Raw genomic sequence first — 115,343 nt, forward strand, 5'->3', positions numbered from 1 at the left:
CCGACAGCGGCACCGGCACTCCTGACGGCATAGCAACTCCCCAGATCAATGGATGTTGCACTCACCGTATGAATCCGCCGGCGGTTTGACGCGCGTGGAATGCAATTTCGGCGAGAGGGTCAGGAGCCGATCTGGACGTCACCGTCGGCGGTGATCCGGGTCGCATAGACGGGGAGCGAGTGGTCGGTGTCGTCGAGGCAGCAGCCGTCGTCGAGCGCGAACGCCTGTTTCTTGATCGGCGACTGCACCGTCACGCGTCCGCCGCGGTCGCCGACGATGCCGCGCGACATCACCGCCGCTCCCGAGAACGGGTCGATGTTGCCGACCGCGCGCACACTGCCGTCGTCGAGGCGGAACAACGCGGCCTGGGCACCGTCGGGCAACAGCACCGCGACGCCGCGGTTGGGGATCAGGAAGTCGTAGCGACACGCGGTGGTCCACACCGTGACGTCGTTGAGCAGGGTCATCTCTGCACCACCTTGGGCATGCCGATGGAAACGGGGGCGGGCACCTTGCGCCCGTGCTGTTCGACGAACTCGATGGTCGGGTCGGCGACGTCGGGGGCATTGACGAAGGACACGAACCGGGCGAGCTTGTCGGGGTCCTCGAGCACCCCCTTCCATTCGCAGGCGTACCCCTCGACGTGGCGCGCCACTGCCGCCTCGAACTCCGAGGCCAACCCAAGCGAGTCCTCGCACACCACCTCGCGCAGGTGCTCGAGACCTTTCTCCTCCACCCACGGCGCGGTGCGCTGCAAGCGATCCGCGGTGCGGATGTAGAACATCAGGAACCGGTCGATGTACCGGATCAGCGTCTCGTCGTCGAGGTCGCCGGCCAGCAGTTCGGCGTGCCGCGGGGTCATGCCGCCGTTGCCGCCCACATACAGGTTCCAGCCGGTCTCGGTGGCGATGACACCGACGTCCTTGCCGCGGGCCTCGGCGCATTCCCGCGCACAGCCGGACACCCCCATCTTGATCTTGTGCGGTGCGCGCAGGCCCCGGTAGCGCAGTTCCAGGTTGATCGCCATCTGCACCGAATCCTGTTGTCCGTAGCGGCACCAGTCGCTGCCCACGCAGCTCTTCACCGTCCGCAGCGACTTGCCGTAGGCGTGACCGGATTCCATCCCGCCCTCGACCAGGCGCCGCCAGATCTCGGGCAGCTGCTCGACGCGGGCGCCGAACATGTCGATGCGCTGCCCGCCGGTGATCTTGGTGTACAGCCCGAAATCGCGGGCGATCTCGCCGATCAGGATCAGGTGCTCGGGTGTGATGTCCCCGCCGGGGACCCGCGGCACCACCGAGTAGCTGCCGTTGCGTTGGATGTTGGCCAGGAAGTGGTCGTTGGAGTCCTGCAGCGAGGCCTGTTCGCCGTCGAGGATGTGCTGCGAGCTGGTCGAGGCCAGGATCGACGCGACGACGGGTTTGCAGATGTCACAACCCTTTCCGGTGCCGAAGCGTTCGATCAGGCCCGAGAAGGTGCGGATGTCGGTCGCGGTGACGATCTCGAACAGTTCGGCGCGGGACTGACTGAAGTGCTCGCACAGCGCCTTGGATTGCTCGACGCCCTCGGCTTCGAGGATCTGCTTGAGCAGCGGGACACACGATCCGCACGACGTGCCGGCCAGCGTGCACTTCTTCAGGTCGGCGACGTCGCAGCAGCCCGCACCGATGGCCTCGGTGAGATCACCTTTGGTGACGTTGTTGCAGGAGCAGATCTGCGCGGCGGCCGGCAGAGCCCCGACGCCGAGTCCCGGTGTGCCGTCGCCGGTTCCGCTCGGGGAGATCAGCCCCAGTGGGTCACCCGGCAGCGGTTCCCCGACCATCGGACGCAGGATGCCGTAGGCCGACGCATCGCCTACCAGGATGCCGCCGAGCAGGGTCTTGGCGTCGTCGGACAGCACGAGTTTGGCGTAGGTCTGCTTGACCGCGTCGTTGATCACCACCGACAGGCAATCCGGGGTGGTGCCCATCGCGTCGCCGAAGCTCGCGACGTCGACGCCGAGCAGTTTGAGTTTGGTCGACAGATCGGCCTCGGGGAACTCGGCGGACCCGCCGAGGAGACGGTCGGCGACCACCTCGGCGCTGGTGTATCCCGGCCCCACCAGCCCGTAGCAGCGGCCCTCGATCGCGGCCACCTCGCCGATCGCGTAGACGGCGGGATCGCTGGTGACACAGGACAGATCGGTCAGCACCCCGCCGCGTTCGGCGATGGCCAGGCCGGCGTCGCGCGCCAGCTCGTCGCGCGGGCGCACACCCGCGGCGAACACCACCACACCGGCGTCGATGAACGTGCCGTCGCTGAGCGCCACGCGTACCGAGTCGTCGTCGGCCGAGCGTCGCAGCGGCCGGTTGCGCTGCGCCGGGGCGATCGACTCGGTGCCCACCTCGGTGTGCACGGTGATGCCCAGATCGCTGATCATCCGGCACAGCAGCGCGCCGCCGGCCTCGTCGAGCTGCTGGGACATCAGCCGCGGCGACCGCTCCACCACGTGCGCCTGTAACCCGAAGCCGCGCAGCGCGTTCGCGGCCTCCAGACCCAGCAGTCCGCCGCCGATCACCACCCCGACGGGTGCGCGCTTGCCCCGCAGGGCGCGCTGCGCGTCGGCGTGGATGGCGTCGAGGTCGTCGAGGGTGCGGTAGACGTGACACGAGGGCAGGTCGCGTCCCGGCACCGGCGGGACGAACGCGTAGGACCCGGTGGCCAGCACGAGCGCGTCGTATCCCAGGCGGGTTCCGTCGGCGGTGGCGACGGTCTTGGCGGCACGGTCCACGGCGACGACCCGGCTGCCGAGCCGGACCTCGACCCGGTCGTCGTCGCCGAAATCGTTGCCCGGCAGGGCGAGTCGGGAGCGTTCCCAGTGTTCGGTGTAGCCGGTCAGCCCGACGCGGTCGTAGGCGGCGTCGGACTCCTCGCCCAGCACGGTGACCCGCCACCGGCCGTCGGTGTCGCGGGAGCGCAGAGCTTCGACGAATCGGTGGCCGACCATGCCGTGGCCGACGACCACCACGTGTGCTGTTGCCATGGCGGTCACGGTAGGAAACCGATATTGCCGTCGTGTCGCCTCATGTGAAGCGCCCATCACGGTCTGCTCACGGCTTCGGGCACGCACCTGTGAGCGTTCGCCCGCCGAACGTGCGCGCAGGGCGGCGAATCTGCCCGATCACCGCCACCACCGCACAGTCGGCGCGACCCGGCGCCACCTCCTGCGGCGTTCGCCCACGGCGAACACACCGCGGGAACATGAGCGTGGTCGACTCAAGTTTTATGGACTGAATGCACCGGTAGCCGAACACCGGTCCCGATCTGTCGAGGAGAGAACATGAGCACCATCGCTTTGTGGAACCGGCCGGCGTGGCCGGCCGACCGCTGGGTCCGCGACTTCTTCGGACCCGCCACCGCGCAGGACTGGAACACCGCGGTAACCCCCGCGGTGGAGGTCACCGCCGACGGTGACGACGCGGTGATCCGGGCCGACCTACCCGGCGTCGACGTCGAGAAGGACGTCACCGTCGAGGTGGACAACGGCCGCCTGGTGATCCGCGGCGAACGGCGCGACGAACGGTCCGAGGAGAAGGACGGCCGGCGCGTCAGCGAGGTCCGGTACGGCTCGTTCCGACGCTCCTTCGCCCTGCCGTCCCATGTCACCGGCGACGCGGTCTCGGCGTCCTACGACGCCGGGGTCCTCACCGTCCGAGTGGCCGGAGCCCACCGCAACGCGCAGACGCAGCGGATCGCCATCGAGGCCAAGTAAGAAGCCGAGTAACCCGACTACGAGCCGACCGGCGGGAACGGTGGTTCCCGCCGGTCGGTTACTGTCTGGAACATGGCCGTACCACTGCCGATCGACACCGCCCTGACCCTCGTCGCGGCGGGTGCGATCTTCCTGTGGGCGCTGATCCTGGGCATCTGGAAGTACCAGCAGATGGCCACCAGCCCCACCCACCTCGCCCACCCGTACGTCGACATCGCCCACCGCGCGGCGCTGCTGTACTCGTTCGCGACGCTGCTGCTCGCGGTGTTCGTCGAGCTGAGCGTGTGGCCCACCTGGGTGAATCTGGCCGCCGCCGGGGTCGTGGTGGCGTTCTTCGTGATGGCGATCGCGGCCTACGTGCTCCACGGCGCGCGCCGCGACACCACCAACCAGTTCGAGCACGTCGACACCACGCTGCGGGTCGCCATGGCCGCGCTGATCATCGGTGAGATCGGCGGCTTCGCAGTGTTGTTCAGCGGCTTCCTGGCCGGCCAGTTCTTCTGATCCCTAGCGCCAGCGCGCCAGGATCTCCTTCGCGCGCTCGGCCAGCGCGGCTTGCCAGAACGGCCCGAAGCTGACCCGCGCCACCCCCAGCGGGCCGAACGACGCCGGGTCGTCGGAGTCCGGCACCCCGATCGCGTTGACCGGCAGCGGCAGCTCGGACGTCAACCGACGCATCGTGTCGGGATCATGGCGCCCCACCGGATAGAGCACGTCGGCGCCGGCCTCCGCGGCCTGCCGTAGCCGCGCGATCGCACGCTCGACCCGGTCGCTGTCGTCGCCGTCCTTGCGCAGGAACAGGTCGGTACGCGCGTTGACCACGACATGCACACCCGCGGCGTCGGCGGCGGCGCGCAGCGCACCCACGAGGTCGGCGTGCTCGCCGACCGATCGCAGCCGCCCGCCCTCGCTGTGCACGGTGTCCTCGATGTTGAGGCCGACGGCCCCGACCTCCAGCAGACCGTCGATCAGGCGGGTGGGCGACTCGCCGTACCCGGACTCGATGTCGACCGAGACCGGCACGTCGACCGCGGCGGTGATCTGCGCGACGCGCGTGGTGAGTTCGTCGAACGTCATGCCCTCGTTGTCCGCCCGCCCGATCGAGTCGGCCACCGGGTGACTGCCCACCGTCAGCGCGGAAAAGCCCGCACCCACGGCCAACGTCGCCGACCAGGCGTCCCAGACGGTCGGCAGAATCACCGGCTTTCCGGGCTGGTGCAGTCTCAGCAATTCCTCGGCGCGGCCCTTGAGCACGTCGTCGGCCATTTGTCCTCCACTCGTCAAAGTGATTTGTCTCACCCACAGCTCCAGTGATGTGGATAGCATCGGTTGCGTAGTGTGATTCCCGACACCCTTCAGCCCAAGGAGGTCACTTGTCCAGCACCACCGAACTCGCCGAGCTTCACGATCTCATCGGAAGCCTTCGGCGATGCGTGACGTCGCTTGCCTCGCGATACGGGAACAGTCCAGCCACCCGTCGCATCGTCAACGACGCCGAGCGGATTCTCAACGACATCGATCGGCTCGACATCGACGCCGAGGAGCTCGAGCTGACGCGCGGCGTCAGCCGGCACCAGCATGTCGGCGAGCGCATCCCGATTCCGGATACGCAGTACGACACCGAGTTCTGGCGCGGTGTCGACGACGAAGGTCTCGGCGGGACACGCTGAGCCGGTGGTGCCCGCGTCAGCGGGCACTACGAGTTCGTGGTTACAAGTTCATCGAGAGGGAAATGTGAGCGCACCCGCCGCCGACCGCAACGCGACCGGCGTATTCTCCCCTGGCCGTGCCCAGATTTCGCAGCGCACCCTGCGCACCGATCGCTGGTGGCAGGCACCCTTACTGACCAACCTCGGACTCGCGGCGTTCGTCATCTACGCCACGGTGCGGGCGTTCTGGCAGGACGCGTACTGGGTGGCCGACTATCACTATCTGACACCGTTCTACTCGCCGTGCGTCAGCGTCGGCTGCATCCCGGAAGCCAGCCACTTCGGCCAGTACCTGCCCGACGTGTGGTGGCTGCCCTACGCGGCGTTCTCGCTGCCGTTCCTCCTGCTGTTCCGGCTGACCTGCTACTACTACCGCAAGGCCTACTACCGGTCGGTGTGGCAGTCGCCCCCGGCGTGCGCGGTCGCCGAACCCCACGCGAAATACACCGGCGAGACCCGTTTCCCGCTGATCATGCAGAACTTCCACCGCTACTTCTTCTACATCGCGGTGCTCATCTCGCTCATCAACACCTGGGACGCGATCCTGGCGTTCCGGTCGCCCACCGGCTTCGGCCTCGGATTGGGCAACATCATCCTGACCGTCAACATCGTGCTGCTGTGGACCTACACGCTGTCGTGCCACTCGTGCCGCCACGTCACCGGCGGCCGTCTCAAGCACTTCTCGAAACACCCGATCCGGTACTGGATCTGGACGCAGGTCTCCAAGATCAACACCCGGCACATGGAATTCGCGTGGATCACGCTGGGCACGCTCATGCTGACCGACTTCTACATCATGTTGGTCGCCAGCGGCACCATCTCCGACCTGCGGATCATCGGCTGATCCAGCCTTTTCCGACAACCCCTTTCACTCAAGAGCGATGAACGAACAAGCGAGGACATATGGCTGACGAGGTCGAACGGCACAACTACGACGTGGTCGTGATCGGTGCCGGCGGCGCAGGCTTGCGGGCGGTGATCGAGGCGCGCGAACGTGGCCTGAAAGTCGCGGTGGTGACCAAGTCCCTGTTCGGCAAGGCCCACACCGTGATGGCCGAGGGCGGCTGCGCGGCCGCCATGCGCAACGTCAACACCAAGGACTCCTGGCAGGTGCACTTCGGCGACACGATGCGCGGCGGCAAGTTCCTGAACAACTGGCGCATGGCCGAACTGCACGCGCAGGAGGCCCCGGACCGGGTCTGGGAGCTGGAGACCTACGGAGCGCTGTTCGACCGCACCAAGGACGGCCGCATCAGCCAGCGCAACTTCGGCGGCCACACCTACCCGCGCCTGGCCCACGTCGGTGACCGCACCGGCCTGGAGATCATCCGCACCCTGCAGCAGAAGATCGTCTCCCTGCAGCAGGAGGACAAAGCCGAGCTCGGTGACTACGAAGCGCGGATCAAGGTCTTCCACGAATGCTCCATCACCGAGCTGATCCTCGACAACGGCCGCGTCGCCGGCGCTTTCGGCTACTACCGCGAAACCGGCGACTTCGTGTTGTTCGAGGCGCCCGCGGTGGTGCTGGCCACCGGCGGGATCGGCAAGTCCTACAAGGTGTCGTCGAACTCGTGGGAGTACACCGGCGACGGGCACGCGCTGGCGCTGCGCGCCGGCTCGACGCTGATCAACATGGAGTTCATCCAGTTCCACCCGACCGGCATGGTGTGGCCGCTGTCGGTGAAGGGGATCCTGGTCACCGAGGGCGTGCGCGGCGACGGCGGGGTGTTGAAGAACTCCGAGGGCAAGCGCTTCATGTTCGACTACATCCCCGACGTGTTCAAGGGGCAGTACGCCGAGACCGAGGAAGAAGCCGACCAGTGGCTCAAGGACAACGACTCGGCCCGGCGCACCCCTGACCTGCTGCCCCGCGACGAGGTGGCCCGGGCGATCAACACCGAGGTCAAAGAGGGCCGCGGCACCCCGCACGGCGGCGTGTACCTCGATATCGCCTCACGCATGTCGCCCGACGAGATCAAGCGCCGGTTGCCGTCGATGTACCACCAGTTCATCGAGCTGGCCGAGGTCGACATCACCACCGACGAGATGGAGGTCGGCCCGACCTGCCACTACGTGATGGGCGGGATCGAGGTCGAGCCCGACACCGGGGCCGCGAGGACGCCGGGACTGTTCGCCGCGGGCGAGTGCGCGGGCGGCATGCACGGCAGCAACCGGCTCGGCGGCAACTCGCTGAGCGACCTGCTGGTGTTCGGCCGCCGCGCCGGCCTGGGCGCCGCGGACTACGTGCGGGCGCTCGCGGATCGGCCGAAGGTCACCGAGGACGCCGTGACCGCGGCGACGGACATGGCGCTGGCCGTGTTCGACGGACCCAGCGACGGATCGGCACCGGAGAACCCCTACACCCTGCAGCTGGACATGCAGGACACCATGAACAACCTGGTGGGCATCATCCGTAAGGCCGACGAGATGCAGGAAGCGCTCGACAAGCTCAACGAACTGCGGGACCGCTACAAGCGCGTGAAGGTCGAGGGGGACCGCAAGTTCAATCCCGGTTGGCACCTGGCGTTGGACCTGCGCAACATGCTGCTGGTCAGTGAGTCGGTGGCCAAGTCGGCGATCACCCGCACGGAGAGCCGCGGCGGACACACCCGCGACGACTACCCCAACATGGACGCGCAGTGGCGCAACACGCTGCTGGTGGTCAGCACCTCCGGCGACGACCCGGTGGTGCCCGACGTCAACGTCGAGAAGCAGCCGCAGCCGCCGATGCGACCGGACCTGCTGGGCTGTTTCGAGCTGTCCGAACTGGAGAAGTACTACACCGACGAGGAACTCCTCGAACACCCGCAACGGAAGGGCTGAACCATGGGTGCCTATGAAGCGAAGCTGCGGGTGTGGCGGGGCAACGCCGACGGCGGCGAACTGAAGGACTACTCGGTCGAGGTCAACGAGGGTGAGGTCGTGCTCGACATCATCCACCGGTTGCAGCAGACCCAGACCGGCGATCTCGCCGTGCGCTGGAACTGTAAGGCCGGCAAGTGCGGGTCGTGTTCGGTGGAGATCAACGGCCGGCCGCGGCTGGCGTGCATGACGCGGATGTCGACCTTCGGCGAGGACGAGGTCGTCACGGTGACACCGCTGCGGACGTTCCCGGTGATGCGGGACCTGGTCTGCGACGTCAGCTTCAACTACGAAAAGGCCCGCGAGATCCCGTCGTTCACGCCGCCGAAGGATCTGCAGCCCGGCGAGTACCGAATGGCGCAGGAGGACGTCAACCGGTCACAGGAGTTCCGCAAGTGCATCGAGTGCTTCCTGTGCCAGAACGTCTGCCACGTCGTCCGCGACCACGAGGAGAACAAGAAGGCTTTCGCCGGCCCGCGGTACCTGATGCGACAGGCCGAACTGGACATGCATCCGCTCGACGTGCATTCGCGTCGCGCCGATGACGCGCAGGAGGTCCACGGCCTGGGCTACTGCAACATCACCAAGTGCTGCACCGAGGTCTGCCCCGAGCACATCAAGATCACCGACAACGCGTTGATCCCGATGAAGGAGCGCGTCGCCGACCGCAAGTACGACCCGGTCGTGTGGTTGGGCAACAAGCTGTTTCGCAGGCGGTAGACCGACCGGCGTCGCGTGACGGTCACCATCTGGTGACCGTCACGCGAACCGTCAGCAGATACTCAGGTCAGGGCTTGCCATCGGGGGTAGGCTGCTGGGACAGCTGGAAATCCCGCGGGTGCACACGCCCCGCAGCCACCCTTTTGAAGAAAGTCTTGCGCTATGTCTGTTCGTGCGGTTAAGAGCATCAACGATATTCGCACCGCGATCCGCGAACTGAGCATCCGTGCCGAGCTCGCCCGCAAACAGGGCCGCCTCGCCGACGCCACCGAGCTGGACCGTCGGGTGATGGATTACCGCGAGGAGCTCGCCGCGCGGCCCTGACCGGCGCTCAGGCGCCGAGTCGACGAAATGTGCTGCGGTGAAAGACGATCGGTGACACGTCCGGATGGACGGTGAGTTCGTTGACCCGCAGGACCACGATGGTGTGATCCCCGGCCGGCACCTGCTGGTCGATGCTGCTCTCCAGCCAGACGCTGGTGCCGTGGATGAACACCGCACCGCGTTCGCTCGACGCGGTCTCCAGGCCGGCGAAGCGGTCGCCGGTCTTGGCGGCCAGCGTGCGTGCCGCCGCGTCGTGGGCCTCACCGAGCACGCTGATGCCCAGATAGGGCAGGTCTTTGAGCTTGGGCCACGTGGTCGACGTGTTCTGCACGCAGAACGCGACCAGCGGCGGGTCCAGGGACACCGGCACGAAGGTGCTGGCCGCCAGGCCGACGCGCGCGCCGTCCACCTCGGCGGCGACGGCGATCACGCCGGACGGGAAGTGCCCGAACGCCTCGCGCAGTGACGTCGGATCCAGGTGGGACGGTGAGGGGTTCTGTGCGCCACTCATCGTCGCATCATCGCATGCACCCACGGGCGCGGTAACGTCGCCCATCGTGTGGATTCCGCTCCTGGCGATGGCCGTGGCCGTCAGCCTGGAACCGTTCCGCATCGGCATGACCGTGGTGATGGTCAACCGTCCCCGACCCGTGTTGCAGCTGCTGGCTTTCCTGGCCGGCGGATTTCTGATGGGCACCGCCGTGGGCATCGTCGTGCTGTTCGTGCTGCGGCCGGCGTTGACCTCTTCGCACTTCACCCTGCCCCGGGTGCAGGTGGTGGTGGGGCTGATCATTTTGGCCAACGCGGCGCTGGTGGCCCTCGGTGTTCTGGGCGGCGGCGACGGACCGCCGGGACGGTTGCTGACGCGCGGTCGCCGGTTGCTCGAGGGCCGCTCGCTGTGGACGGCGGGACTCGTCGGCCTGGGCATCGCGCTGCCGAGTGTGGACTACCTGGCCGCGTTGGCGCTGATCGCGGCGTCCGGCGCCGCGCCCGCCGTGCAGCTCGGGGCGCTGGTGGCCTTCAACCTCGTGGCGTTCGCGCTCATCGAGATACCGCTGCTGTGCTATCTGGTGGCGCCGGAGCGCACCCGCGCCGCGCTGGTCGCGCTGTACGCGTGGTTGCGGGCGCAGGGACGCCGCGGGGTGGCGGTGCTGTTGGCCGCCGTGGGAGCGATGCTGGTCGGCGTCGGCGTCGCCGGTCTGTGACGCCTACGCGGGCGGGTTGTTGAGCACGTACTGCAGACCGGACAGCAACTGCGACAACGGGTCCGCGTCGCCGCCGAATGCGGCCTGGGTGGCCGGCGCGGTGACCTCGGCGGGGTCGTAGCCGTTGACCGGGTCGACGGTGATCGGCGCGGTCAGCGGATTGTCGTTGCGCGAGTAGCCGGCGTCGACGTAGGGCTTGAGCACCCGGTCGAGCTCGATCAGCGTCTCCTTGGGCACGCCGAGATACTTGAACGGCAGCACCAGCGGGAGGTGTTCCTCGGGGATCATGTAGGTCGTCGTCTTCGCGCCGCGCGAGTTGACGGTGGTGCGGATGTTCTGCGGCGGCACGTTCTCCGGCTTGGTGAAGGCGACCGCGGTGTGCCCGGTGGCCAGGCCGACGATCGCGTTGGCGACCGAGATCCAGTTGTCCGGCCGGTCCGGCCAGTCGGCGATGCTGTCGTAGGCCGAGACGAATTGGTGGGTGTCGTACTGGCTTTCCACCGGCGGCGGGATCCGGTAGTCCAGCGACGGCACGACGCTGCCGACCGGGAAGTTCTGCGTCAGGAAGCTCTCACCGAACGCGTGGCGTGCGACCGGGTCGCCGTACATCGCGAAGCTCAGCTCGCTCGGCGGTGGGGCGGCGGGGTCGTAGGCCAGCCGGGCCTGCACGTCGTTGAGCACCATCGCGCCCTCGGACAGACCGATGGCGGTGCCGCGTCCGCCCTCGCGGATGGCCTTGATGGTGTCGGGGGCGCCGACGTCGACCGATTCGCCGACGCTGGGTCCGTCGAGACCCAGGCCCGGCATGATCCGGTCGCCGAACGCGCCGATGCCGGGGAACAACCGCTCCAGGGTGTGGCCCTGGACCTGGCCCGCGGGGTAGTCGACGATCTGGCGGTCCAGGCCGGGGAACCAGTCCGCGCCGGTGCGCATGATGTATTCGTCGTACGGGATGCCGAGCACGTGCGCCCCGCCGAGGGCGTAGCCGCGGCCCGGGGTGCCGATCGGTGGACCGTCGGAGTCCGCGGGCGGTGGCGCCGGCGGCGGGTCCTGCGCGGCGGCGGAACCGAAACCGAGGAAACCGGCGGCGCTGATGGTCGACAGGGCGGCGCCGAAGGCCAGTAGTCGTCTCATGTTTCTTTCCGACTCCCCCACCCGCTCGGTTGCACCACTTTCGGACTCTACCCCGGCCGGGCAGCGCGCCCCCCGACAAGCGCCGAGTGCACAGAAGTTGACCGAAAAGCCGCGAAGATCCGTCAACAACCGAACACTCGCCGCCACCCCGGCGACCGTCAGACGCCCACGCGTGCGAACTCTCCGTTGCGGTACTGCTCCACGCACGCCACGCGACGGATCTTCCCGCTCGTGGTGGTCGGCAGCGAGCCGGCCTCGACCAGCACCACCTCTTCGACGCCGAGGCCGTGCTCGGTGGCGACCGCGGCGGTCACGTCGCCCACCAGCCGCGCCGCGACATCGGTGTCCGACGGATTCTTCGTCTCCGCGACGACGACCAGGGTCTCGGTGCCGCGCACCGGCACGGAGATCGCGGCGACGCGACCGCGCGTGATCGCACCGACCGTGGTCTCGATGTCGTCGGGATAGTAGTTGCGGCCGCGGATGATCAGCAGGTCCTTGATGCGGCCGACGATGAACAACTCGCGGCCGGACACGAAGCCCAGGTCGCCGGTGCGCAGCCACGGCCCGGGCGGAGTTCCCGGCGACGGGTCGAGAATCGTTGCGCCGAAACAACTTTGCTCGGTGGCGGGCTTTCCCCAGTATCCGTCGGCGACGTTGTCGCCGTGCACCCAGATCTCACCGATGACGTCCGGAGCGCACTCCCGGTGGGTCTCGGAGTCGACGATCCGCACCGCCGGGGACTGCGGGATCCGGTATCTGACCAGACCGGTGCCGGTGTCCTCGGCGCAGGGCCGGACCCTGCCCGCACCGAGTTCGGCGGTGTCGAAGAACGCCGCCGGCGCCGCCTCGTCCCAGGTTCCGGTCGCCACGAAGACGGTGGCCTCGGCCAGACCATACGCCGGACGCATCATGTGGTCGCGAAAGTTGAAGTGCGCGAAGCGGTCCACGAACCGGTGCAGCGTGGTCGGCTCGACTCGTTCGGCGCCGCTGATGATGCCGACCACCCCGCCGAGGTCCAACCCGGCCAGGTCCGCGTCGCGGGTCTTGCGGGCCGCCAGGTCGAACGCGAAGTTCGGCGCCGACGACCACGCGTGCGGATGCTCGGCCAGTGCCCGCACCCACCGGGATGGCTTCTCCAGGAACGCGATCGGGCTCATCAGCTCGGCGCGGCGGCCGCACAGGATCGGCGCGCACACACCCAGCACAAGCCCCATGTCGTGGTAGAACGGCAGCCACGACACCAGCGTGGCGTCGGGGGGCAGCGGCGCGTCGGTGAAGAAGCTGGTCATCAGCTGGTCGAAGTTCACCGTCAGGTTGCGGTGCGAGAGCATCACCCCCGTCGGGGTGCGCGTGGAACCCGAACTGTACTGCAGATAGGCCACTTTCGGCAGCTCGGATGGCAGCGACGTCGCCGGCTGCTCGGCGTCGAGGTCGAGCGCGTCGACCTCGACGATCGTCGGCGCCTCCGGCAGCGGGGCCTGCCCGACGTAGTCACCGACGTCGCCGGCCACCGCCGACGTCGTGAGCACCACCGTGGGCGAGGTGTCGACGAGCACCGCGCTGACCCGGTCGTGGCTGGAACCGCGGTGCGGCAGCGGCAACGGCACCGCGACCAGCCCCGCCTGCATGGCGGCCAAGAACGCCACGACGTATTCCAGCCCCTGCGGAGCCAGGATCACCGCGCGGTCGCCCACCGCGCCGTGGCGGCTGATCTCGCCGGCCAGGTTCAGGGTCCGGCGCGCCAGCTGCGACCAGGTCAGGGTCTCCCGGACGCCGTCGGGGTCACGGTCGTAGTGGGTGAACGTGAAGGCGACGTCGTCGGGCCGCAGACTGGCGCGGCCATGCAGCATCGACAGGACCGACGACTGCCCCATCTCTGTTCCTGCTCCCGTCATGTCACCGGGCCGCTTCCACCGGCGCCCGCACCGGTTGACGAGGCGCCGGGGGTTTCGACGGCCACCAGTTGGCCTTGCCGACCAGCGTCGCGATGGCCGGCACGGTGATGGTGCGAACGACGAAGGTGTCCAACAGGATTCCGACGCCGATGACGAATCCGCCCTGCACCACGATGCCGATACTGGCGAACATCAACCCCGCCATCGACGCCGCGAAGATCAACCCCGCCGCGGTGATCACACCGCCGGTCGAACCGAGGGTGCGGATCACGCCGAAACGCACGCTGTGCGGCGACTCGTCGCGCATCCGGGAGACGAACAGCATGTTGTAGTCCGCTCCGACGGCGACCAGCACGACGAACGCCAACGGCGGCACACTCCAGTGCAATTGCTGATCGAGCAGCAGTTGGAACACCGCCACACCGATGCCGATCGCCGCGAAGTACGACAGCACCACTGTGCCCACCAGGTAGAACGGCGCGATGATCGAGCGCAGCAGCACCATCAGCGTCAGCAGCACGACGATCAAGGTGACGATGATGATGAACCGGATGTCGCGCTCGTAGTAGTCACGGGTGTCGCGCAGGGCCGCCGGGAAACCGCCCATCGAGATCTCGGCGTCGGCCAGGGTGGTGTTGGGCTGGGCGCCGCGCGCGATGTCGCTGATCTCGTTGACCTGGTCCATGGCCTCGGGGCTGAACGGGTTGAGCTTCGTCTGCACCAGGTAGCGCACGGAGTGACCGTCCGGGGAGATGAACGCCTCGGCGGCCTTCTGGAACTCCACCGCATTGAGCACCTCGGCCGGGATGTTGAACCCCGCCATCGTCGATCCGGCCGCGTCCTTGCGCATCGTCAGCAGGAACGCGGAGGCCTGGTTGAGCCCGTCGGCCATCACCTTGATCTGCTCGACCAACTCGTCGACGCCACCGGCCACCTGCCGGCTGCCGGTGGCCAGCCGGTCGGCGTTCTGGCGGATGTCGCGCAGACCGGCCTGCGCCCCGGCCGGAGAGTCCAGACCCAGGTCGTCGACGGCCTTGACGATGTCGGTCAGCGCCGCGTTGAGCGTCTTGACGGTCTGGTTCAGCGACTGTCGATCGTCGAGGCCCTCGAGGTCGCCGGCCAGGGTGTTGATGCGCTCCAGCCGGCCGTCGTCACGGGCTTGCATCACCTTCTGGAACTGCATGCGGGTGTTCACGCACGACGGGTTCGCGTCGCAGACGGCGTTGCCGTTGAGCGCCAGCAGCACCGGCCCGATCCAGCCGAACATGTCGCGCACGGCGGCGAAGTTGATGCCCATCGACAGGCCGAGTTCGTTGACGCTCTGCACCAGCTGCGCGGCGGTCTCCACATCGCGCACCAGCCGGTCGCCGCCGTATTCGGTGCGCACCGAGGTCACCGCGGTCAGCAGCGTCTGCAGGTTCGGAGCGACCTCCTCGACCTGCGCGCGGACCCGGGCGAGCGCGTCGGCCAGGGTGCCGGCGCCGTCGGCGAGGGTGTTCAGATCCTCGCTGCGCGCGCCGATCTGAGCGGACCCGTCCGCCAGCCGGTCCCCGACGATGCCGGCCTGGAACGTCGCCCGGAATTCCGCCGGCACCTCCCCGAGCGGTCGGGTGACGCCGCTGACCAGGGAGACGTCCGGCAGCTGCGCGACGCGCGACGCCATCTGTTCCAGGTCCGCGAGCGCCTGCGGGCTACGGAGATCGCGTTCGGACTGCACGAGGATGTACTGCGGAATCGACTGGCTGATCGGGAAGTGCCGTTCCAGCGCCGCGTAGCCCACCGAGCTGGGGGCCGACGCCGAGACGGCCTTGCGGTCGTCGTAGTTGAATTCGGCGACGACGGCGAACCCGGCCAGCAGGACCAGCACCAGCACGCTGGCCACCAGGTGGGGCACCGGCCGGCGCACGATCCGGATGCCCGACCGCCGCCAGAACGTGGCGGTCAGTTCGCGACGCGGCTGGATCCATCCGCGCGGCCCGGCCAGGACCAGGATCGCGGGCAACAGCGTCATGCCCGCCAGGTACGCCACCCCGATGCCGATCGCGGCTGAGACGCCGATGGTCCGGAACACGCCCATCTCGGCGAAGTTCATCACCAGGAACGTGATGCCGACGGTGGCGGCCGACGCGGTGATGACCTTGCCGATCGACATCATCGCCGAGCGGACCGCCTGGTCGAACTCCGCACCCGACCGCAGGTAGTCGTGATAACGGCTGATCATGAACACCGCGTAGTCGGTGCCGGCGCCGGCCATGATCGCGCTCAGGAACACGATGGACTGGTTGGACACCCCCGCACCGGTCAGGTGTGAGTACGCGGCCACCACCCCCTGGGCGATCATCAGCGACGAACCGATGGTCACCAACGGCAACAGCATCGTCACCAGGTTGCGGTACACCAGCAGCAGCACCCCGAGCACCAGCACCGCGATCGCGATCTCGATGGGCAGCCGGTCGCGTTCACCGGCGACCGTGAGGTCCGCGACGGTGGCGGCCGGGCCGGTGACGTAGACCTCCAGCGGCCCGTCCCGGGGCACGTGATGGTTGATGACCTCGGAGGTGCGGTTGAACGATTCGAAGGCCCGCGGTGTCCCCAGCTCCCCTTCGAGGCTGACGGGCAGCACCCAGGTCGTCTTGTCCTCGCTGGTGAGGAACTGCCGTAGCTGCGGGGTGGCCACGAAGTCCTGCACCGACACCACGTCGGTGACGTGGTCGTGCAGCGCGTCGACCACCCGGCGGTAGACCCGCTCGTCGTCGGGCCGTAGCCCGCCTTCGTTGATGAACGCGACGACCAGCAGATTGTCGGACCCGGATTCGTCGAACGCCTCGGCCATGTCGCGGGCGGTCACGCTCGACGGGGCGTCGGCGGGCAGGATCACCAACGGGTTCTTCTCGGCGAGCTGGCCCAGCGACGGGAACGACAGCGGCAGCGCCACGGCCAGGGTGATCCACACGCCGATCACCGCCCACGGCCACCGCACCACGACATCGGCTAGCCGGCGCACGGGGGCCTGACCTCGTGCTTCGGAATGGAGCCGGAACCTGCGAACTGCTTCACGCTAGGCGACGCGTCCCCAGTGCCCGCTGTCGGCGACCCGCGAGCACACGTCTCCCATCGCCGCCATGTACCGCGCCACCGACTTCTCGGCGACCGGATTGTCGGGATGCATGATCGCCATGACCGTGCCTTCGCCGTACCGGAAGATGTAGATGGTCAATTGATACGAGTAGCGGCCGTCGGGGAAGATCCCGATGTTGTCGGCCAGGCCCATGTCCGCGGCAGCCAGAATGGCGTTGAGCGGAGCCGCGCCGCCGTGGAAGAAATTCGACACCGGGAAATTCGGTTGCGGCCACTTCAACGTCGGCGCCAGCTCCAGCACCCGGTAGTACGGCACCTTCGCCATCGACAGGTTCGAATCGAACGACGCTTGCGCGGCGCCTGCGGCTTCAGCGAACGACACCGCACCGATCGGCACCGTGATCGGGACCAGCCCGGTGAACCATCCCTGCGTCATGAAGTTGTCCGATGCGCTGCGCGAATCCCGCGGTGTCAGGCCGTAATACGTCAGGGCGCCGGTCAGTTCGTGCTCCAGCTGCGCCAAACAGGCGAACAACCCGCCGACGAACCGCGCGCCCGCCGCCGCGCACGCGGCCTCGAAGCGCTCGGTCTGCGCCGGGTCGAGCAGCACCGCCGAGGACATGGTGCTGCGGGTGGCCTCGCGGGAATTGCCCAGCGGCAGCGGGAATTCGGGGAAACCGCCATTGTTGTTGTCGGCGAAATCGATCCACGCCTGTACCTCGGGCGAATTCTCCGTCAATTCGGCGGTGTGCGCGCGTTCGCGGATGCAGAAATCGTCGAAGCTGCCGGCGTCGGGCAGCGTGAATGCCTCACCGCCACCGCTGTAGGCCGAATACATGCCATTGGCCTCCAGCATCGTCGTGCCGATCAACGTCGCGTCACCGTGCACGTGATCCATCGCGGCGAAGAACGTGAAACGGCCGTCGTTCTGAATGATCCCGAAGGTGAAACACCCCCATTCCAGCGGGCTGGGGATCCCGACCACGTGCGCCCGGATCTCGTCGGCGCTCAGCGTCCCGTGGTTCACCGGCACGAACTCGATGTCGGCGGGGTCCTGCAGGGACCGGCGGACGAAGTCCCCTTCCGCACCCCGCTCGAACCAGCTGCGAAACGTATCGTGACGACGCAGGTAGGTGTTCACGGCATGGTCCATCGCGGTGATGTCGCAGTGTCCGGCGACCTCGCAGCTGGCGATGATCTGGCGCGAGAAGTTCAGGCCGGCATCGGTGCGCTCGCAGTAGTTGCGCAGGTGCTGGCCCTGCATGTAGCTGACGGGCACCGGACTGACCGGGGCGCGGCGCGCCCGCTCGGCCGATGCGGGGGTCGGATGCCAGGACGTCACCTCCCCGGATTCCAGAGTCCATTCCTCAAGCGCGCCAATGGTGATCTTTCCGATGCGCAATACTTCGTCCTCCCCGCATGACGGCCGACAGAGCCGGCGTCAGGCCTGTGCCGGCATCAACATACTCCGACTTACACCGCCGTTGCCCAGGCTCCTGCCGAAACCCCCCGTACCCGACCCGACGTCCGACGGTGCGTGCCATAGTGTCCCCCGGGGAAGTTGATCGTCAGGGCCATCGAAGTCGCGCAGGGTCACACTCTCACCACCGATCGACAGTGGAGGGACAACGGCATGGAATCTGCCGACGATCTGGTCCGACCGAGCCCGCGTTTCGCGGTCATCGGGTACGCCGCCCGCTTCCCGGGCGCCCCGGATGCCGACGCGTTCTGGGATTTGCTGTGCGACGGGCGCGAGGCGATCTCCGAGGTGCCGCGGGACCGGTGGGACGCCGACGAGTTCTTCGACCCCGAGCCCGGCGCCCCGGGCAAGGTGGTGACCCGCCGCGCCGGATTCGTCGACGACGCGACCGGGTTCGACGCGCCGTTCTTCGGGATGTCGACCCGCGAGGTCCGGCTGATGGACCCGCAGCACCGGCTGCTGCTGGAGACGGCCTGGCACGCGGTCGAGCACGCCGGGGTCGCCCCGACCTCGCTGGCCGAGAGCAACACCGGGGTGTTCGTCGGTCTTGCCACCCACGACTACCTGGGCATGGCCTCCGACGAGCTCACCTATCCCGAGATCGAGGCCTACATGGCCATCGGCACGTCCAACGCCGCGGCGGCGGGACGGATCAGCTACCGGCTGGGCCTGCAGGGCCCTGCGGTGGCCGTGGACACCGCGTGCAGTTCGTCGCTGGTCGCGCTGCACCAGGCGTGCCAGGCCCTGCAACTCGGCGAGTGCGACATGGCGCTGGCCGGCGGCGCCAACGTCCTGCTCACCCCGGCCACCATGATCACGTTCTCCAACGCGCACATGCTGGCCCCCGACGGCCGCTGCAAGACCTTCGACGCGGCCGCCGACGGCTACGTCCGCGGCGAGGGTTGCGGCGTCATCGTCATCAAACGACTCGAGGACGCCGTTCGCGACGGCGACCGGATCCGAGCGGTCATCCGCGGCAGCGCGATCAACCAGGACGGCGCGTCCGGCGGGTTGACGGTGCCCAATGGTGTTGCGCAGCAACAGGTCATCGCGGCCGCGTTGAAGCGCGCCGGGCTGGCCCCCGCCGATGTCGGTTACCTGGAGGCACACGGCACGGGAACCTCGCTGGGCGATCCGATCGAGGCGCAGGCCGCCGGCGCGGCCTTCGGCGCGGGCCGGCCCGCCGACCGCCCACTGCTGGTCGGCTCGGCCAAGACCAACATCGGCCACCTGGAGGCCGCCGCCGGGATCGCCGGGGTGATCAAGGTGATCCTGGCGCTCGAGCACCGCACCCTGCCCAAGCACCTGAACTTCGAGAACCCGTCGCCGCACATCCCCTGGCAGCGGCTGCCCATCGAGGTGCTCCGCGAGACCGTGCCGTGGGAGTCCGGCGACCGGCCGCGCATCGCCGGGGTCAGTTCGTTCGGGTTCGCCGGCACCAACGCCCACGTGATCCTCGAGGAGGCCCCGGAGCCTGCCGATGTCCCGGTCGAGGTACCGCCGGTCACCGCCGAGGACACCCGCGCGTTCAGCATCCTTCCGTTGTCGGCGCGCACACCCGCGGCACTGACCGAGCTCGCCGACCGGTACCGCACCTGGTGGCAGGCGCATCCCGAGGCCACGCTCGCCGACGTCAGCTTCACCGCCGCCACCGGGCGGGCCCACCTCCAGCACCGGGCCGCGCTGGTGGTGAACTCCACCGAATCGGCGCTCGAACTGCTCGGCGCGCTCGCCGACGACCGGCCGGCACCGGGTCTGGTGCGCGGCGAGTCGGTCGAAGCGCCGAAGACCGCGTGGCTGTTCACCGGACAGGGCAGCCAGTACCCCGGTATGGCACGCGAACTGTTCGACACCGAGCCCGTGTTCGCCGACACCGTCCGCGCCTGTGCGGACGCGGCGGCCGAGGTGTTGGACAAACCGTTGCTCGACGTGATGTTCGAGCTCGACGATCCCGACCAGACGCTGCGCCTGACGTCCTACGCGCAGCCGGCGCTGTTCGCCATCGAGATGGGTCTGGCCCGGCTGTGGCAGTCCTGGGGTTTCGAGCCCGACGTGGTGCTCGGCCACAGCGTCGGCCAGTACTCGGCGGCCTGTGTCGCCGGCGTGATGGACCTCGCCGACGGCGCCCGGCTGATCGCCGAGCGTGGCCGCCTGTTCGCGAGCCTGCCCGCCGGTGGCCGCATGGTCGCAGCGTTCGCCCCCGCCGAGCAGGTGGAGCCCCTGACCGACCGGTTCCCGACGCTGTCGGTCGCGGCATTCAACGGCGCCAACACCGTGTTGTCCGGTCCGGCAACCGATCTCGAGCAGGCCGTGGCGCAGTTGGTCGGCGACGGTGTGCGATGCGACTGGCTGGAGACCAGCCATGCATTCCATTCAGCGCTGCTCGACCCGATCCTCGACGACTTCGAGGCCTACGCCGACCGGATCGCTTTCCGTGCCCCGCAACGGATCCTGGTCGACAACCGCACCGGTGTCGCGCTGGGCCGCAGCGTCCAGATCGACGGCGCATACTGGCGGCGGCACGCACGCCAGCCCGTCGAGTTCGCCAAGAGCGTGCAGACCCTCGCGGAGCTGAACTGCAGGCTGCTGCTGGAGATCGGCCCGCGCCCGGTGCTGACCGCTGCGGCGCTGAGCGCCTGGCCGGATCCCGCCGGCACCCCGCGGGTCCTGGCCTCGCTGCGCAACACCACCGCCGACCACCGCCAGATCACCGAGGCCCTCGCCGAGGCCTACGTCCAAGGGCACCACCCACGATTCGCCGCGCTGCGCCGGCCGCAAGCGAACAAGGTGGACCTGCCGGTCTACCCGTTCGAGCACCGTGAGTACTGGTACCGGGACGACCGCGAAGAGCCCGGGCTGCACCAGAACGTCCCTGCGTCCAGCCAGGCGGTCGGGCTGCTCGAAGAGGGCCGCATCGACGAACTCGCGGCGCTGCTCGACGGCGCCGAGGCCGATCCGCGCACCCGGGAGGTGCTGGCCAAGCTGGCCACCCAGCACAACCGCCAGCGCGGCAGCCGGTCGATCGCCGACGCCCGCTACGAAATCGTCTGGCAGAAGCACACTGTCACCCCGGCCGAGGGCGACGTCTCATGGGTCGTCGTCGGGGACGACACCAGCGCGGTCGACGCGCTCACCGAGCAGCTGACCCGACGCGGGGACACCCACCGCGTCGTCGGGCTCCCGGCGACCGACACCGACGAAGCCGCTCTGACCGAGCTGCTGCGCGCTGCCGCCCAACAGGATTCGTCACTGCGGATCGTGCATGTGGGGGCGCTGGAAGCGGAGATGTCATCGTCGGCGCGGGCATTGCTGCGGATGCAGCACCGGGTGCTCGGCGGCACCCGCCGGCTGTTCCGCGCGGCGGCCGCCGCCGAGTTGCGCGCCCCGATCTGGCTGATCACGTGCAGCGCGCAGCGGGTCCTCGACACCGACATCGTGGCCCCGCAGCACAGCGCGTTGTGGGGATTCGGCCGCGCGGTCGCGTTGGAGCTGCCGCACCTGTGGGGCGGCCTGGTCGATCTGGACGCAGACAGCCCCGCGCAGTGGTCGTCGGTCGTCGATGCCATTGCCGCACAATCCGACTCGGCTGTCCGCGAGGATCAGGTCGCGGTGCGCGGGGCGACGCTGCACGTGCCGCGGCTGGTGCGCCGCAGCACCCCGCCCGCCGCGACGCCGCTGCCTGTGCGTGGCGACGCCACCTACCTGGTCACCGGTGGGCTGGGAGCAATCGGGCTGGCCACCGCCGCGCATCTGGCCGATCTCGGCGCACGCCACATCGTGCTGACCAGCCGGCGCACCGCCGCGGGCGCTGCGCAGGAGCGCATCGACGCGCTGGCCGCACAGTACGGATGTGACATCCGGGTGCACAGCGCCGATGTCGCCGACCCCCACGACGTCGCGCGGTTGGTGCAGGCGGTGTCCGCCGGATCACCGCCGCTGGCCGGTGTCGTCCACGCCGCCGGCGAGATCGGCACCACCCCGATCACCGAACTCGACGACGCGGAGATCGACCGTGTCTTCGCCGGCAAGGTCTGGGGTGCCTGGCATCTGGTGGAAGCCACCGCGGACACCCCGTTGGACTTCTTCGTCAGCACATCCTCGATCGCCTCGATCTGGGGCGGGTTCGGCCAGACCGCGTACGCCGCGGCCAACGCGTTCCTCGACGGCCTGGCCTGGCAGCTGCGCGGGCGCGGGGTCACCGCGGTCGCGGTGAACTTCGGCCCGTGGGCGGCCGGCATGGCCGACGCACAGGCGCGAGACAGGTTGGAACAGCGCGGAATCCGCGCCCTGTCCCCGACCGACGCGCTGGCCGGGCTGACCGACGCCGTCGCCGCCGCCACCGCGCAGACGGTGGTGGCGCGCATCGACTGGAGCCGCTTCCTGCCGCTGTACCAGCAGGCCGGTCGGCGCGGCTTCCTCGCCGAGATGGAACGCGAACTGCCCTCGGCCGCAACGGCGGCCACCGGGCCGGCGGGACGGTCACCGCTGGTCGACCGCCTCTCCGCAGCACCGGTACAGCAGCGACGCAGGTTGATGATCGACTTCCTGCGCGACGCGGTGGCCGACGTGACCAGAGTTGACGCCGCCGAGATCCGGGAAGATGCCGGGTTCTTCGACATCGGCATGGACTCGCTGATGGCCGTCGAGTTGCGCCAGCGCATCGAACAGGCCGTCGGCAAGCAGATTCCGGCCACCTTGGCCATGGACCACCCCCGGCTCTCCGATGCCGCCGACTACCTGCTCGGCGACGTCCTGGGCTTCGACGATCCGGCTGCCCGCCCGGCGCAGGTCACGGTCACCGCACGGTCTGACGAGCCCATCGCGGTGGTCGCGGTGTCGTGCCGGTTCCCCGGCGCGCCCAACCCCGAGGCGTTCTGGGAGGTGTTGGCCGACGGGGTCGACGCCATCCGCGAGGTGCCCGAGGACCGCTTCGACATCGACGAGTTCTACGACCCCGACCCCGACAGCCCCGGCAAGACCTACACCCGCTTCGGTGGTTTCCTGGACGGGATCGACGAGTTCGACCCCGAGTTCTTCGGCATCTCGCCGCGTGAAGCGGTGTGGATCGAGCCGCAGCAGCGCCTGATGCTCGAGACCGTCTGGGAGGGCCTGGAACGCGCCGGCTATTCACCGCAGGCGTTGCGCGGCAGCCGGACCGGGGTGTTCGTGGGCGTGGCCGCCAACGAGTACGCCCATCTGCTGTCGGCGGAGTCGATCGAGAAGATCGAACCGCATTTCATCACCGGCAACGCGCTCAACGCGATCTCGGGTCGGGTCGCGTTCGCGCTCGGGTTCGAAGGGCCCGCGGTCGCCGTCGACACGGCCTGCAGCTCCGCGCTGGTGGCCGTGCACCAGGCCTGCCAGGCCCTGCATTCCGGCGACTGCGACCTGGCGCTGGCCGGCGGGGTGAACGTACTGCTGAGCCCGGTGACGGTGGTCGCGGCGTCCCGCGCGCGGATGCTGTCCCCGGTGGGACGGTGCAAGACGTTCGACGCGTCGGCCGACGGATACGTCCGCAGCGAGGGGTGCGGCATCCTCGTGCTCAAACGGCTCAGCGACGCACAACGCGACGGCGACCGGGTGTGCGCGGTGATCCCCGGCAGCGCGGTCAACCAGGACGGCGCCTCCAGCGGGCTGACGGTGCCCAACGGCGGTGCGCAGCAACGCCTCATCGGCACCGCCCTGGCGCGCGCCGGTGTGCGCGGCGCCGACGTGGATTACCTCGAGGCGCACGGCACCGGCACTCCGCTGGGTGACCCGATCGAGGTGCAGGCCGCCGCGGCCGCCTACGGCGCCGAGCGCGACCGCCCGTTGCTGATGGGTTCGGTCAAGACCAATATCGGCCACCTCGAATCAGCGTCCGGCGCTGCGGGTCTGATCAAGGTGGTGCTGTCGTTGCAGCACGAGATGCTGCCGCAGAGCCTGCATTTCGACACCCCGTCCCCGCACATCCCGTGGGATTCGCTGCCCGTGCAGGTGGTCGACCGGGCGCTGCCCTGGCAGGCCAACGGCCGGCCGCGCCGCGCCGGGGTGAGCTCTTTCGGTTTCACCGGCACCAACGCCCACGTACTCGTCGAGGAAGCGCCCCGATCCCAGACCGCGCCCGGACGACCGGGCGCCGAGCAGCCACCCGCACAGGTGCTCGCTCTGTCGGGCCGGTCCGCCGAAGCGCTCACCGCGCTGGCCCGGCGGTACGAGGACTGGTTGACCGCGCACCCCGACGCCGACCTGGCCGAGGTGTGTCGGACCGCCGGGACCGGCCGCACCCATTTCGAGCATCGCGCCGCCCTGGTGGTCGATTCGGTGGACGCGGCCCGGCAGGGGTTGGCCGACCTCGCGGAGAACCGGCTGCCTCCCGGCGTGGTCCGCGGCGAGCACACCCACCACCCGATGACCGCCTGGCTGTTTACCGGGCAGGGCAGTCAGTACCCCGGTATGGCGCGCGAGTTGTTCGAAAGCGAACCGGTTTTCGCCGATGTCGTGACGCGTTGCGCCGAGGCGGTGCGCGACATCGTCGACCGCCCGCTGCTCGACGTGCTGTTCGCCACCGACCGTGCCGACGCCGACCTGTTGCAGCACACCTCGTTCGCCCAGCCGGCGCTGTTCGCCGTCGAGATGGGCCTGGCCCGGCTGTGGCAGTCGTGGGGTATCGAGCCCGACGTGGTGCTCGGGCACAGCGTCGGCCAATACGCCGCGGCGTGTGTGGCCGGGGTGTTCAGCCTCGAGGACGGCGTCCGTCTCATCGCCGAACGGGGTCGCATGTTCGGCAGCCTCCCCGACGGGGGCCGCATGGTGGCGGTGTTCACCGACGCCGCCGCGGTCGAGCACGCCGCCGCCGACTTCCCGCGCGTCTCGGTGGGCGCCTACAACGGCCCCAATACCGTGCTCTCGGGTCCGGGTGAGGATCTCGAACAGATCGTGGCCACCTTCGCCGACGAGGGAATCCGGTGCACCTGGCTGCAGACCAGTCACGCCTTCCACTCCGAACTGCTCGACCCGATCCTCGACGAGTTCGAGGCTTTCGCCGCCGGCATCGAGTTCGCCGCGCCGACACTGCCGTTGGTGTGCAACCGCACCGGCACCGTGTTGACCGCCCAGCAACCGCTCGATGCGCAGTACTGGCGCAAACACTCCCGTCAGCCGGTGCAGTTCGCCGAGAGCGTGCGCACCGTCGCGGCGCTGGGCTGCACGGTGCTCATGGAGATCGGCCCGCAGCCGGCGCTGACCGGCGCCGCGGTACAGGTCTGGCCCGAGCACCTGGCCGCGCCGCGTGCGATCGTGTCGCTGCGCAAGGGTGTGGCCGATCGGCGGCAGATCGCCGAGGCCCTGGCCGCCGCGTACGTCGGCGGACACCGTCCCGATTTCGCGGCGCTGCACCCGGATTCGGGTCACCGGCTGGAACTGCCGACCTATCCCTTCCAGCGGCGCCGGTTCTGGCCGAAGTCCGCGTCGGTGACCGTCGACGGTCCTGCGGTGTCAGGGATCCTGGGCAGCGCCAAGGATCTCGCCTCCGGCGACTGCGTGTACACCAGCCGGCTGTCGGTGAAGTCGCAGCCGTGGCTGGCCGATCACGTCATCTACGGCACGGTGGTGGTGCCCGGTGCGACGTACGCCGCGATGGCACTGGCCGCGGTGGGCACGCCTGCCCATGCGAAGGACGTCTTCTTCTACGAGCCGATCATTCTGCCGGAGAAGGCGTCTCGCGAGGTCCAGCTGACCCTGCAGGCACCGGCCGACGGCGGCCGGAAGTTCCAGGTGCACAGCCGGCCCTACGGGGTACGCGACGCCGAGTGGTCGCTCAACGCCGAGGGCACGGTGGTCAGCGGCCCCGACGACCGGTCACCGGGCGAGGAGACCGAACCGGTCGACGAGGCCGTCGAGCGGCTCAATCGGATGCGCCCGGCGGATCTGTTCGAGACGTTCGCCGACATGGAGCTGATGTGGGGACCGGCGTGGTCGGGTTCGCTGAAATCGCTGTGGCTCGGGGACGGGGAGGCCGTCGGCGACATCATGGTCTCCGAGGAGCTCGCCGAACACCTCGGCACCGAACCCATGCATCCGGTGTTGATGGATCTGTGCACCGGGGTGGCGTTCCCGGCGTTCCCCGCCCTGCTCGCCGCCGAACAGGGCGTCAACGACCTGTTCCTGCCGCTGCGCTACGGGCAGGTGATGCTGGCCGACAAGATGCCGCGCCGGTTCTACTGCCGCGCGAAGTGGCACACCAGCGCACTGGACGCCGAGACCCAGGTGTTCGACCTGGATTTCCTCGACCGCGACGGTCAGCGCCTCGGCGGGATCACCGAGTTCACGGTCAAGCGGGCGCCGCGTGAGGCGTTGCTGCGCGGCCTGGGCGGCGACGCGACCCGCCTGCTCTACACGCTGGGCTGGCACGAGCTGCCGGCGCCGGACGCCACCGAGCAGACCGGCGGTACCTGGCTGATCGTCGACTTCGACGAGCTCGCCGCCGGCGTACGGGGCTGCCTGACCCACGACAGCGGCAGCGCCACACAGCCGCTGGGGCAGGTGCTCATCGACGCCGGCGAACGCGGTGTGCCGTTCTCCGGTGTGCTCTGGCGCGGCGCCACCGCCGGTGCCCAGGACGCCGATCCCGGTGCCCGGCTCGAGGCCGGGGTGGCCGAACTGCTCAGCGTCATCCACGCCGTACAGGCCGGAGGAGTCAAACTGCCCGGTGGACTGTGGATCGTCACCGAAGGGGCGGTGGCCACCGAATCCGCCGAGCAGGTGGACCCGGTGCAGGCCGCGTTGTGGGGTCTGGGACGCACCACCATCAACGAGGAACCCGGATTGCGGTGCCGGCTGGTGGACCTCGACGGATCCCCCGAAGCGGTCCGCCTGCTCACCGATCTGCTGGCCGCCCCGGTCGACGAGCCGGAAATCGCTGTGCGCCAAGGCAAGATCCTGGCCTCCCGGCTGCTGCCGTGGGCGCGTAGCGGACATCTCACGGTGCCCCGCGGCAGCGACTACGCGCTGGCGCCGACCGAACGCGGCGCGATCGACAACCTGCGGCTGGTGGCCCACGACGTGCCCGCCCCGCCGGACGGCTACGTGCAGGTGCGCGTCGAGGCCGCGGGTCTGAACTTCCGCGACGTGCTCAACGTCCTCGGGCTCTACCCCGGTGATCCCGGACCGATCGGCGGTGACTTCGCCGGTGTGGTGACGCAGGTCGGGGCCGGGGTCGACGCGCTCGAGGTCGGTCAGCGGGTCTACGGCTTCATGCAGGGCGCGTTCGCGAGCCGCTTCAACGTGCCCGCGCAACTACTCGCGCCGATCCCGGACGGGGTCACCGCCGTGGAAGCGGCGACCATCCCCGCCGCGGCGCTGACCGTGCGGCTGGCGTTCGACTGGGCGCAGCTGCGTCCCGGAGACCGCGTCCTGATCCACGCCGCCAGCGGCGGCGTCGGGCTGGCCGCCATCCAAATGGCCCAGCAGCACGGCGCGACGGTCTTCGCCACGGCGAGCACCTTCAAGCGCTCCACGCTGCGGGCCATGGGGGTGCAGTACGTCTACGACTCGCGCACCACCGATTTCGCCGACGAGATCCTGGCCGACACCGACGGTGCCGGCGTCGACGTGGTGCTCAACAGCCTGACCGGTGAGGGCTTCATCGAGGCGACCGTGCGGGCCACCGCGCAGCACGGCCGCTTCGTCGAGATCGCCAAGCGCGACATCTGGTCGGCCGAGCAGATGTCGGCGGCGCGTCCGGACATCGCCTACGAGATCGTCGCCCTCGACACCGTCACACTGACCGAACCGGAGCGCATCCGCACGCTGCTGACCGAGGTGTCGGAGGGCCTCGGCAAGGGCGAGTGGCGCCCGCTGCCCGCCGAGGTGTACCCGCTGACCGAGGCCCGGTCGGCTTTCCGGCGCATGCAGCAGGCCCGGCACATCGGCAAGATCGTCTGCCAGATCCCCGAGCCGCTGGCCCCGCGCGCCGATCGCAGCTATCTGATCACCGGCGGTCTGGGTGCGATCGGTCTGCACACCGCGGCCTACCTGGCGCAGCGCGGCGCCGGCGAGATCGTGCTGACCAGTCGCCGCGCCCCGGGCGACGACGCCCGCGCGGCGATCGACGAGATCACCGACCGGTACAAGTGCCGTATCCACGTGCACACCGCCGACGTCGGCGTCGAGTCCGATCTCGCCGAGCTGCTCGAGCGCATCCGGGCCGACCTGGCTCCGCTGGCCGGGGTGGTGCACCTGGCCGGTGTGCTCGACGACGCGCTGCTGACCCAGCAGACCCCGGAGCACTTCCGGATGACGTTGGCGCCCAAGGCTTTCGGCGCAGCACATCTGGACCGGTTGACCCGGGACGACGACCTGGACTTCTTCATCGTGTCCTCGTCGGTGTCGAGCCTGTTCGGTTCCCCGGGACAGGCCAACTATGCGACCGCGAACGCGTTCCTCGACGGGCTGGTCGCACAGCGCCGGGCACAGGGGCTGTGCGCCACGGGAATCAACTTCGGTCCGTGGGCGCGCGGCGGCATGGCCTCCTCGGAGGCCGCGGTCGCCAACATCAGTGCCCAGGGTCTGATCCCGTTGGAACCGACGGCTGCGCTCGCCGCGCTGGCCGAGGTCGTCGCCAACGGCACCGGTCAGGCGGCGGTGCTGAAGGCCAATTGGCAGCGGGCGGCCAGGGTGCTGGGCAGTGCGCGTCCGCCGATTCTCGACCTGGTCCTGCCGCGCCCCGAGGGGGAGGCCGCCGCGAACAGCGAGTTGTTGCGGCAACTGCAGGAGATTCCGGTCGCGCAGCGGGCCGGATTCGTCACCGAGTTCCTGCAGCGCGAGGTCCAGACCTTCCTGCGTCTCGCGCAGCCGCCCGCGGCGAGCAGTCGCTTCCTGGATCTCGGGACCGACTCCCTGATGGCCATCGAGCTGCGCAACCGGCTGCACAGTCAGTTCGGGGGTGCGTTCACGATCAACGCGACCGCGGTGTTCGACTACCCGACCATCGGCGGGCTCGCCGAGTATCTGGTCGGGCAGCTGCCCGACGCCGAGCCGGCGAGCGAACCCGAACCGGAACCCGAAACCGAACCTGAACCTGAAACCGAACCCGCGACCGAAGCGTCCGGCGACTGACGGACGTCACCGAATCACCACAATCGAGGCAGGAGAGACAGCCCGACCCGGTGGGTACCCTGCGGTCCATGGTGGCCCAGACCTCGCGCACCCGCCCGAAGTCCCTGCTCGTTCTGGTGATCTCGGTCGCCGCCGTGGCCGTGGCCTCACTCCTCGGCGGTCTGGCCGGCAGCAGTTCGGCGCAGGACTACGCCCGCCTGCAGCAGCCGGGCTTCGCACCGCCGTCGTGGGTCTTCGGCCCGACTTGGACGTTGCTGTACGGGTTGATGGCGATCGCGGCGTGGCTGGTCTGGCGCACCGGGCCCTCCCCCGAGACGCGGCGGGCCCTGATGTTCTACGCCGTGCAACTGGTGCTCAATGCCGCGTGGACACCGTTGTTCTTCGGGCTCGGTTGGCGTGGTGTCGCGTTCTTCGAGCTCGCTGTTCTGCTGGCGGTGCTGGTTGCCACCATAGTGTTGTTCTGGCGGCGCAGCGTCCTGGCCGGCGCCTTGCTGCTGCCCTACCTGGCCTGGTCGACGTTCGCCCTGTGCCTGAATTTCGCGGTGTGGCAGTTGAATTGACCTCGACGGGAGAACAGGTATGACGAAGTCGGTTTTCATCACCGGGGCGGCCACCGGGATCGGGCGAGCGACCGCGCTGCTGTTCGCGCAGCGCGGGTACGTGGTGGGCGGCTACGACATCGACGAGGACGGGTTGCAGGTGCTCGCCGCCGACGTCACCGCGGTGGGCGGCACCCCGATCGTCGGGCATCTCAACGTGACCGACGCCGACGAAGTGGCCCAGCGGCTCGCGGAGTTCACCGAGGCCGCCGGCGGGCGCCTCGATGTGCTGATCAACAATGCCGGCCTGCTCAACGCCGGACGCTTCGAGGAGATCCCGCTGGAGGTGCATCAGCGCGAGATCGACGTCAACGTCAAGGGTGTGGTGCACGGACTGCACGCGGCCTTCCCGTATCTGAAGAAGACCCCCGACTCGGTGGTGGTGAACCTGGCCTCGGCGTCGGCGATCTACGGGCAGGCCGAACTGGCGAACTACAGCGCCACCAAGTTCTTCGTACGCGCGATCACCGAAGCGTTGAATCTCGAGTGGGGCCAATACGGGATCCGGGTGATCGACATGTGGCCGCTGTATGTGAACACCGCGATGACCAAGGACGTCTCGACCGGCACCACGCAGTCCCTCGGTATCCGGCTGACGGCGCAGGACATCGCCGAGGACATCGTGGCCGCGGTGGACGCGTCCTTGCCGCGCCGCCTGGTCGCCCAGGTGCACTTCCCGGTCGGCATCCAGGCCAAGGCGCTCGCCCTCGGGGCGCGGTTCTCCCCGGCGTGGCTGACCCGGCTGGTCAACAAGGGGCTGGCCGGCAGCTAACTCCAGCGGGTCGCTTCGACCTCGGGCGGAAGCGGTGGGTGCAGCGGGACGTCGAGGCCGTCGTAGATGCCCGGCGGTCGGGTCGACAGCCAGCTGATCGCGCCGAGCAGCCGGTTGGCCGCGGTGGTGTTGCCGCCGTCGGCACGCGTGCCGCCGGGCACGTCGGCACGCGTGACGATCGTCAACTGCGGATCACCGTCGATGATGACGCGGTGGTCCCCGACTCCCTGGTCGGGCTGCGGCCAGTGCGGCGCGCAGCTCGGGTGGATGCGGGTGATGTGCTCGACGATCACCCGCGCACGCCCGCCGGACCATCCGATCACCCGCAGATAGAAAGCGCCCTGGGTCCCGGCTTCGAAGCGGCCCATCACGGTGTCGACGGATTCCTGCAGGGGCAGTCGCTCGACCTCCTCGGTGATCTGGTCGATCACCAGGCCCAGTCCGCGCCCGATCAGCCGGATGTTCCCGCCCCACACCATCGTCGGGACGGTGGGCAACAGCATCATCGGCGTCTCGTCCATCGGACCGCCGAAGCCGCACGACACCCGCACCGCGTAGGGCTGGTCGTAGGTGGAGTAGTCGAAGATCTCCTGGCAGGTGATGGTGTCGATGCGGCTGCACAGCCCGGCCGCGGTGACCGCCAGCGCGTCGTTGGCCCACCCGGGGTCGACGCCGCTGACCAACAGGGCGGCGGAGCCGTCGGTCGCCGCGGCCGTGAGGCGCTGCACCCAGTCCGGTGGCGCCGAGGCGGGGTCGTAGAGCGAGTACAGCGACGGTGTGACGACATGCGCGCCCGCACGCAGGCACCGTTCGATGTCGGCGACCGCGTCGTCGGGCCGGATGTCGCCGGAGGCCATGTAGGCCACCGCCTCGCACGCCCCGAGCACGGCGTCCACATCCCCGCTGGCCGTCACACCCGTCGGTTCCGGCAATCCCGCAAAGGTGGCGGCATCGCGCCCGACCTTGTCCGGCGACGAGGTGATGACACCTGTCAGCCGCAGCCCCGGAAAGGCCGCCAGCGACCGAATGGCCGAGGCGCCCATGTTGCCGGTCCCCCACACCGCGACCCCGGTTCTGTCTGCCACCACCCCACCCTAAACGCTAAACGTGACAATCCTCACAACAACGTGTTTATCCAGCTTATAGGGCATTTCAGGCGTCGAAATGAGGATCGGCCAACCGGACGGTTGGGAACACGGCGGGAATTCGCCACAGTCGTCTTGCGCTGAAGTTACCGAGCGGTATAGTTAATCCACTGTTACTGGTGGGTAACTTAATCGAAGTACCCAACCATTCGGTGGCGTTCTCGATGAGGAGGAACCGTGAGCCACTACAAGAGCAATGTTCGCGACCAGGTATTCAACCTGTTCGAGGTCCTCGGCGTCGACAAGGCGCTCGGCCAGGGCAGCTTCGCCGACCTCGACGTCGACACCGCCACCGAGATGTTGGGTGAGATGGCCCGCCTGGCGGAGGGGCCGATCGCCGCTTCGTTCGAGGAAGGCGACCGCCACCCGCCGGTGTTCGATCCCAAGACCCACACCGTCACCCTGCCCGAGGGCTTCAAGAAGTCGGTGCGCGCGGTCGTCGACGGCGGCTGGGACAAGCTGACCGTCAGCGAGGAACTCGGCGGCACCCCGATGCCCCGCGCGCTGTCGTGGGCGCTGCAGGAGCACATCCTCGGCGCCAACCCGGCCGTCTACATGTACGCGATGGGCGCCGGATTCGCCGACATCTTCTACCACCTCGGCACCGAGGAGCAGAAGAAGTGGGCCAAGTTCGCCGCCGACCGCGGCTGGGGCTCGACCATGGTCCTCACCGAGCCCGACGCCGGTTCCGACGTCGGCGCCGGCCGCACCAAGGCGGTCCAGCAGCCCGACGGCACCTGGCACATCGACGGCGTGAAGCGGTTCATCACCTCGGCCGACTCCGACGACCTGTTCGAGAACATCATGCACCTGGTGTTGGCCCGCCCCGAGGGCGCCGGACCGGGCACCAAGGGGCTGTCGCTGTTCTTCGTCCCGAAGTTCCACTTCGATCCCGAGACCGGTGCGCCGGGTGAACGCAACGGCGTCTTCGTCACCAACGTCGAGCACAAGATGGGCCTGAAGGTCTCCGCGACGTGTGAGCTGTCGCTGGGCCAGCACGGCGTACCGGCGGTGGGCTGGTTGGTCGGCGAGGTCCACGAGGGCATCGCGCAGATGTTCGACGTCATCGAGCAGGCACGAATGATGGTGGGCACCAAGGCGATCGCCACACTGTCCACCGGTTATCTCAACGCGCTGGAGTACGCCAAGGAGCGCGTCCAGGGTGCCGACCTGACCCAGATGACCGACAAGACCGCGCCGCGCGTGACCATCACCCACCACCCCGATGTCCGTCGCTCGCTGATGACGCAGAAGGCCTACGCCGAAGGACTCCGCGCGCTGTACCTGTTCACCGCGACGCATCAGGACGCCGAGGTGGCCAAGACGCTGCACGGCATCGAGCCCGACCTGGCGGTCAAGGTCAACGACCTGATGCTGCCCATCGTCAAGGGTGTGGGCTCCGAACAGGCCTACGCGAAGCTGACCGAATCGCTGCAGACCCTCGGCGGATCCGGCTTCCTGCAGGACTATCCGATCGAGCAGTACATCCGCGACGCCAAGATCGACTCGCTGTACGAGGGCACCACCGCCATCCAGGCGCAGGACTTCTTCTTCCGCAAGATCGTCCGCGACAAGGGTGTGGCGCTGGCGCACGTCGCCGGCCTGATCGAGCAGTTCGTCAAGAACGAGTCGGGCAACGGCCGGCTCAAGGCCGAGCGTGCGCTGCTGGCCACCGCGCTGGCCGACGTACAGGCCATGGCTGCCACGCTGACCGGTTATCTGGTTGCCGCGCAGGAGAACCCGGCAGAGATCTACAAGGTCGGCCTGGGCTCGGTGCGGTTCCTGATGAGCGTCGGCGACCTGGTGATCGGCTGGCTGCTGCAGCAGCAGGCCACGGTGGCGATCGACAAGCTCGATGCCGGCGTGGACGGCGACGACCGCGCCTTCTACGAGGGCAAGGTCGCGGTGGCGTCGTTCTTCGCAAAGAACTTCCTGCCGCTGCTGACCAGCACGCGCTCGATCCTGGAGAACCTCGACAACGAGGTCATGGAGCTGGACGAGGCGGCTTTCTAGCCTCCTCGGACCCGAGACGCCCCCGGACTCTTCCCGGGGGCGTCTTGCGTTCCGCGACCCGGGCGGGAGGGCAAAAAAGGGCGGGTTCGGGAGGACATGTGGGTGCGTCTCGCTAGGTCCTGCGCGGTCGGCTTTCATCCCTTTGCCGACTCTTCGGATCGGTCACTCCCGAACCCGTCGTGGGATCGATGCTACGCCTGTGCAGCCGGGCGCAAAAGTGCTGCGGACGAATTCATCCCGCCGAAGCGACTGCGCGCATCAGGGCGCGGGTGCGGGCCCGGCCCTCCAGGGACGGATCGAACGTCGCGGCGACGAACTCGTCGACGCCGGCTGCGGTCAGCTCGTCGATCCGCGCGGTGACGGTGGCCTCGTCGCCGATGATCGCCGCGTCCTCGGGACCGGCGAACCCCTCGCGGTCGAGCATCGCCCGATACGACGGCAGGGTGCCGTACATCGCGAACTGCTCGGCGGCCTGCTTGCGGGCGGCGTCGACGTCGTCGGTGACGGCCACCGGCAGCGCAGCGACGACGCGCACCGCCCCCGCCGGACGTCCCGCCTCGGCCGCGGCCTGCCGCAACGTCGGGCTGACGTGGTCGCGCAGCGTCGCCGGACCGGTCATCCAGGTGCAGGTGCCGGCCGTGCGACGGCCGGCCAGGCGCAGCAGCTGCGGCCCCAAGGCCGCGATGTAGACGTCGGGCTGCGGCGCGTTCGGGATCATCAACGCCCCGCGCGTCGTCGCGGTCTGCCCGACGGCATCGGCGGCTTGTCCGGCCAGCAGCGGCAGCAGCCCGTCGAGGAACTCGTTGAGGCGGCGCACCGGTTTGTCCCACGGGATGCCCCACATGCCTTCAGTGACCGCGGCGTGCGTCATGCCGAGGCCGAGGGTGAACCGGCCACCGGAGATCAGGCTGAGGGTGAGCGCGCGTTGCGCCATCAGCATCGGGTGCTGGTTCTGGATCGGCACCACGCCGGAGGCGGCCTCGATGCCGTCGACCTCACGCAGCGCCACCGCGAGCACAGTCAGCAGGTCGGGTTCATAGGGCAGCTGGCTCAGCCAGACGCGGGTGAACCCTTCGTCGCGCAATTGGGCCAGGTAGTCGACGGTGCCGTCGACCGGGTGGGCGAATCCGCTGAGCTGTCCGAACATGCTGATCTGCATGTCCCCAAAGTAAGTGCCCCGTGTTGCCGTCGGGTCGGGGGGTCAGACGGCAACACGGAGCTATCCGATGTATCGACCGGCCGTCGGTGGGTGTTACATGCGGACGGAAAAACTTTTGGGCTAGGCCTCGAGGATGGCCGTGACGCCCTGACCGCCGGCCGCGCAGACCGAGATCAGGCCGCGAACCGGCTGTCCGGTCTCGCTCTTCTTCTGCGCCAGCTGCTTGGCCATCTGCGCCACGATGCGCCCACCCGTGGCGGCGAACGGATGCCCGGCGGCCAGCGACGAGCCGTTGACGTTGAGTTTGGCCCGGTCGATGGACCCCAGCGCGGCGTCCAGGCCGAGGCGCTGCGTGCAGTACTCCTCGGACTCCCAGGCCGCGAGCGTCGCCAGCACCACCGACGCGAACGCCTCGTGTATCTCGTAGAAGTCGAAATCCTGAAGCTTGAGCCCGTTACGGGCCAGCATCCGCGGCACGGCGTAGGTCGGCGCCATCAACAACCCGTCGCGCCCGTTGACGTAGTCGACCGCGGCGGTCTGGCTGTCGACGAAGTAGGCCAGCACCGGGATCGAGTGCTCGGCGGCCCATTCCTCCGACGACAGCAGCGCGACCGACGCCCCGTCGGTCAGCGGCGTGGAGTTCCCTGCGGTCATCGTCGCGTCGCCGTTGCGGACGCCGAACACCGGCTTGAGCTTGGCCAGCTTCTCCGGCGAGGAGTCCGCACGCAGGTTGTTGTCCCGGTACACACCGAGAAACGGCGTCACCAGGTCGTCGAAGAATCCGCGGTCGTAGGCGGCGGCCATGTTGCGGTGGCTGGCCGCGGCCAGCTCGTCCTGGTCGATGCGCTTGATGCCCATCTCCTTGGCGGTCACCGCGGCGTGCTCGCCCATCGACATGCCGGTGCGGGGTTCGCTGTTGACGGGGATCTCGATGCCCAGGGAGGCAGGCAGCTTGCCGACGAGCTTGAGCCGTTCGACGTTGGACTTCGCCCGACGAAGCCCGAGCAGCACACGGCGCAGGTCGTTGCCGATAGCGATGGGCGCATCGGAGGCGGTGTCGACACCGCCGGCCGCCGCCACTTCATATCTGCCGTGAGCGATGCCGTCGGCCGCGGAGATCGCGGCCTGCAGGCCGGTACCGCAGGCCTGCTGCAGGTCGAACGCGGGCGTGTACGACGACAGCTTGCTGCCCAGCACGCATTCGCGCATCAGGTTGAAGTCGCGGCTGTGCTTGAGCACCGCGCCGCCGATCACCGCGTCGAGCTTCTCGCCCTGCAGGTTGAATCGGTCGGCCAGCCCGTCGAGCGTCGCGGTGAACATGTCCTGGTTGGACGCGCTGGCGTACGCGCCGTCGGAGCGCGCGAACGGAATCCGGTTACCTCCGAGGACGGCTACCCGGCGGGTGGAGTTGCTGTCGGCCACGTCTTGCCTCCCGGTTTGGTCTTTCGGTGTCGAGCGTCATACTACCCACCGTTCTTACTCTGGAGTAAGTTCGTGAGGGACGCGACAGAGCGGGGTAACCCGTACTCCGTCGCACCATGACTACCCGGATCTCACCCCAGGTCATCAGAAAGGCAGCGCTGTGGCTTCCGATCTCCTCTCCCAGGTCGTCAACTCCGGGCCGGGCTCATTCCTGGCCAAGCAACTCGGCGTCCCCCAGCCCGAACCGTTGCGCCGCTACCAGCCCGGCCAGTCACCGCTGGAGGGATCGGTGCTGATCGGCGGGGAGGGGCGCGTCGTCGAGCCCCTGCGTGCGGCGCTCGCCGAAGACTACGAGGTCGTCTCCAACAACCTCGGCGGTCGGTGGGCCGACCGGTTCGCAGGGCTGGTGTTCGACGCCACCGGCATCACCGAGCCCGCGGGGCTCAAGGCGCTCTACGAGTTCTTCACCCCGGTGCTGCGCAACCTCGGCCGTTCGGCGCGCGTGGTGGTGATCGGCACGACTCCCGACGAGGTCGAGGACGTCCACGAGCGCACCGCGCAGCGCGCGCTGGAGGGCTTCACCCGGTCGCTGGGCAAGGAGCTGCGCAACGGTTCGACCGTGTCGCTGGTCTACCTGCACCCCGACGCCTCAGCAGGGGCCACCGGGTGCGAATCGACGTTGCGGTTCATCCTGTCGGCGAAGTCGGCCTACGTCGACGGTCAGGTCTACCGCGTCGGCGCCGCCGATTCGACCGCGCCCGCGGACTGGGACAAGCCGCTGGACGGGAAGGTGGCCCTGGTGACCGGCGCCGCCCGCGGCATCGGCGCGACGATCGCCGAGGTGTTCGCCCGCGACGGGGCGACGGTGATCGCCGTGGACATCGAGGACGCCAGGGACGCACTTTCCGAGGTGGCCGCCAAGGTGGGCGGCACCGCACTGCCGCTCGACGTCACGGCCGAGGACGCGGTGGACAAGATCACCGCGCACGTCAAGGAACACCACGGCGGCCGGCTGGACATCCTGGTCAACAACGCCGGCATCACCCGCGACAAGCTGCTGGCCAACATGGACGAGAGCCGGTGGGACTCGGTGCTCGCGGTCAACCTGCTTGCCCCGCTGCGGCTTTCCGAGGGATTGGTCGACAACGGCACCCTGGCCGAGAACGGCCGCATCATCGGGCTGTCCTCGATGGCCGGCATCGCCGGCAACCGCGGCCAGACCAACTACGCCGCCACCAAGGCCGGCATGATCGGCCTGACCGACGCGCTGGCCCCCCGGTTCGCGGAGAAGAACATCACCATCAACGCGGTGGCGCCCGGGTTCATCGAGACGAAGATGACCGACGCGATCCCGCTGGCCACCCGCGAGGTCGGCCGCCGCCTGAACTCGCTGTTCCAGGGCGGCCAGCCGGTTGACGTCGCCGAGACCATCGCCTACTTCGCCAGCCCGGCGTCGAATGCGGTGACCGGTAACACGATCCGGGTGTGCGGGCAGGCGTGGTTGGGGGCGTGACGTGAGCGATCAACAACCTTCTGCGCTGCGCAATCTCGCACTGGCCGCCGCGGGCGCACTGCCGTTCGTGCCGCGCAGCGACACGCTGCCCCGGCGCAGCCTGACCGTCGACGAGCTGGCCATCGACTCGGCCAACGTCGCCGAGTACTGCCACGTGACCGGGCTGCGGTTCGACGACACCGTACCGATCACCTACCCGTTCGCGCTGACGTTCCCCACGTTGATGGCGTTGATCACCGGCTTCGACTTCCCTTTCGCGGCAATGGGTTCGGTACATCTGGAGAACCGCATCACCGCGCACCGGCCGATCGCGGTGTCCGACACCGTCTCGGCGACGGTGCGCGCCGAGAACCTCCGGGAGCATCGGCGCGGCCTGCTGGTCGACGTGCTGACCGACGTGAAGGTCGGCAACGATCTGGCATGGCAGCAGGTTTCGACGTTCCTCAACCAGCAGCGGACCAGCCTGTCCGACGAACCCAAGCCGCCACCGCAGAAACAACCCAAGCTCGGCCCGCCCAACGCGGTGCTCAGCATCACCCCGGGTCAGATCCGCCGCTACGCATCGGTGGGTGGGGACCACAACCCCATCCACACGAATGCGTTGGCGGCCAAGCTGTTCGGCTTCCCCACCGTCATCGCCCACGGCATGTTCAGCGCGGCGGCGGTACTGGCCAACGTCGAGGGGCAACTGCCGGATGCGGTCGAGTACTCGGTGAAATTCGCCAAACCGGTGATCCTGCCCGCACGGGCCGGTTTGTACGTCGACCGTCGCGGCGACGGGTGGGAGCTGACGCTGCGTCACCTGACCAAGGGGCACCCGCACCTGACGGGCACGGTGGCGCCGCTGTAGAGCGAACGTGCCGTCAGCGTCGTTGCACGGCGAATGACGCTACGCTGGAAGCACTTTCGCGACACCCGCAGCGCTAGGCCACCGGGCCGGCGTCGCTCGGCGCGCCCTTGAGGCCCCGCCAGAACAGGTTGATCATCAGTTCGGCCGCCTCGTCGGCGTCGGCGTCGCCGGTGCTGACCCGCGCGGCGATCGCCTCGCCGGCGCCCACCAACGCGACGGCCATCATGTCGAAATCGGTGTCGGGACCGGGATGTCTGGTACCCGACTGCAACAGTCGTGCCACCAGCTCGATGATGCGTTCCCGGCCCTCACGCACGGTGTGCGAGAACCGCTGCGAACTGGTCGCCTGCGTGTAGAGCACCATCCAGGACGCGCGATGCTCGTCGATGTACTTCAGGAACGCCAGCACCGCGCTGCGCAACAGTTCTTTCGGCGGGTCGTCGAAGTCGATCTTGTTGCGCACCTCCTCGACGAAGCGCGCCAGCTCGCGGTCCAGGCACGCGCCGAACAACTCCTCCTTGGACCCGTAGTAGAGGTAGAGCATCGGCTTGCTGATCTGCGCCTCGGCGGCGATCGCGTCCATCGACGTCTCGTGAAAACCGTTCACCGAGAAGATCTCGACGGCAGCGTCGAGCATCTGCTGCTCCCGGACCGCACGTGGCAAGCGTTTGGTACCACCCGCCATGATCGTGCCCAACCTTCCCTGCGCGGTTCTCGTGTCCCCCACAGGGTAGTCAGCAGCGCGGAGACGGCCCTTTCATGGCCGCGATGCGCGTCACCGCACCGTCGACGAACGACATCGACAGTTCACCGGAGGCCACGGCGCTCTCGAGCCGGTCGAGCACCGCGGGCACCTCGGCGGTGCTCAGCCACAGCGCCACGTCGGCACCGGCCTGCAGGCTGCGCAGCACGGCGTCGGCGACACCGAGCCGGTCGGAGATCGCCCGCATGCCCGACAGGTCGTCGGTGAACACCGGGCCGTTGAACGGCGGGCCGCCGTAGTTGCCCGAGCGCAGCAGGCCGTAGACCTGGGGGCTGAGGCTGGCCGGCTCGTTGCCCGTCAACCCGGGCACGCTCATGTGGCCGACCATGACGCCGACCGGTCCCTGCGCGGTCAGGCTGCGGTAGGGCACCAGGTCGACGGACTCGAGTTGGTCGATCGGCGGGGTGCTGACGCCCTGGTTGTGGGAGTCGCCCGATGCGCTCCCGTGGCCCGGGAAGTGCTTGAGAACCGGCAGGATGCCGGCGTCGCGGAGGCCCCGCGCGTAGGCGCCGGCGAACTCGGTGACGACAGTGGGGTCGCCGCCGAACGAGCGGTCTCCGATCACCGAGGAGGCCGGCGCGTCGGTGACGTCGACGACGGGCGCGAAGTCGATGGTGATGCCCAGGCCGCGCATCTGGCGGCCGCGGTCGAGCGCGATCTGGTACACCTCGTCGGCGGTGCGGGTCTGCGCCAACTCGCGTGCCGAGGGCTGGCTGCCGATCAGCGAGGACAGCCGGGAGACCCGGCCACCTTCCTCGTCGACGCTGACGGCCAGCGGCAGGGGTCCTGCCGACCCGGCGATCTCGGCCAGCGACCCGTTGGACAGCATCGACAGGTCGGTCCAGCTGCCGACCATGATGCCGCCGATGCGGTGGTTCTCGACGGCCGCGCGGGCGTCCGCGGGGCCGGTCACGCCGACCATGAGCAATTGGGCCAACTTGTCGCGCGTCGACATCGATGCGACCGCGGTGGCCGGGTCGCCGCACGCCGGCGCCGGCGGGGGCGGCGCCTGCGGCACCGCGGTGGCCGCCTTGACGACCCGTGAGGTCGGTTCCGGCGGCGCCGGGGCCTCGGCGCCCGGCGAGCAACCGGCCAGCAACGCGACCACACTTACGGCGCCCAGCAGGGCTTTCGGCGCGGATTTGGATGTCGGAGACGCAGCCATCGTCTCGACCCTAGTGCCAACCGAAGCTGCGATCTACGTCCTCGGGGGTGCGTGGCTCCCAATATGGTGGGAGCACACCGACAGCGAAGGGGGGCGGACGATGACGTCGGCGCACAACGACAGGGACGCCGGAGAACACCAGACCGTCATCGTCATCGCCTTCGACGGATCGCCGACCGCGCGCCGGGCCGTGTACTACGCCAGCAGGTTCCTCTCCGCCGGCCGGGCCATCCTGCTGACCGTGTGGTCTCCGTTGGACCGCGGCTCCGAGGCCACTATCGCCTACGACCTGGACGGTCCGCCGGATCCCGTCCCCGTCGATGAGGTCGACATCGCGCTGGCCGAGGCGCGCCGGATCAACGAGGAGGGCCAACGGTTGGCCACCGAGGCGGGTCTGCCGGTCGAGGCACGGTGTGTGGCCCAGACCTACACCGTGTGGCAGGCCATCATCGACGTCGCCGACGAGGTGGACGCCGACCTGATCGTCACCGGCACCCGCGCGACCACCGGATTCCGGTCCCTGATCCAGTCCAGCGTCGCCGATCACGTGCTGCGGCGGGGGCACCGACCAGTGCTGATCGTCCCGCCCGCCCCGTGATGTGAGCCCCGGGCCGCCGGTGGGCGCCGTGCTAGTTTGTGGCCCATGGACCGGTTTCTCGTGCCCGCCGCCGCCAGCCTCGTCGTCGGTCTGCTGCTGGGCGCGGCTGCCGTCTTCGGGGTGACGCTGATGGTGCAGCAGGACACCAGGCCTCCGCTGCAGGCGGGCGATCCGGCGTCGTCGGTTCTCAACAGGGTGGAATACGGCGACCGAAGCTAACTCTGCCCCCGAGCCGCTCTCGCGGCGCTGGCTGTGGGTGGTCGCCGCGGCGGCTCTGGTCCTGACGTTCGCCCAGTCACCCGGCCAGATCTCACCCGACACCAAACTGGATCTGACAGCCAATCCGCTGCGCTTCCTCACGCGCGCGTTCACGCTGTGGAACAGCGAGCTGCCGTTCGGCCAGGCGCAGAACCAGGCCTACGGCTACCTGTTCCCGCACGGCACCTTTTTCCTGGCCGGCGACGTCCTCGGCGTCCCCGGCTGGGTGACGCAGCGGCTGTGGTGGGCGCTGCTGCTGGTCGTCGGTTTCTGGGGCGTGCTGCGGCTGGCCGAGGCGTTGGGCATCGGCAGCCGCACGTCACGGGTGATCGCGGCGGTGGCCTACGCGCTGTCCCCGCGGGTGCTGACCACTCTGGGCGCGATCTCGTCGGAGACGTTGCCGATGATGCTCGCGCCGTGGGTGCTATTGCCGATCGTGCTGGTTCTACAGGGCAACACGCGTATCCGGCTGCTGGCGGCGCGCTCGGCGGCGGCGATCGCGCTGATGGGTGCGGTCAACGCGGTGGCGACGCTGTCGGCGTGTCTGTGCGCGGTGGTGTGGCTGTGCTGTCATCGCCCCGACCGGGTGTGGCGCCGGTTTGTCGCGTGGTGGGTGCCGTGCGTGGTGCTCGCGACGGCGTGGTGGGTGGTCGCGCTGCTGCATCTGGGCCGGATCAGTCCGCCGTTCCTGGACTTCATCGAGTCCTCGGGGGTGACGACGCGGTGGATGTCGCTGACCGAGATGCTGCGCGGTACCGGTGCGTGGACGCCGTACGTCGCGCCGAGCGCGACCGCCGGGGCGCCGCTGGTGACCGGGACGGTCGCCGTGTTGGCGACGACGCTGGTCGCCGCGGCCGGGTTGGCGGGTCTCGCCATGCGCACCATGCCCGCCCGGGGCCGGCTGGTGACGATGCTGCTGGTCGGTGTGGCGCTGCTGGCGGCCGGCTACTCCGGCGGGCTGGGGTCGCCGGTGGCGCAGCAGGTGCAGGCCTTCCTCGATGCCGACGGCACCCCGCTGCGCAATCTGCACAAACTCGAACCGCTGCTGCGGCTGCCGCTGGTGCTGGGTCTGGCGCACCTGCTGGGCCGGATCCCGCTTCCCGGCAGCGCGCCGCGGCCGGTGTGGCGCCGCGCGTTCGCCCACCCGGAGGACGACAAGCGCACCGCGGTCGCCGTCGTGGTGCTCTCGGCGCTGGTGGCGGCGACGTCGCTGGTCTGGACCGGGCGGCTGACGCCGCCGGGGGCGTTCGACGCGATCCCGCAGTACTGGCACGACACCGCGGCATGGCTCGACGAGCACAACGACGGGGGCCGGGTGCTGGTGGCGCCGGGCGCGCCGTTCGCGACGCAGACGTGGGGCAACTCGCGCGACGAGCCCCTGCAGGTGCTCGGCGACAGCGCCTGGGGGGTGCGGGACTCGATCCCGTTGACCCCGTCGGAGACCATCCGCGCCCTGGATTCGGTGCAGCGGCTCTTCGCCGCGGGCCGGCCCTCCGCGGGTCTGGCCGACACCCTGATCCGGCAGGGCATCTCCCATGTCGTGGTCCGCAACGACCTCGACCCGGACACGTCCCGGTCGGCGCGGCCGATCCTGGTGCACCGCACCGTCGACGGTTCCCCGGGGCTGACGAAGGTCGCCGAGTTCGGTGCGCCGATCGGTCCGGGCACCCTCGACGGGTTCGTCGCCGACAGCGGCCTGCGTCCCCGCTACCCGGCGGTGGAGATCTACCGGGTCGACGGCGCCGGCGCGGCGATGGCTCCCTACACCGTCGAGGCCGACGCGTTGCCCCGGATCGACGGGGCACCTGAGGCGCTGCTGCGCCTCGACGAACGCCGCCGACTGAGGAACGAACCACCGCTGGGCACCGCGCTGCTCACCCAGGACGCCGTGCGCGCGGGGCTCGACGCGCCGTTGACCACGGTGACCGACAGCCCGGTGGCGCGCGAGACCGACTACGGGCGCGTCGACGACCACTCCTCTGCCGTCCGCGCGCCCGGCGATCCGCACAACACCTACAACCGCGTGCCGGACTACCCGTCCGAGGGCGCCGAGCTCGTCGAGGGACGCTGGTCGGGCGGGCGGATCACGGTGTCCAGCTCGGCCGGCGACTCGACCGCCCTGCCCAACGTCTCGCCGTCCTCGGCGGCCCCCGCGGCAATCGACGGAGACGCGGCGACCAGCTGGGTCTCCAACTCGCTGCAGGCCGCGGTCGGCCAATGGCTGCACATCGATTTCGACCGCCCGCTGACCAACGCGACCCTGACGTTGACGCCCAGCGCCACGGCCGTCGGCGCGCAGGTACGGCGGCTCGAGGTCTCGACGGTCAACGGCACCAGCACCGTGCGGTTCGAGGAGGCGGGCCAACCGTTGACCGTCGCGCTGCCCTACGGCGAGTCGCCGTGGGTGCGCGTCACCGCCGTCGCCACCGATGACGGGTCACCCGGTGTGCAGTTCGGCATCACCGATCTGAGCGTCACGCAGTACGACGCGAACGGGTTCGCCCACCCGGTCAGCCTGCGGCACACCGTCGACGTGCCTGCGCCTCGACCGGAAAGCGCGGTGGCGCAATGGGATCTGGGTACCGAGCTACTGGGCCGACCCGGCTGCGCCGAAAGCCCCACCGGGACACGGTGCTCGGCGGCGATGGCCCTGGCCTCGGAGGAACCGGTCAACCTCAGCCGCACGCTGCAGGTGCCGGAGCCGACCTCGGTGAACCCCACGGTATGGGTGCGTGCCCGTCAGGGACCGAACCTGGCCGATCTGATCGCCCAGCCCGGAACCACCCGCGCGGCAGGGGATTCCGATCTCATCGATGTACTCGGGTCGGCCTACGCCGCCACCGACGGCGACCCGGCCACGGCGTGGACCGCGCCGCAGCGGGTGGTGCAGCCCCGCACCCCTGCGACGCTGTCGGTGCACCTGCCGGGACCGCGTACCGTCGCGGCGCTGCGGGTGACGCCCAGCGAGTCGGTGGTGCCCGCACGCCCGCGTCTGATCGCCGTCGACCTCGGCGACGGTCCCCAGGTGCGGCGCCTGACCGCCGGTACCGAGACCCTGCGGCTCAAGCCGCGCGTCACCGACACCGTCACGGTGTCACTGCTGGACTGGGACGACGTGATCGACCGCACCGCACTGGGATTCGATCAGCTCAAACCTCCGGGGCTGGCCGAGATCGTGGCGCTCGACCCCCGCGGCACCGCCCTGGACGCTGCCGACGCATCGGCGAACCGGTTGCGCCGCATCACGATTCCGTGCGGGCAGGGGCCCATCATCGGTGTCGCGGGCCAATTCGTTCAGACCTCGGTGCGCACCACCGTCGCCGCGCTGCTGGACAACCGGCCCATCGCCGCCCAACCGTGTGGCACCGACACGATCACCCTGCCCGCCGGCGAACAGGAACTGCTGATCAGCCCCGGGCCCACCTTCGTCGTCGACGGGGTGCGACTGACCACGCCGGACGCCGAGCGGATCGCCACCACGACCCCGCGCCCGGTGGCCGTCGAGCAGTGGAGCAACCACCACCGCGAGGTCCGCGTCGACGCCGCGGACGCCGACCGGCTGCTCGTGGTGCCCGAGAGCATCAACCCGGGCTGGGTGGCCCGCACCACCGAGGGCGACGTGCTGACACCGATCACCGTCAACGGCTGGCAGCAGGGCTGGGTGCTGCCCGCCGGCGCCGACACCGCGGTGACGATGACGTTCGCGTCCAACACCTCCTACCGGGCCGGGCTGATCGGCGGCCTGGCGCTGCTTCCGGTGCTCGCGGCGCTGGCGTTGATCCCGGTCCGGCGCCGGCCCGACCCCGGCCCGGCGGGCACGGTGTGGCAGCCGGGGACCGCGGCCGTCACGGCGGCGGTGACCGTCGTCGGCGCGGTGGTGGCCGGACCCGTCGGCGCGGCCACCGTGCTGGGGGCCGCCGGGATCCGTCATCTGTTGCGGCGACGGGAACGGCTGCGTGAGGCCGTGACCGTCGGCGCGGCGGCGGGCGGCCTGATCCTGGCCGGCGCGGTGCTCAGCCAGAACCCGTGGCGGTCGGTCGACGGCTACGTCGGGCACTCGGCCGGGGTGCAGTTCCTCGCCTTGATCTCGGTGGCAGCCGTCGCGGCGTCGGTGATTCCGCGCACTCAGCGCGGCACGGTCGTGGCCACAGAGTCGTCGACCGAGCTGTCCAGCGGTGTCGGCTGGTGGCGCAACTCCCAGCGCCGCAGGGCGGTCCGGCACGGCGACTCGACCAGCCCGTAACTGACCGCGGCGATCGCGAACCCGAACAGCAACGTCAACACCAGCACGATCGTGAAGTGACCGCTGAACGGGAACTCCCCGATCATCGGGAACACCATGGCCAGCGCCGCCAGATGCCAGACGAACAGACCGTAGGACCAGCGGCCCAGCGTCACCATCGGTGCACTGCCCAGGATCCGGTGCGGGGTGTCGGGCCGGTCGAGCACCAGCGGCGCCAGCAGCGCCCCGGCGACCACCGCACCCATCGCGGTCTTCAGCGTCACCTGCTCGATCGAGCCGGGGTGCAGGCCCTCCAGCCCGGCCAGCGGCGACGCCGCGATACCGAACGCCGTGACCGCCACCACCGCCATCAGGATCCGTCGCCGCGCCAGCCGGTGCGCCCACCCGACCGGCGTCACCGTCAGTTCGGCCAGCACCATGCCCGCGGCGAACCACGAGAAGAACGCCGGCGGCCAGTTCCACAGGTTGTGCCCCTCACCGCCGTCGAACGGGATCCGCACCCAGAACAGGCTGGCCACCGCCACGGCGATGATCACCGGGATGCGCGCCCGCACCGGCAATCGGCGCGCGAACAGGGCCAGCAGCGGCAGCGCCAGATAGAAGCTCATCTCCACCGACAGGCTCCACATCTGGGTCAGCCCGTTGGTCAGCGTGAGCGGCACATAGATCTGGGTGAGCGTCAGGTTGGCCAGCCACACCGTCACGTCGGCGTCGGTGTCGGGCATCAGGTTCAGGATCACCACCACCGCGACCAGGTAACCCGGCATGATCCGCACGATCCGCGACCGCAGATAGTGCCCGGTGCGCGGGCGTTCCCGCAGACCGCGCGCCGCGGCCGCATGCCCGCGCCACAGCAGGAACCCCGACAACGCGAAGAACACCGCGACCGCCAGGTCGAAGCGGCCCAGCACGCGTCCGATCACCCCGCTGCTGTACCCGGTCTGGAACGCGACGTGGGTGACGACGACGCCGATGGCCGCGCACGCGCGCATTCCTTCCACGGCGGGCAGGAAGCTACGCGTCCCGCCGACCGCGTCGGCTCCGGTTGCCGTCATGGTCCACAGTGTGCCCGCGCGCTGGATCGGCACGGAAACGGGTAGTTACGCTGCATCTGCCAAGCGGTCGTAGTCGGCGCCGGCCCCGGTCGGTGCTGTTAGTGTCGGACGGGTTTGCTTGTCGATGCAGAAACCTTGATCGATCACCCGACCCATGGCGGGCGCGAAGGGAGACACGGTATTGAACCGCGCAGTTGCGCTGAGGATCGCCGCGTGCGCAATCATGGGCCTCGGTGCCGCCCTGCTCATTGCCGCCCTGCTGTTGAGCACCTACACCAAGGGCCAGATCTCGAAGATCCCGCTCGACATCGACACCACGCTGGTCAGCGACGGCACCGGTACGGCGTTCGACCCGGCATCGCTGAACGGTGAACGGTTCGTCGTCAACGAGGATGTTCCGCTGGTCCTGCAACGGCAGGTCAGCGTCGAGTCCCCGGCCAACGCCGACGTGGTGACCCTGCAGGTCGGCAGCTCGTTGCGCCGCACCGACCAGCAGCAGGACAACGGGCTGCTGCTGGCGATGGTCGACACCGTCACCATCGACCGCAGCACCGCCGAAGCGGTGTCCAGCGAGAGCAACCCCGGCGGTGCGGTGCAGAAGCCGCGCGCGCTGGAGGACGAGAACCCGCCGACCAACATCGCGCTGCCGCACGAGGGGCTGACCTACCGCTTCCCGTTCGACACCGAGAAGAAGACCTATCCGTTCTTCGACCCGATCGCGCAGAAGACGTTCGACGCCAACTACTCCGGCGAAGAGGACGTCAACGGGCTGACGGCCTACCGGTTCACCCAGAACATCGGCTTCGACTCCGAGGGCAAGCTCGTCGAGCCGGTCAAGTACGCGTCGCTGTACGACGACGAGGCCGACGCCCAGGTCAGCGCGCGCGCCGCGCTGTGGGGCCTGGAGGGCGACCCCGAAGAGATGATCACGATGACGCGGTACTACGCCGCGCAGCGGACCTTCTGGGTGGATCCGGTGTCGGGGACCATCGTCAAGCAGACCGACCGCGGCTTCCACTACTACGCGCGTGAGGCGCTCGAACCCGAGGTCACCTTCGTCGACTACACCGTGACCTCCGACGAGGAGACCGTCGAGGCCCAGGTCGCGTCGGCGTTCGACGAGCGTGACCGGGTCGCGCTGTGGGGCCGCATCCTGCCCATCACGTTCACGGCGCTGGGTCTGGTGGCGCTGATCGGCGGCGCGCTGCTGGGGTCGTTCAGCCTGCGCGCGGAGTCGATGCTGCTGGATCCTGGTCTCGACGACACCGGTAACCGCTTCTTCGGCGGCCGCGGCGACGAGGGCGAACCGGTGCCCGGCGCGGAGGCCAAGACCGAGAAACTGCCGGCGCAACGACCATCCGACCTGCCCCCGGACCGACCGGTCTGATCGCCCGGTCGGTGGCGGCGTCGGCGTACGCGCTGGCGCTGACCCTGGTGGTGACCGCTCCGCTCGCGTCACCCGGCTACCTGCTGTTGCGCGACGCGGTGTCCACGCCGCGCTCGTATCTGTCCCACACCGCGCTGGGTCTGTCGCAGGCGGCGCCACGCGCGCTGCCGCAGGATTTCGCGGTGGCGTTGGCGTCGTCGGTGCTCGACGGCGGTCTGGTGGTCAAGCTGGCGCTGGCCGCCGGGCTGTGGGCGGCGGGCTGGGGTGCGGCGCGGCTGGTGGCGCTGCTGCTGCCCGACGCCGGTGTCGCAGGTCAGTGCGTGGCGGCGACGATCGCGATCTGGAACCCGTATGTGGCCGAGCGGCTGCTGCAGGGCCATTGGAGTCTGTTGGTCGGCTACGGCGCGCTGCCGTGGGTCGCGGTCGCGGTCCTGTCCCTGCGCTCCCCGCCGACCCCTTCGCCCCCGACCCCTTCCCCGCCGAAATTGCATTCCACGCGCGTTTTTCGCGGCTTGACGCGCGTGGAATGCAATTTCGGCGGGATCGGGGCGCTGCTGTTCTGGGTCGCGCTGGCCGGGCTCACCCCGACCGGGCTGATGCTGGCCGCCACCGTCGCGCTGGCGTGCGCCCTGGGACCCGGCGACGGACGCTCCCGGCTCTGGTGTGTCGGCGTCAGCGCAGCGGCATCGGTCACCGCCGCCCTGCCGTGGCTCGTCGCGCCGCTGCTGGCACCCGACTGGGTGGGCGCCACCAGCGACACCGGTGTGGAGGCGTTCGCCGCGCGCGCCGAACCCGGGCTGGGCACCCTCGGCAGCCTGGCCGGGCTGGGCGGTATCTGGAACGCCGACGCCGTCCCCGCCTCGCGCACCACACTGTTCGCGGCGGTGGCCACCGCGGTGCTGCTGGCCGTGGTGGCGATCGGGCTGCCGGTGCTGCTGCGCCGCCGCATCGGCATCCCGCTGCTGGTGATCGGTGCCGCCGCGATCGTGGCGCCGGCACTGCTGGCCACCGGCCCGGGACTGGCGCTGGCCGACAGCGTCATCCGGGCGGCCCCCGGCCTCGGCGTCATCCGCGACGGCCAGAAGTGGGTGGCGCTGGCAATGCCGGTCTACGCGCTGGCCGGCGCCGCGACGGTGCTCGTACTGCGGCGGCGGATGCCGGCGGTCGCGGCTGCGGTGCTGTGCTGCGCGGCGCTGATCGCGACACTGCCCGATCTGGCGTGGGGCGTCGGCGGCCGGGTCACACCGGTGCAGTACCCGCCCGGGTGGACGGCCGCGGCCGCGGTGATCAACGCCGATCCGGCGCCGGTGACGGTGCTGACGGTGGACAGCATGCGCCGGTTCGACTGGGCCGGCCCGGCGCCGGTCCTGGATCCGCTGCCGCGCTGGCTGCGCGCCGACGTGCTCTCCACAGGCGACCTGACCATCGCGGGGCAGACGGTGCTGGGGGAAGGCACCCGGGCCCGGGAGATCCAGCAGCTCCTGACCTCCGGCGCTGGGCGCGACGAACTCGCCGCCGCCGGCGTCGGCTGGGTGGTCGTCCAGGGACCGGGCCCGGAGTTGGATCTGCCGGTGGCCTACCGCGACGCCGACGTGACGGTCTACGACGTCGGCGGTCGCGCCGACCCGTCCCCGCACCGCGGTGTCATGCTCGCCGCGCACTCGATGTGGCTGGCGCAGTTGATCGCCGGGCTGGTCGCGATGGCGGCCTCAGGCCGAGCACACCGTCGGCACCATCACGTAGACCGGCCAGAGCGCGGTGACCGTCAGGTAGGCGATGATGTTGGCCCCGGCCGGTAGCCGCGTCTGCAGCAACCCCTCCAGATGGCGGACGTCTTCGACACCGAAGAACGCGAACAGCAGGCCGATGATCAGATACGGGATGGCCGCCCACAAACCGATCTCGATGACGTCGGCGACGCTGAGCTTGCGGCTCAGCAGACGTCGGGTGGCCACGCGCAGTCCGGTCATCGTCGTCACACCAGCCGTCGCTGTCGACGGACGCGCCACCGGAGGTCGGCCAGCAGCACGTGGGTGCCGCCCTGGCGGACGAAGGCCGGCAGGAACCGGTTGACGAACGCGACGAACAGGAACAGCCGCTCGAACGCCCACTGGCGCGACCGGCTCCACTTCACCCCGAGTGCATCGCGGAACACCGGCGCCAGGAATCCCACCGTCAGGAACTTCAACAGCGGCCGAAACGGCAGCGCCAGAACGGGATTGATCATCTTCAGGTTCACCAGGTCGGTCAGGAAGTCGCGGACGACGTCGTCGACGGCGATACGTGCACACGCCTGGTCCCAGTACCGGCCGAAGTCGGCGCGCGTCGGTGGCCACTGGTCCTCGGTGACCTGCAGCGTGGTGCCCAACGGCCACGCCGACCGGTAGAACTGTTCGGCCTGTTCCGGTGTCATCTCACCGCGCAACAACTGGTAGGTGTCCTCCAGCCCGACGAACAGGCAGGCGGCCACCCACATCTGCAGGTCGCGGTCGAATGCGTTGTAGCGCACCGGGCTCGAGGCGTCGGACTTGACGTGGCGGTGGGATTCGTTGACGGCTTCCCGGAACGCGGCGCGGTCGTCGTCGGTGCCCAGCACCGCGACGGCCAGGTACTGGAACGTGGTGCGGGCCCGCTTCCACGGGTGTTTCATCAGGTTGCCGGAGTCGACCTTGCTCTCCACGACACCGTGGCCGACGCCGGGCACTGACAGCTGCATGATCACGTTGGCCGCCCCGGCGGCGAACGACCAGAAGTCCATGGCGTGGGCGACGGTGACGGGTTCGTCGGGATCCCAGCGCGCGGTGCGCCGGGTGATGTTAATGCGTGTCTGCGGCTCGGCTAGCACAGCTGCGCCACGATGAGGATGGGCCAGAACACCACGTAGCCGATGATGGCGACCAACTTCTGCACGCCGTCGAAGGTGGCCAGGACATCGGCCTGAAATATCGCCCAGGCCACGCCGATCAGAGCGTAAGGCGCTCCCAGCAGTGCGGCGGTGCCGATCCACTCGGCCAGCGTCATGCGATAGCCGAGCAGCTGGCGCAGCGCATCCTGCATACCCGTCATGTTAATGATGATTCGCGGGCCTGTGGGCGAATTAGACGCTGCCGCCGACCCGTTCGCCACGGCACACCGCGGCCAGCACCGTGTGCAGCGCTCCCGCGCTCTGTGCCCACGAGAACTCGTCACTACGCACCTGCGCCTTGGCGCCCAACTGCTCGCGCAACACCGGGTCGGTCAGCAGCCGGTCAAGCCCGTCGACCAGGTCGGCGTGGTTGTCGACGAGGATCCCGGTGACGCCGTCGACGATCGAGTCGGTCAGCCCGCCCGAGGAGCGGTACCCGATGGTGGGAACCGCGTGCTGGGCGGCCTCCACCACCGCCAGGCCCCAGCCTTCCTTGCGCGACGGCAGCAGGTGCACCCAGCTACGTTGCAGCACAGTGTGTTTGGTGATGTCGTCGACGTGGCCGTGGAACGTCACCGCGTCGGTGATGCCGAGTCGTGCCGCGTGGTCGACGAGCCGCTGGGCCCACCAGCCGTCGCCGAGCACGTCGAGGTGCAGATCCGGGATCCGGGTGCGCAGCTGCGCGACCGCGTCGAGCGCGTCCTCGATCTGCTTGTGCGGCACCAGCCGGGACAGCACCACTACCCGGGGCGTCGCCGACCGCGGGTACGTCGCGCCGTCGTCGGGGGCGGGATCGACGCCGTTGCGCACGATCGCGATCCGGTCCGGCGTCACGCCGAGAACCTCCAGGTCGCGCGCCGACGGCAGGGAGACGGTGACGTACTGGTTGCGCCGGTGCAGCCGCGGGGACAGCCGAGACTCGACGAACCAGCCGATCCGGCTCATGACCCGTCCCGCGACCGGCCACTGCTCGCGGTGGCAGTGGTGGACCAGCACGACGGTGCGCCGACCGTGCACCAGCCGCGACAGGAACGGCAGTCCGTTCTGGGTGTCGACCACGACGTCGGGCCGGACGCGGCGCATCGGCCCCAGCCCGATCTTGGCGGCGGCCATGGCCAGGCCCGCCCGCACGTACACCGTGTAGGGGCCGCCGCTGCGCTCGATGTGCACGCCGTCGACGGTCTCGCGGCGCGCGGAGCCGGGGTAGCGGGCGGTCCGCAGGGTCACGCGCACGCCCGTCGCCGCGAGGTGCGCGCCGATGCGCTGCAGGTAGGTCTCGCTGCCGCCGCCCTGCGGGTGGCCGGTATCGCGCCAGCACAGCAGCAGCACGGACTCGACGCGCGCAGGCGGACGGGGGCGGGAAGACATCGGGGTTCAGCCTAAACCGCTGCGTAAGGTGGCCGGGTGCTCGCTACCGATCTGTTCGCCCGGCGCGCGACGCTGGCGCGGTCGGTGCGGTTGCTGGCCGAGTTCCGGTTCGAGCAGAGCGACCCCGACCGGTTCTACGGCGCGCTGGCCGCCGACACCGTGAACCTGGTCAGCGATCTGTGGCAGGCGGTCCACGGTGCGCCGCCGAGAGGTCGCACCCTGCTCGACGTCGGCGGTGGTCCCGGCTATTTCGCCGCCGCGTTCGCCGACGCCGGGTTCGGGTACGTCGGCGTCGAACCGGACGCGGCCGAGATGCACGCCGCAGGTCCGCGCGTCCACAGCCAGGGCACGTTCGTCCGCGCCTCGGGCATGGCCCTGCCGTTCGCCGACGCCAGCGTCGACGTGTGCCTGTCGTCGAACGTCGCCGAGCACGTGCCGGAGCCGTGGCGCCTCGGCGACGAGATGCTGCGCGTGACCCGGCCCGGTGGCCTGGTGGTGCTGTCCTACACCGTGTGGCTGGGCCCGTTCGGCGGTCACGAGATGGGGCTGACGCACTACCTGGGCGGGCGCCGGGCGGCGGACCGGTACGCGCGCAGGCACGGGCATCGGCCGAAGAACGACTACGGCTCGTCGTTGTTCGCGGTGTCGGCGGCCGACGGGCTTCGCTGGGCGCGCGGGACGGGCGCGCTGATCGCTGCTTTCCCGCGCTACCACCCGCGATGGGCGTGGGGGTTGACGCGTGTGCCGCTGGTCCGGGAATTTCTGGTGAGCAATCTGGTGCTGGTGTTGCGTCGAACTTGACGGGTGTCTTGCAACAGGTTCTCGTTTGGCCGATCGCTCGGTAGTGTGACTTTCATGACTCAAAGCACGGCGTTGAAAACCGACTGGGACAAACTGTTCATCGGCGGTAAGTGGGTCGAGCCCGCCACGTCCGACGTGATCGAGGTGTTCTCGCCCGCCACCGGCGAGAAGGTCGGCCAGGTGCCGCTGGCCACCAAGGCCGACGTCGATGCCGCGTTCGCCGCCGCCCGCAAGGCGTTCGACGAGGGCCCGTGGCCGCGCATGACGCCGAAGGAGCGCGAGGCCGTCATCGCCAAGGCGATCGAGCTGATCGAGGCGCGCGCCGACGAGTTCAAGGCGATGCTCAAGCTCGAGACCGGCCAGCCGCAGACCATCGTCGACATGATGCAGTACGGCGCGGCGATGTCGACGCTGCAGTTCTACGCCTCGGCGGCGGACAAGTTCAGCTGGCAGGACATCCGCGACGGCGCGTACGGGCAGACCCTGGTGCTCAAGGAGCCGATCGGCGTCGTCGGCGCTGTCGTCGCCTGGAACGTGCCGTTCTTCCTGGCCGCCAACAAGCTGGGCCCGGCCCTACTGGCCGGCTGCACCCTGGTGCTCAAGCCCGCCGCGGAGACCCCGCTGACCACCAACCTGATGGCCGAGGTGTTCGCCGAGGCCGGTCTGCCCGAGGGGGTGCTCTCGGTGGTGCCCGGCGGCGTGGAGACCGGTCGCGCGCTGACCGACAACCCGGAGATCGACAAGTTCACGTTCACCGGGTCCAGTGCGGTCGGCAAGGAGATCGGCAAGATCGCCGCCGAGCGGCTCAAGCCGTGCACGCTGGAGTTGGGCGGCAAGTCCGCGGCGATCATCCTCGAGGACGCCGACCTGGACTCCACGCTGCCGATGCTGATCTTCTCGGGCCTGATGAACTCCGGTCAGGCCTGCGTCGGCCAGACCCGCATCCTGGCCCCGCGCTCGCGCTACGACGAGGTCGTGGAGAAGATCGCCGCCGCGGCGGCTGGGATGGCGCCCGGTCTGCCCGACGACGCGGCCGCCATGATCGGCCCGCTGATCAGCGAGAAGCAGCGTGAGCGGGTCGAGGGCTACATCAAGAAGGGCCTCGAGGAGGGTGCTCGCCTGGTCACCGGCGGCGGCCGGCCCGAGGGCCTGGACAGCGGCTGGTTCGTGCAGCCGACCGTGTTCGCCGACGTCGACAACTCGATGACCATCGCCCAGGAGGAGATCTTCGGTCCCGTCCTGGTGGTGATCCCCTACGAGGACGAGGCCGACGCGGTGCGCATCGCCAACGACTCCGTCTACGGCCTGGCCGGGTCGGTGTACACCACCGACAACGCCAAGGCCCTCGAGATCGCCAAGCAGATCCGCACCGGCACCTATGGCATCAACATGTACGCCTTCGATGCCGGCGCCCCGTTCGGTGGGTACAAGAACTCCGGCATCGGCCGCGAGTGCGGCCCGGAGGGCATCGCCGGGTACTGCGAGTCCAAGAGCGTGCTGCTGCCGTTCGGGTACACGCCCGAGCAGTAAATCTTCACCGCGAGTGCACGGTTTCTGACGCGAATCCGCCCGGATCCCGTCAGAAACCGTGCACTCGGCGCCACGCCGACGAGCTAGAACCCGGCTTCGGGGAGCTCCATCGCGGTCAGCTCGACGGCCTCGAGGATCGTGCGCTGGGCGGTGAGCATCGGCAGCATGTTCTTGGCGAAGAACCGCGCCGTGGCCACCTTGCCGGTGTAGAAGGCGCGGTCCCGGGCGTCGACGTCGCCGTCGAGCGCGGCCAGCGCCACCTCCGCGTGCTGCAGCAGCAGCCAGCCCAGCAGCGCGTCACCCACCGCCAGTAGCAACGGAACCGATTGCAGCCCAAGGCGATACAGCTGACTGGGTTCCTGCTGGGAGTCGACCAAGAACGACGTCATCTTCGCCACCATCGCCTGCACGTCGTCGACGGCCGTGGCGAGCAGTTTGCGCTCCGCGGCCAGTTCCGGACGCGCCGAGGGGTGGTCGAGGAACGATTTGATCTGGGTGACCACGTGCAAAAGCGCGCCGCCGCGGTCGCGGGCGATCTTGCGGAAGAAGAAGTCCTGCGCCTGGATCGCGGTGGTGCCCTCGTAGAGCGAGTCGATCTTGGCGTCACGGATGTACTGCTCGATCGGATAGTCCTGCAGGAACCCCGATCCGCCGAACGTCTGCAGCGACTCGGTCAGACACTGGTAGGCCCGCTCGGAACCCGCGCCCTTGACGATCGGCAGCAGCAGGTCGTTGACCCGCACCGCCATCGACGGGTCCGCACCCGAGACCTCCGCGGCCATCGCGATGTCCTGGTGGGCCGCGGTGTAGAGGTACAGGGCCCGCAACCCTTCGGCATAGGCCTTCTGGGTCAGCAGGGCGCGCCGCACGTCCGGGTGGTGGATGATGGTCACCCGCGGCGCGGACTTGTCGGTCATCTGGGTCATGTCCGCGCCCTGCACGCGGGTCTTGGCGTACTCCAGAGCGTTGAGATAGCCGGTCGACAGTGTGGCGATCGCCTTGGTGCCCACCATCATCCGTGCGTACTCGATGACGCGGAACATCTGCGCGATGCCGTCGTGGGAGTCGTTGACCAGCCAACCTACCGCGGGCGTCCCGTGCTGACCGAACGTCAGCTCACAGGTCGACGACACCTTCAGGCCCATCTTGTGCTCCAGCCCGGTGACGAAGACGCCGTTGCGCTCGCCGATGTCACCGGTGCGCGGATCGAAGTGGAACTTGGGCACCATGAACAGGCTCAGTCCCTTGGTCCCGGGTCCGGCGCCCTCGGGCCGGGCCAGCACGACGTGCATGATGTTCTCGTAGAGGTCGTCGGCGTCACCGTTGGTGATGAACCGCTTCACCCCGTCGAGATGCCAGGTGCCGTCGGGCTGCTGGGTCGCCTTGGTGCGGCCGGCGCCGACGTCCGAACCGGCGTCGGGTTCGGTGAGCACCATGGTGGCGCCCCAGCCGCGCTCGACCATCAGCTTGGCCCAGTGCTTCTGCTCGTCGTTGCCGATCCCGAACAGGATGTCGGCCATCTTCGGTCCCGCGGAGTAGATGAACGCCGCCGGCTGGGCGCCCAACACGAACTCGTTGATCGCCCACTCGACGACCGCAGGCGCGGGAACCCCGCCGATGTCCTCGGCCATCCCGACGCGGAACCACTCACCGTCGTACCAGGCCCGGTAAGACCTCTTGAACGGCTCGGGGATGCTGACCCGGTGTGTCTTGGGGTCGAACGTCGGCGGGTTGCGGTCGGATTCGGCGAACGTCTCGGCGACCGGCCCTTCGGCCAGCTTGGCCGCTTCTGCCAGCATCTCCCGCACCGAGGTCCCGTCGAGGTCGCCGAACTCACCGGTGGCCAGCACCTTTTCCAGCGCCAGCGTCTCGAACAGGTTGAACTCCAGGTCACGGATGTTGCTGCGGTAGTGCCCCATGGACGCCAGACTACGTTCGTTCGGGTGGGTCCCCGACGTGAAACCAACGCGCGACCACGAAGTCACCGTTGACCGCGGATTCGGCCAGACGCCACTCGGACCGCATCGGGAGCAGCCGCGCACCCGCGCCCAGCGAACACGGCGCATACGCGACGATCATCTCGTCGACCAGGCCGGCTGCGACGAACTGGGCGGCCACCTGCCCGCCGCCCACCACCCAGACGGTCTTGCCGGCGGCCGCGGCGACCAGCTCCGGGTACAGCTGTTCGGCGGAGCCGGCGTAGGTGCGCACCGGGTGACCGGCGGCGACGATCTCGGGCCGGCGGGTCATCACCCACGAGGGCTGCTCGTACATCCATTCGCCCGGATGGTTCTTCGCGATCCACTCGTAGGTGGTCGCACCCATGACCAGGGCGCCGACGGTCGCGAGGAACGGCGGGATCGCGAACGGCCCGTCGTCGTCGATGTCGCGGGAGGTCAGCCAGTCCAGGCTGTCGTCGGTGTCGACGATGAACCCGTCGAGGCTGGCCGCGGTGTAGTAGACGCAACTCATGTCAGCGGCTCCTCATCCACTCCAACGGGTCGCCGCGGCGGACGGTCACACCGTGGCCGGCCAGCATCGCGCGGGCGAGTTCACGCCGGTGCGCCGAGTACGTCAGCACGTGGGCGACGATCCCGTGCAGCTGGAACGACTCCGGCGGATCGCACAGCGCGTCGATCACCGTGTCACCGAGCCGCCCGGCGGCGACGACGTCTGAAATCGTTGTGCGCCAGCGCTTCCCGATGGACTCGTGGTGCGCCGAGAGCTCCGCGGGACCGACCAGGTGGGCCGACGTCGACGTCCGGGGCGGGAAGTCGTCACCTTCGATCGTGGCCAGCCAGACCTCCTTGGTCCACACGATCGCACCGAGAACCGCGCCGACGCTGGGTTCCTCTCCGTCCCACTCCAGCACGGTCTGCCCGGGCCGCGTCTCGGCCACCCACTGCTGCGGGTCCAGATCCGCCGCACACTCGAGCAGGTACGCGGTGTCGTCGAGGTCGTGGGCGACCATCAGGTCGGTGACGTCGGCGGCGGCCGCCGGTGGTTTATCGCCGTCGAGCCACAGCGCCTGCGGCGGGTGGAAGTGCAACCCGTTGGGCGCGGGCAACCGGAAGGGCACCGCGCCCGCCGCCGACGGGGGCGTGCCGTAGGCCCGCCGGAATGCCCGGGAGAACACCTCTGCCGAGGACCAGCCCTCGTCGACGGCCACCGACGACACCGTCTCCCCGCGCTGCAGGCGCCATGCCGCGCGTTCGAGCATGATGCGTCGCCGCAGCGCGGCCGGAGATTCTCCGGTCAGTCGACGCACCTCCCGGGAGAAGTGGAATTCCGACGCGTGGGTGCTGCGCGCCATGCCCGCGACATCGGTGTTCGTGGCGTCGGTGACCGCGTCGAGGAGTTCACGAAGGCGGTCTCGGCGGGGCGGGGCGCTCACGGTCAGTGAGTATCGTCGCCGCGGCAACGCCGCACCATGACTTTTCCTGCTGAGGTGCGTCGGCTATGGCGGAATCCCCGACCAGGTCCCGCCATAGCCACCTGAAACCTATGCGACCGGGCCGGTGCGTGCGCGCGGTTCGGGCACCTTGCCGCCGGAGTGACCGTTTGGACCCCCGTGAGCAGCGGGTAAAATACCGCGGTTAGAACATGTTCCAATTCCACGAGGGGGTCGCTGTGGGCGACGAGATCAGGACATCCGAGATCACCAAGTGGGATCCCGTGCTGACCGAGCGGGTGATGAGCGTGCTGCGCCCCTTCCTCAAGGGCTACCACCGCGCCGAGGTGCGCGGGCTCGAGCACTTCCCCGCCGGGGGCGCGCTGGTGGTGGCCAACCACTCCGGGGGCCTGTTCCCCATGGACGTCCCCGTCTTCGCCAGCGGCTTCTACGACAAGTTCGGGTTCGACCGGCCCGTGTACACCCTCAGCCACGACATGTTGATGGTCGGGCCCAGCGGGACCTTTTTCAAGAAGGCGGGGTTCATCCCGGCCAACCACGAGAACGCCGACGAGGCGCTGCGTTCCGGTGGGGTCGTGGTGGTGTTCCCCGGCGGCGATTACGACGTGTACCGCCCCACCCTGGCGGCGAACAAGATCGACTTCGGTGGCCGCACCGGTTACGTGCGCGCGGCGCTGAACAACGGCGTGCCGATCGTCCCGACCGTCGGCATCGGCGGCCAGGAGGCCCAGCTGTTCCTGACCCGCGGTACCGACATCGCCAAGGCGCTGGGCCCGGTGGCACGCATGTTCCGCACCAAGATCCTGCCGGTCTCGTTCGGGTTCCCGTTCGGGCTGTCTGCCGTGCTGCCGGTCAATGTCCCGCTGCCCACCAAGATCACCATGCAGGCGTTGGAACCGATCGACATCGTCGCCGAGTTCGGCGAGGATCCCGATATCGACGAGGTCGACGCCCACGTCCGGCGCGTCATGCAGCGCGCCCTCGACGAGTTGGCCGCCGAGCGCAGGCTGCCGGTCCTGGGGTAACTCCATGGACGTCCTGGGCCAGCTGAACCAGAGCATCGGCCTGGCTTCCCGGCTGGTGCGCACGGGTGTGCTCGCGCCGCTGCGGCCGGACAAATACGTGCGTGTGGTCGATGCGTTCCAGCGCGAAAGCTCGGTCCTTGCCGCAGGTTTCGCGGCTGCCCGGCAGCGCTGCCCGGATCGGGCCGGCCTGATCGACGAGCGCGGCATCCTCACCTGGCGCCAGATCGACCGGCGGGCGGACGCATTCGCCGCCGCGCTGCAGCAATCCCCCGGCGGCGCACCCGAACTGATCGCGCTGCTGGCGCGCAACCACCGCTACGTCGTCGACACACTGCTCGCCGCGCATCGGGCCGGCAGCGAGGTCCTGCTGCTCTCACCGGATCTCGATGCGGCGACGGTACGGCGGCTGCTCGACGCCGAGGGCGAGGGCAAGACCACCGTCGTCGTCCACGACGACGAGTTCACCGGCGTCCTCGACGCCGCCCTCGCCGGCCTGCCGCCCACGGAACGCATCGCCGCCTGGACCGACGCGACCGGCGCGCAGCGCAGCGTCGACGGCATGATCGACGCGTGTGACGGCCGCACGCCGCGGCGCACGTTGCACACGACCCGGGTCGTCCTCCTGACCTGCGACTCCCCGCCGCGGGGTGTCGCGCACACGGGCGGCCGGCTGCGCACCGTCGTCGACCTCCTCGGCCGTATCCCCTGGCGCGCAGAAGAACCGGTGGTCGTCGCCACTCCGATGTGGTCGTCGTGGGGTTACCAGCAGCTCATGCTCTCCGCGTTCACCGCCGCGACCGTCGTGACCTCCCGTGTGTCCGCCGCGCAGGACGCCCTGGACCTGGTCGACAAGTACCGCGCCACCGGCCTGTGCGTGGATGCAGCGCTGCTCGGAGCCATCGCAGCGCTCCCCGAAGAGATCGTCGGGCAACGCGGCCGACGGTCCCTGCGGTTCGTCACCGCGGCGGGCGCCGGAATCGGCTCGGAGGTTCTCACCGCGGTGCGCGACATCGTCGGCGACATCGTCCACACCTGCTACCACACCCCGGAATTCGGCACGCTGGCCACCGCCTCTCCACGGGACCTGCGCGCGGCCCCCGGCACCGCGGGGCGGCCCACCGACGGCACCGCCCTGCGGATCCTCGACGGGGACCTGCGCGCGACCGGCCCCGGTGAGGTCGGTCGCATCTACGTGCGCGCACCCGCGTCGTCCACCGGTTACACGTCGGGTCGGCGCCGTGACGCCCACGACGGCTACCTGCCCACCGGCGATAGCGGGTTTCTCGACGCCGACGGGCGGCTATTCGTGGTGGGGCGTGACGACGGAAACCGCGGACCGGACGCGTAACCTCGCCCTTGGCTCCGACATCCCCCGGTCCGAGATCGCACGGAAGGGTTCCCACGATCGCCTTGAGGTTCTTCAAGCCCCGCCCCCTGGTCCGCGCCACCATCGAACTGGCCAACGCCGCCAACGGGGTGCGCCCGCTGGCCCGCGAGGGCTACCTGACCCTGCCGGTGTTCGCGTTCGGCTGGCCGACCTCGGAGATGTCGCCGCTGTACATGGCCGGCTCGATGCTCGACGCGGTGCGTCGCGGTGTGCGCGGTGACTTCCGCGGCCCGCGGGGCCGCATCGCGTTCGGGCTGACCGCGTTCAGCTGGGCTCTGCTGTATCTGATCCACCGCCGCAACGTCGCGGCGCAACCGCACTTCGAGGATCCGCTCCAGGAAGCACTCGGCGAGGACTACCAGGCCATCGCCGAGCGCGCGAAGTCGGCGCGACGCCGGCTGATCGGCGTGTGGCCCAACGACCTGATCCGGCGCCGGTATGTGGAGAAGGCCGGAACCGTGCAGTACGGGCCGCACAAGTCGGCCAACCGCGCAGACATCTGGCGGCGGGCCGATCTGCCGCGTGACGGCAAGGCCCCTGTGCTGCTGCAGATTCCGGGCGGAGCGTGGGCCATCGGCATGCGCCGGCCGCAGGCTTACCCGCTGCTGAGCCATCTGGCCGACCACGGGTGGGTGTGCGTGTCGATCGACTACCGCGTCAGCCCCCGGCACACCTGGCCCGACCACATCGTCGATGCCAAGCGCGCATTGGCCTGGATCAAGGAACACATCGCCGAGTACGGCGGTGATCCGGACTTCGTCGCGGTCTCCGGCGGGTCGGCGGGCGGCCATCTGGCGTCGCTGGTCGCCCTGACGGCCGACGATCCGCAGTTCCAGCCCGGTTTCGAGGACGCCGACACGTCGGTGGTGGCCGCGGTCCCGATCTACGGCCGTTACGACTGGATCTCGGCGCGCGGCAGCGGCCGCCGGGAATTCCTCGCGTTTCTGCAGAAATTGGTGGTCAAGAAACCTCTGTCCGGCAACCGGGACGTCTATGCCGACGCGTCGCCGCTGCTGCGGGTCCGCCCGGATGCGCCGCCGTTCTTCATCCTGCACGGCGCCGACGATTCGATCATCCCGGTCCCCGAGGGCCGCGAGTTCGCCGCCGCGATGGAGAAGGTGTCCACCGCGCCCGTCGTGTACGCGGAGATCCCGCACGCCCAGCATGCGTTCGACTTCTACTACGGCTCACCGCGCGCGCACTACACCGCGCAGGCGGTCGAGACGTTCCTGTCGTGGGTGCAGGCGCGGCGCGCGTCTCTCCCGGCCGGGACCGGTCAGCGCGCGACCAGCTGACCGACCAGCGAGGCGACCCGGTCGGTCCAGGTGTCGTCGACGCCGCCGGAGCGGGCGTGCTCGGCGACGTAACTGCCGACGATCATGTCGATCAGTGTGTTGCCGGTGGCCTCGTCGCATCCCAGCGCGTCGATCACCTGGGCCCGCTGTCCGCCGAGAATCGTGCGGAACGCGTCGCTGAAATCCGGGTCCTCGCCGGTGAGCAGGGCCGCGAACCCACCGACGCCGATGCCTGCGGTGACCACCTCGACGGAGTGGGTGACCGCCCACCGGACGCGCTGCTCGGCGTCGACGGAGACCGGCTCGGGTAGCCGCTCGCCCAATTCCTCCAACGCCGCGGCCAGCAGCGCGCGTCGGTTGGGGTAGCGCCGGTAGATGGTGGTCTTGGCGATGCCGGTGGCTTCCGTGACGCCCTGCATCGTCACCGCCCGGGGTCCCCGGGCACGCAGCAGGTCGAGCGCGGCACGGTGGATGCGCGCATCGATGCCGTCGACAGCCGGTGCTGCTGCGGGTGCGGTCATGCGGTCTCCCCTGGATCGGAATAGTTGCGAGCCCCTTGACGCTACACTAAGTGTAGCGCTACGCTACGTGTAGCGTTTTATTTAGGAGGTTGATATGCGTAAGTTCATGAAGAGCGCTCCTTGGCCGATATTCGCGTATGTACTGACTTTGATCGGTTTCCTTTTCCTGGGTCTGTTCGTCGCTTCCCTGGCCTACGGCGCCTCGTTCGCGCCGGCGCTGGGCACCGCGATGGTGGCGGCCTGGTTGATGGCCATCGGTTGTGTGATGCTGCGCCGCCGGCAGATCGCCAACGCCGACTCGGACAGCGACATCGTCTTGGGCTTGGACCCGATCCGCGGTGACACCGACCGCAAGAAGTTCGAGGTCTATCTGCAGCGTTACCGCAACCAGGGCGAGTCGGAGGAAGAGGCCGTTGCCGATGCCGCCGAGGACGTCCGCAAGGAGAAGGTCGCCGCATAACGTCGGCGAGCCGACTATGGAGCCATCGCGGATTCGACCACGGTGAGCTCGTCGGAAAGTCCGGCGGCACGGCGTATCTCACGGAACGCCTCGACCATCGCGTCGGTGAGTTCGTGGGGATCATCGAGCGTCCTGCCGTCGGACAGAACCGAGATGTTGAGCTGGTCGACGTAGCTCCACACGGTGATGTTCAGTCCACTGCCGGCGGTCAGCGGGCCGACCGAGTAGATCTCGGTGACCAGCGCACCGCCCACCCGGGCCCGCTCACGCGGACCGGGCACATTCGAGATCGGCAGGTTCATCACCTTGTTCTGACCGTCTCGACTCGACAGCCACCGGAACAGCGCCTCGGCCGGGGCCTGCGGCAGATACGCCGACCACCGACTGACCAGTTCCGGACCGATCAGCGTGTTGCTCTCCTTGCCGGCAGCTGCGGCGTCATGGGCGGCGCGGACCCGCTCGAGCGGGTCCTCGACGTCGACGGGCAGGCTGACCAGCACCCCGGTGAAGTAGTTGCCGGAGATCCGGTCGGGTGAGAAGTCGAAGCTGACCGGGACCGAGGCCAGCAGCGGGTGATCGGCGCGTCCGTCGTGACGCAGCGACAGCGTGCGCAGTGCACCGGCGGCCATCGACAGGACCATGTCGTTGATGGTCACGCCGAGGTGCTTGCCGGTCTCCTTCACCTCAGCCAAAGCCAGTGTGGCAGTGGCGAATCGGCGCGTCGAATCCAGCATGTGGTTCATGAACGACGGTGGCGGCGTGAACGGCCGGGTCAGCTCGGGAGACAGTTTGTGCGGACTCTGACGCACCCGGCGCACGCCCTGCGCCGTGTAGCGCACCACCGACGGGATCTTCGCGATCTGGCGCAGATGATCGGTGAACGCCGTGCGCACCAGCTCACCGCGGGACGGCGGTGGTTCGGTGACGTAGGAGTCGCGGTCGCTTTGCGGTCCGTCGGACAGATCCATGCCGCGGGCAAGGAGATTCGCCGATGCAACGCCGTCGGCCAGCGCGTGGTGGATCTTGCCGAGCACTGCGATGCGCCCGTGGGCCAGGCCCTCGATGAGGTACATCTCCCACAGCGGGCGGCTGCGGTCCAGCGGGGTGCTCGCGAGCCGGCCGACCGCTTCGTCGAGTTGACGACGCCCGCCGGGCGCGTCCACGCGGTACGGCCGCACGTGGTAGTCGAGATCGACTTCGGCGTTCTCCCTCCACATCGGGTGATGGAACTTGAACGGGATGTCGACCAGCTCCCACCGGAACGGGTCGAGCTTGTAGAGCCTGCTGTGGATGACCTTGCGGAGCTCCTCGACACCGAATGTGGCGCCGCCCAGATCGTCGAGCTCGATGACAGCCAGCTTCAGCGTGTGCATGTGCACGTTGGGTGTTTCGCTGTACAGCAGCACAGCATCCCACCCGCGAAGCCTTTTCACGACGTCACCTCCAGTGTCGGAGGCGTACTATATAACCTGCTTGTCCGCAGCCAGGCGGTGGTTTCGATGAATGTGGTTGAGGAACAAGCCAACTGCGGTCGACATCGCCCCGGTGCGCGCACCGTCGGTCATGTCGAAGCCGTGGCCGGCGCCCGGTAGTTCCACATATCCCACCGGCGACCGCGACACCCCCTGCAACCGCTCCACGAAGCTGCGCGCCTGCGCGACCGGGATCACGCTGTCGCCGGTGCCGTGCACGACCAGGAACGGCGGGGCATCCGGATGCACCTGTGCAATCGGCGATGCCTTGCGGAACACCTCGGGATGCTTGTCGATCGAGCGCTTGACCACGACGCGTTCCAGGAAGTCGACGAAGCGCACGCGCTCGACGGTCGACTTGTCCTCCCAGCAGTAGCGGCCGTAGATCCCGACGACGGCGTCGACCGACGTGTCCGAGCCCTCGGGCAGTTCGTCCTGGAATTCCGGGTCGTTGGCGGTCAGTCCGGCCAGCGCGGCCAGGTGGCCGCCGGCCGAACAACCGGCCACGGTCACGAAGTTGCGGTCGCCGCCGAACCGGTCGACGTTGGCGCGCGCCCACGCGATCGCGGTCTTGACGTCGGCGATGTGGGCCGGCCAGCGGTTGTGCGGCGAGACCCGATAGTCGATGGACAGGCAGACCCAGCCCTGCGCAGCCAGGTGCGACATCAACGCGTAGCCCTGCAGGAGCCGGCTGCCGTGCACCCAGGCGCCGCCGGGCACGAAGATCATCACCGGCGCGGGCTGGGCCGGAAGGTCGTCGCGCCGCCACACGTCGAGCAGTTGCGTGGGCCGCGGGCCGTAGCGCACCGAGGTCTTGTGCACGTGGCGGCGGTGGTCCCGCATGCGCCACAGTGGCGGTTTCGTATCGGCTGCCGGCCATTCGATCTGCAGATCCTGCGGGTTCACGATGCCCCGCAGCGCGGCCTCGGTGACCTCGTTGGTACAGGCCCGCTGCGACTGCTTCAGTTCCGGGTCGGCCGGGTTCAGCAGCGACTTCGCGGTCGAGGTCAGGAAGTCCGGGGCGTGACGGGAGCCCCAGACCGCCGCCGCAGCCAATGCGCCCAGCGGCTCAAGGTGTTTGCCGATGACCGGCAGGGACGCTGAGGCCACGCTGGCGGCCAGCATGTAGTCGGACGGGCCGGCCTTCAGCAACCATTGCAGGCGGGTGGTCAGGGTGGGGCCGGGGTACCGGACATCCGGTCGTTCCGTCATGGCGCGAGCGTACCCCCGGGGGCGGAAACCAAACTGACAATCGCGAGCAAGTTGTCTACTTCTTTTTGAGTTGTAGTAAATTTGTGACTCCAGTCACATTCTCTGCTCTCCCGGACCCTATTCCGGGCCGTCGGTAGGTTCAGGCCGTGAGTAAGTCCGCTCTTGCGATCACCGAAGACCACCTGGCCCTCGCCGATGCCGCGGCCGGTCAGCTCGACCGGCTCGACGCGCTGGGTCTGGCCCGGGCCACGCTGGCCGAAGGATCATGTCATCCGCGCGAGATCTGGTCGGCCGCAGCGCAACTCGGTTGGATCGGACTGGCCCTGCCCGAGGAGCACGGGGGATCGGGCTTCGATCTTGCCGAACTCGCGGTCGTGCTGGAGTGCCAGGGCCGCCGCCTGTCCCCCGGCCCGTTCCTGCCCACGGTGGCCGCCGCGGTGGTGATCGACCGCTGCGGCGACGACGCGCTGCGGCGCGAACTGCTGCCGGGCCTGGCCGGCGGCGACACCGTGGCGGCCTTCGGCGCCGGGGGTGCGCTCGCCGTCGCCGACGGGACCGTCGACGGACAGATCGACGCGGTGCTCGGCGCGCCCGACGCCGACCTGCTGGTTCTCGTCGCCGGGGACGACGTGGTGGTCCTCGACCGTCACGCCGACGGCGTGACGGTGACCCCGACGGATGCGCTGGACACCACCCGCAGCCTCGGCTCGGTCCGGTGCAGCGGGGTGTCGATCCCGGGCCCGCGCATCCTGCGCGGCGCTGCCACGGCGGCCCGGACCGTCTTCCGGATCCTCGCCGCGGCCGAGGCGGTCGGTGTCAGCTGGGCGGTGTTGGAGATGGCCGTCGAGTACGCGAAGGTCCGCGAACAGTTCGGCCGCACCATCGGCACGTTCCAGGCGGTCAAGCACCACGCGGCCAACATGCTCGTCGAGGTCGAGACCGCGACGGCGGCCACCTGGGACGCGGCGCGTTCCGACGATCTGCATGCGGCGCAGTTCGCCGCCGCGGTGGCCGCGACGCTGGCCGCACGCGCCCAGATCTTCAACACCCAGAACAACATTCAGCTCCACGGGGGCATCGGCTTCACCTGGGAACACGACGCGCATCTCTATCTGCGCCGGGCCCGCACCCTGTCGGCGCTGCTGTCCGACGGCGCCGACCCGGCTCTCGATGTGGTGGAACTGCAGCGCCAGGGCCGGGCCCACGGCGCGTCGTTCTCGCTGCCGCCGGAGGCCGACGACTACCGCGCCCAGGCCCGGGAGGCCGCCGCGCGGATCGCCGGCCTGCCCGCCGAGCAGCAGCGCGACGCGCTCGTCGACTCCGGCTACCTGGTGCCGCACTGGCCGCGGCCGTGGGGGCGGGGCGCCGACGTCCTCGAACAACTGGTGATCGAGGAGGAATTCGCCGACATCGACCGCCCCGACATGGGTATCACCGGCTGGGTGGCGTTGACGATCGCCCAAGCCGGCACCGACGAGCAGCGCGAACGCTGGGTGGAACCGGTGCTGCGCGGCCAGGTGATGTGGTGTCAGCTGTTCTCCGAGCCGGGCGCGGGCTCCGACGCGGCGGCGGTGCGCACCGCGGCCAAGAAGGTCGACGGCGGCTGGCGCATCACCGGGCAGAAAGTGTGGACCAGCCTGGCGCATCTGTGCCAGTGGGGACTGGCCACCGTGCGCACCGATCCCGACGCACCCAAACATGCGGGCGTGACCATGATGGCCGTCGACATGTCCGCCGAGGGTGTCACCGTCAACCCGCTGCGGGGGATCACCGGGGACTCGCACTTCAACGAGGTGTTCTTCGACGACGTGTTCGTGCCCGATTCCGACGTCGTGGGCGACGTGAACAAGGGCTGGCTGGTGGCGCGCGCGACCCTGGGCAACGAACGCGTCTCCATCGGCGGCGGTTCCGGCGCGCCGACGGCGGTCACACCGGCCGACCTGGTCGCGCTGCTCGACGCCTCCCCCGACGGCCCGACCCGGGTCCGGGCGGCCGCAGACGTCATCGCCGAGCAGCACACCCTCAAGCTGCTCAACCTGCGGCGCGCGGCCCGCGCGATCTCCGGCGCCGAGCCCGGCCCGGAAGGCAACGTGACCAAGCTGCTGCTCGCCGAATCCGGGCAGCGGCTGACCGAACTGGCGTTCGTCCTGACCGGCACGGCCGCGGTCACCGGCGCAAACGAGCACCTCACCCGCGCCTACATGGGCAACCGTGCGATGACGATCGCGGGCGGCACCTCCGAGATCACCCGCAACAGCATCGCCGAGCGCATCCTCGGTCTGCCGCGCGATCCGTTGCTGAAGTGACCGCGACTGCCCGCGGTGGTGCGCATACTGGGCTGGTGCCGAAAGCCCAGTTCCATCCCGAGTTGCGCCGCAGCGCGCGCATCCTGCCCAAACAGATGATCACCCCGGCCACCTTGCCGTTCATGCGCGCCGCGAGCCGGCTGATGTGGCGCAAGGCCCGCAACGACGCCGAGGCGCTGACCCTGGCGTCCGGCGTCGAGGTACGTCTGCACCGGCCCGCCGATCGCCCGGACACCGGACCTGCGCTGCTGTGGATCCACGGCGGCGGCTATCTCATCGGCGATGCCGCGCAGGACGACGTGCTGTGCCGCCGGTTCGCCGAGGAACTCGGGGCGACCGTCGTCGCGGTGAACTATCGGCTGGCACCCGAACATCCCTACCCGACACCGCTGGAGGACTGCTACGCCGCACTGCAGTGGATGGTCACGCTGCCCGGGGTCGACCGGACCCGGGTGGCCATCGGCGGCGCCAGCGCCGGCGGAGGGCTGGCTGCCGCGCTGGCTCTGTTGACCCGCGACCGCGGTGAGATCGACCTGGCCGCACAGATTCTGGTGTATCCGATGCTCGACGACCGGACCGTCGAGCGCGACGACCTCGACCATCCCGGTCTACGGCTGTGGAACAACTCGAGCAACAAGTTCGGCTGGTCGGCATATCTGAAAGACGCCGACCGCGACGTCGCGGTGCCCGCCCGCCGCACCGACCTGGCCGGTCTGCCGCCGGCGTGGATCGGCGTGGGCACCCTCGACCTGTTCCACGACGAGGACCTCGCCTACGCCGAGCGGTTGCGGGAGGCCGGGGTGCGTTGCGAGGTCAAGGTGGTCGACGGCGCGTTCCACGGTTTCGACGGCATCGCGCCCAAAGCCCAGGTGTCGCGGGACTTCTTCGCCAGCCAGTGCGCGTTGCTGCGTGAGGCGTTCGCGCCGGCGGCGGCCTGAGTCACCCGCTGCGGTAGGCGATCTCGCCGCCGATGACCGTGGCCGCGATCAACCCGGCGTCCAGCTCGGCGAGCACCTGTTGCGGCCCGGCTGACAGGACACACAGGTCTGCCGGGGCCCCCACTGCGACCGTGCGGGGGACGGCGGGATGCCGCGCGCTCCCGGTGAACATGGCCAACGCCTCGGCGGGTGAGACACGTTCTGCCGCACCGAGTGTGGTGCCGGTGCGGGTGCGCCGGTGGACGGCGGCGCGCATGGCCGCCCACGGGTCGGCGTCGCCGAACGGCGCATCGGTCGACAGCGCGACCGGGATCCCGGCGGTGCGCAGCGCCGCGACCCGCCACAGCTCGTGGTGCTCGTCGGCCGGCACGTCCCGCAGGTATTGCTCGCCGCGTTCGGCGACGAAGTTCGGTTGGGTCACCACGGTGGCGCCGGCGGCGGCGAGCATATCCAGGCTGCCGTCGGGGACCACCGCGGCGTGTTCGATGCGATCGCAGGGATGGTGACCGGCGGTGCGCAACGCCTCCAAGGCCACGGTCAACTGGGCGGCGGTGACGCAGTGCAGTGCCACTGGGACATCGGCGTCGTGGCGGTCGGTGATCCACGCGGCGAGTTCGTCGAGGTCGAGCGCGTCGTCGTGCAGGATCCGTTTGCCCGGGGCCAGGATGTGCAGGCGCTGACGCAGTTCGCCGCGCTGGGCGGCCGCGTGCAGTGCGGCGATGTCATCGGTGTCGAGATCCGGTGTGGCGTCGGTGATTCCGGTGACACCGTATGCGCTCAGCTGTGCGCTGAAGGCGGTCAGATCGGGTGCGGTTCGTCGCAGCGCGGCCGACCATCGGGGGTCCGCACTGGCCAACACACCGTCGGGATGTCCGGCCAGCCCGAGGCGGGCCAGGCCGGGCGAGTTGATGAACCATTGCACGCCGCTGCGGTGCTGGATGCGCACGGGCACATCGGGGGCGACGGCGTCGAGCACGGTGCGATCCAGCGCGCCGGCGGCGGCTTCGTGGTAGGCCACCGCGCGGATCCAGCCGTCGTGGTCGGGCGCGGCGTTGGCGAGGACCACAGCCAGGTGGGACAGGTCGGTGACCTCTTCGGGTCCGACGCGCACCGAGGTCGACGCGGCAGCGGCCGCCCGCACGTGCAGGTGGTGGTCGTGCAGCCCGGGCAGCACGGTGCCGCCGTCGGTGTCGTAGACGGATTCGCCCGGGCGAGAAGGTAATCGGGGTGCCATCTCGGTGATGCGGTGATCGGTGCGGATGTCGGTGCGGGTGCCGTCGAGCAGGGTCGCCCGGGTGATCAGCATGCGACACCTGACCGCTGGGCCACGATCCGGTCGACGGTCGCGTTGTCGGCACCCAGATCAGCTGCCGCGCGGTGGATCTGCGGGGCGGCTCGAGCACTCGTCGGATCCTCTTGCGACAGGTGCGCGTACCCGGCCGCCACCGCGGCCATCGCGATGTCGATCAGCTCACCGCCGCCGCGTCGCGCCGCGGCCAGCACGGCCTGCGCGGCGTGCAGCCCGGTCAGCGGGTCGGCGATCGCGTCCCCGCAGAACGACGGCGCGTCGGCGGGGCCGGTGGTCAGGCCGCCCGCCACGGCCGCGTCGTCCCCGAAAGCCACCCGGTCGGCATGCGACGCCTCGGTCCCGTGCCCGGTGACGCGCAGCCAGATCCGGCCGGGACGGGCGGGCACCTGGTGCGGGCCGAGGCCGCGGCGGCGCAGCGCGTCGGGTCGTGAGGATTCGATGACGACATCGGCGGCGCGCAGCAGTGCCTGCAACGGTTCGGGATGGTGCAGATCGGCCCGGTAGGAGAGCTTGCCGCCGTTGATCCAGTCGAAGAACACCCGGGGCCCGAGTCGGGTGCCGTCGGGCCGCGCCGCGGTCTCCACCTTGACCACGGTGGCGCCCGCGCGGGCCAGCAGCGCGCCGCACAGCGGGCCGGCCCACATCGACGACAGATCCACCACCAGGGCGTCGGCGACGTCTACCTGCGCACGCTCCCCGAGTCGCGTCACCGCCGGCGGTCGCGCGGCGGCCTCCCCGTGCACCCCCACCGGTAACCCCAGCAGACGGGCGCGTTGCGCGAACGCCGTCACGCCGATCTCGCGGGCGCGCTGCTCGACGGCGGTCCATGCGTCGTCGACACGGTCGGCCTCCACCAGCGCGGGCACCGCGTCGACGTCGTCGGGCCGGGACAGGGTCAGCGCGCACCAGCCGTCGGCGCCCTGCAGCAGCCGCGTCGCGCCGCCGGCCGAAATCCGGCCGGGCGCGGGCAGGTTGAGCAGTGCCGCGCGTCCGGTCAGCAGTTCGGTCGCGTCGACGGCCACGCCGGCCAGATCGGCGACGTCCCGCGCCACCGCACCGGCGTGCTCGAGCACGGCGGCGGGGATGGTCACAGACGTCACGGCTCCATTGTGGGCGACCGCGCGCCCCGTCAGAACACGCGCCTTCAGAACATCAGCGCCGTGAACCGCCAGTCCAGTACCTGGCGGTCGGCGCCGCCGCCACCGGCGTCGGCGTACACCAGCGAGCGCAACCGCAACAGGCCTCCACGGCCCTCGGGCAGCGCGTCGGCCGACTCGACGGTCAGCTCGCTGTAGAGCGTGTCGCCTTCGTGCACCGGCCCGGTGTGATCGCACGACTCCCAGCCCAGGACGGTCACCAGGTTCGGCAGCAGCCGGCACGCCTGGGCCAACGCGAGACCGATGGTGTGTCCGCCGTACACCAGGCGTTGCCCGGCGACTCGCGAATCATGATGGGTGGCAGCGATGTTCAGCGAGAGGCGAGCCAATTCCGGTGCGCTGGTGACGACGTCGGCGGTGCTGTGGCCGACGGCGCCGGCCAGCGACGTGTCGAAATGTGACCCGGCGACCCGGGCGCGGAACAGGTCGGCGTCCCAGCCGGCGGCGGGGTCGGGGTCGGGCCCCAGGTCGGTGCCGATGCTCGAGAGGTCGTCGCGATGCCCCGTGTCGGCGGCGTCGTCGCGCAGCGGCAGCATCGCGCAGCGGTAGAAGTCGAGCACGAGCCGGCCCAGACCGTCGATCGTCGTCATCCGCAACGCCGCCAGGCCGGTGGCCGCACGTCCCGGTTTGGCCGAGTTCTGTTTCAGCCCAACCACTTCGGTGCGGGTGAACAGAGTGTCCCCGATGAGCGGATAGCGGTGGAACCGCAGCCCCCGGTAGAACAGGTTCGCCTTGACCCGCTGGGTCACCAAGGTGGACTGGCCGATCGCGACATCACACACCAGGCCGGGATGCGCCATCGGGGCGGTGGCACCGGTGACCGCGGCGGTCAGTTCCGCGTCGAGCGGTAGACGCAACCGGTCCCCCAGGATGGTCTGGTGGGCGGCGGCGACGCCGGCGGTCAACGTCATCGAAGGCGCCGAATCGAACACCTGCCCGACGTGGAGATCCTCGAAGTACGGGCCGTCGGCGAATCGACCATGTCCAGTCACAGTCGGCCATGCTGGCATCGGCTTCCGGAGGGTGTCAAAGGGGCCGTAGGTTTGACGTCGACCGCATCAGCGAGAAGGAGGGCCCGTGGACGACCGGTTGAGCGATGAAGAGGCGATGCTGGTCGAGACGGTACGCACCTTCATCGACCGCGATGTCAGGCCGACGGTACGCGACGTCGAGCACGCCAACACCTACCCCGAGGCGTGGATCGAGCAGATGAAGCGCATCGGGATCTACGGTCTGGCGGTGCCCGAGGAGTTCGGCGGCACCCCGGTCTCGACGCGCTGCTACGTGCTGGTCACCCAGGAGTTGGCGCGCGGCTGGATGAGTCTGGCCGGCGCGATGGGCGGGCACACCGTGGTGGCCAAGCTGATCGACCTGTTCGGCACCGATGACCAGAAGCAGCGCTACCTCCCGCAGCTGGCGACCGGCGAGATCCGGGCCACGATGGCGCTGACCGAACCGGGCGGCGGTTCCGACCTGCAGAACATGACCACCACCGCGTTGCCGTCCGAGGGCGGCGGGCTGAGCATCAACGGCGCCAAGACGTGGATCAGCAACGCCCGCCGGTCGGGGTTGATCGCGCTGCTGTGCAAGACCGACCCGGCCGCCACGCCGCGGCACCGCGGCATCTCGGTGGTGCTCGTCGAGCAGGGTATGACCGGCATGTCCGTGTCGCGGGACCTGCCCAAGCTCGGCTACAAGGGTGTGGAGAGCTGCGAGCTGATCTTCGAGGACTGCCGGGTGCCGGCGTCGGCCATCCTCGGCGGTGAGCCCGGCAGGGGGTTCGCGCAGATGATGAAGGGCCTGGAGACCGGTCGCATCCAGGTGGCGTCGCGGGCGCTCGGGGTGGCCACCGCGGCACTCGACGACGCGCTGCGCTACGCGCAAGAGCGGGAGAGCTTCGGGCAGCCGATCTGGAAGCACCAGTCCGTCGGCAACTACCTGGCCGACATGGCGACGAAACTGACTGCGGCACGCCAACTCACGCTCTACGCGGCCGACCGTTACGACAGCGGCGAGCGCGCGGACATGGAGGCCGGCATGGCCAAACTGTTCGCCTCCGAGGTCGCGATGGAGATCGCGTTGAACGCGGTGCGCATCCACGGGGGTTACGGCTATTCCACCGAGTACGACGTCGAGCGCTACTTCCGTGACGCGCCGCTGATGATCGTCGGTGAGGGCACCAACGAGATCCAGCGCAACGTCATCGCCGCGCAGCTGGTGGCCCGGGGCGGCCTCTGATCACGGCAGGATTTCGTCGACCAGCCCCCACCGCAGCGCGGTGGCGGCGTCGACCGATCGGCCGGACAGCACCAGATAGGCGGTGCGCCAGCGCCCGATGCGGCGGGTGATGCTGACGGTGCCGCCGGCGCCGGGGATCAGCCCCAACGCCAGTTCCGGCAGGCCCAGCACCGCGTCGGGATGACAGCGCACCCAGCCGCAGAACGCCGCCATCTCCAGGCCGCTGCCCTGCACCTGGCCGTGGATCTCGGCGCGGCAGGCGCGCCCGAGCCGAGCGGTGATCTCGTCGAGCACCAGGGCCGGGCTGTGCCGGGTGCGGGCCAGGTGGGCGCTGGCCGGGTCGGCGAAGGTGCCGAACTCGGCGAGGTCCCCGCCGCTGCAGAACGACGGACCGTTGCCGCTCAGCACGACCTCGCGCACCGACGGGTCGACGCGCGCGACCTCGAGCGCGTCGAGCAGCGCGGCGCGGGCGTCGGTGGAGAACGCGTTGTGGCGGTGCGGGCGGTTGAACGTGACGTGCAGGCAGTCGTCGACCCGCTCGGCCAGCACCGGATCGTCGGTCCCCGGCACCCGCGCCGGGCCCCGGTCGGCGAGCCACCGCGCGAACTCGGCGCCGGACTGCAGCGTCGAATACGCCAGGGACTCGGTGATCACGCCCGTGAACGCCGGCGCCGCCGGGTCCAGCGCGCGCAGCACGTCGTCGCACACCGCCGCGGACTGGGGCCACTGCGCAACCCGCTGCCCGATCTCGGTCAGCGCCGTCTCGACAGAACCCACCGTGACCGCGCGCCGGTCGTCGGTGGGCTGCTCGGTCAGCGAGAATGTCGCGTCATCGGCGGTGTCGGCGTCGACCAGCGCGCCGTCGACGACACGGACATGGATCACGAGTACTTCTTTATCAGCTCCTGCTTGTACAGCTTGCCGGTGTCGGTGCGCGGCAGTTGCGCCTCGAACGAGATGGACCGCGGGCACTTGTAGTGCGCCAGACGGTCCCGCAGCCACGCGATCAGTTCCTCGGCGAACTCGGGTGTCGCGTCGGCCTGATCGACGGTCTGCACGACGGCCTTGACACGCTGCCCCATCTCTTCGTCGGGCACCCCGAACACCGCGGCGTCCATCACCTTCGGGTGGGTGACGAGCAGGTTCTCGGCTTCCTGCGGGTAGATGTTCACACCACCGGAGATGATCATGTGATGCCGGCGGTCGGTCAGGAACAGGTAGCCGTCCTCGTCGACGTAACCGATGTCGCCGACGGTCTTCCAGCCGCGGGGGTGCCGCGACGACTCGGTCTTGGTCGGGTCGTTGAGGTACTCGAAGTCGTAGCCGCCCTCGAAGTAGATCTCCCCGGCCTGGCCCGGCGGCAGCTCGTTGCCGTCCTCGTCGCAGATGTGCAGCGTGCCGGTCAGCGGACGGCCGACCGAACCGGGACGGGTGAGCCATTCCTCGGCGGTGATCAGCGTGGAGCCGTGCGCTTCGGAGGACGCGTAGTACTCGTCGACGATCGGGCCCCACCAGTCGATCATCTGCTGCTTGATCTCCACGGGGCACGGCGCGGCGGCGTGCATGACCCGCTCGAGGCTCGACACGTCGTAGGACTTGCGGACCTCCTCGGGCAGCTTGAGCATCCGGGTGAACATCACCGGCACGAACTGGCCATGTGTCACTTTGTGTTTCGCGATCGCGTCGAGGGTGCCCTCGGGGTCGAACTTCTCCATCACCACGGTGGTGATGCCGCCGGCCTGGGTTTGCATCGACCACACCGAGGGCGCGGTGTGGTACAGCGGGGCGGGGCTGAGGTACACCGCGTCCGGGTGCATCCAGAACGAGACGAGCGCGGCCATCAGGCCGGGTGACTCCGACGGGTGGACGTGCGGCAGTTCGCGTTTGATCCCCTTGGGCCGGCCGGTGGTGCCCGACGAGTACTGCAGCAGGTCGCCTTCGATCTCGTCGTCGATCGGGGTGTCGGGCAGCTCGGCGACGCACGCAGGGTAGCTGAGCCAGCCGTCGAGCTCACCGTCGGAGATCACCAACAACTCGGGCAGCCCATTGGGCAGCTCGTCGCCGAGCCCGGCCAGGGTGTCCTTCAGCTTGGCCGAGCCGACGATGGCCTTGGCGCTGCTGTTGTCGATGATGTACGCGGCTTCGGCGGGGGTCAGGTGGGTGTTGATCGGGACGTAGTAGAGGCCGGCGCGACGAGCGGCCCACATGACGGCATGGATGTGCTCGTTGTTCTCCATCAGGATCGCCACGGCGTCGCCCTCGACCAGACCGGCCTTGCGGAACAGGTGCGCCAACCGGTTCGCACGCGCTTCGAGTTCGCCGAACGTCACGACCGTCCCGGACGGATACATGATGATGGCGGGCTTGTCAGGGGTGGCAACGGCGGTGTCGCGGATCTGCATGGCCTGACTGTACTCAAGACCACTTGACAGGCGTCAAGTGTGGTGGGCGATTGTCAGGCGGGCGCGAAACTACCGTGGAAACCCTGCGGGACGTGGTGGGTCAACTGCGCGGTCGCCACCGGTCCCGCCGCCGGATCCTTCGCGTCGAGGATCACCAGTCGCGAGGCGTGGCGGTCGGCTTGGTACTCCACGGTCAGCAGCCATCCGTCGTCCTCGGCGGTGGCGCCGGGGCGCGGGGTGAACACCGGTTCGCAGAAGCTGTTGCCAGGCGCCGACGCCGGGTAATCGAGTTCGGTGCGGGTGGTCAGGTCCAGCTTGGTGACGGTGTCGTAGAACGAGCCGAGCCGGCGCCGGGTGTTGTAGTACGCGTAGCGGTGCGGCCGGCCCTCGCGGTCCGGGTGGTGGCGTGGGAACTCACACGGGCTGTCGGACAGCGGTTCGGTCAGGACGCGACCGGACGCGGTGACCCGGAACCTGGTGAACGTCGAGGGCACGTCGTCGAGCGGGGCGGTGTGGAACCGTGCGATGCGCTCGATCAACCGACCGTCGTCGTAGGTGATGGCGTCGACCACCACGTCGGTCCCGTCGTCGAACGCGTTGCTCAGGTGGAACTGCAGGATGGCGTCGCACTCGACGCGGCGGATCGCTCCGCCGTCGCGCGGTACGAGCACGAAGACGCTTCCGCGCTCCGGACGGTACCGCAAGGTGTCGCCGATGGTGGCGCGCCCCAACAGAACCGGCACCGCGTCGGGAATCAGCGGCGTGACCAGGAAGACGAGATACCGTTCGGTGATCGCGAAGTCGTGCACCATCGCGGTGTAGGGCAGCGGCGCGGAACGGAAGTGGCGCAGCCGGCCGGTGCGGTCGGTGTGGTAGATCCGCAGGTGTGGACGCGGCAGCAGTTCGACACCGAAGTTGAACATCGCGCCGGTGGCCGGGCAGAAGCTCGGGTGCGCGGAATATGAACCCAGCCAACGCAATCGACCACCGAACCGCCGCACCCCGACGGTCTCGAGGGTGTCCGGGTCGATCTCGTGCGGCGGCCCGGCCTCCCACAGCGCGTAGAGGTGGCCGGCGTGCTCGACGACGTTGGTGTTGGCCAGGTTCGGCGGGACCCGGCCGATGTTGGACCGCCAGCCACCGGGTGCGGCGGTACCCATGTGGCTGACGCCGCCCTTGCCCTGGAAATGGCGTGTGCGCACATAGCGGTTGCGGTAGCGCACACCCTCCTCGTCGATCGTGAAGGCCGAGAGCATGCCGTCGCCGTCGAACAAGTGGCGCAGCGGGCGGCCGGTGTGATCCTCCCAGCGGCCCAGGCCGTTGCGGTACAGCGTGCCGCGCAGTCCGGCGGGGATGGTCCCGGTGGTCTGCTCGACGCGATAGTCACGTTCGGCGTACTGCGGTTCGCTGACGCCGAGGCTGCTCAGGTCGGCCGGACCCAGCCGGGACAGCTGGGTGTGCGCGGACCGGAGTTCGTCGTCGGGCAGCGAGTCGAGGTAGCGGCGCAGCGCCGGGAACGGGGTCAGATCTACCGAGGGCTCCACCGATGCGGTCACGCGCACTCCTAACTGAGACTGAAATTCAAATTAGTCTCAGTAGTGTCGGTGGGTCAACACCTCCGGTAAGAATGCCGTCGTGGCCTCCACCCGGTCGTTCGACGCGCTGCTGCAGTCGGCGCTCGCGCTCATCGCCGAGCGAGGTGTGGACGGGATCACGCTGCGTGACGTCGCGGCCCACGCGCAGGTGTCGCGCGCGACCGCCTACCGGGAGTTCGGCGACAAGGACGGCTTGATCGGCGCCGTGGCAGCCCACGAGATCGGGTTGATGTTCGCCGCGGTGCAGGCCGACGTCGACCTCAGCGCCGACCTGCCCGCGCAGGTGGCCACCGTCGTCGCCTCGGCCCTGCGCTACCAGCGCGGCCACGCCGCGTTCGCCTACGTCCGGACCCATGAGCCGCATTGGCTGCTGCACGCCGCGCTGGCGATCGGGGATGCGCGCATGGATCTCGTCCAGACCGTCGCAGGCGTGGTGCGGCCCGCCGTCGACATCAGCGCCGCCCGGCTGCGGGTCAGCGTCGAGCAGGCCGCGGAGTTGATCGTGCGTGCGGTGCTGTCCCACGCGCTCATCGAGACAAGCTCGCTGTCCGACGAGGAGGTCGGGCAGGCCGTCGCGCACGCGATCATGGTTGCGGATTGAAGGGCCGGAAACGCCTTACCCTGTCCCCGTGGGAGATCGCCACGACGACCATCAGTTCCGATGCGTCAGCGTCGTCCCGCTGTTCGCGCCTCTGCCCGACGAGGACCGGCGGCGGATCGCCGGCGTCGCGGTCACACGCCGGTATCGACGCGACGAGCACGTGGTTGCGCCTGGGGCCCAACCCGCCCTGCACATCGTCCACCGAGGTCGGGTGAAGGTGTTCCGGCTGCTCGACAACGGCAGCGAGCAACTGATCCGCATTCTCGGGCCGGGCGAGTTCTTCGGCGAGACGGCGGTGCTCTCCGGAGCGGAGGTCGACTACTTCGCCGCGGCCCTCGTCGACAGCGAGCTGTGCTCGATCGGCCGGCGCAGGATCCTCGACATCCTCACCGAACGGCCGTCGGTCGCGGTGACGATGCTGCAGACGGTGGCGCGCCGGCTGACCGATGCCGAGCAGCTGGTGGCGTCGCTGACCGGACGCTCGGTCGGACAACGACTCGTCGACCATCTGCTGCAGCTTGCGCACGATGCCGGTTCGCCACGGTTTGTCCTGCCGTCGAGCAAGAAGGACCTCGCGTCTTATCTCGGCACGACGGCCGAAACACTGAGTCGACGGTTGTCATCGTTGCAGAACGCGGGAGCCCTGCGCCTCGGTCCCGGTCGCGCGGTCGAGATCCGCGATGAGCAGGCTTTGCGTGCCGCGGCCCGAGAGCCGTGACCGATCATCCGACCGCGAACCGCCGACAGCGGCAGGAACGGCTGGGCCCAGGTACGACTGTCGTGAGAATGCGCGGCATTGTCGCCCACCAGGAACACGTGCCCCTGCGGAACCACCCGGCAGACCCCGGCGACCTCGACAGCGTCTCCGGCGACGCCGGCGACCCGTTTGACCAGGACGCGGCCGACTTCGGCGCTGTCGACCACCACCACGTCACCGCGGGCGATCCGCTTGGAGCGGCCCACGACCACGGTGGCGACGCGCTGGCCGGGCCGCAGTGTCGGCCACATCGACCACGACTCCACGCGGGTGACGAAGAACAGGTGACGGCGCACCACCAGCGCCACCGCCGCGGCGACCGCGACGGTGGCGAGGACGACTGACAGGGTGACCATCTCAGTGGTGGTGGGCGCCCACGAGCCCGTGGTGATCGTGGTCGTGGTGCTCGCCCTCGACGTACTTGAAGAACCGGACATAGGCGGCGATGTAGGCCCTGCCTGCGGGCACGTCGTCGACGTCGTAGTCCTTCAGCGCGAGCACGTCGGCGAAGCGGCGTTGCACTTCGGGCATCTGTTCGGCCGGAATCAGTCCCGCCAGCGGTTCGAGCGAGCCGATCGCGACGCTGCGATCCGCGGCGGCGACCTTTTCGTCGATCGGAGCGCCCGACTCCTTCAACCCGTCGAAACCGGCCCCCTCACCGGCGCGGTGGATACGCACCAGTTCGTTCAGGAAACCGAGCTCGGGAAGTTCCGCGAACGCCTTGCGGACCTCGGCTTCGGCGTCGGCGGGCACCCACGGCAGCGCGTGGTTGACGTTGCCGCTACGCACGGCGCGCTGTCCCGCCTGGACGACCGGACCGTCCATGGTGTCGCAGTGTGCGCTCGCCGGTTTCGGCATCAGCAAAACCGCTGCCGCAACAGCGATTCCGAGTACCACGAGCAGTATGGCGGTCATGACCTTCTCCTTCGGACTATGTGCCCGGGCCCGTTGGCCCGAGTCCACTTCACCGCAGAACTACCGCCACCGCCTTGACCCAGATCAAGAACGCCCCGACAGCCCGGCCAGCAGACGCGAAATCCCCCTTTTCCGCGTGGAAAAGGGGGATTTGGCGGACTGCTCGGCGCGAGAAGGCTAGCTGTTCTCGAGGCGGGTCTTCAGAGCGTCGAACTCGTCCTTGATCCCGGTCGGCAGCTTCTCGCCGACGAACTCGAACCACTCCTCGATCTGCGGGATCTCCTCGCGCCACTCGTCGGGATTGACCGCCAGCGCGGCGTCCACGTCCGCCGGGTCCACGTCGAGGCCCTCGAGGTCGAGATCCGCGGCACCGGGGACGGTGCCGATCGGCGTGGTGTTGCCGTTGGCCTTGCCCTCGATGCGCTCGATGACCCACTTGAGCACGCGGCTGTTCTCACCGAAGCCGGGCCACAGGAAGCGGCCGTCGTCGCCGCGACGGAACCAGTTGACGAAGAAGATCTTCGGCATCTTCGAGTCGTCGGCGTTCTTGCCGATGTCGATCCAGTGCTGGAAGTAGTCGCCGACGTTGTAGCCGAGGAACGGCAGCATCGCCATCGGGTCGCGGCGCACGGTCCCGACCTTGCCCTCGGCGGCTGCGGTCTGCTCGGAGCCCATGGTGGCGCCGATGAACACGCCGTGCTGCCAGTCGTTGGCCTGGGTGACCAGCGGGACCGTCGTCTTGCGGCGGGCGCCGAACAGGATCGCCGAGATCGGTACACCCTGCGGGTCGTCCCACTCCGGCGCCAGCGTCGGGCACTGCGAGATCGGGGTGCAGTACCGCGAGTTCGGGTGCGCGGCCTTCTCCTCGGACTCGCGCGTCCAGTCGCGGCCCTTCCAGTCGATCAGGTGCTCGGGGTCGCCTTCCAGGCCCTCCCACCACACGTCCCCGTCGTCGGTCTTGGCGACGTTGGTGAACACGGTGTTGCCCTTGGCGATGGTCTTCATCGCGTTCGGGTTGGAGTCCCAGTTGGTGCCCGGCGCGACGCCGAAGAACCCGAACTCGGGGTTGGTCGCGTACAGGCGGCCGTCCTTGCCGAAGCGCATCCACGCGATGTCGTCACCGACGGTCTCGGCGCGCCAGCCGGGGATGGTGGGCTGCAGCATCGCCAGGTTGGTCTTGCCGCACGCCGACGGGAACGCCGCGGCGATGTAGTACGCCTTGTTCTCCGGCGAGATCAGCTTGAGGATCAGCATGTGCTCGGCGAGCCAGCCCTCGTCGTGGGCCATCGCCGAGGCGATGCGCAGCGAGTAGCACTTCTTGCCCAGCAGCGCGTTGCCGCCGTACCCGGATCCGTAGCTCCAGATCTCGCGGGTCTCGGGGAAGTGGGTGATGTACTTGGTGTCGTTGCAGGGCCACGGCACGTCCTGCTGGCCGGGCTCCAGCGGCGCGCCGATCGAGTGCAGCGCCTTGACGAAGAAACCGTCGGTGCCCATCTTGTCCAGCGCGGCCTTGCCCATGCGGGTCATGGTGCGCATGGAGATGACGACGTACTCCGAGTCGGTGATCTCGACGCCCAGCTTGGGATCCTCGGCCTCGAGCGGACCCATGCAGAACGGCACCACGTACATGGTGCGGCCGCGCATACAACCGCGGTACAGCTCGGTCATGATCGAGCGCATCTCGGCGGGATCCATCCAGTTGTTGGTGGGTCCGGCGTCGATCTCGCGCTCGGTGCAGATGTAGGTGCGCGACTCGACACGCGCCACGTCGGACGGGTCCGACAGCGCCAGGTAGGAGTTCGGCTGCTTCTCCTCGTTGAGCTTCTGGAAGGTGCCGGCGTCGACGAGCTGCTGGGTCAGCCGCGCGCACTCCTCCTCGGAGCCGTCGGTGAACACCACACGTTCGGGCTGGGTCAGTTCAGCCACCTCCCGAACCCAGGCCAGCAGGCCCTCGTGTTTCGTGGGTGCGGAATCCAAACCCGGAATGGTCGCTGCGGTCATGCTTCTCGTCTCCCTGCACTTTCCCTGCGAGGCGTCTGACAGAACGCTGGTACCCGAGATGAAAATCCGGAAAAACCCGACATCGTCGGCAGCCGCGACTGTCCCCTGACTACGAGGTTAACGTGGCGGACACGGCCGCGGTAAATCAGGACTGTGTCCAATCAATCTCAGGACCGATTCAGATCGCCGCCTGCAGGTATTGCTACCGACGGGTAACCGGTTCGCAGCTCGGCCAGCATGTCCAGCCGGCGCTGCAGGGACGCCCGGATGCGGGCACTGTCGCCCTCGATGCGTGCGCACTCACGTCGCTGATGTCGCAGTTCGGACTCGAGGTCGGCGAGCCCGAACTGCTCGGTGGCCGGTTCGGTGGCCAGCGCCGCCTCGAGCGCCAGCACCTGCTCGGCCACCTCTATGTCCGCGGCGGTGCGCAGCGACTGCGTCGCCTGGCCGATCCACCGCTGCATCTCGGCGCGGTCCTGCAGCAGCGCGCGGGCACGCACCACCCAGACGGTGACCGCCGCTCCGGCGAGCAGGCCGGTCAGCACCGCCGCGACCGTGGCCTGCGGGGCGACGCCGGTCAGCAGCCGGGTCAGCGCCCAGGCGACCCCCAGACCGAAACCCGCGCCGAGCACCGTCATCAACTGCGTCTCCAGTCGCCGCGGCGGGACGGGCCGGGCGGGGAGGTCGAGCTCGACGTCCCGCGCGTCCGGTCCGGCACCGGCCCGGAGCTCGGCGAACGCGGCGGCGCAGGCCACCGGGACCCGGCGGGCCAGCTCGTCCAGTGCACGACGGTCGGCCTGCGACGCGTGCGCGGTCAGCTCGGTGTGCAGCGCGGCGCAGCGATGTCGGGTGGCGGCGGTCAGGTCGAGCCGGACGCGCGCGACCCGTTCGCGGCGCGCGACGGCGTGGGCGGCGCGGCTGCGTCGCTGCGCATCCACCGACTCCTCCCGCTGCCGCCGCAGCGCCTCGGTGCGTTCGCGCGCCTCGGCGATCCGCTGCTGTTCGCGGGCCAGCGCGGCGCTGAGCTCGCCCTGCCAGGCCTGCCACCGATTCGCCGACGCCAGTGCCGGGTCGGCGAGGGCGGCCGCGACGGTGTCGACGAGGTCGTCGACCTGGGCCGGCCCGAGGCGGGGCGCCGCTGCCGCGCCGACCCAGGTGAACGTGCCGAGTGCGGCCCGGGCGGCGTCGAGGACGGCGCGCCAGGGCCGGTGGTCGTCGATCTTCGCGACGACGCCGATCCGTGCGGCGGTGCATCGGCTGAGCTGTTCGGCCAGCGCACAGTCCGACGGGGTGATTGGCGCAACGGCCGAGACGACGAAGACCACCAGCAGCGGCGCCTCGCCGGCGGCGACCGCGGAGACGAACCGGTGAGCGGGCAGCCGTTCCCGCAACCGGGCCACCACCGCGGAGCTGCCGGCCGACGGCGGGCCTGCGACCAGCACCACGTCGCGCCGCTGCACGCCGGACGGTTCGGTGTCGAAGCCGGTCACGGCGTCCTCGCCAGCAGACGCAGCGAACCCCGGCTGATATCGGCGCCGCACGCGGCGTGTAACCGATCGACGGGCCCGCAGGCGTAACGCTGCCAGTGCACGGCCCGGCGCAGATGGGTCGCGGCGTCGTCGCCCCGATCCACCGTGGCACCGGCGGCTTCGACGACGTCGACGGCCGCGGCCATCACGGCCAGGACCGCGCTGTCGCTGCGCAGGAATGCCGTCAGCTCCGCGTCGCGCTGGGCGATCGCGAGCAGACGCAACGCGCGCACCGCAGCGCGGACGGCGCGGTAGCGTGCCGGCGCGGCCGCCGCGCAGACCGCCTCGGCGACCGCCGCAACGCCGCTGAGCTCACGCAACCGGGTGGTCACCGCCGCGGGTGCGACCCCGTCGGCGACGGCGAGCACCGCGTGCGCGACGCCGAACCGGTCCAGGGTCGCCAACAACCGGGCGCGGACGTCGGCGGCCAGCGGATGGTCCGCGGCGACGAACGCGTCCACCGAGGTCATGTCCGCGGGATGGGTGACCAGCACCTGCAGCGCCGCGACGAGCGACTCGTCCAGCGTCGCCGTCGCCAGCAGCGCCGACATCGGCACCACGACGCACTCCCAGGTCGCGGCCAGATCGGCGGCACGGCGCGCCGCGACCGCCAGCGGCCCGCCCGTGCCGACCCCGGCCACGTCAGCCTTGTTGAGCACCACCACCGTCGGAACGCCGCGCCGCACCATCGCGGCGTCCTCCGGTTTCCCGGCCTCGGCGACGACCACCACGGTGACGTCGGCCTGCTCGCTGTCGATCACCGACAGCCCGGCGGCGGTCAGGGCCGCCGCGACCGTCCTGCGGCCCACCCCGACCCGTCCGTGCACCGCTACCCTGGCGGGCACGTCGAAGCGCCGGTGGACCGCCGCGACCCGGGCATCCTGGGTGTTCGCGGCGTAATCCGCCAAGACCTCGAAGAAAATTGAGCGCCCCCTGCCGGCCGATGCCGTCCTGACAGAGATTCTGACACCGGGTCGAGGGCGCTTCTGACACTTTCTGCCGCCGGATGCGGTGGTCAGGGCGCGATTGGCAACTGTTGGGTATCAATCTGTAACACGATGGCGGGAGTGAGGTGCCGATGAGCGACGATGGACGGATGCACGTGCCGGGTTCCGAGGTCGCCGACGCACCGGCGCCGCCGGAGTCCTCCCCGCACTTCCATCGTCGCGTCACCAGCTTCCGCGCCCGCCGGTCCACTATCTCCGACAACCAGCAGGCCATCTGGGACCGGTTGTGGCCCAGCCTCGGCGCCCAGGCCCGCGACGGGGACCGTCCGGCGGGCCTGCTCGACACCGACGCCTGGTTCGGCCGGCACGCCCCCGTGGTGTTGGAGATCGGCTGCGGCACCGGGACCTCGACGCTGGCGATGGCGCAGGCCGAGCCCGACATCGACGTGGTGGCAGTCGAGGTGTACCGCCGCGGTCTGGCGCAGCTGCTGGCCGCGATCGACCGCACCTCGACGACGCCCGACCCCGTCACCAACATCCGGTTGATCCGCGGCGACGGTGTCGACGTGCTCACCCACATGTTTCCGACGGCATCGCTGACCGGGGTGCGCGTCTTCTTCCCGGACCCGTGGCCCAAGGCGCGTCACCACAAGCGGCGGCTCCTGCAGCCCGAGGTGGTGGGCCTGATCGCCGACCGGCTCAAGCCGGGTGGGTTGCTGCACACGGCCACCGATCACGCCGGATATGCCGAGCACATCGCCGAGGTCGGCGACAACGAACCGCGGCTGCGGAGGATCAGCACGGACACCGCGGGGCTGCCGATCTCGGTGGCCCGCCCGGTGACGAAGTACGAGCGCAAGGCTCTGGCCGGACCCGTCGTGGCCGAGCTGCTCTGGGAGAGAACATGAGCGTCACCGAGAACCTCGCGCAGGAAACCGAGCGCGGCGGCGACCTGACCGAGATCGACGAGATGCCCGGCGACCCGGCCCCGCCGACACTGCGGGTCCTGCTGGTCTGGGACGCCCCCAACCTGGACATGGGGTTGGGCTCGATCCTCGGTGGCCGTCCGACCGCGGCGCATCGGCCCCGGTTCGACGCGCTGGGCCGCTGGCTGCTGGCCCGGACCGCCGACCTGGCGGCGCAATGCGCCGAGCACGGTCAGACGGTTTCGCTGGAACCCGAGGCGTGCGTGTTCACCAACATCGCGCCGGGCAGCGCCGACGTCGTCCGGCCGTGGGTCGAGGCGCTGCGCAACGTCGGCTTCGCGGTGTTCGCGAAGCCGAAGATCGACGAGGACAGCGATGTGGACTCCGACATGCTCGAGCACATCGCCCTGCGATACAGCGAAGGGCTGGCCGGGTTACTCGTGGCCTCGGCGGACGGTCAGGCCTTCAAGACACCGCTGGAGGAGATCGCCCGCGACGGCGTCGACGTCGCAGTTCTCGGATTTCGTGAACATGCCAGTTGGGCGCTAGCGTCGGATACCTTGGAGTTCGTCGATCTGGAGGACATCGACGGTGTCTTCCGGGAACCGCTGCCGCGGATCGGTCTGGATTCCCTCCCTGAGCAGGGAGCTTGGCTGCAGCCGTTCCGGCCGCTGTCCTCGCTACTGGCCTCGCGCGTTTGAAAATGTGGAGCCTGGGTTTCCCGACATGCGCGGGCCGATGGCACGAAGTGTCGAAGATGGTTAGGAGCTAATACGTGTTCGCCTGGTGGGGTCGAACGGTGTACCAGTACCGATACATAGTCATCGGTGTCATGGTCGCACTGTGCCTGGGCGGCGGCGTCTACGGCATCAGCTTGGGACAGCACGTCACGCAGAGCGGTTTCTACGACGAGGGCAGCCAGTCGGTGCATGCCTCCGTCATCTCCGACGAGGTCTACGGTCGCGACCGGACCAGCCATGTGGTGGCCATTCTCACGCCGCCCGACGGCCAGAAGGTCGACGACCCGGAGTGGATGAAGAGCGTCACTGACGAGCTCAACGCCGTCGTCGAGGACCATCCGGATCAGATCGTGAGCTGGGTGGGCTGGTTGCGTGCGCCGGACGCGGCGTCGGAGACCGTCCAGCAGATGAAGACGTCGGACGGTTCGAAGACCTTCATCAGCATCCCGCTCAAGGGCGACAACGACGACGACATCCTGAAGAACTATCAGGCCGTCGAACCCGCCTTGCAGGAGGTCAACGACGGTCGCATCCAGTTGGCCGGGCTGCAGCCGCTGGCCAGCGAGCTGACCGGCACCATCGGGGAGGACCAGCGTCGCGCCGAGGTGGCCGCGATCCCGCTGGTCGCGGTGGTGTTGTTCTTCGTGTTCGGCGGCGTGATCGCCGCGGCGCTGCCCGCGATCATCGGCGGTCTGACCATCGCCGGCGCGCTGGGCATCATGCGGATCGCCGCCGAGTTCATCCCGGTGCACTTCTTCGCCCAACCCGTGGTGACGCTGATGGGTCTGGGTATCGCGATCGACTACGGCCTGTTCATGGTGAGCCGATTCCGGGAGGAGATCGCCGAAGGCTACGACACCGAGGCCGCGGTGCGCCGGACGGTGATGACGTCCGGGCGCACGGTCATGTTCTCCGCGGTGATCCTGGTCGCTTCGTCGGTGCCGCTGCTGCTGTTCCCGCAGGGCTTCCTGAAGTCGATCACCTACGCGATCATCGCGTCGGTCATGCTCGCGGCGATCCTGTCGGTCACCGTGCTGCCGGCGACGTTCGCAATCCTCGGCCGCAACGTCGACGCGCTCGGGGTGCGCACCCTGCTGCGGGTCCCGGCCTTCCGCAACTGGAAGCCGATGCGGGTCTACCTGGAGTGGCTGGCCGAGAAGACCCAGAAGACCAAGACCCGCGCCGAGGTCGAGAAGGGGTTCTGGGGCAAGCTCGTCAACGTCGTGATGAAGCGGCCGATCGCGTTCGCCACACCGATCCTGATCGCGATGATCCTGCTGGTCCTTCCGCTGGGGTCGCTGTCCCTCGGCGGCATCAGCGAGAAGTACCTGCCACCGGACAACGGCGTCCGCCTCGCGCAGGAGGACTTCGACCGCACGTTCCCGACGTTCCGCACCGAGCCGTTGACGCTCGTGGTGGAGCGGCCGGACGGGGAGCCGGTCACCGACCAGCAACTCGCCGAGATCCGCGCGAAGGCCATGACCTTCAGCGGGTTCATCGTCCCCGACGACGACCCGACCGAGATGTGGCAGGAGCGCTCCGTCCAGGAGGGCGGCTCGAAGGATCCGTCGGTCCGGGTGATCCAGAACGGTCTGGAGAGCCGTAACGACGCGGCGCAGAAGATCGAGGAGCTGCGCTCGATCCAGCCGCCGCGCGGTGTCGAGATCTCCGTCGGCGGTACCCCGGCGTTGGAGCAGGACAGCATCCACAGCCTGTTCGACAAACTCCCGTTGATGGTGGTGGTGCTGATCATCACCACGACGATCCTGATGTTCCTGGCCTTCGGGTCGATCGTGCTGCCCATCAAGGCGGCGTTGATGAGCGCGCTGACGCTCGGCTCGACGATGGGCATCCTGACCTGGATGTTCGTCGACGGTCACGGGTCCGGGATCATGAACTACACGCCGCAGCCGCTGATGGCGCCGATGATCGGCCTGATCATCGCCGTGATCTGGGGTCTGTCCACCGACTACGAGGTGTTCCTGGTCTCCCGCATGGTCGAGGCGCGCGAACGCGGCATGTCGACCGCGGAGGCCATCCGCATCGGTACCGCCACCACGGGTCGCCTGATCACCGGTGCGGCGCTGGTGCTGGCCGTGGTGGCCGGGGCGTTCGTGTTCTCCGACCTGGTGATGATGAAGTACCTGGCGTTCGGTCTGCTGATCGCGCTGCTGCTGGACGCGACGATCATCCGGATGTTCCTGGTGCCGGCGATCATGAAGCTGCTCGGCGACGACTGCTGGTGGGCACCACGCTGGATGAAGCGCATCCAGGAGAAGATGGGCCTCGGCGAGACCGAGTTGCCCGACGAACGCAAGCGTCCGATGGTTCGCGAGACCGCGCCGGCCGAGGCGCTGGTCGGCGCCGGCGGGCCACCGGTCATGCGGCCCCGGCCGCCCCACGACCCCGGCCATCCGATGCCGGCCCCGCCGGCCGGGCCGACCGCGCGTCTGCCGCGCGCCGGTGACCCGTCGGCGGTGGGTACCACCCGGATTCCGCGTGAACCGGTGCGTCCCGGCGGCCCGGGCGAAGAGGAATCGCAGACCACCCGGTTGTCGGCGGCCACCACGTCGGCGATCAACACCGTGCGCAACGCGGTCAGCAACATGACCCAGCGGGTGCAGAAGAAGCCCACGGAGGCCGAGTCCCCGGCCACACCGCCGGCACCCCCGGCGCGCGATCAGCGCGAGATCGAGTCGTGGCTCGGGGATCTGCGCGGCGGCGGTTCCGCGGGTCCGTCGGCCCGGCCCGCTCCCGCACCGCAGCCGTCGGCTGAGCCGACCCGCGCCATCCCCGATCCGGGCGACAACGAGCCGACGACCGCGATGCCCGCGGCGCGACCCGGTTCGGCGTCCGACGACGACGCGGAGACCCGCGCGATCCCGACCGCACGCGCGAGCGACGCCGACGCGGCGACCGAGAAGCTCAACACCCGCGCCGAGGATCGCGGGAGCAACGGGCTGAGTGCGCAGGAACTGCTGCGTCGGGAGGGCCGGCTCTAGAGCCGGACGGTCAGTCGGGCACGACGTCGGGTTCGGCGGCGACCACCGGCCCGTCGTCGGCCTCCAGCGCGGCTTTCTCCTCGTCGGGGTCGTCGGCCAGTAACACCCGCATCACGCTGTTGATGAACGCCAGTGCCGGAACGGCCAGCAGCGCGCCGACGATGCCCGCGAGCACCGCGCCGCCGGCGATGACCAACACGATCGCCAGCGGATGGATCGAGGTGGCCCGCCCCATCACCAGCGGCTGCAGCACGTGGCCCTCGAGCTGCTGCACCGCGATGATCAGGCCCAGGGTGATCAGCGCGTAGATCCAGCCCTTCGCGATCAATGCGACGATGACCGCCAGGAACCCGGTGACCACCGCGCCGACCAGGGGGACGAACGCGCCGAGGAACACCAGCGACGCCAACGGCAGAGCCAGCGGTATCCCCATGATCGCCAGCCCGACGCCGATCCCGACCGCGTCGACGAGCGCCACCAGGAACGTCGCTCGCACATACCCGATCAGGGAGTGGAAGCCGGCCCGCCCGGCGTCGCGCACCCGGTCCCGCACATGTGTCGGGAAGATCCGGGTCACGTAGGCGAAGATGTTGCGCCCGCCGTGCAGCAGGAAGATCAGGGTGAACAGCATCAGCAGGGCGCCGGTGACGATCTCGGTGACCGTGCCCGCCGTGGACAGCGCACCGGTGGTGAGCCGTTCCTGGTTGTTGCCCAGCGCTTCGATGGCCGCGTCGCGGGCCTGGCTGATCTGCTGGGGGCTGACGTCCAGCGGTCCGTCGGTCAGCCAGCCCACCAGTCCGTCGATGCTGGTGGTGACCTGGCTGAACAGATCGGGGACACCCTTGATGAACTGGTTCACCACGAACGTCAGCAGCCCGCCGAACACCGCGAATCCGGTCAGCAACACCAGCGCGACCGCGCCACTGCGGGGTGCCCCGCGCCGGTCGAGAAAATCCACCACCGGCATCAGCAGCGCCGCGACGATGGTGGCCAGCGCGACCGGGACGGTCAGCACCTCCAGGCGCAGGATCAGCCAGAAGAACGCGACGACGGCGGCGAAGATGACCAGCAGCCGCCACGACCATGCGGCCGTCTTCCGCACCAGCGGGCTGACCGAATCCTCGGCGGCACGCGGGCCGGCGGCGACAGACATTCCGGTAGCGTAACGGCCCGGCCAGATCCTGATTCCGATCTGCGGAAACCGGTGCCGGCCGTCTTAGTCTGTAGGGCGTGTCGCACGACGCCCTGGCCGCCGAACCGCCTGCCCGAGGCAGGTATTGGTGGATGCGCCGCGCTCTGATCGCGCTCGCGGTGGTCGTGCTGACCGTCGAGGTGGTGCTGGTGCACGACCAGCTGGCCAAGGCCTGGCGCAGCCTGGCCACCGCGGACCTGTGGTGGGTGCTCGCGGCGGTCGTCGCGGCGATGGCCTCGATGCACAGTTTCGCGCAGATCCAGCGCACCCTGCTGCGGTCGGCGGGGGTGCCGGTGCGCCAATGGCGTTCGGAGGCCGCGTTCTACGCCGGGAATGCGCTGTCGACCACGCTGCCGGGCGGACCGGTTCTGTCGGCCACCTTCATCTACCGCCAGCAGCGTCTCTGGGGTGCCTCGCCGCTGGTGGCGTCCTGGCAGCTGGTGATGTCCGGCGTGCTGCAGGTCATCGGTCTGGCGCTGCTGGGTCTCGGTGGTGCGTTCCTGCTCGGCGCCGGCCAGAACCCGCTGTCGCTGCTGTTCTCGCTCGGCGGCTTTCTCGCGTTGATCCTGCTGGCGCAGGCGGTGGCCGGCCGCCCGGAGCTCATCGACGGCATCGGGGTGCGGGTGCTGACGACCGTGAACTCGTTGCGCGGCAAGGCGATCGACACCGGGTTGACGAAGTGGCGGGAGATCCTGGCGCAGCTGAAGTCCGTCCAGCTGGGCCGCCGCGATCTCGGTGAGGCCTTCGGTTGGTCGATGTTCAACTGGGTCGCCGACGTCGCCTGCCTGCTGTTCGCCTGTTATGCGGTCGGCGGTCACCCGTCGCTGGCCGGGGTGACGGTGGCCTACGCCGCGGCCCGCGCGGTGGGCTCGATCCCGTTGATGCCGGGCGGGCTGCTGGTCGTCGAGGCGGTACTGGTGCCGGGCCTGGTCTCCAGCGGGATGACGCTGGCGGCGGCGATCTCGGCGATGCTGGTCTACCGCCTGGTGAGCTGGATCTTCATCTCGGCGCTCGGCTGGGTGATGTTCTTCGCGATGTTCCGCACCGAGAGCGAGATCGACCCCGATTCCGGCGCCGTGAGTGCGCCCGTGGCGGTTCCGTTGTTGTTCAGCCCGGACCCGGAGGCGCCGCACCCGCCCAACGTGCGCTGACGGCGGACATTTCGCCGATTCACCGCCCGGTGTGCACGGTCGACGCGCGCCGTCGCCGTGAGTGCACGTTCGCGCGCACTACGATCGGGTACCTATGGCCGAGCCGATCAACCGCCGCACCGTCGCGGGTGCCTTCGTCGCCGACGTCGTCTGCGTGGTGGCGTTCGCCACGCTCGGACGCCGCAGTCACGCAGAGGGATTGACGCTCTCCGGTATCGCCGAGACCTCGTGGCCGTTCCTCGCCGGCACGACGGTCGGCTGGCTGCTCGCCCGCGGATGGCGACGACCGACGTCACCGGCGCCCACCGGGGTGGTGGTGTGGGTGTGCACGGTCGTGGTCGGCATGTTGCTGCGCAAGGCCACCTCGGCGGGCACCGCGACGGCCTTCATCATCGTCGCCTCGCTGACCACCGCGGCATTGCTGATCGGTTGGCGTCTGCTCAATCGGGTTGTCGCGCAGGCGTCGTCGCGACGGTGAGCGTGGCCCGCAGGCCGCCGAGCGGTCCGTCGGACAGCTCGATGGTGCCGCCGTGCAGCGCCGCCTGCTGAGCCACCAACGCCAGGCCCAGACCCGATCCGCTCGGTGCGGCGTTGCTGCCACGGGCGAACCGGCCGAGCACCGTGCGGTGTTCGGCCGCCGGTAGCCCGCGCCCGTCGTCGTCGACGACGATGGTCAGGGTGTCGCCGTGCCGTCGGGCGGCCAGGACGATCCGCCCGGCCGCGCCGTGGGTGATCGCGTTGCGCACCAGGTTGTCGACGGCCAGCCGCAGCCCGTCGGGCCACCCGAGCAGGGTGCCCAGATCGTCGGGGACGTCGATGTCGATGACGACGTCGCGGCCGCGCATGTTCTCCCGCGCCACCCGGTCGAGGAGGTCGGTGACGTCGACGATCTCGCGGTCCTCGAGCTGGGCGAGCTGCCCGGACGCCAGTTGGCCCAACGCGGTGATGATCGCTTCGACCCGGCGTTGCGCCCTGTCCAGATCGGCGACCACCTCGGCGCGTTCGTCGTCGGGCAGGTCGTGGATGCGCAGCGTGTCCAGGTCGGCCCGCATCGCGGTCAGCGGGGTGCGCAGTTCGTGGGCGGCGTTGGCGGCGAAGTCCTGGGCGGCGCGCAACGAGTTCGTGGTCGCGCGTTGCGCGGCGGCCAGGCGGTCGAGCATCCCACTCATCGCCTCGGACAGTTCCTCGGCCTCCCGCACCCCCTGCACCGCCGGGACGGGTTCGGATCTGGTGCCGAGGCGGCGGGTGTAGTCGGTCAGACGGCGCAGCGGCCGGATCGCGGGTCCGGCGAGCACCCACCCCAGCAGTGCCGCGAACAGCACCGTCGCCACCCCGACCCCGACGTAGATGGGGACGCGCGCCGGGTTGAGCAGGATGCTGTCGGCGCGGATGCCGATCGAGACCAGCCCTTCCCCGTCGTCTTCGACCTCGATGGTGCGTACCCGGTACTCGATGCCGTCGACGGTGACGGTCTCGCGGCCGGGCGGCAACGGGGGCAGCAGCGGTCCCAACTGGAACGCCACCTCGCCGGTGGTGCTCGATCGGCCGGTCTGCAGGACGCCGCGGCGCGGGTCGGAGAGTTGATCGGGATACATGCTCGCGTCGACGATCGCGTCGAGTCGTCGATCCAGTTGTGCCGCATCGTTGTTCGCCAGGACCACCGACGTCAGGGCGGTGAACGCCGCGACCACCGCGGCGGCGGCGGCGGCCGCGGCGACCGCGACGCGGGTCCGCAGCGACGCCGAACGCAGCCGGCGCAGGAACGTCACGGTTCGTCGCGCAGCACGTACCCGATGCCGCGCACGGTGTGGATCACGCGCGGGTGGCCGTCGCGTTCGAGTTTGCGGCGCAGGTACGACACGAAGACGTCGGCGACGTTGGTGTCGACGTCGAAGTCGTAGCCCCACACCATCTCGAGTAGCCGCTGCCGGCTCAACACCACCCCGGCGTTGTCGGCGAGGACGGCCAGCAGGTCGAACTCGCGTTTGGTCAGCTCGACCCGTTCCCCCGCGACGAACACCAGGCGGCGTGCGGTGTCGATGGTCAGCGACCCGACGGCGATGGTGTCTGCCGGCGGGTCGGAATGGTGGGCCCGGCGCAGCAGCGCGTTCAGTCGGGCGACCAACTCGCCCAGGTCGAACGGTTTGGTCAGGTAGTCGTCGGCGCCGGCCTCCAGCCCGGCGATCCGGTCGTTGACGGTGTCGCGCGCCGACAGCACACAGATCGGGATGTCGTTGCCCAACGCGCGCAGCGCGGTCACTACGGCGACGCCGTCGAGTTCGGGCATCTGCACGTCGAGCACCAGCGCGTCGTGTGCTTCGCCGGCCAGAAGGCGCAGCGCTTCCTTACCGCTGGCCGCGACCCGGACGTCGAACCCCGAATGCCGCAGTCCGCGCGCCACCGAGGTCCGGACGTCCGGATCGTCGTCGACCATCAACACCGTGCGTCCGCCACCCTCGGTGGCCGACGGCTCTGCTCCGCGGGCGGGCGGGGTGTCCACCCTGTCCGTGTTACGAGTCGTAGTCCGACGGGGTGTCGAGGGTCTCGGGGGTGAAGCCGCAGCGGTTCTTGAGGTCGGTCAGCGGCTGGCGGATGGCGGTCAGCTCATCCCGCACCTGGTGGTGGGTGTTCATGTACTCGACCACCTTGTCGTGGACCTCGTCCCGCGGCAGGCCGTGCAGGTCGGTGAAGAACGCGTTGACCTCGGGATGGGTGTGCAGGTAGGCAGACGAGGCCGCGGAAACGCCGGCGGCGACGCCGGAGAAGTCGGCTGCCGTGCAGTTCGGCGGGACGGGCTGGGCGGAGGCCGCGGGCAGAGCACCGAAAAGCATGGCGCCCGCACATGCACCCGCGCCCAGGGCGCTCACGGCGAGCCGACGCGCGGTAGAGGCCGGAAACTTCATCAACGCTCCTTCTTCGACGGAGATGGCAGCCGGCCGCCCCTACGGGCGCCGGTCGAGTCCATCGTAGGGAAGCTAAGCAGAATGGCCGTCGACTTTCTCGGCATGTGGCGAAACCGGTGTCGGCGCCGGGTTCTGCGCGGCCTGCACCAATCCGAGCAGCTCGGGCATGTTGATCGGCAGGCCGCACCGCGCGGACAGCGACACCAGGGGCTGCTGCAGACGTCGTAGGTCGTCGGCGGCCACGGGGTTGGCGCCGAAGTAGGTCTGTAGCGCCGCGATCGACTGCGGACCGCTGCCCTGTTTGGCGATGGCCGTCAGCGCCCGGTCGGTCTCGGGGTTGGCTTCGAGGTAGTTGCTGGTGTGCACGGCGACCATGCCCACGGTCTTGGCCACCGAGCTGGCCGCACACGGGTCCGGTGCGGCGCCGGCCGGCACCGACATCGACACCGCGAGGGCGGCTGCAGCCGTGGCCGGCACGAGTACGCGGGAGCGCAGTTGCATGACGAACTCCTAACAGTTCGCCAACGGGTGTGCACAGCGAACCTGTGGCGATACTGCCATCGGCGAGCATGGGAGTCGCGATCGGTGGGCCGCTCGTGGCCCGACACCCTACCCCAGCCGGGTGTAACCTTTCGCTACGAATCGCCGGGCCAGAAAGCGGGGACTTCCATCCAGCAGTTCATGATGCGGGTCAGCCGCACCCTGCGCAGATTCCGCTGGGCGGTGTTCGCGGTCTGGTTGATGCTGCTGGTTCCGTCTGCCTATCTGGCGATGAACGAGTCCGGGCACCTCACCGGCGGCGGGTTCGAGGTCGCCGGATCCCAGTCGCTGTATGTGCAGCACCAGCTGGAGGCCCAGTTCCCGGATCAGGGGGCGTCTCCACTCGCGCTGGTGGCCGCTCCGCGGCCGGATGCGTCGTTCGAGGACATGAACAAGGCGGTTGCCGAGCTCGAGCGGATCGCCTCGGAGGTGCCGAGTGTGACGGTGCTCGACGATCCGACGGGCGCGCCGCCGGGGGCCGGTGTGGGGCAGCCGCCGCCGCGACCGGACCGGCCCTACGTCATCACCTTGCAGTTGGACTTCGAGAACACCGGTGCCGTCGACGTCGCCAAACAGTTGCGCGAGAAGATCGGCATCGACGGCGAGGAGGCGGGTGAGACCGCGGACGGCAAGGTCCGGCTCTACGTCATCGGGCAGGGCGCGCTGGGCGCCGCGGCGACCGAGGCGACCAAGCAGGACATCGCGCAGGCCGAGAAGTGGAACTTCCCTATCGTCCTGCTGATCCTGCTGGCGGTGTTCGGGTCGCTGGCCGCTGCGGCGATGCCGCTGCTGCTGGGTATCTGCACGGTGGCCGTGACGATGGGCATGGTCTTCGTGCTGTCGATGCACACGACGATGTCGGTGTTCGTCACGTCGACGGTGTCGATGTTCGGCATCGCCGTGGCGATCGACTACTCGTTGTTCATCCTGATGCGCTACCGCGAGGAACTGCGCGCGGGCCGGGAACCCCAGGACGCCGCGGACGCGGCGATGGCCACCTCCGGGCTGGCCGTGGTGCTGTCGGGTCTGACGGTGATCGCGTCGGTGACCGGCCTGTACCTGATCAACACCCCGGTGCTGCAGTCGATGGCTACCGGCGCGATCCTGGCCGTGGCGGTGGCCGTGTTGACGTCGACGACGCTGACACCGGCGGTGCTGGCGACGTTCGGTCACCGCGCCGCCCGCCGGTCGTCGTACCTGCAGTGGGGCCGTCGCGCGGAGGCCACCCAGTCCCGCTTCTGGACCGCCTGGACCGGTTGGGTGATGCGCCGGCCGTGGGTGTCGGCGCTGACCGCGGCGACGCTGCTGCTCGCGATGGCCGCCCCGGCGTTCTCGATGACGTTGGGCAACAGCATGCAACGGCAGTTCGAACCCACCCACGAGGTGCGGGGCGGGGTGAACGCCGCCGCCGTCGCGCTGGGACCCGGTGCGCTGGGGCCGGTGCGGGTCCTGGTCACGTTCCCCGACGGCAACGCGGCGTCGGCGCCGGCCAAGGAGCCGCTGCTGGCCGAGATCCGGCAGCGCATGGCGCAGGCGCCCAACACGGTGACGGTGTCGCCGCCGGTGTTCGGGACCGACTACCGCATCGCGCTGCTGTCGGCGGTGCTCTCGGTCGACCCCGAGGACATGGGGGCCCGCGAGACCGTCGACTGGTTGCGCGCCGAGCTGCCGCCGGTGGCCGGGGACCGCGCGCAGATCGACGTGGGTGGGCCGACGGCACTGATCAAGGATTTCGACGACCGGGTCTCCTCCACCCAGCCGCTGGTGTTCCTGTTCGTCGCGCTGATCGCGTTCGTGATGCTGCTGATCTCGATCCGTTCGGTGCTGCTGGCGATCAAGGGTGTGCTGATGACCGTGCTGTCGGTGGGCGCGGCCTACGGCAGCCTCGTGGTCGTCTTCCAGTGGGGCTGGTTGTCGGGGCTGGGGTTCGAGCCGATCCCGTCGCTGGACAGCACGATCCCGCCGCTGGTGCTGGCGTTGACCTTCGGCCTGTCGATGGATTACGAGATCTTCCTGCTCACCCGGATCCGGGAGCGGTTCCTGCAGACCGGCAACACCCGCGACGCGGTCGCCTACGGCGTGTCGACCAGCGCGCGCACCATCACCAGCGCCGCGCTGATCATGATCGCGGTGTTCATCGGTTTCGCGTTCGCCGGGATGCCGCTGGTGGCTCAGCTGGGGGTGGCCTCGGCGGTCGCGATCGCCGTGGACGCGACGGTGGTGCGCCTGGTGCTGGTACCCGCGTTGATGGCGATGTTCGACGAGTGGAACTGGTGGCTGCCGCGCTGGCTGGACCGCATCCTGCCATCGGTGGACTTCGAGAAGCCGCTGCCCAAGGCCGACATCGGTGACCTGATCATCATTCCCGACGACATCTCCGCGCTGGCGCCGTCCGGTGCGGACCTGCGCACCGTGGTCAAGTCCGCGGCGAAGCTGAAAACTCTTGCACCGCAAGCGATCACGGTGGCCGATCCACTGGCCTTCGCCGGCTACCGGCAGACGACGAAACTGGCCCCGCCGCGGGTGTCCCACGGGGAGGTCCGCGTGACCGGGACGGTCGGCAACCGGGCCCACGGCAAGACCGTCGCGGTGAAACTGCCCAAACATCCGGTGACGATGTGGCGCGGCCGCCTCGACGTCGCACTCGACGCGGTGGGCGTGGCCGCCGCCGGTGAGGGCCTGCTGACGCGCCGGGCGCCGCTGGAGACCACGAACGTGCTGTTGCCGACGGGTGACCGTCTGCAGATCCCGACGGGCGCGGAGACGTTGCGGCTGAAGGGTTACCTGATGATGCAGCGCAACACTGCCCGCGACTTCCGGGAGTTCGCCGACCTCGTCGAATCGATGGACGTGCGGACCGCGGCGGAAGTGCTCGCGAACATCGACCGGTACTACTGTGGTCAATCGGCACGCGAGCACTGGGTGGCAACCCAACTGGTGCGTCGCCTGGCCGACCCCGACCCCGCCGACGGACCGGACCTGTCGGGGCCAGACGCCGAGGCGGCTTGGGCCAAGGTCAGGCAGCGGTGCCTGTCGGTGGCGGTGGCGATGTTGGAGGAAGCGAGGTGACGGTGGCCCCTGACGTGACGGGGGACATCCGGGCCGCAGGCCCGGACAACGGCTCTGCGCGCGGTCGTGGCGCATCCGGACACGATGTGCCCGAACAGCATGTGCCCACCGACCGGCCCGTCGAGTTCTGGCCCACCGCCGCCATCCGTGCCGCCCTGGAGCAGGACGACCTCGCGGTGTGGCAGCGCATCGTCGTCGCGATCAAACGCGACCCGTTCGGCCGCACCGCCCGGCAGGTCGAGGAGGTCCTCGAGACGTCGCAGCCCTACGGGGTCTCGCGCGCGATGGCCGAGGTACTCACGCGCAGCCGGGAACACCTCGAGGCCAACGAACGCGCCGAGGTGGGGCGGCACGTGCACCTGCTGTTGGAGCGTTCCGGTCTGGGCGAACACGAGTTCGCCTCCCGCATCGGGGTGGCGCACCACGACTTCTCCGCGTACCTGCAGGGCACCGTGAGCCCGCCGGCCTCGCTGATGATCCGCATGGGGCGCCTGTCGGAGCGCTTCGCGAAGATGCGCCAGCAGCGCGACTGATCCCTACCGCGAGTGCAGCGGGCTGACGTCGACGACCTCCCAACGGTCGGCGGTCTTGGTCAGCGTCACGCGCAGCGCCAGCACCGCGGTGTCGGGTTCCCTGCCGGGCGCGTTCTGCGTGCTGCGCAGCACCACCGCCACGCTCGCCGCGGCCGGACCGATCGCCTCCACTCCCGCCGACACCGTGCGGGCCTGCGCGGAGATGTTGCGGCCGGCCAGGTCCTCGGCCACGCCGGCGAACTCGGCGCGGAACCGCTCGGCGCTCTCCGGTGACATCAGCCCCGCGGCCCGGTCGATGGACGCGGTCGGGTTCTGCGGGGTGAATGTCGCCGACGCCTCGGCGACGCTGCTGGCGATTCCGGCGACCTCACTGCTGTCGCTGTTGAGGGCGCGGTCGGGCACGGTCCACTGCGTGTATCCGACCGCCACGGCGGCGACCAGTGCGGTGGTGGCGACGGCGACGACGATCAGTCGCAGCTCGGGCCCTTCGTCGTCGGTGCCCATCGTCACCCTGTCGCGGCGGGCCAGCCAGAAGTTGAGCGCGACACCTTCGACGAGCAGCACGCAGAGCACTGCGAAGGCCGCGACCCACCACTTGGGCCAGGTCAGCGCGACGCCGATGTAGACCAGCCCCAGCACGGCGGCCGCCGGGGCCAGCACGTCGAAGGCCAACACCCGCAACGTGTTCCTCATCGGATCGGCTCCAGGCGCGAGATCCGCAGGTCGCCGTCGACCTCGGAGACGTCGAGCCGCAGCGTCCAGCGCACCGTCTGCGGTTGTTCGGTGCCGGCGTTCTCGCTCAGCGAGGTCGCCACCACCAGCACGGTGTCGGTGCGGGCGGCGAAGCCGGTGAGGTCGTCGTCGTCCTGGCCCGGTGTGGTGCCCTCGGGCTGGTGGTGGATCTCCTCCAGCGACACCGAGTTGACCTGTCCGGTGGTGCGGGCCTGCAGCGTCTGGACCAGGCGGCGGAACGGTTCGACCGACGCCTCGAAGTCCACGTTGAGCTGCCCGACGGTGCCCTCGTGCAACTTGGCGAGGTCGCCGTCGATGGTGTCCTTGTTCATGTTGATCAGCACGCCGGTCCATTCGGCGGCGGTCTGCAGCACGCGGGTGCGGTGCTCGAGTTCGGCGTTCTCGTTGCGGTGCCCCACCCAGATCAGACCGGCCAGCACGACGGCCACGACCGCCACCACGGCCAGCACGGCCGAGCCGATCCCGTAACCGGAGAACATCCCCGAGGTGGGGACCTCCTGCTCGTCGTCGGGCATGCGCGTGAGAGTACCCGGGGCATTTCCGGTCATCTGGCAGGCTGGTGGAGTGACATTGGAAGCCGCTCCCCCCTCGACGCTGAAGTCCGGACTCGACCTGAGCCACGTCGATCCGTCCACCCGCCCACAGGACGACCTGTTCGGTCACGTCAACGGGCGCTGGCTGGCCGAGTACGAGATGCCGGCCGACCGCGCCACCGATGGGGCGTTCCGCACCCTCTACGACCGGGCCGAAGAACAGATCCGCGAGATCATCACCGAGGCCGCCGAGTCCGGGGGCTCCAGCGACGCGACCCGCATCGGGGACCTGTACGCGAGCTTCATGGACGAGCAGACCATCCGCGAGCGGGGCCTCGCGCCGCTGCTCGACGAGCTGGCCGGCATCGATGCCGCCGATTCCGTGGACGCGTTGACCACGGTGCTGGCCGCGCTGCAGCGCACCGGGGTCGGCGGCGGCGCCGGTCTCTACGTCGACACCGACTCGAAGAACTCGACGCGCTACCTGCTGCACCTGACCCAGTCCGGTCTCGGTCTGCCCGACGAGTCGTACTACCGCGAACCGCAGCACACCGAGATCCTCTCGGCGTACCCCGACCACATCGCGACGATGTTCGCGCTGGTCTACGGCGGTGACCACACGGCCACGGCGCAGAGGATCGTCGCGCTCGAGACCAAGATCGCCGCCGCGCACTGGGACGTGGTCAAGCGCCGCGACGCTGATCTGACCTACAACCTGCGCAGCCTGGCCGACCTGACCGCCGAAGCGCCCGGTTTCGACTGGACCGGCTGGTTCACCGCGTTGGGCGCCACCACCGAGCAGGCCGCCGAGGTGGTCGTGCGCCAGCCCGACTTCCTCACCGCGTTCGCGTCGCTCTGGAGCAGCGAGCCGCTCGAGGACTGGAAGAACTGGTTGCGCTGGCGCGTGATCCGCGCCCGGGCCTCGCTGCTCACCGACGACGTGGTGGCCGCGGACTTCGAGTTCTACGGCCGCCGGTTGTCCGGCACCGAGGAGATCCGGGCCCGCTGGAAGCGCGGCGTCTCAGTGGTCGAGGCCCTGATGGGCGACGCGTTGGGCCGACTGTATGTGGAGCGGCACTTCCCGCCGCGCGCCAAGGCCCGCATGGACGAGCTGGTGGCCAACCTGCGGGAGGCCTACCGCGTCAGCATCAACGAGTTGGACTGGATGACGCCGCAGACGCGGGAGCGGGCGTTGGCCAAGCTCGACAAGTTCACCCCGAAGATCGGCTACCCGGCGAAGTGGCGTGACTATTCGACACTGGTGATCGACCGGGCCGACCTCTACGGCAACTACCGGCGCGGCTACGCGCTCGAGTACGACCGCGACCTGGCCAAGCTCGGCGGCCCCGTCGACCGCGACGAATGGTTCATGACGCCGCAGACCGTCAACGCGTACTACAACCCGGGCATGAACGAGATCGTCTTCCCGGCGGCGATCCTGCAGCCGCCGTTCTTCGACGCCGATGCCGACGACGCCGCGAACTACGGCGGTATCGGTGCGGTCATCGGCCACGAGATCGGGCACGGCTTCGACGACCAGGGCGCCAAGTACGACGGGGACGGGAACCTGGTCGACTGGTGGACCGACGCCGACCGCGACGAGTTCGGCAAGCGCACCAAGGCCCTGATCGAGCAGTACGAGCAGTTCGTCCCGCGCGGCCTCGACCCGGCGCATCATGTGAACGGCGCCTTCACCGTCGGCGAGAACATCGGCGACCTCGGTGGCCTGTCCATCGCGTTGCTGGCCTACCGACTGTCGTTGAAGGGCGAGCCGGCTCCGGTGATCGACGGCTTGACCGGCGAGCAGCGGGTGTTCTTCGGGTGGGCCCAGGTGTGGCGCACCAAATCCCGTGACGCCGAAGCGATTCGGCGGCTGGCGGTCGACCCGCACTCCCCGCCGGAGTTCCGGTGCAACGGCGTGATCCGCAACATGGACGCGTTCTACCAGGCGTTCGAGGTCGGCGAGGACGACGCGCTCTACCTCGAACCACAACGTCGCGTGCGCATCTGGAACTGATCCTCCGACCCTCGGTCGGCCGGACGAACCTGCGCACTGCCTGAAAGGTTGCTGCTGACCCGCTGGTCCGCATGGACGGAGTCCGACGCCGTCCATAACCTCGATGTCAAGCACGGCTACACAACAGGATTCGTAGCCGTCGATCACCGAGTGCCTCGTGCTTCGTCCATCATCGGCGATGGTCGATGCGCTGTGCGCGCAGGTGTGACAGAGGGAGCGCGCCCATGCCGAATCGTCCGTTCATGATCACCGTCGCCGCCCTGGTGGGCGCCGCGCTCAGCCTGGGACCGGCCGCTCACGCCGATCCGAGCGACCCCACCCCCGGGAAGATGTCCGCAGACGGCCAGGTGCACTCCGAGCAGGCCGCCCGCGTGGCAGGCAGTCAACCATGCGCGGTCAACGTCGGGACGGCGAGCGGCGAAACCGTCCACACGTCCGACTCCGGTACACCCATGCAGGTGGCCAAGGAGGCCGGTCCCGAATGGGTGGGCTCCGACGGGTGGCAGGCACAGGGCATCAGCCGCTCGAATCCGTGGGGCGGCAACTTCGATCCGTCGAAGATCCATACCGGGATGGCCTGCAAGCCGGTCACCGCCGGCGGATTCTCCTAGTCGGCCACGAACGGCCGCAGCGCCACCACGTACGCGACCAGCAGTCCGATCGGCGCCAGCAGCGGCACCCACGGCAGTTCCGGCGGGACGGCCACGGCCAGCGTCGCCACCGCGGTGAACGCGACCGCACCGACCATGATCGGCACGGAGACCCGATTCCTGTTGTGACGCAGTGAAAGATAGGCAGCTGCCGCCAGGCCGGCGACCGCGGTGGACATCGGTGCCGGCGGGCCGAGCAGGACGGTCAGGATGCACAGCAGGACCGCGGCGGAGGCCATCGCAGCGATACGGATCGAGAGCAACACGGCGATGCCGGCCAGGGCCGCGACGGCCCAGCCCGCGCGGGTTGCTCCGGCGGCTGCTGCCGGCACCATCAGCAGACCGAACGCCACCGGGTACCCGGCCCTCATCGGCGAACGCTCCGTCGCTCGGGCATCAGCGCCATCGCCTGGTCCAGCGCGACCGTGTCCGGCCAGGCCACGATGTCGACCCCGACGGTGGCCATGTCGCGATACATGAACGCACGCTGCAGGTTCCACATACGTTCAACCAGCGGATCGGTGACCCCGGCGATCGGGCAGCCCTGCAGGATGTCGACCGCGATCACCGTGTGGCCGCGCCTGCGCAGGTCGATCAGGGCCAGCGCGAACTCGGTGTCCAGCATGGTCGAGAACGCCACCACGATCGCTCCGGTCGGGACGGCCGGGCGCGGTGCGAGTGTGCCCGTCGCGGTCTCGAAACTGTCGACGGCGCCGAGCATGGTGTCGAGGATGCGGTAGAACTGCCGCTGTCCGATCTCTGCTCCCAGCCAACGGATCTGGCGCGCGCCCAGCGCCACCAGCCCGGCGCGGTCGCCGTAACGCAACGCGCTCTGCACCACCTGGACCGCGCCGCGGGCAGCACGTTCGGTCGCCTCCGTGGCCGGGCCGGGTGGTTGGGGATACACGTCGTACAGCACCACCACGTCCGCGGCGCGGTCGGTGAGGCGCTCGGTGATGTGCAGCGCGCCGCGGCGTGCACTGACCGGCCAGTTCACCGTCCGCAGCTGGTCGCCCGGCACGTAGGGCCGGATGTCGGCGTACTCCACCCCCGGCCCTACGTGTCGGGTCAGGTGCGTACCGAGGCGGTCGAGCAGTTCACTGCGCGGTATGGGGGTCGACTGCGCCGGCGCGACCGGGAAGACGAACACCTCGGCGGCGTCGAGGGTGCCGCGTCCGGCGAGCAGACCACCGTGGGCGGGCACGCCGACCTCGACCCGCACCGGGTACCGGCCCCACCGGGATGCGCAGACCGACCACGTCTGTCCTGTCTGCTCGCACGTCATGGGCGCAGGCGTCGACACCGCCACCGAGACGGGGCTCGCGTCGTCGGCCGCGGCGGTCACCACCACCTCGACGTCGTCACCTTCGAAACAGCGCTGCACCGTCGGTACGGCGCCGACCCGTACCACCGGAAGATCCCGCTGCCATCGACCCGCGGCCAGCACTCCCAGCAGCGGCGCCGCGAACACCACCAGATCCCACCGTCCGGCCACCAACGCGACGACGATCGCCACCGCGGCGCAGGTGGCGCACGAGAGGGTCAGCGGCCCAGCCCTCCAGCGCATTTCGACTACCGAGCCCTCGGTGGGCGTCATGGCGGGCCGCCGGCACGGGGCACCGGGGTGCGACGCAGCAGATCCTCGACGACATCGGCGCCCTGGATCCTGCGCACCCACATCTCGGGCCGCAGGCTGATGCGATGGGCGATGGTCGGCACTGCCAGCGCCTTGATGTCCTCGGGGATCACGTAGTCGCGACCGAGCAGCAGCGTCCTGGCCCGTGCCAGTTGCACCAGGTCGAGTTCGGCGCGCGGGCTCGCGCCGACGGCCACCTGTGGATGGCTGCGGCTGGCCGCCGCCAGCGCCACGACGTACTGCAGGACGTCGTCGTGCACCGTGACCTCTTCGACCGACTCCTGCATCGCCACCAGGTCCCGCGCGTCGACCACCTGCGCCACCGTGGGTGGCGCGGAGCCGCGGTCCAGACGGCGACGCAGCATCGTGGTCTCCTCGCCGGACGAAAGATACTGCAGCTCAAGGCGAATTGCGAACCGATCCAGCTGCGCCTCCGGCAACGGATAGGTGCCTTCGTACTCGATGGGGTTGTCGGTGGCCAACACCAGGAACGGATCCGGCAACCGGTGCGTGATGCCGTCGATGCTGACCTGTCGTTCGGCCATCGCCTCCAACAGCGCGGCCTGGGTCTTCGGTGGTGTGCGGTTGATCTCGTCGCCGAGCAGCAGGTTCGTGAACACGGGTCCGCGCCGGAACTCGAACCGACCCGAGGTCATGTCGTAGATCGTCGAGCCCAGCAGATCGGCGGGCAGCAGGTCGGGGGTGAACTGCACGCGCGTGAAGTCCAGTCCCAGCGCGGCGGCGAAGGATTTCGCGATGAGCGTCTTACCCAGTCCCGGCAGGTCTTCGACGAGCACGTGGCCCCGGGCCAGCACGGTGGTCAGGATCAGGTGCAGCGCCTGGCGTTTGCCGACGACGACCTCGGAGATCGCGTCGAGCACCGCGCTGCACTGCGCTGTGGTGGTGGCCGGTGTGCTCACAGCTGCTCCAGACGCCGCAAGATCTCATCGAGGGTGTCGCGGCCCGGTCCGGGCTCGCGGGTGCCTGTCCGTGAGACGTTCTCCGGGTCGACCCACTCCCACAGCTGCGGACCGAACAGCATCCGTCCGCTCGCCGCAAAAGCGTTCGGGTCCCGGGCCTTTCGGGTGCCCGCGGTCAGCTCGAACTGGCGCGCGAGCAACGGACGCAACCGCCTGTCCCAGTCGGCCCGGCTGGACTCCGACCACGAGATCAACGTCTCGGTGCGCGCCAGCCACCGGCGCAGCGCGGCATCGGCGGCCTGCTCCGGCTCCGGGTCGGCTCCGCGCGGCGGGTGGGTCAGCCGCCACCTGGCCGAGGCCAGCCCGGCGGCCAGCGCCACGCCGCACGACGGCAGGATCCACTGCCTGCCGACCATCGCTGCGAGCACCCCGGCCCCCATCATCAGGACCAGCGTCGCCGCAACCACTTTCGTCACAGCGCGTCCTGCAATTCCTGCTGCACGGCACGCAACGCGTGCAGTGCCTCGGCACGATGCCGTTCGGTCATCACGTGCGGGCTGAACCGGGCTTCCTCGAACAGGTCGACCAGTTCGGCGGCGCTGCCGGGACGCAACACCCGCCGCGCGACGGCGCGACCGAGGACTTCCGACGGGGTGTCGGAGGCCTGCGGGCTGGTGCTCGGCGACTTGTCGAGTTCGGTCTCCATCGCGACGTAGCACGCGATGATGGCCGCACGCGGGTCGCGGCTGCGGTCACCGACCTCGGCGAGCGCCAATTCGGTGGCGCGCGCCAGGTCCGCTCCGCCGGTACGCGCGGGCACCGCGCCGGGATCGTCGGTGGGGCCGGGATCCGTTGTGGTCCTGGGGGTCCGGTTGCGCACCCCGGCGATCAGCGACAGCACGACCATGACGATCGTCGCGGCCAGCACATAGCCGAACAGGGGGTCGGAGCCGGTGGGGTCGGGCGGGCGCTCGGTGCCGGGGTCGCCGGACGTGGTCTCCGACGAGGTCGCCTCCGGGCCCGGAACCGGGACCTCCCACCGAGGCAACGCCAGGATCAGGGTCAGCCACACCAACAGCGCGGCGGTGGCGTAGAGCAGGAACCGTTTACGGGGTCGACCGCCGGACGCGCCCGGACCTCGCGGCAGCTCCCCGGCCGAGGGCGCTCTGGCCCGGCGACGCGGCGCGGCCAGCGCGGTGAACGCCATGATCGCCAGTGCGACCGCGAACAGCACCAACACCGGCACCGGTGAGGAGTCCTGGCGCTGCGGTTCGCGCGGCGGTGGAGCGCCGGTCTGCTCGGCCGGCAGGTAGCCGCGCAGTGCCAGCACACTCACCAGCACCGCGACGAGCGGCACGACGGTACGCGCGAACGCCTTGCCGTCTCGAGGCATCGGCCCACCCTGCACTCGGTGCCGACGGTCTCGCAGCGGCCATCGGCCTGAGCCCATCGTGGCACGGTCGGCGCGGACCGGGCGGTACTACCTCAGAACAGCTGCCAGTCGTGGGCGCCGTCCTGCTGGGTGTACCAGCCGCCGTCGGTGTTCTTGATCACCACGGGGTCTCCACTGCCGAAGGTGTCGAAGAACCACTTGGCGTTGGCGGGACTGAGGTTGATGCAACCGTGACTGACGTTCGAGCTGCCCTGCGACCCGACCGACCAGGGTGCGCTGTGCACGAAGATGCCGCTGTTGTCGATCCGGACGGCGTCCTTGACCTTGATCTTGTAGCCCTCACCGGAGGGATCGTCGACCGGGACACCGTAGGTGGAGGAGTCCATCACGATGTCGGCGAACTTCTCCAGCACGTAGTAGGTGCCGTTCTTGGTGTCGTATCCGGGCTTGCCGAGCGAGACCGGGAACGTCTTGACCAACTCACCGTTGATCATCACTTCCATCTGCTTGGTGTCGTTGTCGATGGTCGCCACCTGGGACTCACCGACCCGGAAGCTCGACTTGGTGCCGGCCGCGTCGATGTTGACGATCGTGTGCGCCGGCCAGAAGTCCTGCGGGCGCCAGCGCACCTGCTTGTCGTTGATCCAGTAGAACCGGCCGGGAACGGGCGGATTCGAGGAGATGTGGATCGCGCTCTCGGCCAGCGGCCGGTTGGCGATGGGGCGCTGGAAGTTGATGATGATCGGCTTGGCCACGCCGACCAGGGCACCGTCCACCGGATTGAACGACGGCGGCACGAACGGCGGCTGCCCGGTGAACGGGGTCGGGTTCTGACCGGCCGGGGTGCCCTCGGGGATCGGCATCGCCTGACCGGGGATGACGGCCAGCGGGTCGGCCGGGGTGGACGCACCGGGCGCCGACGGCACCGCGGGCACGGCAGGCGCTGCGGGGACGGCGGGATCGACCGGGGGTGCCGGCACCGGCGCTACTCCGGGTTGGGCGAGCGCAGCCGGGGCGCTCAGGGTCAGCACTGCGACGACGGCCGATGCCATCGCCATGGCGGACCACCGGACTTTGTTGCCCTGCCGCATACATACCTCCAGTTCAGCGACTGCTCCCCAGTGTGGCACAGCACCGGGCCAGGTCAGCCGCCCGAACCGGTCGCCGAACCTCTGACCTGCACGGATCATCGCCGCGGGACCCGCAGGTGTTACGGGCGGCGTTAGGCTCGGTCCATGATCGTGGCGTTTTCCATCAGTCCGTCCGGCGGCGACGAGACCGGCGGGGTCAGCGAAGCGGTCGCCGAGGCCGTCCGGGTGGTCCGCGCCTCGGGCCTGCCGAACGAGACCAACGCGATGTTCACCAACATCGAAGGTGAGTGGGACGAGGTCATGGCCGTGGTCAAGCAGGCCGTCGACGCGGTCGCGGCCAAGGCGCCGCGGGTCAGCCTGGTCCTCAAGGCCGACATCCGGCCCGGCTACACCGGCCAGCTGCAGGCCAAGGTGGCCCGCATCGAGGACGCTCTGGGCTGACGCCCGCTTCAGGACCGCACCAGCCGCGCGATCGCCGCGGACGCCTCGGCGAGCTTGGCGTCGGCCTCGGCACCCCCGGCGGCGACGGCGTGGCTGACGCAGTGCCCCAGGTGTTCTTCGAGCAGCCCCAGCGCCACCGACTGCAGTGCGCTGTTCACGGCGCTGATCTGGGTCAGGACGTCGATGCAGTACTTGTCCTCGTCGATCATCTTCGCGATGCCGCGCACCTGGCCCTCGATGCGGCGCAGCCGCCGCGCATAGTTGTCCTTCTGTGCCGAATAACCATGCGTGGCTTCGGGTTCCGGCGCCCCGGTGTCGGTCGGTTCAGTCACCCGAGCTCCCTTCTCAGCTGATCCATCTGCGCGATCTCGGCCTCTTGGGTGGCCACCGTCTGCCGGGCCATCGCCACGGCGTCGACGTTGTCGCCGTCGGCGATCTGCGTCCGGGCCGTCTCGACGGCGTCCCGGTGCTGCGCGATCATCGTGTCCACCCAGGCCGCGTCGAACTCCGCGCCGCCGAGCGAGCGCAACCGCTGGATCGCCGCGTCGCCGTTCGCCTCCGGTGCCGCCGCGGGGCCGGTCGCCCCGCCCTGGGGGTTCTCGTTCCATTGCACGAGGAAGACGTTGAGCACGTTGATCTCGGGCTGCGCCGTTGCGGCGACCCGCTCGGCGGCGGCCAGTACCTGCGGGTTCGACGACTGTTCCTGCGCCAGGCGCGCCAGTTCGATGGCCTGTTTGTGGTGGGCCACCATGGTGGTCGCGAACGTGACGTCGGCGGTGTTGTAGCCCGCCGGCTCGCCGGTGATCACCGGCGTCTCGACCGACGTGGTTGCGGCGTCCTCGCCGTCGGGCTGCGGCGACGAGCAGCCCACCAGCAGCAGCGCCACCAGTACAGCGCACACGCGCGCGGCCGCTTTCGTCATGAGATCAGCCTACAAGTACCCCTCGGGGGTATCGATAATCGTTTTGGCCGGGGCAAACACCGGGCGCATAATCGACAGATGCCCTCAGGACCAGACATCAAGCCCCGCAGTCGTGACGTCACCGACGGTCTGGAGAAGGCCGCCGCGCGCGGCATGCTCCGCGCGGTCGGTATGGGTGACGACGACTGGGCCAAGCCGCAGATCGGCGTCGCGTCGTCATGGAACGAGATCACTCCGTGCAATATGTCGCTGCAGCGCCTGGCGCAGGCCGTGAAGGGTGGTGTGCACGAGGCCGGCGGTTTCCCGCTGGAGTTCGGCACGATCTCGGTGTCCGACGGCATCTCGATGGGTCACGAAGGCATGCACTTCTCGCTGGTCTCGCGTGAGGTGATCGCCGACAGCGTCGAGACGGTGGTTCAGGCCGAACGCCTCGACGGCACGGTGCTGCTGGCCGGTTGCGACAAGTCCATCCCGGGCATGTTGATGGCCGCGGCGCGCCTGGACCTGGCGTCGGTGTTCTTCTACAACGGCTCGATCATGCCGGGTGTCGCCAAGCTGACCGACGGCAGCGAGAAGGAAGTCACCATCATCGACGCCTTCGAGGCGGTCGGCGCCTGTGCGCGCGGGCTGATGTCGCGTGAGGACGTCGACATCATCGAACGCGCCATCTGCCCCGGCGAAGGGGCCTGCGGCGGCATGTACACCGCCAACACGATGGCCTCGGCCGCTGAGGCGCTCGGCATGTCGCTGCCCGGTAGCGCCTCCCCGGCGGCCATCGACAAGCGCCGCGACGACTACGCGCGCCGGTCCGGCGAGGCCGTCGTGGAGATGTTGCGCCGCGGTGTCACCGCCCGGGACATCCTGACCAAGGAGGCGTTCGAGAACGCGATCGCCGTGGTGATGGCGTTCGGCGGCTCCACCAACGCGGTGCTGCACCTGCTGGCCATCGCCTACGAGGCCAACGTGAAGCTGGCGCTGGAGGACTTCACCCGCATCGGGCAGAAGGTGCCGCACCTGGCCGACGTGAAACCGTTCGGCCGGCACGTGATGAAGCACGTCGACGAGATCGGCGGCGTGCCCGTGGTGATGAAGGCACTGCTGGATGCCGGTCTGCTGCACGGGGACTGCCTGACGGTGACCGGACAGACGATGGCCGAGAACCTCGCCCACATCGAGCCGCCGGACCCCGACGGCAAGGTGCTGCGCGCGATGAACAATCCGATCCACCCCACCGGCGGCATCACGATCCTGCACGGATCGCTGGCCCCCGAAGGCGCGGTGGTGAAGTCGGCCGGCTTCGACTCCGACGTGTTCGAAGGCACCGCACGGGTTTTCGAGCGGGAACGGGCAGCGCTGGACGCACTCGAGGACGGCACCATCACCCACGGCGACGTCGTCGTCATCCGCTACGAGGGGCCCAAGGGCGGCCCGGGCATGCGCGAGATGCTGGCGATCACCGGCGCGATCAAGGGCGCCGGGCTGGGCAAGGACGTGCTGCTGATGACCGACGGCCGGTTCTCCGGCGGGACCACCGGTCTGTGTGTCGGGCACATCGCCCCGGAGGCCGTGGACGGCGGACCGATCGCGTTCGTCCGCGACGGTGACCGCATCCGGCTCGACGTCGCCAACGGCACGCTGGACATCCTGGTCGACAAGGACGAATTCGAGGCCCGCAAGGCGGGATTCGAGCCGCTGCCGCCGCGCTACACCACCGGCGTGCTGGCCAAGTACACCAAGCTGGTGGGCTCGGCGGCCGTCGGCGCGGTCTGCACCTAGATCAGCTCCTGATCAGCGCGACCCTCGCCGGTGATGGGCTGGTGGGCATTGATTCTGCGCTGAGGGCGGAAAAGCACGAATACAAGCCGCCGCCACCGCAGTCCCGATGCGAGCTCGCGGTCGAGCCTGCGCTGAGGGCGGAAAAGCATGAGTACAAGCCGCCGCCACCGCAGTCTCAACGCTGTGGAGCACGACACGGGCCAGCGGGTTTACCCGCTCGATAGACGGGCACCGAAAGCACATGGCTGACAACAAGCCGAGCGTGTGGCCGGGCCTGCTGCTGGGTCTCGGCTTCGGGGGTTTCGTCGACGGCATCGTGCTTCACGAGATCCTGCAGTGGCATCACATGGTCAGCAGCGCCGAGTCCCCGGACACGCTGAGCGGCCTGCAGCACAACGTCATGGCCGACGGGTTCTTCCACGTCGGCACGTGGCTGCTGGTGATGGCCGGATCGATCACCACGGTGGTGTCCTGGCGGCGCGGCCGACTCGCCCCGAGTTGGTCCTTCCACTTCGGGCTGCTGCTGGCCGGCTGGGGGATCTTCAACGTCGTCGAGGGCACCGTCAACCATCTGCTGCTGGGCGTCCACCATGTGCGCGACGACCTGGGCGCACCGTTGTCCTGGGACATCGGGTTCCTGGCGTTCGGGGTGCTGCAGATCGTCGCCGGCTGGCTGCTCTACCGCCACGGCGTCGTCCGGTTGGTCACCGAACCGTCAGCGGCGGCGCGTTCCCGGCGCTGATCTGCCCATAGAATGTCGCCATCGGGCGGACTTCAGGTGGAGGTGAGGCGTGTCCGAAGCGTTTCCCGACGCCGCGACACTGGACCGCGTGCTCGACCTGGCCGCGCGTGCCCCGTCGGTCCGCAACACGCAGCCGTGGCGGTGGCACGTCGACCGCCACGGGGTCCAGCTGTTGGCCGACTGGGAGCGCGGTCTCGGCACCAGCGACGCCGACCGGCGCGATGTGGTGCTCAGCTGCGGTGCGGTCCTACACCACTGCGCAGTGGCGTTCTCCGCCGCCGGATGGTCCAGCCGGATCCACCGCTTTCCCGAGGACGGACTGCTCGCCACCATCGCCCTCGAGGAGCGGGCCCCAGGCGACGGCAGCCTCGAGCTTGCCGAGGCCATCGTGCGCCGCCGCTCCGACCGGCGGCCCTACCGCGGCGCGCTGCCCACCGGCACGCTCGAACTGCTGACGCTGCGCGCGGAGCGTTTCGGCGTGCGGGTGGCCGTGGTGCCCGGCATCCGGTGGGCCCGGCTCGGCGAGGTCGAGTTCGCGCTGCGCTACGGCGACGACGCGGCCGGGCATGCCGGTGACGACGCCGTGATGCTCGTGCTGGCCACCGAATCCGACGACGACGCAGCGAGACTGCGGGCCGGCGAGGCGCTCAGCGACCTGACATTGGCAGCGGCCGCCCTGGGTCTGGCCTCGTGTCCACTGACCGAACCCCTGCGCGACGCGCGCAACCGCCTGGCGCTGGCCTGCGAGGTGTTCGACGCCGAGGCCCACCCGCAGGCGTTGATCCGGGTCGGTGTGTCCGCGGCCGATGATCCGCTGCCGCCGGTGGACCGTCGATCCGTCGCGGAGACAACGACTTTCGGCCTGAACTGAGCCGGTCAGCGGCCGCGTACCGAGAGCACCCGCTTGCGCAGACCTTTGGTCGCGGTGTCCATCAGCCCTTGGGCACCCTTGCGGATCAGGAACCCGGGCAGCGGCACCGTCGTCTCGACCGTCAGCTCCAGCCGCACACGGGTGCGGTCCCCGTCGGGGATCAGGGTGTAGCGGCCGTTCTGCGCCTTCTGTTGTGAGGCACTGACCAGCGTCCAGCTGACGCCGTCGTCGTGCACCTCGTAGTCGAGTATCTGCTCGTCGCTGATGCCGACGATCTTGACCACTTGGCGGGACCGCTTCGGCCGTCCCTGTTCGTCGCGTTCGAGGATCTCGACCCGCTCGTGGGCCGACGACCAGTCCGGCAACGTCTCGAGGTCGTAGAGCACGGCGAGGATCTCCTCCGGCGTTGCCTCGATGACGATCTCGCGGGACTCGGTGATGGCCATGCCGGCGATTAGCCCACCGGCGCCAGGTCGAAACGCGCCGTCACGGGCGTCCACCCGCGGGCGGCGACGCCGCCTTGTTCTCCCCGGCCTGCTCGACGGCCATCTTCTCGATCCGCCGCAACGCCTCGGCCAGCACCGGCAGATACGCCGGCGCCCACAGCGGCGCACTCATCCAGGCCCGGCAGCGCTGTCCGCCGGGTTCGACGCCGTGGCGGGTGGCCGGGACTCCCGCCACGCGCCAGCCCCACATCCGTCCCGGATCCAATTCGCTGATGGTGAACGGCAACGGCACCCCGACCGGTGTCCACACCCGACCGGTGGTCCCCAATTCGAAGCCGGGCCCGTCCAGCGAGGCACCCGACACCGTGGGGCCCCAGCGTGGCCAGGCATCGAGGTCGACGAGGATCTGCCACACGGTGTCCGCGGGCGCCGGGATGTCTCTGCTCACCGTCCACATTCCGGCGGTGTACCCACTACGTGACGATCGCGATCGCGAAACCGTCCCAGCCTTTGGTCCCGACCGTCTGGATCGCCGCGGTGTCCAGGCGCGGGTGGGCGCCCATCATGTCGAACATCGCGCGGATGGCGTGGGCCTGCTGGTCGTCGGGTCGGGGGTCGAGCACCCGGCCGTTGCGGGCGATGTTGTCGACGACGACGACGGTGCCGGGGGCGCCGAGCTCGACGGCCCACTCGACATAGGCGACGTTGTTCTCCTTGTCGGCGTCGATGAACACCAGACCGAACGGTTGCCCGCCGCGCAGGGTCGGCAGAGTATCCAGTGCCGCACCGACTTTGATGTCGACGCGGTCGGCCACCTCGGCACGTTCCAGATTGCGGCGCGCGACCTCGGCGTGGGCCGGTTCGAACTCCAGCGTGGTCACCGACCCGTCGGTGCCGACCGCCCGCGCCAATGCGATCGTGCTGTACCCGGCCAGCGTGCCGATCTCCAGCACGCGGCGGGCGCCCGCGATGCGCACCAGCAGCGACAGCAGCTTGGCGTGCTGCGCCGAGACCTCGATGGGCGGCATGCCCGCGGCGTCGGCCGCTTCCCGGGCGGCGCGCAGCGCGTCGTCTTCGGTGTGCAGAACGCGGGTGAACAGTTCGTCGAGCGAACCCCAGTCGGGCGAAGTCACGACTTCGACGCTACTGCACGCCTTCTCGCGCGTACACCACCCGCAGCACGTGCTCGACCTCGGCGCCCATCACCGTCCCGGCCAGTTCGCAGAACGTCGCGACGAACTGGCGTCCGTGCGGTGGTTCGACGTCGCACAGGTGGTGCGCGATCTCGTGAAGCACCACCAGCTCTCGCAGCGCCCAGCCGCTCCGGTCGTCGGGCACCGCCACCACCGCGTGCTCGCCGCGTTCGTAATGGGCTGCCCTGGCTCCGCGGCGCGGACGCACCCGCAGCGGCGCAACGCGTGGCCAGCGCTGCCGTACCGCCGGCGACGCCAGCACCTCGTCGACATAGGACTGCACGGCCGCGGCCGAGGCGAACCTGGCCTCCGGCGGCAGAGTCAATGTGGTGCCGAAGAACTCGACGACCGGGTTGCCGCGTTGTGCGGCCCGGTCGAACATGGTGCGCACGAATTCCTCTGCGGCATAGACCTTTGCGCGCTGACTGTCGCGAGTCACCGCTCCAGCGCCGAGCGCGCCCCCGCCAGCTCGCCGTCACCGCCCAGCCGGGCCCGCCGTCCCGCGCGGTCCCCCGCGCGCCGCGCCGCCGAGGAATACCCGGCCGTGGCACTGGTGGCCCGCCAGGTCCCCCGGGCCCGCGAGGCCTGGCGGTAGTAGTCCTTCAGCTCGAGGTCCTTGTTGCGCAATGCGATCGCGGTGCCCGGCACGCTGGCCGGGCCCGCGGTGGCTTCCTGTCGGGCCTGCTCGCGGGCCTCGGCGAGCCGTTGACCCACGCGCGCACCGAACGCCAGCTGGAAGTTGATCCGGGCGGTGATCGTCGGGGTGGGCCGGTGTGCACCCGAGGCGATGTACTCGTTGGACGCCCGCACCATCTGCATCACCAGGCTGGTGTAGAGCCCATGGGTGGTCTCGATGTCCTCCGCGAAGCCGTAGGCGTAGACGAACGTCGAGTTCGACGCGACGTCACATTTGACGTCGTTGGCCGCACCGATCAGCACGAACAGCTGCACATAGGTGCGCAGCCCCCGGGTGCCGGCCTCGCCGATGGTGACGGTGCGCTGCACCGGGGTCTGGGCTGCCGTGCGTTGCGCGCTGTGACTGCGCGCGACCGCCAGGTCGATCGACGTCGCGGTGGCCAACCGCTGCGCAGCGGCCATGAACGCCTCGGCTTCGTGCGGGTTGTCGGTGCCCTCGGCCTGGCGCAGCAGCGCGGCGATCCGGGCCAGCATCTTCTCGTCGGTACTCATGTCGACGACCCTAGGGACCGGCTACGACGTGGCAGCGGCAACCGACTCTCCCATCCCCACAACCGAATCCATGCACAGCTCACTTGGCGGCGAAACCGGCCACGGCATCGACGACCTGAGAGGAGAGGGGCTCCTTCTTGGCGTAGTTGGCGATGCTGTCGGTCGGGTCGTCACGCAGCACGTGGTTCACGCCGCGCAACTCCACGACCGTCAGGTCGGTGTGCCGCAGCGCGTCGGCCAGCGGGCGCACGGCCGAACACAGCGCCTGGCTGTCGGCGTCCGAACACGTCAGCAGCACCGGGGTGCCCGCGGGCACAGCCGCCGCCAGGGTCAGCGGGTCGATCCTGTCGGCCTCGGCCACCGCGGCCACGTTGCCCGGGTTCACGATCGCGGTCAGACCGTCGGGCAGGTCGGTCGGCACCGTGCCGGTGG

98 protein-coding genes and 1 pseudogene (1 of these 99 running past the window's edge) are annotated in these 115,343 nt (G+C 69.6%); 43 read left to right on the top strand and 56 right to left on the bottom strand.

Features of this window, described 5'->3' with window-relative positions:
• Window positions 1-119 precede the first annotated feature (119 nt).
• Window positions 120-467 (bottom strand): nitrite reductase small subunit NirD, encoded by a 348-nt coding sequence (nirD, locus tag ACAG25_RS03295; protein ID WP_370486875.1) that lies wholly within the window; start codon window positions 465-467, stop codon window positions 120-122.
• A complete protein-coding gene (gene nirB / locus ACAG25_RS03300; RefSeq protein ID WP_370486876.1) occupies window positions 464-3,022 on the bottom strand; it encodes a nitrite reductase large subunit NirB in 2,559 nt (852 codons plus the stop codon). The genes nirD and nirB overlap by 4 nt, the downstream gene beginning before the upstream one ends.
• A 297-nt stretch (window positions 3,023-3,319) precedes the next feature.
• Between nirB and ACAG25_RS03305 the strand changes: the two genes are divergently transcribed.
• Entirely contained in the window at window positions 3,320-3,751 is a 432-nt protein-coding gene (locus ACAG25_RS03305) for an Hsp20/alpha crystallin family protein (protein WP_370486877.1), read from the top strand.
• Window positions 3,752-3,823: 72 nt separating this feature from the next.
• Window positions 3,824-4,255, top strand: coding sequence for a hypothetical protein (locus tag ACAG25_RS03310; protein ID WP_370486878.1), 432 nt, complete (start codon window positions 3,824-3,826; stop codon window positions 4,253-4,255).
• 3 nt (window positions 4,256-4,258) lie between these two features.
• On the opposite strand, the gene ACAG25_RS03315 is transcribed toward ACAG25_RS03310, so the two are convergent.
• The gene (locus ACAG25_RS03315; protein WP_370486879.1) at window positions 4,259-5,017 is read right to left on the bottom strand and encodes an isocitrate lyase/phosphoenolpyruvate mutase family protein; all 759 of its coding nucleotides are present in this window, start codon (window positions 5,015-5,017) and stop codon (window positions 4,259-4,261) included.
• Between the two features lie 107 nt (window positions 5,018-5,124).
• On the opposite strand from ACAG25_RS03315, the gene ACAG25_RS03320 reads away from it, so the two are divergent.
• The 5 genes from ACAG25_RS03320 to ACAG25_RS03340 all read left to right on the top strand — a co-directional run bounded on the left by ACAG25_RS03320 (window position 5,125) and on the right by ACAG25_RS03340 (window position 9,366).
• Window positions 5,125-5,421, top strand: a complete 297-nt coding sequence (locus ACAG25_RS03320; protein ID WP_370486880.1) for a hypothetical protein — start codon at window positions 5,125-5,127, stop codon at window positions 5,419-5,421.
• A 64-nt stretch (window positions 5,422-5,485) separates the two neighbouring features.
• Window positions 5,486-6,304, top strand: a complete 819-nt coding sequence (locus ACAG25_RS03325; RefSeq protein ID WP_370486881.1) for a hypothetical protein — start codon at window positions 5,486-5,488, stop codon at window positions 6,302-6,304.
• Between the two features lie 59 nt (window positions 6,305-6,363).
• Window positions 6,364-8,283 carry a fumarate reductase/succinate dehydrogenase flavoprotein subunit gene (locus ACAG25_RS03330; protein ID WP_370486882.1) on the top strand — a complete coding sequence of 640 codons (1,920 nt, stop codon included), beginning with the start codon at window positions 6,364-6,366 and terminating at the stop codon, window positions 8,281-8,283.
• Between the two features lie 3 nt (window positions 8,284-8,286).
• Window positions 8,287-9,042: a succinate dehydrogenase/fumarate reductase iron-sulfur subunit gene (locus tag ACAG25_RS03335; RefSeq protein WP_370486883.1), complete on the top strand. Its 756-nt coding sequence runs from the start codon at window positions 8,287-8,289 to the stop codon at window positions 9,040-9,042.
• 162 nt (window positions 9,043-9,204) lie between these two features.
• A complete protein-coding gene (locus tag ACAG25_RS03340) occupies window positions 9,205-9,366 on the top strand; it encodes a hypothetical protein (protein ID WP_370486884.1) in 162 nt (53 codons plus the stop codon).
• Between the two features lie 7 nt (window positions 9,367-9,373).
• Here the strand turns inward: ACAG25_RS03340 and ACAG25_RS03345 are convergent, their stop codons facing one another.
• Window positions 9,374-9,877 carry a flavin reductase family protein gene (locus ACAG25_RS03345; protein WP_370486885.1) on the bottom strand — a complete coding sequence of 168 codons (504 nt, stop codon included), beginning with the start codon at window positions 9,875-9,877 and terminating at the stop codon, window positions 9,374-9,376.
• Window positions 9,878-9,923: 46 nt separating this feature from the next.
• Between ACAG25_RS03345 and ACAG25_RS03350 the strand changes: the two genes are divergently transcribed.
• Window positions 9,924-10,571 carry a GAP family protein gene (locus ACAG25_RS03350; RefSeq protein ID WP_370486886.1) on the top strand — a complete coding sequence of 216 codons (648 nt, stop codon included), beginning with the start codon at window positions 9,924-9,926 and terminating at the stop codon, window positions 10,569-10,571.
• A 3-nt stretch (window positions 10,572-10,574) separates the two neighbouring features.
• On the opposite strand, the gene pe is transcribed toward ACAG25_RS03350, so the two are convergent.
• The 4 genes from pe to ACAG25_RS03370 form a co-directional block, all read right to left on the bottom strand.
• On the bottom strand, window positions 10,575-11,705 hold the full coding sequence (gene pe, locus ACAG25_RS03355) for an acyltransferase PE (RefSeq protein ID WP_370486887.1): 1,131 nt from the start codon (window positions 11,703-11,705) through the stop codon (window positions 10,575-10,577).
• 158 nt (window positions 11,706-11,863) lie between these two features.
• Window positions 11,864-13,582 carry an AMP-binding protein gene (locus tag ACAG25_RS03360; protein ID WP_370486888.1) on the bottom strand — a complete coding sequence of 573 codons (1,719 nt, stop codon included), beginning with the start codon at window positions 13,580-13,582 and terminating at the stop codon, window positions 11,864-11,866.
• Between the two features lie 22 nt (window positions 13,583-13,604).
• Window positions 13,605-16,607, bottom strand: a complete 3,003-nt coding sequence (locus ACAG25_RS03365) for an RND family transporter (protein ID WP_370486889.1) — start codon at window positions 16,605-16,607, stop codon at window positions 13,605-13,607.
• Between the two features lie 54 nt (window positions 16,608-16,661).
• Entirely contained in the window at window positions 16,662-18,083 is a 1,422-nt protein-coding gene (locus ACAG25_RS03370) for a condensation domain-containing protein (RefSeq protein ID WP_370486890.1), read from the bottom strand.
• Between the two features lie 231 nt (window positions 18,084-18,314).
• Between ACAG25_RS03370 and ACAG25_RS03375 the strand changes: the two genes are divergently transcribed.
• From ACAG25_RS03375 to ACAG25_RS03385, 3 genes are all read left to right on the top strand, one after another.
• The gene (locus ACAG25_RS03375) at window positions 18,315-29,258 is read left to right on the top strand and encodes an SDR family NAD(P)-dependent oxidoreductase (protein ID WP_370486891.1); all 10,944 of its coding nucleotides are present in this window, start codon (window positions 18,315-18,317) and stop codon (window positions 29,256-29,258) included.
• Between the two features lie 68 nt (window positions 29,259-29,326).
• A complete protein-coding gene (locus ACAG25_RS03380) occupies window positions 29,327-29,818 on the top strand; it encodes a TspO/MBR family protein (RefSeq protein ID WP_370486892.1) in 492 nt (163 codons plus the stop codon).
• Window positions 29,819-29,837: 19 nt separating this feature from the next.
• A complete protein-coding gene (locus ACAG25_RS03385) occupies window positions 29,838-30,629 on the top strand; it encodes an SDR family oxidoreductase (RefSeq protein ID WP_370486893.1) in 792 nt (263 codons plus the stop codon).
• Here the strand turns inward: ACAG25_RS03385 and ACAG25_RS03390 are convergent.
• The gene (locus tag ACAG25_RS03390) at window positions 30,626-31,672 is read right to left on the bottom strand and encodes a dihydrodipicolinate reductase (protein ID WP_370487381.1); all 1,047 of its coding nucleotides are present in this window, start codon (window positions 31,670-31,672) and stop codon (window positions 30,626-30,628) included. The two genes, ACAG25_RS03385 and ACAG25_RS03390, sit on opposite strands and share 4 nt — an antisense overlap.
• A 279-nt stretch (window positions 31,673-31,951) precedes the next feature.
• On the opposite strand from ACAG25_RS03390, the gene ACAG25_RS03395 reads away from it, so the two are divergent.
• Window positions 31,952-33,787 (top strand): acyl-CoA dehydrogenase, encoded by a 1,836-nt coding sequence (locus ACAG25_RS03395; RefSeq protein ID WP_370486894.1) that lies wholly within the window; start codon window positions 31,952-31,954, stop codon window positions 33,785-33,787.
• A 232-nt stretch (window positions 33,788-34,019) separates the two neighbouring features.
• Here the strand turns inward: ACAG25_RS03395 and ACAG25_RS03400 are convergent, their stop codons facing one another.
• Both ACAG25_RS03400 and ACAG25_RS03405 read right to left on the bottom strand, forming a co-directional pair.
• Complete coding sequence (locus ACAG25_RS03400) at window positions 34,020-34,946, bottom strand: TIGR03564 family F420-dependent LLM class oxidoreductase (RefSeq protein ID WP_370486895.1); 927 nt, start codon at window positions 34,944-34,946, stop codon at window positions 34,020-34,022.
• Between the two features lie 120 nt (window positions 34,947-35,066).
• Window positions 35,067-36,368: an acetyl-CoA C-acetyltransferase gene (locus ACAG25_RS03405; RefSeq protein WP_370486896.1), complete on the bottom strand. Its 1,302-nt coding sequence runs from the start codon at window positions 36,366-36,368 to the stop codon at window positions 35,067-35,069.
• A 160-nt stretch (window positions 36,369-36,528) separates the two neighbouring features.
• On the opposite strand from ACAG25_RS03405, the gene ACAG25_RS03410 reads away from it, so the two are divergent.
• Entirely contained in the window at window positions 36,529-37,881 is a 1,353-nt protein-coding gene (locus ACAG25_RS03410; protein WP_370486897.1) for a 3-oxoacyl-ACP reductase, read from the top strand.
• A 1-nt stretch (window position 37,882) separates the two neighbouring features.
• Window positions 37,883-38,731 carry a MaoC/PaaZ C-terminal domain-containing protein gene (locus ACAG25_RS03415; protein ID WP_370486898.1) on the top strand — a complete coding sequence of 283 codons (849 nt, stop codon included), beginning with the start codon at window positions 37,883-37,885 and terminating at the stop codon, window positions 38,729-38,731.
• Between the two features lie 73 nt (window positions 38,732-38,804).
• Here the strand turns inward: ACAG25_RS03415 and ACAG25_RS03420 are convergent, their stop codons facing one another.
• A complete protein-coding gene (locus tag ACAG25_RS03420) occupies window positions 38,805-39,416 on the bottom strand; it encodes a TetR/AcrR family transcriptional regulator (protein WP_370486899.1) in 612 nt (203 codons plus the stop codon).
• A gap of 49 nt (window positions 39,417-39,465) precedes the next feature.
• Window positions 39,466-40,659, bottom strand: coding sequence for a glycoside hydrolase family 3 N-terminal domain-containing protein (locus ACAG25_RS03425; RefSeq protein WP_370486900.1), 1,194 nt, complete (start codon window positions 40,657-40,659; stop codon window positions 39,466-39,468).
• A 100-nt stretch (window positions 40,660-40,759) separates the two neighbouring features.
• Between ACAG25_RS03425 and ACAG25_RS03430 the strand changes: the two genes are divergently transcribed.
• From ACAG25_RS03430 to ACAG25_RS03440, 3 genes are read left to right on the top strand one after another with little or no spacing between them, the layout of a single operon-like run.
• Window positions 40,760-41,257 carry a universal stress protein gene (locus ACAG25_RS03430; protein WP_370486901.1) on the top strand — a complete coding sequence of 166 codons (498 nt, stop codon included), beginning with the start codon at window positions 40,760-40,762 and terminating at the stop codon, window positions 41,255-41,257.
• Window positions 41,258-41,302: 45 nt separating this feature from the next.
• The gene (locus ACAG25_RS03435; protein ID WP_370486902.1) at window positions 41,303-41,476 is read left to right on the top strand and encodes a DUF2613 domain-containing protein; all 174 of its coding nucleotides are present in this window, start codon (window positions 41,303-41,305) and stop codon (window positions 41,474-41,476) included.
• Window positions 41,477-41,513: 37 nt separating this feature from the next.
• Entirely contained in the window at window positions 41,514-45,758 is a 4,245-nt protein-coding gene (locus ACAG25_RS03440) for an alpha-(1->3)-arabinofuranosyltransferase family protein (protein ID WP_370486903.1), read from the top strand.
• Here the strand turns inward: ACAG25_RS03440 and ACAG25_RS03445 are convergent.
• A complete protein-coding gene (locus tag ACAG25_RS03445) occupies window positions 45,641-46,813 on the bottom strand; it encodes an acyltransferase family protein (RefSeq protein ID WP_370486904.1) in 1,173 nt (390 codons plus the stop codon). The two genes, ACAG25_RS03440 and ACAG25_RS03445, sit on opposite strands and share 118 nt — an antisense overlap.
• A gap of 181 nt (window positions 46,814-46,994) precedes the next feature.
• On the opposite strand from ACAG25_RS03445, the gene ACAG25_RS03450 reads away from it, so the two are divergent.
• Both ACAG25_RS03450 and ACAG25_RS03455 read left to right on the top strand, forming a co-directional pair.
• Window positions 46,995-48,200 (top strand): DUF3068 domain-containing protein, encoded by a 1,206-nt coding sequence (locus tag ACAG25_RS03450; protein WP_370486905.1) that lies wholly within the window; start codon window positions 46,995-46,997, stop codon window positions 48,198-48,200.
• An 11-nt stretch (window positions 48,201-48,211) separates the two neighbouring features.
• Window positions 48,212-49,999, top strand: a complete 1,788-nt coding sequence (locus ACAG25_RS03455) for a hypothetical protein (protein WP_370486906.1) — start codon at window positions 48,212-48,214, stop codon at window positions 49,997-49,999.
• Here ACAG25_RS03455 and ACAG25_RS03460 read toward each other — a convergent pair.
• Genes ACAG25_RS03460 through ACAG25_RS03475 form a run of 4 tightly spaced genes read right to left on the bottom strand, consistent with a single transcriptional unit; the run spans window position 49,910 to window position 52,473 of the window.
• A complete protein-coding gene (locus tag ACAG25_RS03460) occupies window positions 49,910-50,170 on the bottom strand; it encodes a hypothetical protein (protein WP_370486907.1) in 261 nt (86 codons plus the stop codon). The two genes, ACAG25_RS03455 and ACAG25_RS03460, sit on opposite strands and share 90 nt — an antisense overlap.
• 5 nt (window positions 50,171-50,175) lie before the next feature.
• On the bottom strand, window positions 50,176-51,045 hold the full coding sequence (locus ACAG25_RS03465) for an oxygenase MpaB family protein (protein WP_370486908.1): 870 nt from the start codon (window positions 51,043-51,045) through the stop codon (window positions 50,176-50,178).
• Window positions 51,039-51,266: a hypothetical protein gene (locus tag ACAG25_RS03470; protein ID WP_370486909.1), complete on the bottom strand. Its 228-nt coding sequence runs from the start codon at window positions 51,264-51,266 to the stop codon at window positions 51,039-51,041. The genes ACAG25_RS03465 and ACAG25_RS03470 overlap by 7 nt, the downstream gene beginning before the upstream one ends.
• A gap of 31 nt (window positions 51,267-51,297) precedes the next feature.
• Window positions 51,298-52,473 carry a glycosyltransferase family 4 protein gene (locus ACAG25_RS03475; protein WP_370486910.1) on the bottom strand — a complete coding sequence of 392 codons (1,176 nt, stop codon included), beginning with the start codon at window positions 52,471-52,473 and terminating at the stop codon, window positions 51,298-51,300.
• A gap of 36 nt (window positions 52,474-52,509) precedes the next feature.
• Between ACAG25_RS03475 and ACAG25_RS03480 the strand changes: the two genes are divergently transcribed.
• Complete coding sequence (locus ACAG25_RS03480) at window positions 52,510-53,274, top strand: class I SAM-dependent methyltransferase (RefSeq protein WP_370486911.1); 765 nt, start codon at window positions 52,510-52,512, stop codon at window positions 53,272-53,274.
• Between the two features lie 54 nt (window positions 53,275-53,328).
• Window positions 53,329-54,804, top strand: coding sequence for an aldehyde dehydrogenase (locus ACAG25_RS03485; protein ID WP_370486912.1), 1,476 nt, complete (start codon window positions 53,329-53,331; stop codon window positions 54,802-54,804).
• Between the two features lie 83 nt (window positions 54,805-54,887).
• Here ACAG25_RS03485 and ACAG25_RS03490 read toward each other — a convergent pair whose 3' ends face one another.
• From ACAG25_RS03490 to ACAG25_RS03500, 3 genes are read right to left on the bottom strand one after another with little or no spacing between them, the layout of a single operon-like run.
• On the bottom strand, window positions 54,888-56,723 hold the full coding sequence (locus tag ACAG25_RS03490; RefSeq protein ID WP_370486913.1) for an acyl-CoA dehydrogenase: 1,836 nt from the start codon (window positions 56,721-56,723) through the stop codon (window positions 54,888-54,890).
• A gap of 10 nt (window positions 56,724-56,733) precedes the next feature.
• Complete coding sequence (locus tag ACAG25_RS03495) at window positions 56,734-57,276, bottom strand: dihydrofolate reductase family protein (RefSeq protein WP_370486914.1); 543 nt, start codon at window positions 57,274-57,276, stop codon at window positions 56,734-56,736.
• 1 nt (window position 57,277) lies between these two features.
• Complete coding sequence (locus tag ACAG25_RS03500) at window positions 57,278-58,198, bottom strand: helix-turn-helix domain-containing protein (protein ID WP_370486915.1); 921 nt, start codon at window positions 58,196-58,198, stop codon at window positions 57,278-57,280.
• A gap of 209 nt (window positions 58,199-58,407) precedes the next feature.
• Here ACAG25_RS03500 and ACAG25_RS03505 point away from each other — a divergent pair, with 209 nt between their 5' ends.
• The 3 genes from ACAG25_RS03505 (at window position 58,408) to ACAG25_RS03515 (ending at window position 61,923) form a co-directional block, all read left to right on the top strand.
• Window positions 58,408-59,241 carry a 1-acyl-sn-glycerol-3-phosphate acyltransferase gene (locus tag ACAG25_RS03505; protein ID WP_370486916.1) on the top strand — a complete coding sequence of 278 codons (834 nt, stop codon included), beginning with the start codon at window positions 58,408-58,410 and terminating at the stop codon, window positions 59,239-59,241.
• A gap of 4 nt (window positions 59,242-59,245) precedes the next feature.
• Window positions 59,246-60,589 (top strand): AMP-binding protein, encoded by a 1,344-nt coding sequence (locus tag ACAG25_RS03510; RefSeq protein ID WP_370486917.1) that lies wholly within the window; start codon window positions 59,246-59,248, stop codon window positions 60,587-60,589.
• 62 nt (window positions 60,590-60,651) lie between these two features.
• Window positions 60,652-61,923 (top strand): alpha/beta hydrolase, encoded by a 1,272-nt coding sequence (locus tag ACAG25_RS03515; RefSeq protein WP_370486918.1) that lies wholly within the window; start codon window positions 60,652-60,654, stop codon window positions 61,921-61,923.
• Here the strand turns inward: ACAG25_RS03515 and ACAG25_RS03520 are convergent.
• On the bottom strand, window positions 61,905-62,444 hold the full coding sequence (locus ACAG25_RS03520; protein WP_370486919.1) for a TetR/AcrR family transcriptional regulator: 540 nt from the start codon (window positions 62,442-62,444) through the stop codon (window positions 61,905-61,907). The two genes, ACAG25_RS03515 and ACAG25_RS03520, sit on opposite strands and share 19 nt — an antisense overlap.
• 94 nt (window positions 62,445-62,538) lie before the next feature.
• Between ACAG25_RS03520 and ACAG25_RS03525 the strand changes: the two genes are divergently transcribed.
• The gene (locus ACAG25_RS03525) at window positions 62,539-62,904 is read left to right on the top strand and encodes a hypothetical protein (RefSeq protein ID WP_370486920.1); all 366 of its coding nucleotides are present in this window, start codon (window positions 62,539-62,541) and stop codon (window positions 62,902-62,904) included.
• A gap of 14 nt (window positions 62,905-62,918) precedes the next feature.
• Here ACAG25_RS03525 and ACAG25_RS03530 read toward each other — a convergent pair whose 3' ends face one another.
• Together ACAG25_RS03530 and ACAG25_RS03535 are read right to left on the bottom strand one after the other, a co-directional pair.
• Window positions 62,919-64,337, bottom strand: a complete 1,419-nt coding sequence (locus ACAG25_RS03530; RefSeq protein ID WP_370486921.1) for a wax ester/triacylglycerol synthase family O-acyltransferase — start codon at window positions 64,335-64,337, stop codon at window positions 62,919-62,921.
• A gap of 27 nt (window positions 64,338-64,364) precedes the next feature.
• On the bottom strand, window positions 64,365-65,588 hold the full coding sequence (locus ACAG25_RS03535) for an alpha/beta hydrolase fold domain-containing protein (RefSeq protein WP_370486922.1): 1,224 nt from the start codon (window positions 65,586-65,588) through the stop codon (window positions 64,365-64,367).
• Window positions 65,589-65,734: 146 nt separating this feature from the next.
• Between ACAG25_RS03535 and ACAG25_RS03540 the strand changes: the two genes are divergently transcribed.
• Together ACAG25_RS03540 and ACAG25_RS03545 are read left to right on the top strand one after the other, a co-directional pair.
• On the top strand, window positions 65,735-67,894 hold the full coding sequence (locus tag ACAG25_RS03540; RefSeq protein ID WP_370486923.1) for an acyl-CoA dehydrogenase: 2,160 nt from the start codon (window positions 65,735-65,737) through the stop codon (window positions 67,892-67,894).
• 35 nt (window positions 67,895-67,929) lie between these two features.
• Window positions 67,930-68,832 carry an alpha/beta hydrolase gene (locus tag ACAG25_RS03545; protein ID WP_370486924.1) on the top strand — a complete coding sequence of 301 codons (903 nt, stop codon included), beginning with the start codon at window positions 67,930-67,932 and terminating at the stop codon, window positions 68,830-68,832.
• Window position 68,833: 1 nt separating this feature from the next.
• On the opposite strand, the gene ACAG25_RS03550 is transcribed toward ACAG25_RS03545, so the two are convergent.
• From ACAG25_RS03550 to ACAG25_RS03560, 3 genes are read right to left on the bottom strand one after another with little or no spacing between them, the layout of a single operon-like run.
• The gene (locus tag ACAG25_RS03550) at window positions 68,834-70,138 is read right to left on the bottom strand and encodes an amidohydrolase family protein (RefSeq protein ID WP_370486925.1); all 1,305 of its coding nucleotides are present in this window, start codon (window positions 70,136-70,138) and stop codon (window positions 68,834-68,836) included.
• A complete protein-coding gene (locus ACAG25_RS03555; protein WP_370486926.1) occupies window positions 70,132-71,241 on the bottom strand; it encodes a CoA transferase in 1,110 nt (369 codons plus the stop codon). The genes ACAG25_RS03550 and ACAG25_RS03555 overlap by 7 nt, the downstream gene beginning before the upstream one ends.
• Window positions 71,242-71,285: 44 nt before the next feature.
• Entirely contained in the window at window positions 71,286-72,308 is a 1,023-nt protein-coding gene (locus ACAG25_RS03560) for a MaoC family dehydratase (protein WP_370486927.1), read from the bottom strand.
• A gap of 67 nt (window positions 72,309-72,375) precedes the next feature.
• Here ACAG25_RS03560 and ACAG25_RS03565 point away from each other — a divergent pair, with 67 nt between their 5' ends.
• Window positions 72,376-73,536 (top strand): acyl-CoA dehydrogenase family protein, encoded by a 1,161-nt coding sequence (locus ACAG25_RS03565; RefSeq protein ID WP_370486928.1) that lies wholly within the window; start codon window positions 72,376-72,378, stop codon window positions 73,534-73,536.
• On the opposite strand, the gene ACAG25_RS03570 is transcribed toward ACAG25_RS03565, so the two are convergent.
• Genes ACAG25_RS03570 through ACAG25_RS03580 form a run of 3 tightly spaced genes read right to left on the bottom strand, consistent with a single transcriptional unit; the run spans window position 73,537 to window position 77,494 of the window.
• Window positions 73,537-74,421 (bottom strand): enoyl-CoA hydratase/isomerase family protein, encoded by an 885-nt coding sequence (locus ACAG25_RS03570; RefSeq protein WP_370486929.1) that lies wholly within the window; start codon window positions 74,419-74,421, stop codon window positions 73,537-73,539. It abuts the gene before it with no gap.
• Complete coding sequence (gene fadD4 / locus ACAG25_RS03575; protein ID WP_370486930.1) at window positions 74,418-75,938, bottom strand: fatty-acid--CoA ligase FadD4; 1,521 nt, start codon at window positions 75,936-75,938, stop codon at window positions 74,418-74,420. Before fadD4 ends, ACAG25_RS03570 begins: the two co-directional genes overlap by 4 nt.
• A gap of 53 nt (window positions 75,939-75,991) precedes the next feature.
• The gene (locus tag ACAG25_RS03580) at window positions 75,992-77,494 is read right to left on the bottom strand and encodes a carotenoid oxygenase family protein (protein ID WP_370486931.1); all 1,503 of its coding nucleotides are present in this window, start codon (window positions 77,492-77,494) and stop codon (window positions 75,992-75,994) included.
• A gap of 79 nt (window positions 77,495-77,573) precedes the next feature.
• Here ACAG25_RS03580 and ACAG25_RS03585 point away from each other — a divergent pair, with 79 nt between their 5' ends.
• Complete coding sequence (locus ACAG25_RS03585) at window positions 77,574-78,134, top strand: TetR/AcrR family transcriptional regulator (RefSeq protein ID WP_370486932.1); 561 nt, start codon at window positions 77,574-77,576, stop codon at window positions 78,132-78,134.
• Between the two features lie 28 nt (window positions 78,135-78,162).
• Complete coding sequence (locus ACAG25_RS03590) at window positions 78,163-78,852, top strand: Crp/Fnr family transcriptional regulator (RefSeq protein ID WP_370486933.1); 690 nt, start codon at window positions 78,163-78,165, stop codon at window positions 78,850-78,852.
• 68 nt (window positions 78,853-78,920) lie between these two features.
• Here ACAG25_RS03590 and ACAG25_RS03595 read toward each other — a convergent pair.
• The 5 genes and pseudogenes from ACAG25_RS03595 to ACAG25_RS03615 form a co-directional block, all read right to left on the bottom strand.
• Window positions 78,921-79,328 (bottom strand): annotated as a pseudogene (locus tag ACAG25_RS03595) (S26 family signal peptidase); the annotation flags it as partial.
• Window positions 79,249-79,806, bottom strand: coding sequence for a DUF6448 family protein (locus ACAG25_RS03600; protein ID WP_370486934.1), 558 nt, complete (start codon window positions 79,804-79,806; stop codon window positions 79,249-79,251). The gene ACAG25_RS03600 and the pseudogene ACAG25_RS03595, both read right to left, overlap by 80 nt.
• A 177-nt stretch (window positions 79,807-79,983) precedes the next feature.
• A complete protein-coding gene (locus ACAG25_RS03605) occupies window positions 79,984-81,807 on the bottom strand; it encodes a phosphoenolpyruvate carboxykinase (GTP) (RefSeq protein ID WP_370486935.1) in 1,824 nt (607 codons plus the stop codon).
• A 167-nt stretch (window positions 81,808-81,974) separates the two neighbouring features.
• Window positions 81,975-83,297, bottom strand: a complete 1,323-nt coding sequence (locus ACAG25_RS03610; protein ID WP_370486936.1) for a hypothetical protein — start codon at window positions 83,295-83,297, stop codon at window positions 81,975-81,977.
• On the bottom strand, window positions 83,294-84,244 hold the full coding sequence (locus ACAG25_RS03615; protein WP_370486937.1) for a hypothetical protein: 951 nt from the start codon (window positions 84,242-84,244) through the stop codon (window positions 83,294-83,296). The genes ACAG25_RS03610 and ACAG25_RS03615 overlap by 4 nt, the downstream gene beginning before the upstream one ends.
• Before the next feature lie 170 nt (window positions 84,245-84,414).
• On the opposite strand from ACAG25_RS03615, the gene trmB reads away from it, so the two are divergent.
• From trmB to ACAG25_RS03630, 3 genes are all read left to right on the top strand, one after another.
• Window positions 84,415-85,191: a tRNA (guanosine(46)-N7)-methyltransferase TrmB gene (trmB, locus tag ACAG25_RS03620; protein ID WP_370486938.1), complete on the top strand. Its 777-nt coding sequence runs from the start codon at window positions 84,415-84,417 to the stop codon at window positions 85,189-85,191.
• Window positions 85,188-85,910 carry an NYN domain-containing protein gene (locus ACAG25_RS03625; protein WP_370486939.1) on the top strand — a complete coding sequence of 241 codons (723 nt, stop codon included), beginning with the start codon at window positions 85,188-85,190 and terminating at the stop codon, window positions 85,908-85,910. Before trmB ends, ACAG25_RS03625 begins: the two co-directional genes overlap by 4 nt.
• A 74-nt stretch (window positions 85,911-85,984) precedes the next feature.
• Window positions 85,985-88,951 carry an MMPL family transporter gene (locus ACAG25_RS03630; protein ID WP_370486940.1) on the top strand — a complete coding sequence of 989 codons (2,967 nt, stop codon included), beginning with the start codon at window positions 85,985-85,987 and terminating at the stop codon, window positions 88,949-88,951.
• A 10-nt stretch (window positions 88,952-88,961) separates the two neighbouring features.
• Here the strand turns inward: ACAG25_RS03630 and ACAG25_RS03635 are convergent, their stop codons facing one another.
• Window positions 88,962-90,104, bottom strand: coding sequence for an AI-2E family transporter (locus ACAG25_RS03635; protein WP_370486941.1), 1,143 nt, complete (start codon window positions 90,102-90,104; stop codon window positions 88,962-88,964).
• 77 nt (window positions 90,105-90,181) lie between these two features.
• On the opposite strand from ACAG25_RS03635, the gene ACAG25_RS03640 reads away from it, so the two are divergent.
• Together ACAG25_RS03640 and ACAG25_RS03645 are read left to right on the top strand one after the other, a co-directional pair.
• The gene (locus tag ACAG25_RS03640) at window positions 90,182-91,294 is read left to right on the top strand and encodes a YbhN family protein (protein ID WP_370486942.1); all 1,113 of its coding nucleotides are present in this window, start codon (window positions 90,182-90,184) and stop codon (window positions 91,292-91,294) included.
• Between the two features lie 94 nt (window positions 91,295-91,388).
• Entirely contained in the window at window positions 91,389-91,772 is a 384-nt protein-coding gene (locus ACAG25_RS03645; RefSeq protein ID WP_370486943.1) for a DUF3054 domain-containing protein, read from the top strand.
• On the opposite strand, the gene ACAG25_RS03650 is transcribed toward ACAG25_RS03645, so the two are convergent.
• The 4 genes from ACAG25_RS03650 to ACAG25_RS03665 all read right to left on the bottom strand — a co-directional run bounded on the left by ACAG25_RS03650 (window position 91,735) and on the right by ACAG25_RS03665 (window position 94,698).
• A complete protein-coding gene (locus ACAG25_RS03650; RefSeq protein ID WP_370486944.1) occupies window positions 91,735-93,063 on the bottom strand; it encodes a sensor histidine kinase in 1,329 nt (442 codons plus the stop codon). The genes ACAG25_RS03645 and ACAG25_RS03650 overlap by 38 nt on opposite strands.
• A complete protein-coding gene (locus tag ACAG25_RS03655) occupies window positions 93,060-93,728 on the bottom strand; it encodes a response regulator transcription factor (RefSeq protein WP_370487383.1) in 669 nt (222 codons plus the stop codon). The genes ACAG25_RS03650 and ACAG25_RS03655 overlap by 4 nt, the downstream gene beginning before the upstream one ends.
• Window positions 93,729-93,804: 76 nt before the next feature.
• On the bottom strand, window positions 93,805-94,197 hold the full coding sequence (locus ACAG25_RS03660; protein ID WP_370486945.1) for a hemophore-related protein: 393 nt from the start codon (window positions 94,195-94,197) through the stop codon (window positions 93,805-93,807).
• Between the two features lie 72 nt (window positions 94,198-94,269).
• Entirely contained in the window at window positions 94,270-94,698 is a 429-nt protein-coding gene (locus ACAG25_RS03665; RefSeq protein WP_370486946.1) for a hemophore, read from the bottom strand.
• A gap of 180 nt (window positions 94,699-94,878) precedes the next feature.
• Here ACAG25_RS03665 and ACAG25_RS03670 point away from each other — a divergent pair, with 180 nt between their 5' ends.
• Both ACAG25_RS03670 and ACAG25_RS03675 read left to right on the top strand, forming a co-directional pair.
• Entirely contained in the window at window positions 94,879-97,806 is a 2,928-nt protein-coding gene (locus ACAG25_RS03670) for an MMPL family transporter (RefSeq protein WP_370486947.1), read from the top strand.
• Complete coding sequence (locus ACAG25_RS03675) at window positions 97,803-98,339, top strand: XRE family transcriptional regulator (RefSeq protein WP_370486948.1); 537 nt, start codon at window positions 97,803-97,805, stop codon at window positions 98,337-98,339. Before ACAG25_RS03670 ends, ACAG25_RS03675 begins: the two co-directional genes overlap by 4 nt.
• Window positions 98,340-98,342: 3 nt before the next feature.
• On the opposite strand, the gene ACAG25_RS03680 is transcribed toward ACAG25_RS03675, so the two are convergent.
• Together ACAG25_RS03680 and ACAG25_RS03685 are read right to left on the bottom strand one after the other, a co-directional pair.
• Window positions 98,343-99,032: a hypothetical protein gene (locus ACAG25_RS03680; RefSeq protein WP_370486949.1), complete on the bottom strand. Its 690-nt coding sequence runs from the start codon at window positions 99,030-99,032 to the stop codon at window positions 98,343-98,345.
• Window positions 99,029-99,607, bottom strand: a complete 579-nt coding sequence (locus ACAG25_RS03685) for a hypothetical protein (protein ID WP_370486950.1) — start codon at window positions 99,605-99,607, stop codon at window positions 99,029-99,031. The genes ACAG25_RS03680 and ACAG25_RS03685 overlap by 4 nt, the downstream gene beginning before the upstream one ends.
• 49 nt (window positions 99,608-99,656) lie before the next feature.
• Here ACAG25_RS03685 and ACAG25_RS03690 point away from each other — a divergent pair, with 49 nt between their 5' ends.
• Window positions 99,657-101,642, top strand: a complete 1,986-nt coding sequence (locus ACAG25_RS03690; protein ID WP_370486951.1) for a M13 family metallopeptidase — start codon at window positions 99,657-99,659, stop codon at window positions 101,640-101,642.
• 224 nt (window positions 101,643-101,866) lie between these two features.
• The gene (locus ACAG25_RS03695; RefSeq protein WP_370486952.1) at window positions 101,867-102,253 is read left to right on the top strand and encodes a hypothetical protein; all 387 of its coding nucleotides are present in this window, start codon (window positions 101,867-101,869) and stop codon (window positions 102,251-102,253) included.
• Here ACAG25_RS03695 and ACAG25_RS03700 read toward each other — a convergent pair.
• The 6 genes from ACAG25_RS03700 to ACAG25_RS03725 form a co-directional block, all read right to left on the bottom strand.
• Window positions 102,250-102,663: a hypothetical protein gene (locus tag ACAG25_RS03700; RefSeq protein WP_370486953.1), complete on the bottom strand. Its 414-nt coding sequence runs from the start codon at window positions 102,661-102,663 to the stop codon at window positions 102,250-102,252. The two genes, ACAG25_RS03695 and ACAG25_RS03700, sit on opposite strands and share 4 nt — an antisense overlap.
• Complete coding sequence (locus tag ACAG25_RS03705) at window positions 102,660-103,859, bottom strand: DUF58 domain-containing protein (RefSeq protein WP_370486954.1); 1,200 nt, start codon at window positions 103,857-103,859, stop codon at window positions 102,660-102,662. Before ACAG25_RS03705 ends, ACAG25_RS03700 begins: the two co-directional genes overlap by 4 nt.
• 26 nt (window positions 103,860-103,885) lie before the next feature.
• Window positions 103,886-104,848, bottom strand: a complete 963-nt coding sequence (locus ACAG25_RS03710; RefSeq protein WP_370486955.1) for an AAA family ATPase — start codon at window positions 104,846-104,848, stop codon at window positions 103,886-103,888.
• Window positions 104,845-105,324, bottom strand: a complete 480-nt coding sequence (locus tag ACAG25_RS03715; RefSeq protein ID WP_370486956.1) for a hypothetical protein — start codon at window positions 105,322-105,324, stop codon at window positions 104,845-104,847. The genes ACAG25_RS03710 and ACAG25_RS03715 overlap by 4 nt, the downstream gene beginning before the upstream one ends.
• On the bottom strand, window positions 105,321-106,241 hold the full coding sequence (locus tag ACAG25_RS03720) for a DUF4129 domain-containing protein (protein WP_370486957.1): 921 nt from the start codon (window positions 106,239-106,241) through the stop codon (window positions 105,321-105,323). Before ACAG25_RS03720 ends, ACAG25_RS03715 begins: the two co-directional genes overlap by 4 nt.
• A gap of 92 nt (window positions 106,242-106,333) precedes the next feature.
• Complete coding sequence (locus ACAG25_RS03725; RefSeq protein WP_370486958.1) at window positions 106,334-107,332, bottom strand: L,D-transpeptidase family protein; 999 nt, start codon at window positions 107,330-107,332, stop codon at window positions 106,334-106,336.
• A 144-nt stretch (window positions 107,333-107,476) separates the two neighbouring features.
• Here ACAG25_RS03725 and ACAG25_RS03730 point away from each other — a divergent pair, with 144 nt between their 5' ends.
• Window positions 107,477-107,773: an MTH1187 family thiamine-binding protein gene (locus ACAG25_RS03730; RefSeq protein WP_370486959.1), complete on the top strand. Its 297-nt coding sequence runs from the start codon at window positions 107,477-107,479 to the stop codon at window positions 107,771-107,773.
• Between the two features lie 8 nt (window positions 107,774-107,781).
• Here the strand turns inward: ACAG25_RS03730 and ACAG25_RS03735 are convergent, their stop codons facing one another.
• Both ACAG25_RS03735 and ACAG25_RS03740 read right to left on the bottom strand, forming a co-directional pair.
• Complete coding sequence (locus tag ACAG25_RS03735; RefSeq protein WP_370486960.1) at window positions 107,782-108,105, bottom strand: metal-sensitive transcriptional regulator; 324 nt, start codon at window positions 108,103-108,105, stop codon at window positions 107,782-107,784.
• The gene (locus tag ACAG25_RS03740; RefSeq protein ID WP_370486961.1) at window positions 108,102-108,695 is read right to left on the bottom strand and encodes a DUF305 domain-containing protein; all 594 of its coding nucleotides are present in this window, start codon (window positions 108,693-108,695) and stop codon (window positions 108,102-108,104) included. Before ACAG25_RS03740 ends, ACAG25_RS03735 begins: the two co-directional genes overlap by 4 nt.
• A 78-nt stretch (window positions 108,696-108,773) precedes the next feature.
• Between ACAG25_RS03740 and ilvD the strand changes: the two genes are divergently transcribed.
• From ilvD to ACAG25_RS03755, 3 genes are all read left to right on the top strand, one after another.
• A complete protein-coding gene (gene ilvD / locus ACAG25_RS03745) occupies window positions 108,774-110,471 on the top strand; it encodes a dihydroxy-acid dehydratase (protein ID WP_370486962.1) in 1,698 nt (565 codons plus the stop codon).
• Window positions 110,472-110,712: 241 nt separating this feature from the next.
• A complete protein-coding gene (locus ACAG25_RS03750) occupies window positions 110,713-111,213 on the top strand; it encodes a DUF2243 domain-containing protein (protein ID WP_370486963.1) in 501 nt (166 codons plus the stop codon).
• 49 nt (window positions 111,214-111,262) lie between these two features.
• Complete coding sequence (locus ACAG25_RS03755; RefSeq protein ID WP_370486964.1) at window positions 111,263-112,084, top strand: nitroreductase family protein; 822 nt, start codon at window positions 111,263-111,265, stop codon at window positions 112,082-112,084.
• A 5-nt stretch (window positions 112,085-112,089) separates the two neighbouring features.
• Here ACAG25_RS03755 and ACAG25_RS03760 read toward each other — a convergent pair whose 3' ends face one another.
• The 6 genes from ACAG25_RS03760 to ACAG25_RS03785 form a co-directional block, all read right to left on the bottom strand.
• The gene (locus ACAG25_RS03760) at window positions 112,090-112,530 is read right to left on the bottom strand and encodes an SRPBCC family protein (RefSeq protein WP_370486965.1); all 441 of its coding nucleotides are present in this window, start codon (window positions 112,528-112,530) and stop codon (window positions 112,090-112,092) included.
• Window positions 112,531-112,570: 40 nt separating this feature from the next.
• The gene (locus tag ACAG25_RS03765) at window positions 112,571-112,987 is read right to left on the bottom strand and encodes an SRPBCC family protein (protein ID WP_370486966.1); all 417 of its coding nucleotides are present in this window, start codon (window positions 112,985-112,987) and stop codon (window positions 112,571-112,573) included.
• Window positions 112,988-113,003: 16 nt separating this feature from the next.
• On the bottom strand, window positions 113,004-113,663 hold the full coding sequence (locus ACAG25_RS03770; RefSeq protein WP_370486967.1) for an O-methyltransferase: 660 nt from the start codon (window positions 113,661-113,663) through the stop codon (window positions 113,004-113,006).
• A gap of 10 nt (window positions 113,664-113,673) precedes the next feature.
• A complete protein-coding gene (locus ACAG25_RS03775) occupies window positions 113,674-114,162 on the bottom strand; it encodes a TIGR04338 family metallohydrolase (protein ID WP_370486968.1) in 489 nt (162 codons plus the stop codon).
• On the bottom strand, window positions 114,159-114,911 hold the full coding sequence (locus ACAG25_RS03780) for a DUF2786 domain-containing protein (RefSeq protein ID WP_370486969.1): 753 nt from the start codon (window positions 114,909-114,911) through the stop codon (window positions 114,159-114,161). Before ACAG25_RS03780 ends, ACAG25_RS03775 begins: the two co-directional genes overlap by 4 nt.
• A gap of 79 nt (window positions 114,912-114,990) precedes the next feature.
• On the bottom strand, window positions 114,991-115,343 hold the 3' end of the coding sequence (locus ACAG25_RS03785; RefSeq protein WP_370486970.1) for an alpha/beta hydrolase. It continues 631 nt past the right edge of the window; the window shows 353 of its 984 coding nt (coding positions 632-984); its start codon lies off the right edge, out of view — the gene reads right to left on this strand; its stop codon occupies window positions 114,991-114,993.

Origin of the sequence: Mycobacterium sp. pV006 (genome assembly GCF_041287115.1) — a bacterium.
In the GTDB taxonomy this organism is placed as follows: Bacteria; Actinomycetota; Actinomycetes; order Mycobacteriales; family Mycobacteriaceae; genus Mycobacterium.

Coding starts and splice junctions, on each gene's coding strand:
- ACAG25_RS03335 (WP_370486883.1), top strand. CDS start 8,287: ATGGGTGCCTATGAAGCGAAGCTGCGGGTGTGGCGGGGCAACGCCGAC.
- ACAG25_RS03425 (WP_370486900.1), bottom strand. CDS start 40,659: ATGGCTGCGTCTCCGACATCCAAATCCGCGCCGAAAGCCCTGCTGGGC.
- ACAG25_RS03420 (WP_370486899.1), bottom strand. CDS start 39,416: ATGGCGGGTGGTACCAAACGCTTGCCACGTGCGGTCCGGGAGCAGCAG.
- ACAG25_RS03760 (WP_370486965.1), bottom strand. CDS start 112,530: ATGGCCATCACCGAGTCCCGCGAGATCGTCATCGAGGCAACGCCGGAG.
- fadD4 (WP_370486930.1), bottom strand. CDS start 75,938: ATGCAGATCCGCGACACCGCCGTTGCCACCCCTGACAAGCCCGCCATC.
- ACAG25_RS03740 (WP_370486961.1), bottom strand. CDS start 108,695: ATGACGAAAGCGGCCGCGCGCGTGTGCGCTGTACTGGTGGCGCTGCTG.
- ACAG25_RS03635 (WP_370486941.1), bottom strand. CDS start 90,104: ATGTCTGTCGCCGCCGGCCCGCGTGCCGCCGAGGATTCGGTCAGCCCG.
- ACAG25_RS03375 (WP_370486891.1), top strand. CDS start 18,315: ATGGAATCTGCCGACGATCTGGTCCGACCGAGCCCGCGTTTCGCGGTC.
- ACAG25_RS03765 (WP_370486966.1), bottom strand. CDS start 112,987: ATGTGGACGGTGAGCAGAGACATCCCGGCGCCCGCGGACACCGTGTGG.
- ACAG25_RS03625 (WP_370486939.1), top strand. CDS start 85,188: ATGAGCGTCACCGAGAACCTCGCGCAGGAAACCGAGCGCGGCGGCGAC.
- ACAG25_RS03475 (WP_370486910.1), bottom strand. CDS start 52,473: ATGTCTTCCCGCCCCCGTCCGCCTGCGCGCGTCGAGTCCGTGCTGCTG.
- ACAG25_RS03535 (WP_370486922.1), bottom strand. CDS start 65,588: ATGACGGAACGACCGGATGTCCGGTACCCCGGCCCCACCCTGACCACC.
- nirB (WP_370486876.1), bottom strand. CDS start 3,022: ATGGCAACAGCACACGTGGTGGTCGTCGGCCACGGCATGGTCGGCCAC.
- ACAG25_RS03655 (WP_370487383.1), bottom strand. CDS start 93,728: ATGGTCGACGACGATCCGGACGTCCGGACCTCGGTGGCGCGCGGACTG.
- ACAG25_RS03680 (WP_370486949.1), bottom strand. CDS start 99,032: ATGAGGAACACGTTGCGGGTGTTGGCCTTCGACGTGCTGGCCCCGGCG.
- ACAG25_RS03430 (WP_370486901.1), top strand. CDS start 40,760: ATGACGTCGGCGCACAACGACAGGGACGCCGGAGAACACCAGACCGTC.
- ACAG25_RS03720 (WP_370486957.1), bottom strand. CDS start 106,241: ATGCCTCGAGACGGCAAGGCGTTCGCGCGTACCGTCGTGCCGCTCGTC.
- ACAG25_RS03600 (WP_370486934.1), bottom strand. CDS start 79,806: ATGACCGCCATACTGCTCGTGGTACTCGGAATCGCTGTTGCGGCAGCG.
- ACAG25_RS03670 (WP_370486947.1), top strand. CDS start 94,879: ATGATGCGGGTCAGCCGCACCCTGCGCAGATTCCGCTGGGCGGTGTTC.
- ACAG25_RS03705 (WP_370486954.1), bottom strand. CDS start 103,859: ATGCGCTGGAGGGCTGGGCCGCTGACCCTCTCGTGCGCCACCTGCGCC.
- ACAG25_RS03505 (WP_370486916.1), top strand. CDS start 58,408: ATGTTCCAATTCCACGAGGGGGTCGCTGTGGGCGACGAGATCAGGACA.
- ACAG25_RS03380 (WP_370486892.1), top strand. CDS start 29,327: ATGGTGGCCCAGACCTCGCGCACCCGCCCGAAGTCCCTGCTCGTTCTG.
- ACAG25_RS03460 (WP_370486907.1), bottom strand. CDS start 50,170: ATGACCGGACTGCGCGTGGCCACCCGACGTCTGCTGAGCCGCAAGCTC.
- ACAG25_RS03700 (WP_370486953.1), bottom strand. CDS start 102,663: ATGAGGGCCGGGTACCCGGTGGCGTTCGGTCTGCTGATGGTGCCGGCA.
- ACAG25_RS03385 (WP_370486893.1), top strand. CDS start 29,838: ATGACGAAGTCGGTTTTCATCACCGGGGCGGCCACCGGGATCGGGCGA.
- ACAG25_RS03645 (WP_370486943.1), top strand. CDS start 91,389: ATGGCCGAGCCGATCAACCGCCGCACCGTCGCGGGTGCCTTCGTCGCC.
- ACAG25_RS03470 (WP_370486909.1), bottom strand. CDS start 51,266: ATGACGGGTATGCAGGATGCGCTGCGCCAGCTGCTCGGCTATCGCATG.
- ACAG25_RS03605 (WP_370486935.1), bottom strand. CDS start 81,807: ATGACCGCAGCGACCATTCCGGGTTTGGATTCCGCACCCACGAAACAC.
- ACAG25_RS03435 (WP_370486902.1), top strand. CDS start 41,303: ATGGACCGGTTTCTCGTGCCCGCCGCCGCCAGCCTCGTCGTCGGTCTG.
- ACAG25_RS03560 (WP_370486927.1), bottom strand. CDS start 72,308: ATGCCAGCATGGCCGACTGTGACTGGACATGGTCGATTCGCCGACGGC.
- ACAG25_RS03750 (WP_370486963.1), top strand. CDS start 110,713: ATGGCTGACAACAAGCCGAGCGTGTGGCCGGGCCTGCTGCTGGGTCTC.
- ACAG25_RS03330 (WP_370486882.1), top strand. CDS start 6,364: ATGGCTGACGAGGTCGAACGGCACAACTACGACGTGGTCGTGATCGGT.
- nirD (WP_370486875.1), bottom strand. CDS start 467: ATGACCCTGCTCAACGACGTCACGGTGTGGACCACCGCGTGTCGCTAC.
- ACAG25_RS03660 (WP_370486945.1), bottom strand. CDS start 94,197: ATGAAGTTTCCGGCCTCTACCGCGCGTCGGCTCGCCGTGAGCGCCCTG.
- ACAG25_RS03345 (WP_370486885.1), bottom strand. CDS start 9,877: ATGAGTGGCGCACAGAACCCCTCACCGTCCCACCTGGATCCGACGTCA.
- ACAG25_RS03445 (WP_370486904.1), bottom strand. CDS start 46,813: ATGACGGCAACCGGAGCCGACGCGGTCGGCGGGACGCGTAGCTTCCTG.
- ACAG25_RS03525 (WP_370486920.1), top strand. CDS start 62,539: ATGCGTAAGTTCATGAAGAGCGCTCCTTGGCCGATATTCGCGTATGTA.
- ACAG25_RS03520 (WP_370486919.1), bottom strand. CDS start 62,444: ATGACCGCACCCGCAGCAGCACCGGCTGTCGACGGCATCGATGCGCGC.
- ACAG25_RS03315 (WP_370486879.1), bottom strand. CDS start 5,017: ATGGCCGACGACGTGCTCAAGGGCCGCGCCGAGGAATTGCTGAGACTG.
- ACAG25_RS03730 (WP_370486959.1), top strand. CDS start 107,477: ATGATCGTGGCGTTTTCCATCAGTCCGTCCGGCGGCGACGAGACCGGC.
- ACAG25_RS03780 (WP_370486969.1), bottom strand. CDS start 114,911: ATGAGTACCGACGAGAAGATGCTGGCCCGGATCGCCGCGCTGCTGCGC.
- ACAG25_RS03400 (WP_370486895.1), bottom strand. CDS start 34,946: ATGCAGATCAGCATGTTCGGACAGCTCAGCGGATTCGCCCACCCGGTC.
- ACAG25_RS03310 (WP_370486878.1), top strand. CDS start 3,824: ATGGCCGTACCACTGCCGATCGACACCGCCCTGACCCTCGTCGCGGCG.
- pe (WP_370486887.1), bottom strand. CDS start 11,705: ATGAGACGACTACTGGCCTTCGGCGCCGCCCTGTCGACCATCAGCGCC.
- ACAG25_RS03550 (WP_370486925.1), bottom strand. CDS start 70,138: ATGCTGATCACCCGGGCGACCCTGCTCGACGGCACCCGCACCGACATC.
- ACAG25_RS03510 (WP_370486917.1), top strand. CDS start 59,246: ATGGACGTCCTGGGCCAGCTGAACCAGAGCATCGGCCTGGCTTCCCGG.
- ACAG25_RS03695 (WP_370486952.1), top strand. CDS start 101,867: ATGCCGAATCGTCCGTTCATGATCACCGTCGCCGCCCTGGTGGGCGCC.
- ACAG25_RS03490 (WP_370486913.1), bottom strand. CDS start 56,723: ATGGGGCACTACCGCAGCAACATCCGTGACCTGGAGTTCAACCTGTTC.
- ACAG25_RS03360 (WP_370486888.1), bottom strand. CDS start 13,582: ATGGGGCAGTCGTCGGTCCTGTCGATGCTGCATGGCCGCGCCAGTCTG.
- ACAG25_RS03485 (WP_370486912.1), top strand. CDS start 53,329: ATGACTCAAAGCACGGCGTTGAAAACCGACTGGGACAAACTGTTCATC.
- ACAG25_RS03495 (WP_370486914.1), bottom strand. CDS start 57,276: ATGAGTTGCGTCTACTACACCGCGGCCAGCCTCGACGGGTTCATCGTC.
- ACAG25_RS03725 (WP_370486958.1), bottom strand. CDS start 107,332: ATGCGGCAGGGCAACAAAGTCCGGTGGTCCGCCATGGCGATGGCATCG.
- ACAG25_RS03665 (WP_370486946.1), bottom strand. CDS start 94,698: ATGCAACTGCGCTCCCGCGTACTCGTGCCGGCCACGGCTGCAGCCGCC.
- ACAG25_RS03685 (WP_370486950.1), bottom strand. CDS start 99,607: ATGCCCGACGACGAGCAGGAGGTCCCCACCTCGGGGATGTTCTCCGGT.
- ACAG25_RS03340 (WP_370486884.1), top strand. CDS start 9,205: ATGTCTGTTCGTGCGGTTAAGAGCATCAACGATATTCGCACCGCGATC.
- ilvD (WP_370486962.1), top strand. CDS start 108,774: ATGCCCTCAGGACCAGACATCAAGCCCCGCAGTCGTGACGTCACCGAC.
- trmB (WP_370486938.1), top strand. CDS start 84,415: ATGAGCGACGATGGACGGATGCACGTGCCGGGTTCCGAGGTCGCCGAC.
- ACAG25_RS03305 (WP_370486877.1), top strand. CDS start 3,320: ATGAGCACCATCGCTTTGTGGAACCGGCCGGCGTGGCCGGCCGACCGC.
- ACAG25_RS03390 (WP_370487381.1), bottom strand. CDS start 31,672: ATGGGCGCCTCGGCCATTCGGTCGCTGGCGGCCTTTCCGGGGCTGCGG.